The sequence below is a fragment of the Pseudomonas sp. GW704-F2 genome (genome assembly GCF_059423025.1).
Genome location: NZ_JBWKXO010000022.1, coordinates 1 through 101,667 on the forward strand (window position 1 = coordinate 1; position 101,667 = coordinate 101,667).

98 protein-coding genes and 2 pseudogenes are annotated in these 101,667 nt (G+C 60.9%); 42 read left to right on the top strand and 58 right to left on the bottom strand.

Features of this window, described 5'->3' with window-relative positions:
* From AC07W0_RS18755 to urtA, 6 genes are all read right to left on the bottom strand, one after another.
* Positions 1–200, bottom strand: a 200-nt coding sequence (locus tag AC07W0_RS18755) for a hypothetical protein (protein WP_218260402.1), incomplete at its 3' end; no start/stop codon positions are given.
* Between the two features lie 148 nt (positions 201–348).
* A complete protein-coding gene (urtE, locus tag AC07W0_RS18760) occupies positions 349–1,038 on the bottom strand; it encodes an urea ABC transporter ATP-binding subunit UrtE (protein WP_046383753.1) in 690 nt (229 codons plus the stop codon).
* 10 nt (positions 1,039–1,048) lie between these two features.
* Positions 1,049–1,807: an urea ABC transporter ATP-binding protein UrtD gene (urtD, locus tag AC07W0_RS18765; protein WP_102617896.1), complete on the bottom strand. Its 759-nt coding sequence runs from the start codon at positions 1,805–1,807 to the stop codon at positions 1,049–1,051.
* The gene (urtC, locus tag AC07W0_RS18770) at positions 1,804–2,964 is read right to left on the bottom strand and encodes an urea ABC transporter permease subunit UrtC (protein WP_102617897.1); all 1,161 of its coding nucleotides are present in this window, start codon (positions 2,962–2,964) and stop codon (positions 1,804–1,806) included. Before urtC ends, urtD begins: the two co-directional genes overlap by 4 nt.
* Before the next feature lie 10 nt (positions 2,965–2,974).
* Positions 2,975–3,892, bottom strand: a complete 918-nt coding sequence (urtB, locus tag AC07W0_RS18775; RefSeq protein WP_173677818.1) for an urea ABC transporter permease subunit UrtB — start codon at positions 3,890–3,892, stop codon at positions 2,975–2,977.
* A gap of 108 nt (positions 3,893–4,000) precedes the next feature.
* On the bottom strand, positions 4,001–5,209 hold the full coding sequence (urtA, locus tag AC07W0_RS18780; RefSeq protein WP_024074866.1) for an urea ABC transporter substrate-binding protein: 1,209 nt from the start codon (positions 5,207–5,209) through the stop codon (positions 4,001–4,003).
* A gap of 312 nt (positions 5,210–5,521) precedes the next feature.
* Here urtA and AC07W0_RS18785 point away from each other — a divergent pair, with 312 nt between their 5' ends.
* Together AC07W0_RS18785 and AC07W0_RS18790 are read left to right on the top strand one after the other, a co-directional pair.
* The gene (locus tag AC07W0_RS18785) at positions 5,522–8,899 is read left to right on the top strand and encodes an ATP-binding protein (protein ID WP_046488368.1); all 3,378 of its coding nucleotides are present in this window, start codon (positions 5,522–5,524) and stop codon (positions 8,897–8,899) included.
* Complete coding sequence (locus tag AC07W0_RS18790; RefSeq protein ID WP_079443614.1) at positions 8,880–9,578, top strand: response regulator; 699 nt, start codon at positions 8,880–8,882, stop codon at positions 9,576–9,578. The genes AC07W0_RS18785 and AC07W0_RS18790 overlap by 20 nt, the downstream gene beginning before the upstream one ends.
* Here AC07W0_RS18790 and AC07W0_RS18795 read toward each other — a convergent pair.
* Both AC07W0_RS18795 and AC07W0_RS18800 read right to left on the bottom strand, forming a co-directional pair.
* Positions 9,575–10,687, bottom strand: coding sequence for an HD domain-containing phosphohydrolase (locus AC07W0_RS18795; RefSeq protein WP_102617898.1), 1,113 nt, complete (start codon positions 10,685–10,687; stop codon positions 9,575–9,577). The genes AC07W0_RS18790 and AC07W0_RS18795 overlap by 4 nt on opposite strands.
* Positions 10,677–13,538, bottom strand: coding sequence for an ATP-binding protein (locus AC07W0_RS18800; RefSeq protein ID WP_309474173.1), 2,862 nt, complete (start codon positions 13,536–13,538; stop codon positions 10,677–10,679). Before AC07W0_RS18800 ends, AC07W0_RS18795 begins: the two co-directional genes overlap by 11 nt.
* A 396-nt stretch (positions 13,539–13,934) precedes the next feature.
* Between AC07W0_RS18800 and AC07W0_RS18805 the strand changes: the two genes are divergently transcribed.
* Positions 13,935–14,813 (top strand): GGDEF domain-containing protein, encoded by an 879-nt coding sequence (locus AC07W0_RS18805; RefSeq protein ID WP_057004789.1) that lies wholly within the window; start codon positions 13,935–13,937, stop codon positions 14,811–14,813.
* 130 nt (positions 14,814–14,943) lie between these two features.
* Here AC07W0_RS18805 and AC07W0_RS18810 read toward each other — a convergent pair whose 3' ends face one another.
* The gene (locus AC07W0_RS18810) at positions 14,944–15,855 is read right to left on the bottom strand and encodes a DMT family transporter (RefSeq protein WP_102617900.1); all 912 of its coding nucleotides are present in this window, start codon (positions 15,853–15,855) and stop codon (positions 14,944–14,946) included.
* Between the two features lie 260 nt (positions 15,856–16,115).
* Complete coding sequence (locus tag AC07W0_RS18815; protein WP_046383761.1) at positions 16,116–16,946, bottom strand: IclR family transcriptional regulator; 831 nt, start codon at positions 16,944–16,946, stop codon at positions 16,116–16,118.
* Between the two features lie 242 nt (positions 16,947–17,188).
* Between AC07W0_RS18815 and AC07W0_RS18820 the strand changes: the two genes are divergently transcribed.
* The 7 genes from AC07W0_RS18820 to AC07W0_RS18850 are packed head-to-tail and all read left to right on the top strand — an operon-like array spanning position 17,189 to position 23,628.
* On the top strand, positions 17,189–18,217 hold the full coding sequence (locus AC07W0_RS18820) for an ABC transporter ATP-binding protein (RefSeq protein WP_102617901.1): 1,029 nt from the start codon (positions 17,189–17,191) through the stop codon (positions 18,215–18,217).
* Entirely contained in the window at positions 18,214–19,059 is an 846-nt protein-coding gene (locus tag AC07W0_RS18825) for an ABC transporter permease (RefSeq protein ID WP_102617902.1), read from the top strand. Before AC07W0_RS18820 ends, AC07W0_RS18825 begins: the two co-directional genes overlap by 4 nt.
* A 4-nt stretch (positions 19,060–19,063) precedes the next feature.
* The gene (locus AC07W0_RS18830) at positions 19,064–19,858 is read left to right on the top strand and encodes an ABC transporter permease (RefSeq protein ID WP_102617903.1); all 795 of its coding nucleotides are present in this window, start codon (positions 19,064–19,066) and stop codon (positions 19,856–19,858) included.
* The gene (locus tag AC07W0_RS18835) at positions 19,858–20,148 is read left to right on the top strand and encodes a (2Fe-2S)-binding protein (protein WP_046383765.1); all 291 of its coding nucleotides are present in this window, start codon (positions 19,858–19,860) and stop codon (positions 20,146–20,148) included. Before AC07W0_RS18830 ends, AC07W0_RS18835 begins: the two co-directional genes overlap by 1 nt.
* Entirely contained in the window at positions 20,145–21,488 is a 1,344-nt protein-coding gene (locus tag AC07W0_RS18840; protein WP_102617904.1) for an FAD/NAD(P)-dependent oxidoreductase, read from the top strand. Before AC07W0_RS18835 ends, AC07W0_RS18840 begins: the two co-directional genes overlap by 4 nt.
* A complete protein-coding gene (locus AC07W0_RS18845) occupies positions 21,485–22,582 on the top strand; it encodes an NAD(P)/FAD-dependent oxidoreductase (protein ID WP_102617905.1) in 1,098 nt (365 codons plus the stop codon). Before AC07W0_RS18840 ends, AC07W0_RS18845 begins: the two co-directional genes overlap by 4 nt.
* Before the next feature lie 14 nt (positions 22,583–22,596).
* Positions 22,597–23,628, top strand: coding sequence for an ABC transporter substrate-binding protein (locus AC07W0_RS18850; RefSeq protein WP_079443607.1), 1,032 nt, complete (start codon positions 22,597–22,599; stop codon positions 23,626–23,628).
* A 228-nt stretch (positions 23,629–23,856) separates the two neighbouring features.
* Here AC07W0_RS18850 and AC07W0_RS18855 read toward each other — a convergent pair whose 3' ends face one another.
* Positions 23,857–24,120, bottom strand: coding sequence for a hypothetical protein (locus tag AC07W0_RS18855; protein ID WP_256580851.1), 264 nt, complete (start codon positions 24,118–24,120; stop codon positions 23,857–23,859).
* Between the two features lie 551 nt (positions 24,121–24,671).
* Between AC07W0_RS18855 and AC07W0_RS18860 the strand changes: the two genes are divergently transcribed.
* The 3 genes from AC07W0_RS18860 to AC07W0_RS18870 are packed head-to-tail and all read left to right on the top strand — an operon-like array spanning position 24,672 to position 26,992.
* Positions 24,672–25,190: a PAAR domain-containing protein gene (locus AC07W0_RS18860; RefSeq protein WP_102617906.1), complete on the top strand. Its 519-nt coding sequence runs from the start codon at positions 24,672–24,674 to the stop codon at positions 25,188–25,190.
* Complete coding sequence (locus AC07W0_RS18865) at positions 25,187–25,888, top strand: VRR-NUC domain-containing protein (RefSeq protein ID WP_046488390.1); 702 nt, start codon at positions 25,187–25,189, stop codon at positions 25,886–25,888. The genes AC07W0_RS18860 and AC07W0_RS18865 overlap by 4 nt, the downstream gene beginning before the upstream one ends.
* Before the next feature lie 15 nt (positions 25,889–25,903).
* Positions 25,904–26,992 (top strand): DUF3396 domain-containing protein, encoded by a 1,089-nt coding sequence (locus AC07W0_RS18870; RefSeq protein ID WP_102617907.1) that lies wholly within the window; start codon positions 25,904–25,906, stop codon positions 26,990–26,992.
* A 186-nt stretch (positions 26,993–27,178) separates the two neighbouring features.
* Here the strand turns inward: AC07W0_RS18870 and nadE are convergent, their stop codons facing one another.
* The 3 genes from nadE to AC07W0_RS18885 are packed head-to-tail and all read right to left on the bottom strand — an operon-like array spanning position 27,179 to position 29,869.
* Positions 27,179–27,991 carry an NAD(+) synthase gene (gene nadE, locus AC07W0_RS18875; RefSeq protein WP_102617908.1) on the bottom strand — a complete coding sequence of 271 codons (813 nt, stop codon included), beginning with the start codon at positions 27,989–27,991 and terminating at the stop codon, positions 27,179–27,181.
* Between the two features lies 1 nt (position 27,992).
* Positions 27,993–29,210 carry a nicotinate phosphoribosyltransferase gene (gene pncB, locus AC07W0_RS18880; RefSeq protein WP_102617909.1) on the bottom strand — a complete coding sequence of 406 codons (1,218 nt, stop codon included), beginning with the start codon at positions 29,208–29,210 and terminating at the stop codon, positions 27,993–27,995.
* 11 nt (positions 29,211–29,221) lie between these two features.
* Complete coding sequence (locus AC07W0_RS18885) at positions 29,222–29,869, bottom strand: nicotinamidase (protein ID WP_046488398.1); 648 nt, start codon at positions 29,867–29,869, stop codon at positions 29,222–29,224.
* 145 nt (positions 29,870–30,014) lie between these two features.
* Here AC07W0_RS18885 and AC07W0_RS18890 point away from each other — a divergent pair, with 145 nt between their 5' ends.
* Positions 30,015–30,707 carry an NUDIX hydrolase gene (locus AC07W0_RS18890; RefSeq protein WP_046488400.1) on the top strand — a complete coding sequence of 231 codons (693 nt, stop codon included), beginning with the start codon at positions 30,015–30,017 and terminating at the stop codon, positions 30,705–30,707.
* 95 nt (positions 30,708–30,802) lie between these two features.
* Here the strand turns inward: AC07W0_RS18890 and hemN are convergent, their stop codons facing one another.
* From hemN to AC07W0_RS18920, 6 genes are all read right to left on the bottom strand, one after another.
* Positions 30,803–32,188, bottom strand: coding sequence for an oxygen-independent coproporphyrinogen III oxidase (gene hemN / locus AC07W0_RS18895; RefSeq protein WP_102617910.1), 1,386 nt, complete (start codon positions 32,186–32,188; stop codon positions 30,803–30,805).
* Positions 32,185–33,495: an oxygen-independent coproporphyrinogen III oxidase gene (locus AC07W0_RS18900; RefSeq protein ID WP_046488404.1), complete on the bottom strand. Its 1,311-nt coding sequence runs from the start codon at positions 33,493–33,495 to the stop codon at positions 32,185–32,187. Before AC07W0_RS18900 ends, hemN begins: the two co-directional genes overlap by 4 nt.
* A 90-nt stretch (positions 33,496–33,585) precedes the next feature.
* The gene (locus tag AC07W0_RS18905) at positions 33,586–34,029 is read right to left on the bottom strand and encodes a CopD family copper resistance protein (protein ID WP_046383785.1); all 444 of its coding nucleotides are present in this window, start codon (positions 34,027–34,029) and stop codon (positions 33,586–33,588) included.
* A gap of 95 nt (positions 34,030–34,124) precedes the next feature.
* A complete protein-coding gene (locus AC07W0_RS18910; protein ID WP_102617911.1) occupies positions 34,125–35,441 on the bottom strand; it encodes an OprD family outer membrane porin in 1,317 nt (438 codons plus the stop codon).
* Between the two features lie 223 nt (positions 35,442–35,664).
* Entirely contained in the window at positions 35,665–36,210 is a 546-nt protein-coding gene (locus AC07W0_RS18915; RefSeq protein ID WP_102617912.1) for a putative natural product biosynthesis protein, read from the bottom strand.
* Positions 36,211–36,272: 62 nt separating this feature from the next.
* Positions 36,273–36,656, bottom strand: coding sequence for a DUF2946 domain-containing protein (locus AC07W0_RS18920; RefSeq protein ID WP_102617913.1), 384 nt, complete (start codon positions 36,654–36,656; stop codon positions 36,273–36,275).
* 181 nt (positions 36,657–36,837) lie between these two features.
* On the opposite strand from AC07W0_RS18920, the gene AC07W0_RS18925 reads away from it, so the two are divergent.
* Positions 36,838–37,443, top strand: coding sequence for an SCO family protein (locus AC07W0_RS18925; RefSeq protein ID WP_102617914.1), 606 nt, complete (start codon positions 36,838–36,840; stop codon positions 37,441–37,443).
* Positions 37,443–37,910, top strand: coding sequence for a copper chaperone PCu(A)C (locus AC07W0_RS18930; protein WP_046383790.1), 468 nt, complete (start codon positions 37,443–37,445; stop codon positions 37,908–37,910). The genes AC07W0_RS18925 and AC07W0_RS18930 overlap by 1 nt, the downstream gene beginning before the upstream one ends.
* A gap of 15 nt (positions 37,911–37,925) precedes the next feature.
* Here the strand turns inward: AC07W0_RS18930 and AC07W0_RS18935 are convergent, their stop codons facing one another.
* A complete protein-coding gene (locus AC07W0_RS18935; protein ID WP_046383791.1) occupies positions 37,926–38,255 on the bottom strand; it encodes a DHCW motif cupin fold protein in 330 nt (109 codons plus the stop codon).
* 18 nt (positions 38,256–38,273) lie between these two features.
* Positions 38,274–38,513 (bottom strand): annotated as a pseudogene (locus tag AC07W0_RS18940) (GNAT family N-acetyltransferase); the annotation flags it as partial.
* Between the two features lie 88 nt (positions 38,514–38,601).
* Between AC07W0_RS18940 and AC07W0_RS18945 the strand changes: the two are divergent.
* The 5 genes from AC07W0_RS18945 to AC07W0_RS18965 all read left to right on the top strand — a co-directional run bounded on the left by AC07W0_RS18945 (position 38,602) and on the right by AC07W0_RS18965 (position 42,719).
* On the top strand, positions 38,602–39,933 hold the full coding sequence (locus tag AC07W0_RS18945; protein WP_371918428.1) for a flavin-containing monooxygenase: 1,332 nt from the start codon (positions 38,602–38,604) through the stop codon (positions 39,931–39,933).
* A gap of 22 nt (positions 39,934–39,955) precedes the next feature.
* A complete protein-coding gene (locus AC07W0_RS18950) occupies positions 39,956–40,366 on the top strand; it encodes a RidA family protein (RefSeq protein WP_046383793.1) in 411 nt (136 codons plus the stop codon).
* A 10-nt stretch (positions 40,367–40,376) separates the two neighbouring features.
* Positions 40,377–41,054 carry a DUF1028 domain-containing protein gene (locus tag AC07W0_RS18955; protein ID WP_046488416.1) on the top strand — a complete coding sequence of 226 codons (678 nt, stop codon included), beginning with the start codon at positions 40,377–40,379 and terminating at the stop codon, positions 41,052–41,054.
* The gene (gene argE / locus AC07W0_RS18960; RefSeq protein WP_102617915.1) at positions 41,051–42,193 is read left to right on the top strand and encodes an acetylornithine deacetylase; all 1,143 of its coding nucleotides are present in this window, start codon (positions 41,051–41,053) and stop codon (positions 42,191–42,193) included. Before AC07W0_RS18955 ends, argE begins: the two co-directional genes overlap by 4 nt.
* Positions 42,194–42,326: 133 nt before the next feature.
* Positions 42,327–42,719, top strand: a complete 393-nt coding sequence (locus AC07W0_RS18965) for a hypothetical protein (RefSeq protein WP_141123522.1) — start codon at positions 42,327–42,329, stop codon at positions 42,717–42,719.
* A gap of 83 nt (positions 42,720–42,802) precedes the next feature.
* Here AC07W0_RS18965 and AC07W0_RS18970 read toward each other — a convergent pair whose 3' ends face one another.
* Positions 42,803–43,714 (bottom strand): LysR substrate-binding domain-containing protein, encoded by a 912-nt coding sequence (locus AC07W0_RS18970; RefSeq protein WP_046383797.1) that lies wholly within the window; start codon positions 43,712–43,714, stop codon positions 42,803–42,805.
* Between the two features lie 216 nt (positions 43,715–43,930).
* On the opposite strand from AC07W0_RS18970, the gene AC07W0_RS18975 reads away from it, so the two are divergent.
* The 9 genes from AC07W0_RS18975 (at position 43,931) to AC07W0_RS19015 (ending at position 52,723) form a co-directional block, all read left to right on the top strand.
* Entirely contained in the window at positions 43,931–45,346 is a 1,416-nt protein-coding gene (locus AC07W0_RS18975; RefSeq protein WP_046488423.1) for a purine-cytosine permease family protein, read from the top strand.
* A 288-nt stretch (positions 45,347–45,634) separates the two neighbouring features.
* The gene (locus AC07W0_RS18980) at positions 45,635–45,928 is read left to right on the top strand and encodes a hypothetical protein (RefSeq protein ID WP_046383799.1); all 294 of its coding nucleotides are present in this window, start codon (positions 45,635–45,637) and stop codon (positions 45,926–45,928) included.
* A 297-nt stretch (positions 45,929–46,225) separates the two neighbouring features.
* Entirely contained in the window at positions 46,226–46,717 is a 492-nt protein-coding gene (locus tag AC07W0_RS18985; RefSeq protein ID WP_102617916.1) for a GNAT family N-acetyltransferase, read from the top strand.
* A gap of 69 nt (positions 46,718–46,786) precedes the next feature.
* Entirely contained in the window at positions 46,787–47,026 is a 240-nt protein-coding gene (locus tag AC07W0_RS18990) for a hypothetical protein (RefSeq protein WP_046383801.1), read from the top strand.
* A 74-nt stretch (positions 47,027–47,100) separates the two neighbouring features.
* Complete coding sequence (locus tag AC07W0_RS18995) at positions 47,101–47,526, top strand: GNAT family N-acetyltransferase (protein ID WP_046383802.1); 426 nt, start codon at positions 47,101–47,103, stop codon at positions 47,524–47,526.
* Positions 47,527–47,735: 209 nt separating this feature from the next.
* Entirely contained in the window at positions 47,736–48,257 is a 522-nt protein-coding gene (locus AC07W0_RS19000; RefSeq protein WP_046488431.1) for a sigma-70 family RNA polymerase sigma factor, read from the top strand.
* Positions 48,254–49,204, top strand: coding sequence for a FecR domain-containing protein (locus tag AC07W0_RS19005; protein WP_102617917.1), 951 nt, complete (start codon positions 48,254–48,256; stop codon positions 49,202–49,204). The genes AC07W0_RS19000 and AC07W0_RS19005 overlap by 4 nt, the downstream gene beginning before the upstream one ends.
* A gap of 97 nt (positions 49,205–49,301) precedes the next feature.
* Positions 49,302–51,764, top strand: coding sequence for a TonB-dependent siderophore receptor (locus AC07W0_RS19010; protein WP_102617918.1), 2,463 nt, complete (start codon positions 49,302–49,304; stop codon positions 51,762–51,764).
* 65 nt (positions 51,765–51,829) lie between these two features.
* Complete coding sequence (locus AC07W0_RS19015; RefSeq protein WP_102617919.1) at positions 51,830–52,723, top strand: AraC family transcriptional regulator; 894 nt, start codon at positions 51,830–51,832, stop codon at positions 52,721–52,723.
* Here AC07W0_RS19015 and AC07W0_RS19020 read toward each other — a convergent pair.
* Positions 52,665–53,252, bottom strand: a complete 588-nt coding sequence (locus AC07W0_RS19020) for a LysE family translocator (protein ID WP_102617920.1) — start codon at positions 53,250–53,252, stop codon at positions 52,665–52,667. The two genes, AC07W0_RS19015 and AC07W0_RS19020, sit on opposite strands and share 59 nt — an antisense overlap.
* A gap of 78 nt (positions 53,253–53,330) precedes the next feature.
* Complete coding sequence (locus AC07W0_RS19025) at positions 53,331–54,032, bottom strand: FadR/GntR family transcriptional regulator (RefSeq protein WP_102617921.1); 702 nt, start codon at positions 54,030–54,032, stop codon at positions 53,331–53,333.
* A 318-nt stretch (positions 54,033–54,350) separates the two neighbouring features.
* Here AC07W0_RS19025 and AC07W0_RS19030 point away from each other — a divergent pair, with 318 nt between their 5' ends.
* Together AC07W0_RS19030 and gudD are read left to right on the top strand one after the other, a co-directional pair.
* Positions 54,351–55,700 carry an MFS transporter gene (locus AC07W0_RS19030; protein WP_102617922.1) on the top strand — a complete coding sequence of 450 codons (1,350 nt, stop codon included), beginning with the start codon at positions 54,351–54,353 and terminating at the stop codon, positions 55,698–55,700.
* A gap of 12 nt (positions 55,701–55,712) precedes the next feature.
* Complete coding sequence (gene gudD / locus AC07W0_RS19035) at positions 55,713–57,062, top strand: glucarate dehydratase (protein ID WP_102617923.1); 1,350 nt, start codon at positions 55,713–55,715, stop codon at positions 57,060–57,062.
* A 19-nt stretch (positions 57,063–57,081) separates the two neighbouring features.
* Here the strand turns inward: gudD and AC07W0_RS19040 are convergent, their stop codons facing one another.
* Complete coding sequence (locus AC07W0_RS19040; RefSeq protein WP_046488443.1) at positions 57,082–57,966, bottom strand: NAD(P)/FAD-dependent oxidoreductase; 885 nt, start codon at positions 57,964–57,966, stop codon at positions 57,082–57,084.
* A gap of 143 nt (positions 57,967–58,109) precedes the next feature.
* Between AC07W0_RS19040 and AC07W0_RS19045 the strand changes: the two genes are divergently transcribed.
* A complete protein-coding gene (locus AC07W0_RS19045; RefSeq protein ID WP_046383812.1) occupies positions 58,110–58,547 on the top strand; it encodes an Rrf2 family transcriptional regulator in 438 nt (145 codons plus the stop codon).
* Between the two features lie 5 nt (positions 58,548–58,552).
* Here AC07W0_RS19045 and AC07W0_RS19050 read toward each other — a convergent pair whose 3' ends face one another.
* Positions 58,553–59,998, bottom strand: coding sequence for a mechanosensitive ion channel family protein (locus AC07W0_RS19050; protein ID WP_102617925.1), 1,446 nt, complete (start codon positions 59,996–59,998; stop codon positions 58,553–58,555).
* Between the two features lie 224 nt (positions 59,999–60,222).
* Between AC07W0_RS19050 and AC07W0_RS19055 the strand changes: the two genes are divergently transcribed.
* Entirely contained in the window at positions 60,223–61,449 is a 1,227-nt protein-coding gene (locus AC07W0_RS19055; protein ID WP_102617926.1) for an MFS transporter, read from the top strand.
* Between the two features lie 200 nt (positions 61,450–61,649).
* Here AC07W0_RS19055 and AC07W0_RS19060 read toward each other — a convergent pair whose 3' ends face one another.
* The 3 genes from AC07W0_RS19060 to AC07W0_RS19070 form a co-directional block, all read right to left on the bottom strand.
* Positions 61,650–62,516: a pirin family protein gene (locus AC07W0_RS19060; protein WP_102617927.1), complete on the bottom strand. Its 867-nt coding sequence runs from the start codon at positions 62,514–62,516 to the stop codon at positions 61,650–61,652.
* Positions 62,517–62,653: 137 nt separating this feature from the next.
* Positions 62,654–63,712: a diguanylate cyclase gene (locus AC07W0_RS19065; RefSeq protein WP_102617928.1), complete on the bottom strand. Its 1,059-nt coding sequence runs from the start codon at positions 63,710–63,712 to the stop codon at positions 62,654–62,656.
* An 82-nt stretch (positions 63,713–63,794) separates the two neighbouring features.
* Positions 63,795–64,427: a LysE family translocator gene (locus AC07W0_RS19070; protein WP_046488450.1), complete on the bottom strand. Its 633-nt coding sequence runs from the start codon at positions 64,425–64,427 to the stop codon at positions 63,795–63,797.
* 143 nt (positions 64,428–64,570) lie between these two features.
* On the opposite strand from AC07W0_RS19070, the gene AC07W0_RS19075 reads away from it, so the two are divergent.
* Positions 64,571–65,998 (top strand): aminotransferase-like domain-containing protein, encoded by a 1,428-nt coding sequence (locus AC07W0_RS19075; RefSeq protein WP_102617929.1) that lies wholly within the window; start codon positions 64,571–64,573, stop codon positions 65,996–65,998.
* Positions 65,999–66,002: 4 nt separating this feature from the next.
* Here the strand turns inward: AC07W0_RS19075 and AC07W0_RS19080 are convergent, their stop codons facing one another.
* The 4 genes from AC07W0_RS19080 to AC07W0_RS19095 are packed head-to-tail and all read right to left on the bottom strand — an operon-like array spanning position 66,003 to position 69,259.
* Positions 66,003–66,680, bottom strand: a complete 678-nt coding sequence (locus tag AC07W0_RS19080; RefSeq protein ID WP_102617930.1) for a methionine ABC transporter permease — start codon at positions 66,678–66,680, stop codon at positions 66,003–66,005.
* Complete coding sequence (locus AC07W0_RS19085; RefSeq protein WP_102617931.1) at positions 66,677–67,423, bottom strand: methionine ABC transporter ATP-binding protein; 747 nt, start codon at positions 67,421–67,423, stop codon at positions 66,677–66,679. Before AC07W0_RS19085 ends, AC07W0_RS19080 begins: the two co-directional genes overlap by 4 nt.
* A complete protein-coding gene (locus AC07W0_RS19090) occupies positions 67,420–68,214 on the bottom strand; it encodes a MetQ/NlpA family ABC transporter substrate-binding protein (protein WP_057004850.1) in 795 nt (264 codons plus the stop codon). The genes AC07W0_RS19085 and AC07W0_RS19090 overlap by 4 nt, the downstream gene beginning before the upstream one ends.
* A gap of 13 nt (positions 68,215–68,227) precedes the next feature.
* Positions 68,228–69,259, bottom strand: coding sequence for an isopenicillin N synthase family dioxygenase (locus AC07W0_RS19095; RefSeq protein WP_102617932.1), 1,032 nt, complete (start codon positions 69,257–69,259; stop codon positions 68,228–68,230).
* 471 nt (positions 69,260–69,730) lie between these two features.
* On the opposite strand from AC07W0_RS19095, the gene AC07W0_RS19100 reads away from it, so the two are divergent.
* The 4 genes from AC07W0_RS19100 to AC07W0_RS19115 all read left to right on the top strand — a co-directional run bounded on the left by AC07W0_RS19100 (position 69,731) and on the right by AC07W0_RS19115 (position 73,555).
* On the top strand, positions 69,731–70,459 hold the full coding sequence (locus AC07W0_RS19100) for a winged helix-turn-helix domain-containing protein (RefSeq protein ID WP_046488460.1): 729 nt from the start codon (positions 69,731–69,733) through the stop codon (positions 70,457–70,459).
* A complete protein-coding gene (locus AC07W0_RS19105; protein ID WP_102617933.1) occupies positions 70,452–71,207 on the top strand; it encodes a YuxH family protein in 756 nt (251 codons plus the stop codon). Before AC07W0_RS19100 ends, AC07W0_RS19105 begins: the two co-directional genes overlap by 8 nt.
* 30 nt (positions 71,208–71,237) lie before the next feature.
* Positions 71,238–71,909 carry a winged helix-turn-helix domain-containing protein gene (locus tag AC07W0_RS19110; protein WP_102617934.1) on the top strand — a complete coding sequence of 224 codons (672 nt, stop codon included), beginning with the start codon at positions 71,238–71,240 and terminating at the stop codon, positions 71,907–71,909.
* 254 nt (positions 71,910–72,163) lie between these two features.
* Positions 72,164–73,555, top strand: coding sequence for an undecaprenyl-phosphate glucose phosphotransferase (locus AC07W0_RS19115; protein WP_102617935.1), 1,392 nt, complete (start codon positions 72,164–72,166; stop codon positions 73,553–73,555).
* A 38-nt stretch (positions 73,556–73,593) separates the two neighbouring features.
* On the opposite strand, the gene AC07W0_RS19120 is transcribed toward AC07W0_RS19115, so the two are convergent.
* The 20 genes from AC07W0_RS19120 to AC07W0_RS19215 all read right to left on the bottom strand — a co-directional run bounded on the left by AC07W0_RS19120 (position 73,594) and on the right by AC07W0_RS19215 (position 95,516).
* Positions 73,594–75,669 carry a YjbH domain-containing protein gene (locus AC07W0_RS19120; RefSeq protein ID WP_102617936.1) on the bottom strand — a complete coding sequence of 692 codons (2,076 nt, stop codon included), beginning with the start codon at positions 75,667–75,669 and terminating at the stop codon, positions 73,594–73,596.
* Positions 75,666–76,433, bottom strand: coding sequence for a capsule biosynthesis GfcC family protein (locus tag AC07W0_RS19125; RefSeq protein ID WP_046383826.1), 768 nt, complete (start codon positions 76,431–76,433; stop codon positions 75,666–75,668). The genes AC07W0_RS19120 and AC07W0_RS19125 overlap by 4 nt, the downstream gene beginning before the upstream one ends.
* Positions 76,430–77,089 carry a YjbF family lipoprotein gene (locus tag AC07W0_RS19130; RefSeq protein WP_046383827.1) on the bottom strand — a complete coding sequence of 220 codons (660 nt, stop codon included), beginning with the start codon at positions 77,087–77,089 and terminating at the stop codon, positions 76,430–76,432. The genes AC07W0_RS19125 and AC07W0_RS19130 overlap by 4 nt, the downstream gene beginning before the upstream one ends.
* A 13-nt stretch (positions 77,090–77,102) precedes the next feature.
* Positions 77,103–78,215: a polysaccharide biosynthesis/export family protein gene (locus AC07W0_RS19135; RefSeq protein WP_079443579.1), complete on the bottom strand. Its 1,113-nt coding sequence runs from the start codon at positions 78,213–78,215 to the stop codon at positions 77,103–77,105.
* 88 nt (positions 78,216–78,303) lie between these two features.
* Positions 78,304–78,543 carry a hypothetical protein gene (locus AC07W0_RS19140; RefSeq protein ID WP_046383829.1) on the bottom strand — a complete coding sequence of 80 codons (240 nt, stop codon included), beginning with the start codon at positions 78,541–78,543 and terminating at the stop codon, positions 78,304–78,306.
* Between the two features lie 240 nt (positions 78,544–78,783).
* Positions 78,784–80,193 carry a mannose-1-phosphate guanylyltransferase/mannose-6-phosphate isomerase gene (locus tag AC07W0_RS19145; RefSeq protein WP_046383830.1) on the bottom strand — a complete coding sequence of 470 codons (1,410 nt, stop codon included), beginning with the start codon at positions 80,191–80,193 and terminating at the stop codon, positions 78,784–78,786.
* 22 nt (positions 80,194–80,215) lie between these two features.
* Positions 80,216–80,674, bottom strand: coding sequence for a GDP-mannose mannosyl hydrolase (locus AC07W0_RS19150; protein WP_046383831.1), 459 nt, complete (start codon positions 80,672–80,674; stop codon positions 80,216–80,218).
* 5 nt (positions 80,675–80,679) lie between these two features.
* Positions 80,680–81,888, bottom strand: a complete 1,209-nt coding sequence (locus tag AC07W0_RS19155) for a glycosyltransferase WbuB (protein WP_102617937.1) — start codon at positions 81,886–81,888, stop codon at positions 80,680–80,682.
* Entirely contained in the window at positions 81,888–82,865 is a 978-nt protein-coding gene (fcl, locus tag AC07W0_RS19160; protein ID WP_102617938.1) for a GDP-L-fucose synthase, read from the bottom strand. Before fcl ends, AC07W0_RS19155 begins: the two co-directional genes overlap by 1 nt.
* Positions 82,866–82,867: 2 nt before the next feature.
* Positions 82,868–83,989 carry a GDP-mannose 4,6-dehydratase gene (gmd, locus tag AC07W0_RS19165; RefSeq protein ID WP_046383834.1) on the bottom strand — a complete coding sequence of 374 codons (1,122 nt, stop codon included), beginning with the start codon at positions 83,987–83,989 and terminating at the stop codon, positions 82,868–82,870.
* 69 nt (positions 83,990–84,058) lie between these two features.
* Positions 84,059–84,994, bottom strand: a complete 936-nt coding sequence (locus tag AC07W0_RS19170; RefSeq protein ID WP_046488486.1) for a glycosyltransferase family 2 protein — start codon at positions 84,992–84,994, stop codon at positions 84,059–84,061.
* 42 nt (positions 84,995–85,036) lie between these two features.
* Positions 85,037–85,624 (bottom strand): LbetaH domain-containing protein, encoded by a 588-nt coding sequence (locus AC07W0_RS19175; RefSeq protein ID WP_046383836.1) that lies wholly within the window; start codon positions 85,622–85,624, stop codon positions 85,037–85,039.
* Positions 85,621–86,766 (bottom strand): glycosyltransferase, encoded by a 1,146-nt coding sequence (locus AC07W0_RS19180; protein WP_102617947.1) that lies wholly within the window; start codon positions 86,764–86,766, stop codon positions 85,621–85,623. The genes AC07W0_RS19175 and AC07W0_RS19180 overlap by 4 nt, the downstream gene beginning before the upstream one ends.
* A 28-nt stretch (positions 86,767–86,794) precedes the next feature.
* The gene (locus AC07W0_RS19185; RefSeq protein WP_046383837.1) at positions 86,795–88,117 is read right to left on the bottom strand and encodes an O-antigen ligase family protein; all 1,323 of its coding nucleotides are present in this window, start codon (positions 88,115–88,117) and stop codon (positions 86,795–86,797) included.
* Positions 88,095–89,327 (bottom strand): glycosyltransferase family 4 protein, encoded by a 1,233-nt coding sequence (locus tag AC07W0_RS19190; RefSeq protein ID WP_102617939.1) that lies wholly within the window; start codon positions 89,325–89,327, stop codon positions 88,095–88,097. Before AC07W0_RS19190 ends, AC07W0_RS19185 begins: the two co-directional genes overlap by 23 nt.
* Position 89,328: 1 nt before the next feature.
* On the bottom strand, positions 89,329–89,922 hold the full coding sequence (locus tag AC07W0_RS19195; protein ID WP_269432655.1) for an acyltransferase: 594 nt from the start codon (positions 89,920–89,922) through the stop codon (positions 89,329–89,331).
* Positions 89,912–91,213: a lipopolysaccharide biosynthesis protein gene (locus AC07W0_RS19200; protein WP_102617940.1), complete on the bottom strand. Its 1,302-nt coding sequence runs from the start codon at positions 91,211–91,213 to the stop codon at positions 89,912–89,914. The genes AC07W0_RS19195 and AC07W0_RS19200 overlap by 11 nt, the downstream gene beginning before the upstream one ends.
* 8 nt (positions 91,214–91,221) lie before the next feature.
* A complete protein-coding gene (locus AC07W0_RS19205; protein WP_046383840.1) occupies positions 91,222–92,559 on the bottom strand; it encodes a UDP-glucose dehydrogenase family protein in 1,338 nt (445 codons plus the stop codon).
* Between the two features lie 73 nt (positions 92,560–92,632).
* Complete coding sequence (locus tag AC07W0_RS19210) at positions 92,633–94,855, bottom strand: polysaccharide biosynthesis tyrosine autokinase (protein WP_102617941.1); 2,223 nt, start codon at positions 94,853–94,855, stop codon at positions 92,633–92,635.
* A 220-nt stretch (positions 94,856–95,075) separates the two neighbouring features.
* The gene (locus AC07W0_RS19215) at positions 95,076–95,516 is read right to left on the bottom strand and encodes a low molecular weight protein-tyrosine-phosphatase (RefSeq protein WP_173677819.1); all 441 of its coding nucleotides are present in this window, start codon (positions 95,514–95,516) and stop codon (positions 95,076–95,078) included.
* A 243-nt stretch (positions 95,517–95,759) separates the two neighbouring features.
* On the opposite strand from AC07W0_RS19215, the gene AC07W0_RS19220 reads away from it, so the two are divergent.
* On the top strand, positions 95,760–96,113 hold the full coding sequence (locus AC07W0_RS19220) for a phosphomannomutase (RefSeq protein WP_232591609.1): 354 nt from the start codon (positions 95,760–95,762) through the stop codon (positions 96,111–96,113).
* Here the strand turns inward: AC07W0_RS19220 and AC07W0_RS19225 are convergent.
* Positions 96,100–96,720 carry a hypothetical protein gene (locus AC07W0_RS19225; protein ID WP_046383843.1) on the bottom strand — a complete coding sequence of 207 codons (621 nt, stop codon included), beginning with the start codon at positions 96,718–96,720 and terminating at the stop codon, positions 96,100–96,102. The two genes, AC07W0_RS19220 and AC07W0_RS19225, sit on opposite strands and share 14 nt — an antisense overlap.
* A 122-nt stretch (positions 96,721–96,842) precedes the next feature.
* Positions 96,843–97,748: a LysR family transcriptional regulator gene (locus AC07W0_RS19230; protein ID WP_046488498.1), complete on the bottom strand. Its 906-nt coding sequence runs from the start codon at positions 97,746–97,748 to the stop codon at positions 96,843–96,845.
* A 213-nt stretch (positions 97,749–97,961) separates the two neighbouring features.
* Here AC07W0_RS19230 and AC07W0_RS19235 point away from each other — a divergent pair, with 213 nt between their 5' ends.
* Together AC07W0_RS19235 and AC07W0_RS19240 are read left to right on the top strand one after the other, a co-directional pair.
* Positions 97,962–98,573 carry a cysteine dioxygenase family protein gene (locus AC07W0_RS19235; RefSeq protein ID WP_046383845.1) on the top strand — a complete coding sequence of 204 codons (612 nt, stop codon included), beginning with the start codon at positions 97,962–97,964 and terminating at the stop codon, positions 98,571–98,573.
* On the top strand, positions 98,570–100,153 hold the full coding sequence (locus tag AC07W0_RS19240) for a rhodanese homology domain-containing protein (RefSeq protein WP_102617943.1): 1,584 nt from the start codon (positions 98,570–98,572) through the stop codon (positions 100,151–100,153). The genes AC07W0_RS19235 and AC07W0_RS19240 overlap by 4 nt, the downstream gene beginning before the upstream one ends.
* Positions 100,154–100,288: 135 nt before the next feature.
* Here AC07W0_RS19240 and AC07W0_RS19245 read toward each other — a convergent pair whose 3' ends face one another.
* A complete protein-coding gene (locus tag AC07W0_RS19245) occupies positions 100,289–100,714 on the bottom strand; it encodes a DcrB-related protein (RefSeq protein WP_102617944.1) in 426 nt (141 codons plus the stop codon).
* A gap of 839 nt (positions 100,715–101,553) precedes the next feature.
* Positions 101,554–101,667: pseudogene (locus tag AC07W0_RS19250) on the bottom strand (RHS repeat-associated core domain-containing protein); the annotation flags it as partial.

Below are 101,667 nucleotides of genomic sequence, written 5' to 3' on the forward strand. Positions count from 1 at the left end.
GCGTTTCTGTAGGAGCTGGCTTGCCAGCGAAGGTCGTTAACGATGACGCGCGTCGCCAGGATGAACGCGGTGCCTGGACGTTTTTCGCCGGCAGGTTCGCAGGTGTGCTTTTCTGTAGGAGCTGGCTTGCCAGCGAAGGTCGTTAACGATGACGCACGTCGCCAGGATGAACGCGGTGCCTGGGCGTTTTTCGCCGGCAAGCCGGCTCCTACAGGTCGGTTCGCAGCCCTGCGTTTCTGTAGGAGCTGGCTTGCCAGCGAAGGTCGTTAACGATGACGCGCGTCGCCAGGATGAACGCGGTGCCTGGGCGTTTTTCGCCGGCAAGCCGGCTCCTACAATCGGTCGCTGCTAGACGGACAGGTAGCGGCTGATGGTTGCCTCGTCCACCCGGTCCCGGGTTTCTTCGATCACGAAGCGGCCCTTTTCGATCACCAAAAAGCGGTCGGCGATTTCCAGGGTGAACGACAGCACCTGCTCCGAGACCACGATGGTCAGGTCCCTTAAGTTGCGAATCTCCTTCAGCGTGCGTGCGATGTCCTTGATGATCGACGGCTGAATGCCCTCCGTCGGTTCATCCAGCAGCAGCACCTTGGGGTTGGTCGCCAGCGCCCGTGCAATCGCCAACTGTTGCTGTTGCCCGCCGGACAGGTTGCCGCCCTTGCGCGACTGCATGTCGTAGAGCACCGGGAACAGCGCGTACAAGTCCTCCGGCACCTTGCCCCGCGCCGAGGCAGGCAGGCCGGTCTGGATGTTTTCCAGCACCGTCATGCTCGGAAAAATCATGCGGCCCTGGGGGACGTAGGCAATCCCGCGTTCAACCCGTTCATGGGTTTCCAGCGCCGACACATCGTGCCCGTCCACGCTGACCTGGCCTTTCCACTGCGGCAGGATGCCCATCAAGCTCTTGAACAACGTGGTCTTGCCCATGCCGTTACGGCCCATCACCGCGACGATCTCGCGCTTGGCCACGTTCAGGTCCAGGTCGTGGAGGATCTGGCTCTGCCCGTAGCCGCAGGACAACTGGTCGATCTTGAACATGCCGGACTCCTCAGTGGCCCAAATACACTTCGATGACTTTCGGATTACTTTGCACCGACTCCATGCTGCCCTCGGCGAGTATCTTGCCCTGGTGCAGCACCGTGACCTTGTGGGCGATGCTTTTGACAAACTCCATGTCGTGCTCGATCACCAGCACCGAGCGGCCCTGGCTGATGCGCTTGAGCAGCTCGGCGGTTTGCGCGCGTTCGTTGACGCTCATGCCGGCCACCGGTTCGTCGAGCATCAGCAACTCGGGGTCCTGCATCAACAGCATGCCGATCTCCAGCCACTGCTTTTGCCCGTGGGACAGCAAGTCCGCCTGTTGTTGCAGCAAATCGCCAAGGAAGATCTCCCGCGCCACCTCTTCCACCCGTGCGATCACCTGGGCATTGCGCTTGAAAAACAGCGCACCCCAGACCTTGCGCCCGGCCGGGTAAGACATCTCGAGGTTCTCGAACACCGTGAGGTTTTCGTAGATCGACGGGTTCTGGAACTTGCGCCCGACCCCGGCGCGCACGATGTTGTATTCGCGCATCGTGGTCAGTTCCTGCCCGTCGAACTGGATGCTGCCGCTGGTGGCGCGGGTCTTGCCGCAGATCAGGTCGAGCACCGTGGTCTTGCCGGCACCGTTGGGGCCGATGACCACGCGCACTTCATTGCGGTCGATATACAGGTTGAGGTTGTCGACCGCCTTGAAGCCGTCGAATGACACGGTGAGACCTTCGATGGCCAGCACCGGTTTGTTCATTTCAAAGCCGACGGCGGTCATGGCTGGGTCTCCAGGATTTTGCTTTCAGTCTTGGGCTTGACCAGCGGCGCCACGGCTTTCACCGGTGGTTGACGGCGCAGCAGCCGGGCCAATGCCTGCCGACCATGGCTGTCCCACAAGCCGGCCAGGCCATTGGGGAAGTACATGACCACGGCGATGAACAGCCCGCCCATCAGGTACAGCCACAGCTCGGGAAAGGACTCGGAAAAGTAGGTCTTGCCATAGTTCACCAGCAGCGCGCCGTACACCGCGCCGAGCAGCGACATGCGCCCGCCCACGGCGGCAAAGATCACCATCTCGATCGACGGCACGATGCCCACGAACGACGGCGACATAAAGCCCACCTGCAACGCGAACATGGCCCCGCCAATCGCCGAGAACGCCGCGGCCACGCAGAACACAAAGATCTTGAAGCTGGCCACGTCATACCCGGAAAAGCGCACGCGCTCTTCCTTGTCGCGCATCGCCATCAACAACCGGCCAAGCTTGGACGCGAGGATGAAGCGGCCGATGAAGATGCAGCCGAACAGCAACCCGGCGTTGATGAAGTACAGGAGCAGCTTCGCGCTGTCGGTGCGCAGGTCCCAGCCGAGCAGGGTCTTGAGGTCGGTGATGCCATTGACGCCGCCGGTCAGCCCTTGCTGGCCGACGATCAGCACGGTGAGGATCAGCGCAATCGCCTGGGTCACGATGGAGAAATACACATCGCCCACGCGCCGCTTGAACAAGGCCATGCCGATAACGAACGCAAGCAGCACCGGCACCGCAATCACCGCCACCAGGGTAAAGCTGAAACTGTGAAACGGTTGCCACAACCAGGGCAGTTCGGTGATCTGGTTCCAATCCATGAAGTCCGGGATGCCCGGCGTGGACTGGATCTTGGTGCTTTCCGGGTCGGACGCTTCCAGCTTGAGGAACATCGCCATGCAGTAGCCGCCGACGCCGAAGAACACGCCCTGCCCCAGGCTGAGAATGCCGCCATAGCCCCAGCACAGCACCAGCCCCACCGCGACAAACGCGTAGGTCAGGTACTTGCCGACCATGTTCAGGCGAAACGCATCCAGGGTCAGGGGGAACACCACGAGAATCAGCAGCGCCAGCAGCGCGATGCCGATCAGGTTTTGCTGGCCGCCCAGCAGCTTGTCTAAAGCCTTCATCTGCTCGCCTCTACTTGCGCACTTTGATGGAGAACAACCCTTGCGGGCGCAGCATCAGGATCAGAATCACCGAGGACAAGGTCAGCACCTTGGCCATCGAGCCACTGAGGAAAAACTCCGACAGCGATTGCGTCTGGGCGATCACGAACGCCGAGGCAATGGTGCCGAACAGGCTTTGCGCGCCGCCGAACACCACCACCAGAAAGGTGTCGACGATGTACTGCGAACCCGCCGTCGGCCCGGTGGAACCGATGGTGGTGAACGCCGCACCGGCCACCCCGGCCACGCCGCAACCGAGGGCGAAGGTCATGCGGTCGACCTTGCGCGTATTGATCCCGACCGCGCGGCTCATCAGGCGATTCTGCACCGTCGCACGCACCTGCAGGCCCCAACGCGAGCGGTACAGCATCAGGAAGATCGCCGCCGTCAGCAGCACGGTCAGGGCCATCATGAACATGCCGTTACGCGGGATTTCAATCGCGTCGGTGAAGTTCACCGAGCCCATCAGCCAGGCCGGCGGCTCGGCGCTGACCTCCCGGGCGCCGAACACCGAGCGGAAGGTTTGCTGCATCACCAGGGACAGGCCCCAGGTTGCCAGCAAGGTATCCAGCGGCCGCTTGTACAAGCGGCTGATCATCGCCCATTCCACCAACCAGCCCACCGCGCCGGCAACGAGGAACGACAGGGCAATGGCGAAGAAGAAGTAATAGGGTTGAAAACTCGGCGCAAAGTGCGCGGTGAGGCTGGAACACACGTAGGTGGTGTAGGCGCCGATGGTCAGGAATTCTCCGTGGGCCATGTTGATCACGCCCATCTGGCCGAAAATGATCGCCAGCCCCAACGCCATCAGCAACAGCACGCAGAACACGGACAAGCCGTTGAACCCCTGCATCGCCGCGATGGCTCCAAATTCCGATAGCCATTCCATGATGATGGTCTCCTGAGAGCGGGAGGTGATAGTTGGAATGCGATGTGCTTTTGCTCTATGTGGGAGGGGGCAAGCCCCCTCCCACATTTGAATCGGTGTGCTTGAAGGTTATTGGTAACCCTTTGGAAACGGGTTCGGTTCGATCAGATCCGACTCGTAGATCACCTTGAACTGGCCGTTGGGCTGCACTTCACCGATGCGCGACTTGCTCCACAGGTGGTGGTTCTCGTGAATCTTCACGTAGCCTTCGGGCGCGGTTTTCAGTTCGATGCCCGGGGAGGCGGCGACGACTTTATCCACGTCGAAACTGCCGGCCTTCTCCACCGCCGCTTTCCACAGCCATGGGCCGAGGTAAGCCGCCTGGGTCACGTCGCCGATCACCGCATCCTTGCCGTACTTGGCCTTGAAGGCTTCGACGAAGGCTTTGTTGTTCGGGTTGTCCAGGCTCTGGAAGTACTTCATCGAGGCATAGAAGCCGGCCATGTTTTCGCCGCCGATGCCGAGCAGTTCGTCTTCGGTCACCGACAGGGTCAACAGGGTTTGCTTGGACGCATTCACGCCCGCCGCGTTGAGCTGTTTGTAGAACGCCACGTTGGAACCGCCCACCACGGCGGCGAAGACCACATCAGGCTTTTTCAGCTTGACCTTGTTGATCAGCGAACCGAACTGGGTGTTGCCCAGCGGGTAGTAGTCTTCGCCGACCACGGTGCCGTGCAGTACGTTTTCAATGTGCTTGCGCGCGATCTTCATCGACGTGCGCGGCCAGATGTAATCGGAGCCGACCAGGTAGAAGGTCTTGGCACCTTTGGTCTTGGCGATCCAATCCAGGCTGGCGAGGATCTGTTGGGTGGCTTCCTGCCCGGTGTAGATCACGTTTTTCGACTGTTCCAGGCCTTCGTAGAAGGTCGGGTAGTAGAGCAGGCCGTTTTCTTTCTCGAAGATCGGCAGCACGGCTTTACGCGAGGCCGAGGTCCAGCAGCCGAACACGGCGGCGACTTTGTCGTTGACCAACAGCTTCTTGGCCTTTTCGGCGAAGGTCGGCCAGTCGGAGGCGCCGTCCTCCTGGATCACTTTGATCTGGCGTCCCAGAATCCCGCCCGAGGCGTTGATTTGCTCGATGGCCAGGCGTTCGGCCTGGATCGAGCCGGTCTCGGAGATAGCCATGGTGCCGGTGGCCGAGTGCAACTGGCCGACGGTGACTTCGGTCGGCGTCACGGCCAGGCCTTCGTTGTCGGCCAGCACGCCCTGGCTGAACAGCGCGGCCGCCAGCAACGACAGGGCCAACAACGGTTTGGAGCGGATCAATCGTGGTTCCATGGGGCGACTCCTCTGCAATGAGGGCTCCAGCATGGCGGCAGCAGGCCAGCGCGGGTATACGCAGCCTGACGTAACGCAGTACGTCATTTGACGTATGCCGTTGCGCACCAATGCAGGGCAGGATCGCGTCCGCCCAGCCACCGCTGACCCATGTGGGAGGGAGCTTGCTCCCGATGGCGATGGGTCAGTCAACTGATTAGCGACTGACACAGCGTCATCGGGAGCAAGCTCCCTCCCACATTTGGCTCCCAGCGCAGTCGAGGGCATGGAACTTGCTCACTCCCTTCGTCCACTCTGCGGAGCCTCACCATCGTGCAATCCCCTCCCGGCACCCAGCGCATCGTCAAGATCCGCCGCGACTACAACTCTTGGGTCGCCGACGAGACCATGGAAGACTACGCCCTGCGCTACACCCCCAAATCCTTTCGCAAGTGGTCGGAGCTGCGCATCGCCAACACCGCCCTGGGCGCGGTGTCGTTCCTGGCGCTGGAGGCGATCGGCGGCGTCTTGGTGCTGAGTTACGGCTTCACCAACACCTTCTGGGCGATCCTGGCCATCAGCCTGGTGATCTTCCTTACCGGCCTGCCCATCAGCTATTACGCCGCCCGCTATGGCGTGGACATGGACTTGCTGACCCGTGGCGCCGGCTTCGGCTATATCGGTTCAACCATCACCTCGCTGATCTACGCCAGCTTCACCTTCCTGTTCTTCGCCCTGGAAGCGGCGATCATGGCGCTGGCACTGGAGTTGTATTTTCATATCCCGCTGGCCTTCGCCTATGTGATCTGCTCGCTGCTGGTGATTCCGCTGGTGGCCTACGGCGTCACGCTGATCAGTCGCCTGCAACTGTGGACCCAACCGCTGTGGCTGTTTTTGCTGGTGTTGCCCTATGGCTTCGTGTGGTGGAAAAACCCCGACGCGTTCAGCGACTGGACCAGCTTTGTCGGGCGCAGCGGCGACGGCGGCGGTTTCAACCTGCTGGCGTTCTGCGCCGCCTGTACCGTGGCGCTGTCGCTGGTGACGCAGATCGGCGAGCAAGTGGACTACCTGCGCTTTCTCCCGGAAAAGACCGCCGCCAACCGCAAGCGCTGGTGGGCCGCCCTGCTCTGCTCCGGCCCCGGCTGGATTATCCCCGGCGCGTTGAAGATGTTTGGCGGCGCGTTCCTGGCGTTCCTTGCCCTGCAACATGAAATCCCCATGGAACGCGCCGCCGAGCCGACCCAGATGTACCTGGTCGCCTTCCGTTATGTGTTCAGCTCGCCGGAGTGGGCCCTCGGCGCCATGGTGCTGTTCGTGTTCATCTCGCAGATGAAGATCAACCTGACCAACGCCTACGCCGGCTCCCTGGCCTGGTCGAACTTCTTCGCCCGCGTCACCCACAGTCACCCCGGGCGCGTGGTGTGGCTGGTGTTCAACGTGGCCATTGCGTTGATGCTGATGGAGCTGGGCGTGTTCGATGTGATCGATCAGGTGCTGGGGCTGTACGCGAATATTGCGATTGCCTGGATCGGTACATTGGTCGCCGACCTGGTGATCAACAAGCCCCTGGGACTGTCGCCCAAACACATCGAGTTCAAGCGCGCGCACCTCTACGACATCAATCCGGTGGGTGTCGGCTCGATGCTGATTGCCTCGCTGCTGTCGATCCTCGCCCACTTCGGCCTGTTTGGCGCCCTGGCCCAGGCCGCGCCGCCCTTTGTCGCCCTCGGCACGGCGCTGGTGATGGCGCCGCTGTTGGCCTGGATGACCCAGGGCAAGTACTACATCGCGCGCACCAGCGACGCCCAATTGATTCACCCGGTGGCACCCGCCACCCATGCGGTCTGCGGGCTGTGCAGCAACCCGTTCGAGACGGCGGACATGGCGTTCTGCCCGGCCTACAGCACGCCCATCTGTTCGTTGTGTTGCTCATTGGATGCGCGCTGCGGCGACCGTTGCAAACCCCATGCGCGGCTGGTCAGCCAGTTCGAAGGCGTGCTGCGCCGGTTGCTGCCCAACAGCCTGATGCCGCGCCTGCATACGCGGCTGGCCCATTACCTGGGGCTGTTATCGGTGCTGGTGCTGCTGCTCGCCGGCGCCCTGGCCTTGATCTACGTGCAGGCGGCCCAGGGTTTGCCGCATTCCGAGACCTTGTACCAGGCGTTCTTCAAAGCGTTCCTGACCCTGTCGGTGCTGGCCGCCGTACTTGCCTGGTGGGTGGTGCTGACCCGCGAAAGCCGCCGCGTCGCCCAGCAGGAATCCGACCGCCAGACCCTGCTGCTGATGCAGGAAATCGACGCCCACAGCCTCACCGACCAGGCCCTGCAACAGGCCAAGGAAGCCTCGGAAGCCGCCAACGCCGCCAAGAGCCGCTACGTCACCGGGCTGTCCCACGAGCTGCGCACACCGCTGAACAGCATCCTCGGTTTCACCCAGATCCTGCAGCGCGACAGCGCCATGCCCGAGCAACACCAGGACGCGCTGGCGACCATCCTGCGCAGCGGCTCGCACTTGCTGTCATTGATCGACGGCCTGCTCGACGTGGCCAAGATCGAGGCCGGCAAGCTACGCCTGGAACTCACCGAAATCCCCTTCCCCGAACTGATCCACGACCTGGAGCAGATGTTCACCCCCCAAGCTCAGGACAAGGGCCTGCGCTTTCGCCTGGACTGCGTCGGCAAGATCCCCGCCGTGGTGCGCGGTGATGAAAAACGCGTGCGCCAGATCCTGATCAACCTGCTCGGCAATGCGGTGAACTTCACCGACAGCGGCGAAGTGTGCCTGCGGGTCAGCTACATGCGCGAGACCGCCAACTTTGAAATCATCGACACCGGCATCGGCATCGACCCCGGGCAGATCGAGCGGATCTTCCAGCCGTTCGAGCGCGGCGACCTGATGCGCCAGGACAAAGGCGTAGGCCTGGGGCTGACCATCACGCGCATGCTCACCGCGCTGATGGGCGGCGAGCTACGCGTTACCAGCGAGCTGGACAAGGGCACCTGTTTCCAGGTGCGCCTGTTCCTGTCCCAGGTGCGCGCGCCGCAGGCGGTGGTGCATGTGGAACACGACATCATCGGCTACCAGGGCGCACGCCGGCGCATTCTGGTGGTGGACGACCATGTGGACCACCGCAAGGTGCTCAGCGGCATGCTCACACCTCTGGGCTTTGAGGTGATCCAGGCGAGCAACGGCCAGGATGCAATTCGCCAGGTCGCGCTGCTGGCGCCGGACCTGATCCTGATGGACCTGTCGATGCCGACCCTGGACGGCCTGGAAACCAGCCGGCTGATCCGCCGTAATGCGCTGTCCACCGCGCCGATCATCGTGATCTCGGCCAACGCCTTTACCGACGACCGCGAGCGCAGCATCGCCGCCGCCTGCAACGACTACCTGGCCAAGCCGGTGCGTACCCCGGAACTGCTCGGACGCCTGCAACAACACCTCGGCCTGCAATGGCTGCGACGCACCAAAACCTTCGTCGCACCGCCACCACCCAGCGTGCTGCCGAGCGCCGACGACCTCGCCGTGCTCGCCGAACTCAGCGCGATCGGCTACGTGCGGGGGCTGCACGAAAAACTCGACACGATCCTCGAACACCGCCCGGACGCCGCACCGTTCATCAGCAAAGTGCGCGGGTTGCTCAAGGGTTTCCGCCTGGATGAACTCAACCGAACCCTCAAGGAGGCCGAAGATGAATGTACTCACCCGTAGCACTGAACCCGGCGTGGTACTGATCGTCGACGACACCCCGGACAACCTGGCCATGCTCTCCGACGCCCTCGACGACGCCGGCTACATGGTGCTGGTGGCGCTCGACGGGCTCAGCGCGCTGAACCGCGTGCAACGCCGGCGCCCGGACCTGATCCTGCTGGACGCGATGATGCCGGGCCTGGACGGTTTCGAGACCTGCCGCCGGCTCAAGGCGTTACCTGCCAGCGCGGACATCCCGGTGGTGTTCATGACTGGGCTGACCGACAGCAAGCATGTGGTGCAAGGCTTTGAAGTGGGCGGCAGCGACTACGTGACCAAGCCGATCCAGACCGACGAGGTGCTGGCGCGCGTGGCGGCGCATTTACGCACCTCGCGCATCCTGCTGTCGGCGCGGGCGGCGACGCAACCGAGTGTGTTGACCCTGGAGGATGAGCCGGCGCACAAGCTGTTGTCGGCACGCTTTCAACTGACCGAGCGCGAGGTCGAGGTGCTGCGCTGGGTGGCGTGCGGCAAGACCAATCGGGACATCGGCGATATCTTGGGGCTGAGCCCGCGGACGGTGAACAAGCACCTGGAACATGTGTATGTGAAGTTGGGGGTGGAGACGCGCACGGCGGCGACGTCGGTGGCCTTGGCCGCGATGAGCCCGAGCCGGGCGCCCATGTTGGCGACGTTTTAATGTGGGAGCTGGCCAGTGCCCGCATCGGCTTGTCGTTGCTTGTGTACGCCAGCCAGTTCGGCGTCATCCTCGATGAGTTGTTCAACCGGGCCGAAACAGCGGCGCATCACCGTCACCAGCTCCGGATCAAAATGCACGCCCGATTGCTCAAGAATATAGGCCTGCGCCCGTTCAGGGCTCCAGGCCCGCTTATAGGGACGTTCCATACGCAACGCGTCATAGACATCACACAACGCGACAATCCTTGCCGACAGCGGAATGTCCTTTCCGGCAAGCCCTTGCGGATAGCCGCTGCCGTCCCATTTTTCATGGTGACCATAGGCAATGTCCGCGGCCATATCGGTCAGGTCCGTGGCGTGTGCATCTTGCAGGATTGCATGGCCGATGCGCGGATGCTCCATCATCTGCTGGCGTTCCGGCACGGTTAATGGGCCTTCCTTGTGCAAGATCCGATCAGGAATGCCGATTTTCCCCAAGTCATGCATCGGCGCCGCCAATCGAATCAGCTCGCACCACCTCTGCGGCATACCGATTGCTTCGGCCATCAAGGCTGCGGTTTCGCCAATGCGCAATACATGGGCGCCCGTTTCATCATCGCGATAGCAGGCCGCACGACTCAATGCGCGGATCATGGCGCAATAACTTTCCTGCAACTGAGCGGTGCGCTCAAACACCCTTTGCTCCAACTCGCTGTTCAGGTCTTGCAACTGGCGGGTGGCATGGGACAAGCGCAGAGCGTTGCGTATGCGCAATAGCAGCTCAGGCAAATCCAACGGTTTGGTCAGATAATCGTTGGCCCCCAGTTCAAGGCCGAGACGCCGGCTTTGCGGCTCGCTCAATGCCGTCAAGATAATCACGGGAGACCTTGAGCGATTGCGATCGCTGAGTTGGCGCAGAATCTCAAACCCATCGGGCGCGGGCATATCCAGATCCAATAGCAGCAAATCCCACGGTTGCTCTTTGAGCCAAACCAGCCCGCTGGCCGAGTCGGCGAAACTCAAGACGTTGCGCAAACCGAAGGCTTTCAGGCTGGACTCCAGCAAGCGCAGGTTCGCAGCCACATCATCGATAATCACAATTCGGGTATCGGCGGGGATATCACTGAACATTCGGTTTCTCCACTTGCATCATCGCGCGTATGAGTTCGCGTAGCTCATTGGGTTCCAGCGGTTGTTTAAGCACTGCTTGAAACTCACACCCCAACGTCGCGAGCAGGTGTGGTGATGTACACAGCAGAATAAGAAGGATTTGATCGCCACCTGGCAAACGTCGTAACCGCGACAGCGCATCGGTCAAGTCATTTCCCAGTAAGTCACAGTCAATCAGCATGACGTCCGGCGCCGTGTCGCGCCGTACCTGCTCCAGACACTGCGCAAGCGTTCCGTGGCGCAGTTCCACCATGCCCGTCAACGTGTCTTCAAGACAGCGCAGCGTCTCCTCGTCCTGCCCCACGAAACACAGCGAGAGCAAGCGCTTGTGGACCTTGGGTGCCGCGATGCCTTGGGGCAGATCGACCCAAAAGCGACTGCCGACGCCCGTTTCGCTGATGAGCCCCATGCTGCCGTTCATCAACGTGGCGAGTTCTCGGCACAACGCAAGGCCGATACCGGTGCCTTGGATCGCGGTGTTTTCCTGGCCCAAACGCTGGAACGGCTCGAACAGCGCGCCTTGCAGGGCCGCAGAAATACCTGCGCCGCCATCTTCGACAAACACCCGCACGCGCCCCTTGTCATGGAGTTCAGCCCCCATGAACAAGCGACCGTGAGGGCGGTTGTACTTGATGGCGTTGGACAGCAGGTTCAGCAGGATCTGGCGCAGGCGTCTGGCATCGGCCAGCACACTCAGCGCGGGGCTCGTCGACTGCAACTCAAGGTCAAGACCCGCAGCCTTGGCCTGGGAACGGACCATTTCGGCACATTCGCGCATCAGTCCGTCGACCTCCAGGACACGCATCTGCAAGCGCGGCGCCTCCGCCTGCAGGCTCGACCAGTCGAGCAAATCGTCGACCAGGTGAGCCAGATGCTGGCTGGCGCCCAGGATCTCATCAAGGGATTTGGCCTCCTCCTGCCCATCGGCCACTTGCAGGCGCAATAACTGGGCGAATCCATGAATCGAATTCAGCGGTGTGCGTAATTCGTGGCTCATGCTGGAGATAAAACGCGACTTCGCCTTGCTCGCCCCTTGCGCTTCAAGGGTACGGCGACGCAGATCCTCTTCAACCTGTTTAAGCGTGTCGATATCGACAAACGTACCTGCGGATAAACGCATGCGCGCATCGGGAGACTCGATCAGGCGTCCACGGCACAAAAACCAGATTGGCGAGCCATCGGGCCGCAATAAACGTAACTCCAGGTCGATCACCGACGCGGTGCCGGTGCGCAACGCGTTGAGTGCCTGATCAAGCGCCTGCACATCTTCGGGGTCGACGTGATCGTAAAAACAGAAGCGCTCCAGTTGGCACGCCGGCACCCCGAAACGCGTGCAGAACGCTTCGCTCAACGACAGGCGGTCAGTATCCAGGCGGTATTCCCAGAGCCCGGCGGTGATGCTTTCAACGACAAGATTGAGGCGGTTCTGCGCCGCGTTGCGCCGTGCTTCACTGGATGACAGTTGGGCGCCCATTGACAGCACGTTGCCCGCCATTTCATCCAGCTCACGAATGCTCGAACGCGCGCGCTGCGGGAGCCACTGGCCGTGACCAATTTGCTGCAGCATGTCTCTGATATCGCGGATCGGCCGCCGCAGGCTATGGCTCAATTTACGCGCACGAATCCACATGTAACTGAAGAACGCGAGGTAAAACATCACCAGGCCGGCAATCATCAAATAGCCGATGTTGCGGTAATGGAGCGCCAAGCTGTTCGTGGCCGCCATGACGTCTTCTTCATCGGCGACCGCCAGCAATCGCCAGCCCGCCGGCTTCACTTCGGCCCATGCGACCAGATGGGAGCGCCCGTTGAGCACGATTTCGGCGCTGCCACGACTATTGCGCGCGACAGCGGCCGCCAACTCCCGAGGGTCCACCGCATCGATCAGATTTGAACCCGCAAGGTTGACCGCGCCTTCATTCGTGGCCTTTGCCCCCGAACCACTCCAGTTGCCTTTTTCAAAGTCATGTTCGGCTTCGGGCGGTAACACCATGATCTTCATGTCCGCGCCGACGAGCATCAAGTACCCGCCCCACGGCACCTTAAGCGTGGAAATTTCTTTCAGCAGATCGCCCACGGTGATATCCAGCCCGACCACGCCTTCGAGAAAGTTGCGCTCATAAACAGGCGCGATCGCGGACATCATCAAGCCATGACCCGCCGGGTCGAGGTAGACGTCAGTCCAGCGAACCCCTCGCTGCGGGTTATGTTCGGCATCGGCCAGATAATAAAAGTTATAACCGGGTATCTGCATATCATGCGGATATTGTTCATCGGCGCGAATCCACGGATAAATCCGGTTGTAACTGTCCCACGTATTGAAATAGACACTGGCGACCATCGCTTCATGATCTTTGATCGCACGCATCAATGGGTCGAGGCTGGACAACTTCTGCACTTTACCCAGGTTCTGTTGCGCGACAGGTGTGACCGACGAGTAGAACGACGCCGCTCCGCCCAGGTCTTTTCCACTGTAAAGAGCCCCATCGGCAGAAGTGCTTAATGTTTCACTCAAGGGTGTTGAGGCGGCACGCAGTGAGTTGGCCGTCATATCCGCAAATAGCTGAGTGACATCGGCGATGTGGGTTAATTGATCTTGGATGATTCGGGTGTTTTGGTCGGCAGTTGCGCCAAGGCTTTCAATTGCACTGCGTTCCAAATAATCGAGTTGCGATACACGGATCGCCTGATTGGTCAGCAGGTAACAAGCAATCAGAATCGTCTCCACCAGGACCAACGGGATTAATGCACTCTGCATGAACGCCCGCCAGATCCACTGACGCAAGCCTATTTGAGAAGAGCTTTCATTCACTACCAGCACTCCTGCAAATGGCATCAGCCTGTTATTTGTATAGTGGCAATACGATGTCAAAAAAACGATAGCTCATTCGGTGAAACGTTTCCATACTTTTTATGAGGGCAATCATTGAAAATGACTGGAGCGCTGTACTGCGCGCCGCAAGCGAAATGGAAGAATCAAGCGCGGCGGTCAATCGTCTGCTGACTGGGCTTGGCTCGCATCAAGGCGGATAAATCCAGGGCAAACAGCTTCCGCGTTTAGGCAGACACCATCGCACCAAGCAAGAGTGGCATGAGGTCGTATTCGCCTGGCATACGTGCTCCCATACTTGCCGGTAAGATTACTCGCCGCTGGCCTTATCGATCAGGCTATGATCGCGCTCTATGAATCGGATATCCCCCATGACTTATGGCCGTTGACCTACAAGCGCTCTACCCCAAACTGATCCATCTGATGTTGGATACAGTGTTTGTGGTTGATAGAGACGACCACATTGTTTTTGTGAGTGATGCCTGTGAGGCCCTGCTGGGTTACCGTCCTGACGAGCTGAACGGCACCCCTATCACCCGCTATATGCATCCTGAAGACCTGGCTAGCACACGGGACTCGATTGCCCGCGTCATGAATGGTCAATTCCACTTCGATTTCCGCAACCGTTACATCCGCAAGGACGGAGGCGTCGTGTACATCCTGTGGGCGGCATTCTGGTCGGAAGAGGTTGGTGCAAGGATTGGCGTCGCACGCAACGTGACGGCTTTGACTCAGGCCGAGGAGGAGTTACGTTTCCTCGCGCATCATGATCCGCTGACAAAACTAACCAACCGCTCGATTTTCAGTGATCGACTGAAATCTGCCCTGCACGTCGCGCACCGTCACAATAGTCAGTTGGCTTTGCTGTTTCTGGATATCAATGACTTCAAGAGTATCAATGACGTCCATGGCCACGCCGCGGGGGATCGTATTCTTTGCATGATTGCTCGACGTCTAGAAAGCTGCATACGTGAGACGGATACCGTGGCCCGGATGGGCGGCGATGAATTTACGGTGCTGTTGACCGATATCCAGTCGAGAGACGCCATTTCCAAGAAGTTAGAACAGATTCACGACGTCATGGCTGCGCCACTACCGCCTGAATTCGGCGCACTCAAGATGCCGTCGTGCAGTATCGGCGTTGCCTATTATCCCGAGGACGGCAAGGATGCCGACACATTGCTCACCTACTCGGATAATGAAATGTACCGGATGAAAAGGCATCGTTTTTTAGACAATAAAGAGCCCGGTACATAAGTCAAACTCAAGAAGTGCGTCCGCCCGGCCAAGTCATCCAGCGGACGGCGCAAAACCGAGACATGGTATTCACTTACGTAGTCACCCGCCCATCAGATGAGAAATCGTTGAGGGCAGTTGAGTGGTTGGATCAATCCGAGGCAGGTGCGGGTTCTTGCTTCGGTTTGCTCTTGCTGAGAACGAACCACACCGCTAAACAAATAAGCCCGCCGCCGTACAAATGTGCGGCCGAAAGACGTTCACCAAGGAACATCACACCCCACAGTACGCCAAAGGGAGGGATAAGGAAGGTCACGGTCAGCGAACGCACCGGCCCGATATCCGCGATCAGGCGGAAATACAGAATGTACGCACACGCGGTGCAGATGAAACCCAGCGCAACCAGTGCTATCCAAACCTGCGGGTTACCCCAGGTCGTCGGTGGGTTTATCGCGGTTGAGATTCCAAAGAACGGCACGAGAAACAGCGTCGCGCCAATCTGACTGCCAAAAGCTACGAGTTTCGCGTCCAGCCCCCCCTTGTCAGCTACCCATCGTTTAGCCAGAAATCCGGCTGCGCCGTAACAACTGGTGGCGACTAAACACGCCAGCGCGCCCATGACCACGCTCATTGAAAGTGTGACGGGGCCGGTGCTGGTCAGCAACGTAATGCCCATAATCCCGATCAACACGCCGGCAGCTTTTTTCAGTGTCAACGGATCGTTGAAACACATCCAACCGATCAAGACGCCCATCATCGGTGTGGTCGCATTGAAAATGGCTGAATAGCCGGCAGGTAACAGCAGTGCCGCCACGCTATACATCAAAAATGGGATGCCCGAATTGATAACACCCAACACCATGATCTGCCGGAGCTTGCCGTTGAAGTCGACGCTGGTGTTTAAAATGGCAAGAATGACGGCCAAGCCAATGGCCCCCAACAACACGCGGAAAAATGCCGTCGGCAATGCGCCCAGAACAGGAGCCGAGATACGCATGAAGAGAAAACTGGCGCCCCAGATCGCCGCCAGCGCAAGTAGTCGAACATAATCGGATAATTTCATGGGTTGCCTTCGGCGCTGTTCGTTAACTAAAAAGATGACTCGAGAGTTGCATCGCTGATGTCGGGCAATCCAAAAAGTTGTTGGCGTGGTTAAGGGGAAAAGAGCAGCTATACGGAAGCCATGGTGGACGCCTCTAAGTTTGGAGTCTCACCGTAAGGGTGTTCGAAATGTACCCGCACTCCGATTCTTGCTGCCGAAAACGGATGTGCGGCAAGGGGCTTGGACGCTACGCTCTGGAGCTGGCGCGCAATCTGGATGACCTACCCACCAAAGGTCTGTGAGGGCCGGCGCAGCGTCGGATCAAACGGATTGATCCGGGGCCCGATCGCCGCTGCTTCGCGCTTGAGCAACTCCACCACCATCGGCAAGCGACTCGGCCCCAATCGGTCGCTGATGGTCGCCACGCTCAATGCTGCCACCGCGTGGCCGTCCCGGTTCAGGATCGGCACCGCCAATCCCGCCATGCCTTCCAGCACACCGGTATTGCGCGCCGCATAACCCAGATTGCGCACGTTCTCCACTTCCGAACGCAACAGCACCTCGTCATACAGGTGAAAATCCTTGAGCCTTGGCAAGTTGTAGCGGATCACCGTCTCGCGCTCTTCCTCCGGCAAAAAGGCCAGGATCGCCAGGCTGCCCTGCCCCACGCCCAATGCCACGCGCCCGCCGATATCACCCGTGAAAGTACGAATCGGGTACGGGCCTTCGCTGCGGTCCAGGCAGATCGCATCAAAGCCGCTGCGCGCCAGCAAAAACAATGAATCCCCCAGGGACGCACTGAGGCGCAGCATGCTCGGCCTTACCAGGTCGCGCAGGTTGCCGGTCTTGCCCGCGTTCGCCGCCAGAGCGAAGAACTCCAGGCTCAGGCGATAGCGTTTGCTGCGCGCGTCCTGCTCGACCATACCTTCATCCATCAGGCTGCGCAGCAGGCGGTGGGTGGTGGGTTGGGACAGGCCGACCTGTTGTGCGAGCTGGGTCACGCGTTCGCCGCCGTCGGGCACGCCGCCCAAGGTACGCAGCAATGCGAACAAGCGAGACACGCCGCCCGCCCCCACTTCCTTGGTATTTTCATTCCGCTCAGTAGAATTCATAGCGTGTTATCTCATCAATAATTCTTGTCAGTGAATAAAACTGAAAAAAACACTCCATTCAGTGAAATTCTATCTTTCGCCCATCCTAGTCTTCGTCCTAATCTGCGTCCACAGGGGCGAAATGAACAACAACCGGCAGCCGACTCAAGATCGAGCGCCAACGCACCCGCAACACCCTTTTCGCATCTGCCCAAAACAAAAAAGCGCGTTTCGACGCGACTCAAAAAAGGTGGAACGCAGACATGGCATTTCTCCAACTCAACGCCTTGAGCAAACGCTACGGCGCCGTCGACGCGGTGGTCGCCACTGACCTTGCGGTGGAAAAAGGCGAGTTCGTTTCCCTGCTCGGCCCCTCGGGCTGCGGCAAGACCACCACCCTGCAAATGATCGCCGGCTTCGTCGACGTGAGCGCTGGGCAGATCCTGCTCGACGGTCGCGACATCACCTACGCCAAGCCCGCCAGCCGTGGCCTGGGCGTGGTGTTCCAAAGCTATGCGCTGTTCCCGCACATGACCGTGCGCGACAACATCGCCTTCGGCCTGAAGATGCGCAAAGTGCCGGCCGCCGAGATCGCCGCCAAGGTCAAGACCGTGCTGGAGCTGGTGCGCCTGGCCCCCCACGCCGACCGTTACCCCCGTGAATTGTCCGGCGGCCAGCGCCAACGCGTGGCCCTGGCGCGCGCGCTGGTGATCGAGCCGCCGGTGTTGTTGCTGGATGAGCCGCTGTCCAACCTCGACGCGAACCTGCGCGAAGAGATGCAGTTTGAAATCCGCCGCATCCAGCACGCGGTGGGCATCACCACCCTGATGGTCACTCATGACCAGGCCGAGGCGCTGTCCATCAGCGACCGTGTGGTGGTGATGCAGGCCGGGCGCGTGACGCAGATCGACGTGCCCTACAAGCTGTATGAACACCCGCGGACGCGCTTTATCTCGGACTTCGTCGGCAAGGCTAACCTGCTGGCCGGCGATTACGACGCACGCGGCATCCCGCAGGTGCGCCACGCCGCGGGTGACGGCGAACTGGTCTTGAGCCTGCGCCCGGAAAAAATCCAGCTGGTGGGCGCAAGCGAAGGTCGCCTGCAAGGCCAGGTGCTCGACCGCTACTTCTTCGGCAGCCAGTGGCTGTACCGAATCCATACCGCGCTGGGCGAAATCACCGTGGTGCGCAGCAACGACGGCAGCGCGCCGCTGGGTTGCGGCGCGGCAGTCGGCCTGGACTGGCAAGCCGAGTTGCTGCGGGTGCTGACGGCGGATGAGGTACACCCATGAGTCGCGGTTATCTACTCTCGCTGCCGGCGTTGCTGCTGTTCGCCGGGCTGCTGATTCTGCCGCTGGGCCTGACCCTGGTGCTGTCGTTCAACGTGTTCGACTACCAAGTGGGGGTGAAGGCCGACGAGTGGACCTTGGCTCATTACCTGGCGTTGTTCAGCGACGCGTACTTCTACGAAATCTTCTGGCGCACCTTCTGGATCAGCGCGCTAGTGACGCTGCTCTGCGTAGTGATTGGCGTGCCCGAAGCCTACATCCTCAGCCGCATGGGTACGCCGTGGCGCTCGATCTTCCTGATCCTGATCCTCACGCCGTTGTTGATTTCGGTGGTGGTGCGAGCGTTCGGCTGGAGCCTGCTGCTCGGCGCCGACGGGCTGGTCAACCAGGTGATCCAGGCACTGGGCGGGCGCCCGGTGAAGCTGTTGTACACGCCGTTCGCGGTGATCATTGCGCTGGTACACGTGATGCTGCCGTTCATGATCATTCCAGTGTGGACCTCCCTGCAAAAGCTCGACCCCTCGGCCGAACAGGCGGCTTTGTCGCTCGGCGCGAGCCAGGCCACGGTGATGCGCAAGATCGTGTTGCCCCAGGTAATGCCGGGCGTGCTGCCCGGCACCCTGATCGTGTTCGGCCTGGCCGCCAGCTCCTTTGCGATCCCCGGCCTGCTCGGTGGGCGGCGCCTGAAAATGGTCGCCACCGTGGTGTACGACCAGTACCTCTCGGAACTCAACTGGCCCATGGGCGCGACCATCGCGGTGGTCCTGCTGTTGGTCAATCTGCTGATCATGCTGAGCTGGAACCGCATGGTCGAAGGCCGCTACAAAAAGTCCCTGGGGGTTTAAGCGCATGTCCAGAAACGGTCCTTTGGCCCTTGGCTTCCACGGCCTGGTGGTGGTGTTCATGATGGCGCCGCTGGTGGTGGTGTGCCTGGTGGCCTTCACCCCGGAAAATACCTTGAGCCTGCCCACGTCGGGCTTCTCCCTGCGCTGGTTTCGCGCGGTGTTCGAGCGTGCCGACTTTATCCAGGCGTTCTATAACAGCCTGATCCTGGCATTTACCGCTGCAACCCTGGCGACGCTGATTGCAGTACCGGCGGCGCTTGCGATCAGCCGGTATCAGTTCCCGGGACGTAACTTCTTCAGTGCGTTGTTCCTGTCGCCGATCATCATCCCGCACCTGGTGTTGGGGGTGGCGATGCTGCGGTTGTTCGCCTTGATGGGCGTCAACGGCAGCTTCACCTGGCTGATGCTGGCGCACGTGGTGATCATCACGCCCTATGTGCTGCGCCTGGTATTGGCAGCAGCGATCGGGATCGATCGCAGTGCCGAGCAGGCGGCCGAATCGCTCGGTGCCGGACGCTTCACGTTGTTTCGCCTGGTGACGTTGCCGATGATCCTGCCCGGCGTGGCCGGCGGCTGGTTGCTGGCCTTCATCAACAGTTTCGACGAAGTGACCTTATCGATCTTCGTCAGCTCGCCGGCCACGCAAACCTTGCCGGTGCGTATGTACGTGTACGCCACCGAATCCATCGACCCGATGATGGCTGCAGTGTCGGCGCTGGTGATTGCCCTCACGGCGGCGGCCATGATTGTGCTCGACCGGGTCTACGGCCTGGATCGCGTGCTGGTGGGAAAACATTGATGGCCTTGTTCAAACGATTGACCGAAACCGCACGCCCTGCCCTGGCGTTTACCCTCGACGGGCAACCGGCCACAGGCTTGCTCGGCGACACCCTGCTGACGGCGGTACTGACCTGCGCCGAGCACCTGCGCGGCAGCGATTTCAGTGCCGAACGCCGCGCCGGGTTTTGCTTGATGGGCGCCTGCCAGGACTGCTGGGTGCGCCTGGCGGACGGACAACGCGTGCGCGCCTGTTCGACCCTGCTGGAAGAAGGCCAGGCGATCAGCCGCGACCCGGGGCGCCAGCTATGAAGCCGGTGGTGATCGTGGGCGCAGGCCCGGCGGGGATCAGTGCCGCGCGCACCCTGTTCGACCACGGCGTAACGCCTTGCCTGGTGGACGAAAGCCTGCGCGGCGGCGGGCAAATCTATCGCCGCCAACCCCCAGGCTTCCAACGCACCGCCAGGCAAATATACGGATTCGAGGCGGGTAAGGCCGAGGCCGTGCATCGCACCCTGGATGAACTGGCGCCGCTGATCGACTACCGGCCCGAAACCCTGGTGTGGAATGCCGAAGATCGGCGCCTGGACTTGTTGAGCAACGGTCACGCAGCCAGCGTCGAGTATTCACGGATCATCGTCGCCACCGGCGCCACCGACCGTATCCTGCCGGTGCCGGGCTGGACCTTGCCCGGTGTCTACAGCCTGGGTGCGGCGCAAATCGCCTTGAAGTACCAAGGTTGCGCCATCGGCGAACGCGTGGCGTTTTGTGGCAGCGGGCCGTTGCTGTATCTGGTGGCGTATCAATACGCCAAGGCCGGCGCCAATGTGGTCGCCGTGCTCGACAGCGCACCGTTCAGCGCCCAATGCCGCGCCTTGCCGGCGCTGCTCGGACAACCGGCGACCCTGGCCAAGGGCTTGTATTACCGCGCCTGGCTCACGGCCCATGGCGTTCCCGTGCATCAGGGCGTGACGCTGCAGCAGATCGACGGTGAACAACGGGTCAGCGGCATACGTTGGCGCAAGCACACCCTGGCCTGCGACGCCGTGGCCTTCGCCCATGCGCTGCGCAGCGAAACGCAGTTGGCGGATCTGCTCGGTTGTGAATTTGCCTGGAATGCCTTGAACCGTGCGTGGCTGCCGCAACGGGACGGTGCCGGGCGCAGCAGCGTCGACGGTGTGTACCTGGCGGGCGACGGTGCCGGGATCATGGGTGCCGATGCCGCGCAGATGGCCGGTGAGCGGGCGGCGTTGGCGGTGCTGGAAGATGCAGGCGTCGCGATCGATCATCAGCGCCCGGCCCTGCTTGAGCGGCAATTGGCGCGCATCCAGCGCTTTCGCCAGGGCCTGGAGACTGCATTTCCCTTCCCGGCAGACTGGGCCGCGCAGGCGCCGGACGACTTGATGTTGTGTCGCTGTGAAGAAGTCCGGGTTGGCGATATCCGCACCGTGGTGGATGAAGGTCATTGGGAAATCAATCGGGTCAAGGCCCATTGCCGGGTGGGCATGGGCCGCTGCCAGGGGCGCATGTGCGGGCTGGCGGCGGCTGAAGTCGTCGCCGAGCGCAGTGGTCGCGGGATAGAAGACGTCGGGCGTTTGCGCGGCCAGGCCCCGATCAAGCCGCTGCCGTTTGGCGTGGAGGTGCAGCCATGATCGACGTCATCGTCCTCGGCGGCGGGATTGTCGGTGCGTCGGCGGCCTTGATGCTGGCGCACAAAGGTCAGCGTGTGGCGTTGGTGGAACGGGACTTCTGCGGCTCGCACTCCAGTGGCGTGAACTATGGCGGCGTGCGGCGCCAGGGACGGCCGTTGCATCAGTTGCCGTTGTCGCAGCGCGCCCATCAGTTGTGGGCCGACCTGCCCGGCTTGATCGGTATCGACGGCGAATACGTGCGCTCCGGACATTTGAAACTGGCGCGCAGTCATGGGGATTTCGCCGCGTTGCAGGCGTATGCCGAACACACGCGGGGCTTTGGCCTGGGCTTGCAGTTGCTCGATTACGCCGAGCTGCGCGCACGTTTTCCGTGGGTCGGGGATATCGCAGTGGGTGCGTCGTTATGCCCCGAAGATGGCCATGCCAACCCGCGCCTGGTATCCCCCGCCTTCGCCCGTGCCGCGCAGCGCCTTGGCGTGTGTGTCTACGAGCAGGCCGAGGTGATCCGCATCGAACATGACAGCCGCCAGTTCCAGGTGGATTGCGCCAACGGCCTGCACCTGCAGGCGCCATGGCTGCTCAATTGCGCCGGCGCCTGGGCAGGGACCGTCGCCGCGCAATTCGGCGAGCCGGTCCCCATGACATCTGCGCACCCGGCCATGCTGGTCACCGAGCCGCTGCCCGTGGTGATGAACGTCAGCACCGGCGTCGAAGGCGGCGGGATTTATGCGCGCCAGGTGGCCCGGGGCAATTGCATCCTCGGCGGCGGTCGCGGTTTTGCGCTTGGCCCCCGGCAGGCGCGGCCCGGGCAAGCGGCGGTGCTGGAGATTCTGCGCCATGCCGGCGAGCTGTACCCGTTTCTCAAGGGTGCCCAGGCGATTCGCACCTGGAGCGGCACCGAAGGTTACCTACCCGATCATGAACCGGTGATCGGCCCCAGCAGCACCCAGCCTGGCCTGCTCCACGGTTTCGGCTTTGCCGGCGCCGGGTTCCAGCTGGGCCCGGCGGTCGGTGAAGCCCTGGCAGAGATCGTCTGCACAGGGGCCAGCCGGCAACCCATCGAAGCGTTTTCCATCCGTCGTTTCCAAGCCTGAGAGGAAAAACATCCATGAATACTCGTATTGCGCTGTCCTGCTTGTCCCTCGCTCTGCTCGCCTCCACCGCCCATGCAGCCCCGACGCTGTACCTGGGCATGAACGGCGGCACCATGGAACGGGTGTATGCCGACAAGGTGCTGCCCGCGTTCGAAAAGGCCAATAACGTCAAGGTGGTGATCGTGCCCGGCACGTCGTCGGACATCCTCGCCAAGGTCCAGGCCAACAAAGACAACCCGCAGATGCATGTGATGTTCCTCGACGACGGCATCATGTACCGCGCCATCTCCATGGGCCTGTGCGACAAACTGGCGCCGAGCCCGACCCTGGAGCAGATCCCGGCCAAGGCAAAAATCAAGGACCAAGCCGTGGCCGTGACCCTCGGCGTCACCGGCCTGGGCTACAACGCCAGGCTGTTCAAAGAGAAAGGCTGGGCTGCACCGACCTCGTGGATGGACCTGGCCGACCCGCGCTTCAAGGACAAAGTGGTGTTCCAGTCCCTGGCCTCATCGACCTTCGGCCTGCACGGCTTCCTGATGTTCAACCGCCTCCAGGGTGGCTCAGAGACCAACGTGGAACCGGGCTTCAAGGCCTGGCCCAAAACCGTCGGCCCCAACGTGCTGGAGTACATCGCCAGCTCCGCGAAAATCTCCGAGATGGTGCAAACCGACGAAGCGGCGATCTTCCCCCTCACCCCGACCCAGGTCGCCACCCAGAAACTGCTCGGCGTGCCGATGGAATACGCGCAACCCAAGGAAGGCGCCGTGGTGCTGAACGTGGCCGAATGCGTGATCGCACGCAACGACCAACCGGAACTGGCGCAGAAACTCGCGGCCTTCCTGCTGACCGCCGAAGCCCAGGCGCCGGCGCTGGAGGAAGGTGATCAGATCCCGTCAAACCCGACCACGCCCACCAGCGACAAGACCCGCGCCCGAGTGGAGGCGATGCAGGGTTATTTGCAGACGGCGATCTCGATTGATTGGGACCAGGTGAACCAGGCGCGGCCGGAGTGGAATGCGCGGTGGAGTCGGTCGATTGAGCGGTAGCGTTTCATAAGCCTGCTCGGCGCCGAACTCTTTGGCGCTGGGTACGGATTATCCTACTGATGCGCTGGCGTTTTTGGCGCAGTTTTACCCATTCGTTGCGGGCTTCGCGGTGGCGTTTGCTGTTGAGCAGTAATAGAGCCAGCAGCGGGAACAGAATGCCTGATGCATAAAGTACTTTGTGGGGCCCATATTCGATGGTGGGTAAAACGCCCAGCAAGCACAAGAGCATCAAGATGACAGGGATCCATATCCAGCCTGGATAGCCACGGACGACCATGAAGTTGCAGTGAGCAATAGGAACGGCGGAGCCAATAGTAAAAAAAATGTGTATTTGAGATTTACGTTAACGGGCAAAGCGCCGAAGTAACGGTCAAACATCATCGGAATGCCAATTGCCAAAGCAAATAGCTGAGAAAAGCTTGCCGCAGCAAAGACCGGAAAATAACATTTCAGAAGACGCCAAAGCTCCTCCAGGCTCATCAGAAATATCATTCGTCAAACTCCTCGTAGAGCCCCACTGCGGTTGTTCGAAAGTTACCGGTCATGGCGCTGCCTATCGCGACCGGTGAGCCCCACCACATCCTTGTTTTGAACGAGAGTTGCTTGTCGCAGCTCGACTTGGGCGAACCTCTTTGGCAAATCACCCCTGCCCCGGCAATCGCCGGATCGGCATCGATGGAAGCAAACAGCCGACGCAGATTGATATTGCCTTCAATGCACTCACGGGTAGTGAGATGAGTGCAGGGGAAACATCCTTGAATATGCCAACTGCCATTCCTTTACTCCCGAACTCATAAGAGTGCAGAGCGTAAAGACTCAATATCCCGCAACAATGTAGGAAATTTTCCTTTTTCTTGACAGGCACTTCCCGCTCTCGGCTAAGCATCTTGTAGTTAATCGGAGGAATAGGAAAAGTACGCCATTCGTCACTACCGGCGAACGATCAGACAAGGAACGAGTATCGCAATTGATATGTTTTTGAAGCGACTCGTTAACTCAGCACGTTTTCTTGACCTCCAACCACTTTTGCAAGGATAGGCATTATGAGTGGAAAGCCCGCCGCCCGCGTTACTGACCCTACGGCATGTCCAATGCCGGAGCACGGCACCAACCCTATCATCGAAGGTTCTCCTGACGTCTTCTTCGATGGCTTGCCCGCAGCGCGCCAAGGTGATGTATCTGCTTGCGGGAGCCCGATCAGCTCGGCCGTATCATCGACGGTTTTTATCAACGGAAAACCTGCCGCAACGCTCGGCAGTGTCGGTGAACATGGCAACGTGATCATCGGTGGATCGGGAACAGTGATTATCGGCGACATATTCACACCGACCCCATTCACCCCCATCGTGCCATTGAGCCGTTCCACAGCCCCTTACTCCGGACGCTTTCAACTCATAGATCAGGAAACCGGCAAACCCATTGTTGGCCGCAAGGTAAAGGTCTGGTCTAGTGCCGGTTGGAGCACGCTCGACACCACGAATATCGAAGGCATGACATCGTGGGTTAGCCATGCTGCGTCGGAGTCTATCTATATTGACTTGGTGCAGGAAGGCGAAGAATGAATGATCAACCCGGCCTTTCTCAGGGTGGCATGAGCCCCGAAGGAAAAACTAACCCTGTCGGCATCCTGAAGCCGAAGCTCGATCCCCAGGACAAGAACGTACTTTGCTCGGCAATTTGCTATTGCAGCAGCACACCCAACATCAGCCAGGATGGCAAGCATCTCAAACAGGGCTGTGTGGCCCAGCGCCTTGGGGAGCTTGACGAGATTCTCCAGAGGCGCAGTCCGTATAAGCCCGAGGTCAGTTACGACATGACCAAGAATCCACCACAGCCAATCCTCGACAGCCAAACAGGGAACAGCCCTCATGGCTGGATACCGGGTTGGATCAACAAGTATTGGAATGAGGACCCAGAGCATCCACCGTTCAAGCCTGGGAAAGGGATGATTCGGCGGCCTGATGTCGTGATCGTCAAGGCTGCGAGCAAGCCGCCAACTCAGGACAATATCAAACAAGTTGTCGAGATGAAGTTTCCACCTGACCCACCGAAAGTGGAGCAGGCGCAGGATTATGCAAAAATTGCCGGCAACAAAAACAAGGTCGTTGAGATGACATCCACTGAATGCGACTGCGGTCAGGAACATCAGCAATCCAATGTGCCGGTGGAACAGCTCGGGTGGGCCGCAGCCATCGCTGGGAGTGTGATGTTTATCCTGACGCGTGGCCGCTCCCCTCGGCCAATGATCCCCGCTTACTGATTCTAAGGAACACCCATGGAACCGGAATTCAATGTAGCCGAAGAACTTGCCAAGCAACCACACCTGCTGGAAATACCCGGCCACTTGCTAATGAAGGGCGGGAGCCAGAACTATATTGGCGCAGTGCTATGTCTGCGCGGGACGCTTTATTTCAGGGATGCACACACACGCTTGGTACGCGAGTCACTATGCCAGTGCTTCGACGATTTCAAGCGCTTGGCTGAGCCCTACCTCACGTGGCTCTGGCGCGAAGAACCTCCTCAGGGTAAACCGCTGTCAGCTTATGCTGACGCAAAGCCATTGCGCGATATGGTCGAAGCAATGGATGAAGATGATCTTCTCAGCTTCTACTACCTCAGTGGCAAGCAACCAAATGACGCCAGCGCTTGGCTCTTCGATGTTTTTGGTATGCGGGGATGGAAGGCAAAGATGGGAGATGACCTAAGCGCTCTGGAGTTCTCAATACCACTTCTGTACCAAGAGCAGAACCCACTCAGTTTCCTGCGTTTGTTCCTTGACTCAGCACGCCGACTGGCTCCAGAGCAGGGCTACGCCGGACATGCCTTCAACCTTTCCGTCACCAACCGAGATGGCAACGAGCCTACCGAAGCTTTTATGGCGGCGCGCATGCCTGGCTTGGATGTAGGAACAGCAGGTCTGCTGGTCAATATCCCCGAGTTCAAACCTACAAAAATCAAGACGGTCAGTTGGCTGACCTTGCTCGACCAAACGCGCCTGGATATTGTTGGCGGTCTGGAGGAGCTGCGTGCGCAGCTACCCTCAAGCCATTTTGCCTTCTATGACTACGGTAACGGCGTCGTGATTCAGGCCGGTGCATACCCGTACCTTGCCGGTGATGCCGATGATCCGAAGCCCGCTGCCTATGTATTACTGAACCATGTACTCAAGGGCATTCGCTACGAGACGGTGGGTTCATTGCACGGTGGCTCTCATGATGGCGAGTTGCGCCTGGTGGACTGGTCGGCTGACCAGTGGCTCAAGCGCTTGGATGTGAGTGCAGACGACATACCCGGCTGGCGTGCCAAGTTACTTCGCGACGAACCCTGCCTGGATGCTACAAACACTCTGCCAGGGCGTTTGTAGAATAGATGAACTGCGCGGCTGCCGACGTAACAAATAATCTGGCTGCTGTCGCAGCTCCCTCTGGTCGCAGCCACTCTACAATCATCCTCCTCTCCCCCCGTTTGAAGCCCATTTGTAGATAAGTCCAAGCAAACACGCCTCCTCCCAATCCCTAGCGATAGAGGTGTCAAAAATGCATTGCAGAAATCAAGGAGCAATCGGCAGCGCGCGTTTGTGCGCTGTCTTGCTGTACGCCCCTTCGACAATCGTCCTCACCCGCTCACTCACTGGCTCGCCCATCAGGTACGCATCAATCTCTTCGTACGTGCAGCCGTAGGCATGTTCATCCAGTTTGCCCGGTACGAGTTCTTCCAGGTCGGCAGTGGGCTGCTTGTGCACCAGGTTCGTCGGAGCCCCAAGGGCACTGGCCAACAGGCGCACCTGGGTCTTGGTCAGGCCCGACAACGGGGCCAGGTCGCACGCGCCGTCGCCGAACTTGGTGAAAAACCCCATCAATGCTTCGGCGCCGTGGTCGGTGCCGACCACCAGGCCATTGTGCAGGTTGGCCATCGCGTAGTGCGCGATCATGCGGGTGCGGGCCTTGACGTTGCCTTTAATGAAGTCGACCTGTGCGGCGCTGGCTTCGGTGGCGGTGAGGCAGGCCATCAGGCCGTCGACGCTGGCGGCGATGTTGAGGGTGTCGATGTGGTCGGGGGTGATGAAGGCCAGAGAGGCCTGGGCGTCGCTTTCGTCGGCCTGGGTTTTGTAGGGCAAGCGCAGGGCGATAAAGCCTGCGGCGTAGTCTTCGCTGCGCAGTTGCTCTACCGCCAGTTGGCAGAGGCGCCCGGCCGTCAGCGAATCGACGCCGCCGCTGATGCCCAGCACCAGGGCCTTGCAACCGGAATGGCGCAGGGTGGTTTTAATGAAGTCGATACGCCGTTGGATCTCCCGGGGCGCGCCCCCCTTGACCAACGAGCGGTTGATATTCAGTTCCAGGGCAATACGGTCCTGGGTTTGCATGTCACACCTCCACGCTGCCGACGTTGAAGACTTGCGTTGCGTACCGCAAAAACGAGGCGTCTTCGCAGACATTCTTGATCGGGTCATCCGAGAATTTCACCACCGGCTCACCGTGTACCCGCACCAGTTTCATCACGATGCTCAGCGTCTCAACGCCTTCCACATCGCAGGCCAGGCTGGTGCCCATGCCGAAGCCGAACCTGGCCTTGCCGCGCACGTGGCGCAGGATCGGCAGGCATTTCTCGAAGTTCAGGCCGTCGGAGAACATCAGGTCCTTGGTCATCGGGTCGATACCCAGTTGCTTGTAGCGGGCCAGGACTTTATCGGCCCAGACGATAGGGTCGCCGGAGTCCTGGCGCAGGCCGTCGTAGAGCTTGGCGAAGTACAGGTCGAAGTCCTTCAGGAAGAAGTCAGTGCTGATGCAGTCGGTCAGGGCGATACCCAGGCGGCCGCGGTATTCACGTACCCAGTTTTCCAGGGCGGCGTTCTGGCTTTCGCGCAGGCGGCCCAGTTGCTGGTGTACCATCAACCATTGGTGGGCCATGGTGCCGATCAGCGGCAGGTCGAACGCGTAGGCCAGGTGCGCGTTGCTGGTGCCGACGAACTGGCCGGGGAAGTCGCGGCGCATGATGTCCACCACTTCGCGCTGGGCCTTGAACGACAGGCGCCGGCGCGTGGAAAAGTCGGAGACGCGCAGGTCGGCAAGTTCGTCGCGGCTGAGGTTTTTCTCCAGCCAGTCGAATTTCTGGTAGAGCTTGCGGGTGACGTCCTCCAGGCTCACATCGGGGTATTTGTCACGGTTGCGCAGCTCGCTGACCAGCGCCAATACCGGCTGTTCGAACATGATGCAGTGCAACATCGGGCCGACGACGCGGATGTTCAGTTGGCCGTCGACTTCGCTGACGTGGATATAGCGCAGGTTGAAGCGGAACAGGCCGAGGAAGCGCTCATAATCCGGCGTGAGGTATTCGCGAAAGCGTGGGTTGAACAGAAAGCGCAGCTCGCCTTCGCGCATCTGCAGGCCGGCGAGTTTTTCCAGTTCATCGCGCAGTTGCGGGATCAAGTGGCCCAGTTTTTCCTTGGAACGGACGATGAAGTTGTACTCGACGTCGACATTCGGATGCTGGTGCAACACAGCCTGCATCATGGTGAAGGTGTAGTAGTCGGTGTCGAGCAAACCCTGGATCACCGGGGTTTCGTAGTCGTAGGCACTTTCCATGGCGTATCTCCTTAACGCGTGGCCATCGCGGCCAGTTCTTCGCGGGTGCGGCTGATGCCCGCACCGGCCTTGAGCAACTCGTTGACGGCCTGTACGCCGCCCTCCTGCGTAATACCGCGGCACGCCGGCAGGTGCAGCACCACTTCCAGGCCGGCCTTGAGCAGTTGCAACGCGGTGGTCTTGACGCAGTAGTCGAGGGCCAGGCCGCCGACGATCACGCGGCTTACGCCCTGGGCCTTGAGGTACTCGATCACGCCCGTGGACAGCTTGTCGTGCAGGTCGTGGTAGCAGGCGCCGTAAGGGTGCAGGTCGGGTTCGACACCTTTCCAGATGAAGTAATCGTAGTCATACGGGGTGGGCAGTTCGTCGAGCAGGGTGAAGCCCTCGGTGCCCGGCACGCAGTGGCTGACCCAGGTGACATCGGCGTGAGCCAGGCCGGTGGGTTGCAGCATCTCGCTGTGTTGCTTGACCACCCACGGCGCATGCGGAGTGTGGGCGTCCTTGCTGCCGACACGGTAGCCCGCGAGGCTGGCCATGTAGTTGAGTTCGGCACCGATGAGGTCCCCTTCGGCCACTGGCAATTCGTTGGGGCACAGCGGCGTAAAGCTCTTCTGGGCGTCGACGTCGAATGAAGCGATGGCATGTTTCGAGAGGGTCATGGCGGGTCTCCTGTGGCCTGAAAACAAAAGTACACGTCATGTACTTTCATTGCAAGAAAGATTTGTTTATCTAGGCTTTAGTCAGTACATGACATATTTGTTCTATCCGTTAGACTGTGCCCCCCGCTGTTTAGAAGGACTGCACATGCCACTTAGCGCCTACCTCCACACCGTCGACCTGTGCGTGCTGTTCTACTGCCGCGCGGCAGGAGAACTGAAGCTGCTGCTGAACAAGCGCGACGCCGAACCCTTCGCCGGGCATTGGGCTCTGCCGGGTGTGGTGGTGAATGGCGGCGTGCAGGACCTGAGCCTCACGGATGCCGTGGAGCGCCTGCGTGCGAGTGACAAAGTCGGCCTCGACCTGGTGTGGAGCGAGCAAGTAGGTACGGTGGGCGACGCGTTCCGCGACCCGCGTTGCTGGTCGTCGTCCACTTTCTACCTGGCGATCATCGCGGATGAGGTGACGCTGGGCGAGCATCAAGGCTGGTTTTCGCTGGATGCGGTAGCCGACGGCCGCATCAAGTTGCCGTTCGATCACAACACCATCGTGGCCGCCGTGCAGGAGCGGTTACTGTCCAAGTCGCTGTACAGCAGCTTGCCGCTGATGTTCCTGGGCCAGGAATTCAGCGCGCCGGAAGCGACGGCGATCTTCTCACTGGTGCTCGCGCGGCCGGTGTTGAAGACCAGCATTCGCCAGCGTTTGCTGAAGCTGGCTGAGCTGGGGTATTTGCGGGAAACGGGGCGCAAGAAACAAGGCGAAGGCGGCAGGCCCCAGGCGACGATGGAGAACTTGAAGCCTGGGAAGATTTATTTCTTCGATCGCAGTTTTGCCGACTAGCACGGTATTCAAAAACAACCACGATCAAATGTGGGACCGCGCTGCGGGCGGACATGGCGATCAACAGCTCCCACAGCGGATACAGGCCTCTTCGCTTAAACCGTGCGGGAAAACTGGCCTTTGTGCGCGCCGCCCAGGTAGGCGTCAAAGGCCATCGCCACGCTGCGCACCATCAGTTGGCCCTTGGGCAACAGTTGCAGCGCATCGGCCTGGATCAGCAATAACCCGTCCGCCACCTGCTCGTCCAATTGCAGCAGTGCCTCGGCGAAATAGTCGTTGAAGCGCACGCCATGGGTGGCCTCGATCTGTGGGAAGTCGACTCGACCATCACACATCAGGCCATTGATCACCTCGCGGCGCAGTACGTCATCCGGGTTGAGCCGATAGCCGCGCTGCACCGGCAGCATCCCCGCGTCGAGTCGGGCGTAGTACTGGGACAGTTCCTTGACGCTCTGGCTGTAGCTGTCACCGACTTTGCCGATGGCCGACACGCCGAGGCCGATCAGGTCGCAGTCGGCATGGGTCGAATACCCCTGGAAGTTGCGCTGCAAGGTGCCGTTGGCACGGGCCAGCGCCAGCTCGTCGTCGGGCAAGGCGAAGTGGTCCATGCCGATGTAGACGTAACCGGCCTCGGTCAGGCGGCGGATGGTCAGTTCCAGCAGTTCCAGCTTGCGCGCCGGCGGCGGCATGTCTTCGGGACGGATCATGCGCTGGGCACGGATCTGGCTCGGCAGGTGTGCGTAGCTGTAGGCCGCCACCCGATCAGGGCGCAGGGCGATCAGTTTGCTCAAGGTCACGTCGAAGCTGTCCACGGTTTGCAGCGGCAGGCCATAGATCAAGTCGACACTCACCGACTTGAAGCGCGCCTCACGCGCCGCGGCCACCAGTTGCAGGATCTGCGCTTCGCTTTGCACCCGATTGACCGCCGCCTGCACGTCGGGGTCGAAGTCCTGCACGCCGAAGCTCAGGCGATTGAAGCCCAGGCCGCGCAACGTGTTGATCCGCTCAACGCTGATGGTGCGCGGGTCGACCTCGATGGAGAACTCATGGGCGTCGCTGTCATCCAGGGTGAAGTGTTCGGCCAGGCAGGCCATCAGCTCGGCCAATTGCGCGTCGTCCAGATAGGTCGGCGTACCGCCGCCCAGGTGCAACTGGGTCAGGCACCGGGAACGCTCGAACAGCGCCGCCTGCATCTGGATCTCACGCTTGAGATACGCCAGGTACTCCACGGCCCGATGGGTCTTGCGGGTGATGATCTTGTGGCAACCGCAGTAATAGCAAAGGCTCTGGCAAAACGGGATGTGGATGTACACCGACAACGCCTTGGGCACGGCCACCTCATGGCTGGCGCGGACCGCCTGGTGATAGTCATCCAGGGCAAAGGCGCTGTTGAACTGCGGCGCGGTCGGGTACGAGGTATAGCGTGGCCCCGGTCGGTCGTATTTGTGGACCAGGGCACGGTCGAATTCAAAAGCACTCATGTGTCGATCACCTCGTCGTTGGCGCTGACCGGGGTGGCGAGCACGGCACGTTCAAACAATGCGCAAATACCGTCCACCTGCGGCAGGCCGGCGGGCAGCAACCAGATGAACGTCGGGGACAGCTCGATCAGACCGTCGCGGTGCAGCGCTTCCAGCAACGGCCAGAGGTAGGCGAAATAGCGAGCGAACACCAGGCCGTAGCGCCGTTCCACCGCCTGCACATCCAGCTCCAGGTCACAGGCCAGGCGTTCGGCCACGTGCAGGCGCACCGGGTCAGAGGTTTCGCGGAACCAGCCCCGGCATGTGGCGAGCTGACCATTGCCCAGTTGCTCACGGTACTCGCGGGCATCGGCCGTGTTTTGCGCGCACAACGTGTCGATCTGGCTGATGGCGCCCACGCCGAAACCGATGTGGTCGCAGTAACCGTGCAGGGTGAAGCCTTCGCAGTTACGGCTCAGGCGCCCGCGTTCCTGGGCTTGCTTGAGGTCGTCGTCGGCCCGGGCGAACTGCCCCAGGCCGATGTAGTGATAGCCCGCCGCGGCCAGGAGCTGGAAGCAAATACGGCGCATCGCGCTCTTATCCGCCTCGCTGCTGAACGCCTGGGGTTGTTGGGATTGATAGCGCACAGGCGCATGGGCGTAATCGAATACCTGCAAGCGATCCGGCTCCAGGGCGATCAGGCTGGCCAGTTTCAGCTCGATACTGGCCGGGGTCTGCCAGGCATGGCCGTAGCCGAGGTCGATGTTCACCGAGCGAAACCCGAAGGTGCGGGCCGCATCCACCAGCGATTCGATCGGCGCCGGGTCCTGATACCGCGCCTGGCACAGCGGCCCCTCGCGGTTGGCGTCCGGCACGCCGATGCTTGCATGGTTGAAGCCTTGTTCGCGCAGCAGGCCCATGGTGGCCCAGTCCGTGTGCCCGGGGTCGAGGTCGACGCAGTAGTCACCCCGGTCGTGGTCGAGAAAATTGAAGCGCTCGTGCAACTGCGCCATCAACTGCTGCACCTGGGCGAACGCCGGTGTGGTGCCGCGCAGGTGAAAGTGATCGACCGGCTGGCGGCCGCCGAGTTGGCAGCCGATCAGTTGGATTTCCTGGGTGAGGCTGTGCAAATACTCAGCGCCAACGTCGCCCGCCGGCCAGTGCAGGTTCAATGCCAGGGGCCGCTGGCACTGGCGGCTGTTGCGCAAGGCGCGCAACAGGTCAAGGGAGCCGACACCGGCATGGAAGCGACGGGTGTCCGTTTGGCAAGCCAAGTCCAACACGCCTTGATCGTGACGAAAGCGAGCGGGATGAAGAAGGGTACGCATGACGGACTCCGGTTCGGGCGGCGGTGGTGCATTGTCCGGTGCGCTTGGGCCACACGCCTTGATGTGCATCAAGGTCGCAGCCCCGCCCGTCTACCAGTTCAGGTAAAACATGCCCTTGGCCAGCAGCACAATGGCGACCATGTGCGCGAACAGGCTCAGATGCACCCAGCGGACATAGCGCGCACTCACCGAGCCCCAGCGCATGCGCGCCATGGTCAGCAGAAAATGCAGGAGCACGCTGGCCGCCAGGATCAGCTTGAGGGTCAGCAAGGTGCCGAAAGCCGAGGCCGACGGCGCAGCCAGCACCGGCAGGTAACGCAGCCAGACCATGCCCAGGCCCGCGCCGAACAGCACCAGCAACACCCACGGCATCAATACCCGGGCACGTTGGCCGACGCCCTGCTCCACCAACACCATCACCCGCGCCGGCAATTGCCGGTGCAGGTGCCCCAGGATCAGCACCTCGAAAAACACCGTGCCGATGAAGATCAGCGCGGCGAACAGGTGAGCCACTAAAAACACGGGGTAAAGCATGGTGGCCTCTCAAGGGGACCGGCCGTTGGGACTTCAGTGTGCGGCCTGGCGCAACGCGTGGCCTTGATACCGATCAAGCGTTGCGAGAGTGCGGCTTACAGCAGTGGGATGCTGTAGCTGACGATCAGTCGCGTCTCGTCCTTGTCGGCCGAGTCGTTACCGCGCCACACCGCACCGCGCCAGGTCAGGCCCAGGCCCTTGAACGTGCCCGAGGGGATCACGTAATCGACACGCAGGTCGCGCTCCCACTCGCTGTTGTCGCGACCGACCGTCTGGATGTGGCTGCCGCGGATGTAGGTCACGCTCGAGCGCAGGCCCGGAAGGCCAAGGCTGCTGAAGTCGTAGGCGTAGCTGCCTACCGTGGCCTGTTCCCCGGCATTGACGAACTTCAGCGACTGGGAGTTGGTGATCAGGTACAGCGAACGGCCCTGCCCCTGGTTGATATGCGGAAAGTCACTTTCACCGGTGGTCTTCTGATAACCGAGACTCAGCGAATGCCCGTACAGGCCGTAAGTGAACAGCGCACTCCACAGGCGGTTGTCGACCTTGCCGGCGTTGACGCCCGCGCCGTAATACCCCGAGCTGACATAGCCTTCGCCACGCCCGGCGGCGCTGGCGTTCTTGCCGTCGGCGGTGCTGTAGAAATAGCGCAGGTCAGTCTTGAACTGGCCCACCGGCAACTGCCAGTTGTGGATCAGGCCCAAGAAGTGCTGCTGGTAAAAGTTCTCCAGGTTGGCGTAGTAGTACTGCAGTTGCAGTTGCTTGCTGACGGCATAATCCACCCCACCGTAGTAGAACTGGTTGCTGGACTTGCCCTTGACCGGATCATTCGCACCGACAATGGACATGCCCTGGCCGTTACTGGAGTTACGGTCCAGTACCTGCTCGATTTTACCGGCGATCAGGTTGAAGCCCTGCAGGTCCTTGGAGTCCACTTGATAGCCACGGAACGTCTGCGGCAACAGCCGGCCGTCTTCAGTCGTCAGCACGGGCAGCTTGGGCATCAGCGTGCCGGCTTTGAACTGGGTCTGGGAGATACGCATCTTGCCGGTGGCGCCGGTCTTGCTGAAGTCGTTGGCGGCCTTGCCATCGGACAACGGGAAAACACTGCCGGGGGTGTTGTCTTCACCAGCCTTGCCCGCGCGCCCCGAGGCGTCCAGGCGCAGGCCGTACATGGCTTGCAGGTCCAGACCAAAACCGACCAGTCCCTCGGTGAAACCGGACTGGTAGTTGAACATGAACGCCTGGCCCCACTCCTTATCCGTAGGGGCTTTGGCGTTACGGGTGTCTTGGTTGTAGTAGAAATTGCGCAGGTCGAGGGTGGCTTTGCTGTCGTCGATAAAACCCGACGCAGCCACCTGCTGCGCGGCGCCCAGGGAGACGGCGAGCGCCATGCAAGTCTTGTGGTTCATGAAGGCTCCTGAAAGTAATTGAGGCGACCCGTCACAGCCCAACCCTGTTCTTTGTTGGTCGGGTGGTGCTGCATCTAACGGGTGCGCGCACGGTATAGCGTTGGGCAGCCGGGAAATAGTCGCTAAAACCGTTATTCAGTTTTTCACTTTTTGTAACAATCGCCGGAGCCCACCAGCCTCGCCGGGGCGTGCAAGCCTCCACGGGGCGTCGGCGGCGGGCACTTCACGGCACCGGCAACCAAACGCTAAAACCGCCACGCCGGGTCAGCGGGCACCAGGCGAAGTCCCAGGCGGGAGGCGGCAACGGCGGCTGTTTGTCGAGCGCAAACGCGCTGCCCTTCCAATCGAAGACTTCCGAACCCTGCCAGACCAGGACCACACCCTGGGCCTGGCTGTCATCGGTGTCGACCCACCGCGCCGCCGCCGCGGCCATGAACGCGTCGATCGGTTCATCGTCGATCTGCGCGCGGTACGGCGAGCCCAGCAGCCAGCGGCCGATGTTCAGGTGCCAGGTCCAGTCCTGCGCCAGCTGGTTGCGGTAGGCCCAGGTCATGAAGCTGCGAAACAGGTTCAAGCCTTCGGGCGGGTCGAGCTTGAGCAGCGCCGGGCAGATGTCGAACAAGGTGTGCCAATAGGGCAACAGGCGTGCATCCAGATGCACGAAGCTACGCGAATTGCTCGGGTATTCCGGCCGCGCCGGCTCCGTGTGCAGGCGGCGCGACGCCTTGCTGACCAGGCGGCTGGCGCCGGCAGGCAATAGAGGGTTCATAAAACGCACTCACAGTCGTGACGATAAAACGCCTCCTGATCACAGGAAGCCCAAGGCACACGTCAGAATGCGGGGGATGCGCGGGGGTTGGCCGAGGGCCAGGAATAACGCGGCGGCGCCTTGTTGCGCCGTTCATGGGCCGGCCGCGGGGTCTGGCCGAGGCCCAGCAGCCAGGCCAGGCCGATCAGGAACACGATGGCCACGCTCACGGCAGCGCACACCGGGCAGGCAAAGTAATTCGAGATATCGCTGGAAGCCGGGCTACCCAACCCTTTGTCGGAAAGTGGCGCCTGGTTGCTGTCCACCGAACAGAACGCGCCACCGACACCATTGAGCTGCTGGCCGAGCATCTGGCCATGGCCCAAACCGCACACAAACAGGTTCAGCAGGACGCAGAAGTACAGGGTCCAGGCGATCAGCGAACGGTCCGAGCGGCGCAGTTTCATGGCGGCGACTCTACCATCGAAGCCCCGAAGGGATGAAGCGCGGCGCGCCCCTGTGGCAGAACGTCGCAGATTACGCACATCGGCCAGGGTTGGTAGACTTGGCGCCCTCCGCGTTTACTCCTTTTCAACGCCTGGCGTATAGATCCAGAGCAAGGCAGGCGCTTCACAGGATGCACAGTTGATGAGTACGTTATTCACCCGCCGCAAGGTCCTGACCGGCATGGGCCTGTTGGGTCTGGGCCTGCTGGCCGGTTGTGACAACAGCCCCAAGTTGAATTTCAAGTACGGCAAGGACTTGAGCGACAAGATCATGGGCCGCACCTTCAAGCTCAAGAATACCCAGGGTGAAACCGTCACCTTGAGTTCGTACCGTGGCCTGATGCCGGTGGTGTTTTTCGGCTTCACCCAGTGCCCGACCGTGTGCCCGACCACCCTCGCCCGCGCCGCCCAGGCCAAGAAACTGATGGGCCGCGACGGCGAGATCATGCAGGTGATCTTTATCACCCTCGACCCCGAGCGCGACACGCCAGAGATCCTCGACCGCTACGTCAAGGCCTTCGACCCCAGCTTCGAAGCGCTGTACGGCACCCCGGAAGAGATCGCCGTGGCCGCCAAGGAATTCGGGATCTTTTATGAAAAGGTCCCCGCCGGCGACACCTACACCCTGTCCCACACCGCCACCAGTTTCGTGTTCGACACCCGCGGCAACCTGCGCCTGGGCCTGTCGGCATCCCTTAACGCTAAAGAGTGTGCAGAAGACCTGCTCACCGTCATGGAGGTCTGCTAATGACTGCCGTTCAACACCTCAAGCGCACCCTGATCGGCCTGTCCCTGCTGGGCCTCGCCGCGCACGCCAGCGCCCAGGTCCAAGTCAGCGACGCGTGGGTGCGTGCCACGGTGCCGGGCCAGCCATCCAGTGGCGCGTTCATGACCGTGACGGCCGACAGCGACAGCAAACTGCTGCGCGTCGCCTCGCCGGTAGCCAAGGACGTGCAGATCCATGAAATGAGCATGAAGGACGACGTGATGCGAATGGGCCCGGTGGACTCGATCACCCTGCCCGCAGGCACCCCGGTCAAGCTCGACCCGGACGGTTATCATGTGATGCTGATGGGCCTGACCGGGCAGATCAAGGAAGGCGACCAGGTGCCGCTGACCTTGACCGTGGAAAACGCCAAGGGCGAGCGGCAGACCGTCGAGGTCAAGGCCGCTGCCCGCGGGTTGGATGGCATGGCCCCTGGCAAGATGCATTGATGGGCTGGCGCCGGTTCAATCCACGATGAACAGCTTGGCGCCAACCCGCGTCGAGGAGCGATGCCCTTCCATGTTGTTTCCCACCTGATAACTCATCCCGGCCGTCAGCGTGAATTGACGGCCATCTTCCAGTTCCGTGTGCAGCTCGCCTTCGAGGCACAGCAGCACATGCCCACGCCAGCACCAGTGATCGGCCAGGTAGCCGGGGGTGTATTCGACCATGCGTACACGGGTGGTGCCAAAGTGGCCAGTGCGCCACCAGGCACTGCCGGTGATGCCTGGATGAAGCTCGGGTTCGAGGGTGGACCAGTCGGTGATGCCAAACGGGACAGCAGTGAGTTCCATGGTGGGCTCGGTCGTCAGTTAACGTGAACCGACCCTAACCACCTGGAATGCTGCGCGACAGACACAGATCGCCGGCTTTTTTGGGATACACGCCCACTGCAACCCCGACGGCGAGTGGTGAATCGCCTCATCGTGCCCCACCTACCCGCACCGCCGGTAACGGGTGGCCGCATTCAACCTCGCATCCAGCACCAACTCCTCGATCCTGAGCGTCCTCGCCAGCGCTTCGAGGTGATCCAGCATCGCCTTGCCATCGCCTGCCGAGGCCCTTTGCATCCGATATTTATGCTCACTTCCCAGCTTAATAATATTTTATTAAAAACCGCCCGGCCCCTACCTTGAAGTCATGCCCAAGCTGAATCCAACTGCATTACGCAAGGACAGACACATGACGCAAGCAATCACCCAAACAGACACCCTGGTGGTAGGCGCCGGCCAGGCCGGCGTGGCCATGAGCGAGCATTTGAGCAAGCACGGCGTGCCGCACCTGGTGCTGGAACGCAGCCGGATCGCCGAGCGCTGGCGCAGCGGCCGCTGGGATTCGTTGGTGGCCAACGGGCCGGCCTGGCACGACCGCTTTCCCGGCCTCGCCTTCGAAGGGCTCGCCCCGGATGCCTTCGCGCCGAAAGAGCGCGTGGCGGATTACTTCGAAGCCTATGCACGCCAGTTCAATGCGCCGATCCGCACCGGCGTGGAAGTCACCTCGGTGCTGCGCAATGTCGGCCGCCCCGGTTTTACCGTACACACCAGCGACGGCGTGATCGAAGCCAACCGCGTGGTGGCGGCGACCGGGCCGTTCCAGACGCCGGTGATCCCGGCGATCGCGCCGACAGACACGGCACTGCATCAGATCCATTCCGCCGACTATCGCAACCCCGGCCAACTGCCCCAAGGCGCGGTGCTGGTGGTGGGCGCCGGCTCGTCGGGGGTGCAGATCGCCGATGAACTGCAGCGCAGCGGCCGTCAGGTTTACTTGTCGGTCGGCGCCCACGACCGCCCGCCGCGTGCCTATCGCCAGCGTGATTTCTGCTGGTGGCTCGGTGTGCTGGGCGAATGGGACCAGGCCGCGATCAAGCCCGGCCGCGAACACGTGACCATTGCCGTGAGCGGCGCCCACGGCGGCAAGACCATCGACTTCCGTGAGTTGGCCCTGCGCGGCATGACCCTGGTCGGGCCCACCGAGTCTTTCCATGGCGGCGTGGCCACCTTCCAACCCACCCTGCTGGAGAACCTCGCACGCGGCGACGAAAACTACCTGGCCCTGCTGGACGCGGCGGATGCATATATCGAACGCAACGGCCTCGACCTGCCCGTGGAGCCCGAAGCCCGGCGCGTCTTCGCCGATGCCGAGTGCGTGAAACAGCCGATCCTGCAACTGGACCTGGCCCGCGCCGGCATCACCTCGATCATCTGGGCCACCGGCTTTGCCGTGGATTACGGCTGGCTGAAGGTCGATGCGTTCGACGCCGCCGGCAAGCCGCAGCACCAGCGCGGCGTGTCCAGCGAGGCCGGCATCTACTTCCTCGGTTTGCCCTGGCAGTCGCGCCGTGGCTCGTCGTTTATCTGGGGCGTGTGGCACGACGCCAAATACCTCGCCGACCATATCGCCACCCAGCGTCAGTACCTCGAATATCGCGTCGCGGCCCCGCTCGTGCGCCCGTCCCCTGTCAGCGCCTGATCATTTTTCCCGGAGTTTTTTGATGCCTACCCACACGCGCATCCGCATGTTCAACACTAAACAAACCTACCCCAACCAGAGCCTGGACAATGACCTGTGCCAGGCCGTGCGCGCCGGCAACACCGTGTATGTGCGCGGCCAGGTCGGCAGCGATTTCGACGGCAACCTGGTCGGCCTCGGCGACCCGCGTGCCCAGGCCGAGCAGGCCATGCGCAACGTCAAGCAACTGCTGGAAGAAGCCGGCAGCGACCTCAGCCATATCGTCAAGACCACCACCTACCTGATCGACCCGCGCTACCGCGAGCCGGTGTACCAGGAAGTCGGCAAATGGCTCAAGGGCGTGTTCCCGATTTCCACCGGGCTGGTGGTATCGGCCCTGGGCCAGCCGCAGTGGCTGATGGAAATCGATGTGATCGCCGTGATTCCCGAGTAAGGAGCCGTACATGACCTTTTCAATCGTCGGCCGTTGCGCCGACACCGGCCAACTGGGTATCGCCATCAGCTCTTCGAGCATCGCCGTCGGCGCGCGCTGCCCCTGGCTGCGGCCGGGTGTCGGTGCGGTCGCGACCCAGAACATCACGCTGCCGGCCCTCGGCCCGGACGTGCTCGACCTGCTGCAACAAGGCCTGGCCCCCGCCGCCGCAATCGACCAGGCGCTGACCCGCAACGGCTACAGCCAATACCGCCAACTGACCGCGATCGATCACCTGGGCCGCAGCGTGCATTTCAGCGGCAGCCAAACCCTCGGCAAGCACCACGCGGTGTCGGGCGAACAGTGCGTCGCGGCCGGCAATATGCTCGCCGACCGCGCAGTGATCGAGGCGATGGTCCAGGCCTTCGAGCAAGGCGAAGGCCAACTGGCCGAGCGACTCTTGGCCGCGATGCATGCCGCCATCGCCGCCGGTGGCGAAGCCGGCCCGGTGCATTCGGCCGCGTTGCAGGTGGTGGGCGAACTGACCTGGCCGATCATCGACCTGCGGGTGGATTGGGCCGACGCCAACCCGATCGGCCAACTGCACACGCTGTGGGACGCCTATCGCCCACAAGTGCAGGCCTACATCGACCGCGCCCTGGCCCCCGACCACGCGCCCGGCTATGGCGTCGCCGGGGACGAGCGATGAGCCGCAGCCGCGCATTGCTGCAGACGCTGGTGGGGTTCGATACCACCAGCCGCGAGTCCAACCTGCAGTTGATCGCCTTTGTGCGCGATTACCTGGCGAGTCACGGCGTGGCCAGCGAAGTGATCTACAACGAGGCCCGCACCAAGGCCAACCTGTTTGCCAGCATCGGCCCGGTGGAGGTGCCCGGGATTGTGCTGTCCGGGCATACCGATGTCGTGCCGGTGGATGGGCAACCGTGGAGCGTGCCGCCGTTTGAACTGACCGAACGCGACGGCCGGCTGTTCGGCCGGGGCACTGCGGACATGAAGGGCTACATCGCCTGCGTGCTGGCCCTGGTGCCGGCGCTGGTCGCAGCGACGTTGCGCCGGCCGGTGCATATCGCCCTCTCCTACGACGAGGAAGTCGGTTGCCTGGGCGTGCGCTCGTTGCTCAGCGTGCTGGCGCAGCGGCCGGTGAAGCCGATGCTGTGCATCATCGGCGAACCGACCGAACTCAAGCCGGTGCTCGGCCATAAAGGCAAGCTGGCGATGCGCTGCGATGTGCATGGCGCGGCCTGTCATTCGGCGTATGCGCCCCATGGCGTGAATGCGATCGAGCATGCCGCCGAATTGATCGGCGAACTGGGACGCATCGGCCAACGGCTGCGCGATAAGCAGGATGCGCGCTTTGATCCGCCGTTCAGTACGGTGCAAACCGGGGTGATTGGCGGGGGCAAGGCGTTGAACATCGTGCCCGCCGACTGCCGGTTTGATTTTGAGGTCCGCGCGCTGCCGGGCCAGGCCCCGCAAGCGGTGGCGGATGAATTGCGCGCCTACGCCGAGCAGCAGGTATTGCCGCGCATGCAGGCGGTGAGCGCGCAGAGTGCGATTCGCTTTACCGAGCTGTCGGCGTATCCGGGGCTGATGACCGATCAGCATAGCGAGGCGGCCGAGTTGATCGCGGCATTTTGTGGCTCGCGGGCGTTCGGCACGGTAGCGTTCGGCACCGAGGGCGGGTTGTTCGACGCGGTGGGCATTCCCACGGTGGTGTGCGGGCCCGGCAGCATGGACCAGGGGCATAAACCGGACGAGTTTGTGAGTGTGGCGCAGTTGGCACAGTGCGATCAGATGTTGCACAGCATGCTGAACGCGCTGCGTTGACGACCCTCGGCTGTGCCGGCGACATACCCTGCATCAATCGCTACCCGCAGCTGATGGAACCGTACTTGAAGGCGGCCCACATAGGAAAACGGCTAATAGCCGTTTTCACTTCAACAGCCTTTGAGTATTGACCATGATAGGAATTCCACCGCACTCGCCGTTGAACAACCCGCTCAACGCTGCGCCGCCTGAAGAGTTGCGTCAGCGCCCCGAAGCGGGTGTACCTGACAGGGAAAGCATACGCATGGGCGTAAGAGAAGAGGATGCATACCGCACGCTGGATGTCTTTTTTGACGTGGCAGAAGCTAACGGCATCAAGGATCTGAACCCGAGCCACGGCAGGCCCTACCTCGATAACAACTTGAACCCGCCGGGCAACGTGGTGCCGCTGTCCGTCCACTTCCGCCCGGACCGTCCGGATGACACTTACAGCCCGGGGCACTTGAAGGCGGTCAACAACTTCGGCACACAACTCGACGCACGGTTGAAGCAACTGAACATCCGGAATGTCGGGCCCGAGGAGTAATCCCAGCGCCGATCAGAGTTGACGCCTGCGTGACCCAGGACAGCCGGGCCGATGCGTTGTTGGCCCAGGCTTGAGCGCGCCGATCAGGCGAGCAAACGCGCCAGCTCCTCGCGGCAGTAATCGACGAACAACTGCACCGGCTTGGTCAACGGTGCGCGGCGCAACCACACGGCCGACAAGCCCGAGCCGGTGACGGTTTCCGCCAGCGGCAGGCATACGACTTTCTGGCCGTCATAGGTGTACTCGGTAAACGGCCTGGTCACCAGGATCGAAAAGCCAAACCCGCGCCCCACCATGCCCCGCACCATCTCGATCGACGGCGAGCTGAACACGATGTTCGGCGTCAAGCCGCGCTCTTCAAAGATGCTCACGAAGTACGTGCGGCTCGGTAGTACATCCAGCAGGATCATCGGCTCCAGCACCAGGTCCGCGAGCGACACCTTGGCCTGCTGCGCAAAGCGATGATCGGCCGGCAACAGCGCATACGGCTGCTGCGGCGGCATCAACGGCGTGGTCTCGATGGTCGCGCCCAGGTCATGCTCGAACAGCATCGCCACGTCGATACTGCCGGCCGTCAGCGCCTGCACCAACTCCTGCTGCTCGCCATCGCGCATGCGGATTTCCACCCCCGGCCAGCGCGCCTTGAAACCGGCGATCAAACGCGGCAGGTACAGCGGCGCGACGGTTTCGAAGCAGCCGATATCGATCTGCCCCGCCACCACGTCATTGTCGGCCAGGGCATTCTGCTCGAACTCGTGGGCCACCCGCAGCAGCTCCAGCGCCTTGCGATAAAAGCGCGCGCCGCTGGGGGTGAGCGACACGCCCTGGGCGTGATGGCGGATAAACAACTGCACGCCAAAGCTGTCTTCCAGTTGCTTGATCGCGGTGGACACCGACGGTTGCGCGATATACAGCTTGCGCGACGCCTCGGCGACGCTGCCGCACTCGGCCGTGGTGACGAAATATCTGAGCTGGCGCAGGTTATAGGCAGCCATCGGGCCCTCCGCAAATGTGGGACTTCGCCCCAGGACACAAGCGGGCAACATACCGGAGCGCGTGGCCACGCGAGATACTTTTTTTAAGGTCTATAGCAACAAACTTACTAATTTACCTCCCCGCCCCCATTGCAGATGATCGCTCCAACAACAAAGCGCCGCTGAGCGGCGTACAGCGAAGTACGTCAACGTACTCACCTTGCCTTGGAGCTCGTCATGGTTACCACTGCAACATCCAGCGCCCCGCTTATCGAAAAACACACGATTGGATACGTGCCCCCGGAAGATCGCCACGGAAAGGTAAGAGACCTGTTCACCCTGTGGTTCGGCGGCAACATCGCGCCGTTGCCGATCGTCACGGGTGCGCTGGGCGTGCAACTGTTCCACCTCAACCTGATCTGGGGCATTGTCGCCATCCTCGTCGGCCACCTGGTCGGCGGCGTGCTGATGGCATTGCACTCGGCCCAGGGCCCGCAGATGGGCATCCCGCAAATGATCCAGAGCCGCGCACAATTCGGCTCCCTCGGCGCGTTGCTGGTGGTGGTGATCGCCGGGGTGATGTACATCGGCTTCTTCGCCTCCAACATCGTGCTGGCCGGTAAATCCCTGCACGGTGTGGTCGACAGCGTGCCCGTGCCGGTGGGCATCGTGATCGGCGCCATCGGTTCCGGGATCATCGGCATCATCGGCTACCGCTTCATCCACGTACTCAACCGCATCGGCACCTGGGTACTGGGCGCGGGGATCGTGCTGGGTTTCGGCTACATCTTCAGCCATATACAGACCAGCGACTTTCTGACCCGCGGCAGCTTCAACCTCTCCGGCTGGCTGGCCACCGTGTCCCTGGCGGCGCTGTGGCAGATCGCATTCGCGCCCTACGTCTCCGACTATTCGCGCTACCTGCCGGCCGACGTACCCGTCGCGTCGACCTTCTGGACCACCTACCTGGGCTCGGCGCTGGGTTCGAGCCTGTCGTTCATCTTCGGCGCCGTCGCGGTGCTCGCCACCCCGGTGGGCATGGACACCATGGACGCGGTCAAACTCGCCACCGGCGCCATCGGCCCATTGATGCTGGTGCTGTTCTTGCTCAGCGTGATCAGCCACAACGCCCTCAACCTGTACGGTGCGGTGCTGTCGATCATCACCCTGGTGCAGACCTTCGCCTACCGCTGGATCCCCACCGCGAAAAGCCGCGCCGTGATCTCGATCATCGTACTCGCGGCCTGTTCGGTGGCCGCGGTATTCGCCTCGAAAGACTTTATCGGCCACTTCGTCGACATGGTTCTGGTGCTGCTGGTGGTACTGGTGCCGTGGACGGCGATCAACCTGATCGACTTCTACGCGATCCATAAAGGCAAGTACGACATTGCATCGATCTTCCGCGTGGACGGCGGGATCTACGGGCGCTACAACCCCCAGGCGCTGCTGGCCTATGCGGTGGGGATCGCGGTGCAGATTCCGTTCATGAACACACCGCTGTACGTGGGGCCGATTTCGCAGCACATCAACGGCGCGGATTTGTCGTGGGTGGTGGGGTTGGTGGTGACGTCGCCGTTGTATTTCTGGTTGGCGAGTCGGGACAGTGCGTATAAGCGGCGGATGGCGGAGGGGACGCTGGTGGGTGGAGTTTGAAACAGCCTGTCGGTTGCGCCTCGATTAACCGCACCTTATAGTTCGCCCCGTCGCTGGCATTGGTCGGCGACAGGGTTTCGCAGCCCTACACAATAGAATCAACCTGCACAGTCATCAGACCCTCAGGCGAAGTCCGCCTGCGCCTCGTTTATGGCGGCTGTGCGTGGGAGACCTTCGGGTCTGCCGGGGGTGATTCTTCCTGGTCTGCGAACCCGCGCACAGTTGCCACCCAATCTGTTTCGCAGCAGCAAGGTGGTGATTCTTTTTACCCAAATAGAATCGAACCTCATGACCAATCAAAATCCGCCCCGCCGCTTCACCCCCATGTCCCAAACCGCAACCGACTACCCGGTCCTGCTGATCGACAGCGACGCCCCGCTCAGCGAGTTGCACGCCTGCGCCAGCGAACGCCTCAATGCCGCGCTCGCCTACCTGCACCTGATGGCCTGTTCCAAAGTGTCCGACTATGCCGAGCACGACATCAATACCGTCGCCAACACCGCCCGGATCATGGTCCAGGATGTGGCGGATGTGTTTACGGTGATGGAGCGGCGTGGGTTTGATTCGCCTGCGGTGAGTTGATGTAAGTGCTGAGGAAACCCGCTTTGGCGGGTTTTCTGGTTTCTGGCGAACTGGAAGTTGGCGCGTGAAGTGGATTTGATGGCGTTTGTACCGCCGCCATCGCAGCCTCGCTGGGGCTCGACAGCTCCCACAGTTGACCGAGTCCGGCCTCCAGCAGTTGGACGGTCACCAAGCCCCGTCACTTGGCCCCGTTAAACCACGCTGGCCGAACATCCTCGTCGACCCAGAGGCCACAATGGCGGCGCTATTGACACCCCGCTATCATGTGGCCTTTCGCTTACCCCCCGAGGAAACCGCATGCCCGCCCTCTCCTTTCGCAACGCCCTCCCCAGCGACGCCGCCCATTGCTTCGACATTGAAACCACTGCCTACGAAGGCGACGAAGCCGCGACCCTGGAAAAGATCGCCACGCGCATTGCCCAATACCCGCAAGGCTTTTTGATCCTGGAGGCAGATGGCGAGGTGGTGGGCTTCATCAACAGCGGCTGCGCCCACAAGGTGGTGATGTCGGATGAGGCGTTCAAGGAGTTGGTCGGCCATGCGGCCGAGGCGCCGAATGTGGTGATCATGTCGGTGGTGGTCGCCCCGGCGCACCAGGGCAAGGGCTATTCCACCGCGTTGATGCGCGAGTTTGTGCAGCGCATGCGCGCGCTGGGCAAGCAGACGATTCACTTGATGTGCAAGGACCGCCATGTGGCGCTGTACACACGCCTGGGCTACCGCTACGTGCAGCCGTCGGCGTCGGATCATGGCGGGATGGCGTGGCATGAGATGGTGATGGCCTTTTAAAGCCACCCTGGGAACTTATCCTTGTTGCAGCGCCCAACAAGGCACCACGAATTGACTCGGAGTGCTTTGATGTCCAGGGCACGTATCAGCCGCTTGTTGACCTCCTCTTTGATCGCAGCCCCGTTGATGGCCATGGTGCCGGTTGCATTCGGTGCCACTGCGCAGGACATCGAGCACCTCCGAAACTTATCCGTCGACCAGTTCCGCCGGGAGGCCAAGCAACGCGCCGAGGAGCAGGCGCGCCAGGAAGCCAGGGAAAAGCAGTTGCAGGAAGAGGAGGTACGCGCTTTATTGGTCGAAAAACCCTGATCACGCCCACACTCAATCGTATAAAGAACTGTCTAGACGCTTGTCGGACAACGGGCCACAAGGAATCCAGCGCGATGCAGCCTCCTCTCATTGAAATCAGCGACCAGCCCAACCCCGACGCCGAACGCATCCTCGGCAACGGCCTGGCGGCGTTCAACGAACAAGCCACCGGCTACCATGACCGGCGCCCGCTGAGCGTGCTGGTCAAAGACCCGCACACCCAGCAGGTGCTCGGCGGCATCACCGGCCGGAGCGCATTCGGCATGGCCTTCCTCGACCTCTTCCACTTGCCCGAGACCCTGCGCGGTTCCGGTATCGGCAGCCGATTGCTGCGCGCCTTCGAAGACGAAGCCCGACGCCGCGGCTGTCGCAATGCCGTGCTCTACACCATCAGCTTCCAGGCGCCGGGGTTCTATGAGAAGAACGGCTGGGTGCGGTTTGGCGAAATCGCCTGTGAACCCGAGGGCAACAGCCGGGTGTTTCTGTCGAAACAGCTGTGAGATTCAGGCGTTCACTGGTTGGAGATCAACGTGCCGGTACCGACGGGTGAATAGATGATGGCCTGGGTATCCAGGTTCTTGATGCCCGAGCTGATTTCTTCAATCCATCGATACAGCCTCCCAAAAGCAAACCAATATCATTTGCGCACAACCCGACGCTTTGGTTTAATCGCGAGCAATTCTTATTTACACCAAAGCCTTTGCGCTGGATGGATAGTGTGTCGACCTCCTTCACCCACCTCTATGGCACCCACCACAGCTGGCTGCTCGGCCTGCTGCGGCGGCGCCTGAACGACCGCTGGGATGCCGCCGACCTGGCCCACGACACGTTTATCCGCATCCTCGGCCGCCCGTTGGCCGAGACCGATCACGTCGGCCAACGCTCCTACCTGGCCACCATCGCCCGTGGCCTGTGTATCGACCACTGGCGCCGCCGCCAACTGGAACGCGCCTGGCTGCAAACCCTGGCCGAGCGCCCGGAAGCGCGGCAGCCGTCGCCGGAGCAGCGGGCGATCATCGTCGAAACCCTCTACGAAGTGGACACGATGCTCGCGCGCCTGCCGAAGAAGGTCAGCGAGGCCTTTTTACTCGCGCACTTGCACGGCCTGCCCTACAAGCAGATCGCCGTACAGCTTGGCGTGTGCGAGCGCATGGTCAAGAAGTACATGGCCCAGGCCCTGCTGCACTGCGCGATTCTGGAAGCCGAACTCGACGGGATGCTGGTGCAATGAGCCGCCCCGGCCAGCTCAGCCACGCCAGCCTGGAGCAGGCTGCGCACTGGTACGTGCGCCTGCAGGACCCAGGCGGTGCGCTCGAACAGTTGCGCTGGCAAACCTGGGTCGCGCAAAGCCCCGAGCACCTGGCGGCCTGGCAGTACGTGCAGCGCGTCAGCCAGCGTTTTGCGCCGTTGCTGGAGCAACCCCATGGCGCCAGCCGGGCCTTGCGCAGCTCGCGGCGCCAGACGCTCAAGACCCTGCTGGTGCTGGGTGTCGGCTCGACACTGGCCTGGGGCACTTGGCGCCACAGCCCCCTGCCCCGCCTGGCAAGCGGCTGGAGTGCCGACTATGCAACCGCCAACGGCGAGACCCGCGACGCGCTGCTGACCGATGGCAGCCATGTGTGGTTGAACGCACTGAGCGCGCTGGATGTGCGCTTCGATGCCGCGCAACGCTTGCTGCGCCTGCGCTTTGGCGAAGTGTTGATCGACACCGCCAAGGACCCCAACCGTCCGTTCCTGGTGGACACCGAACAAGGCCGGCTGCAGGCGCTGGGCACGCGCTTCAGCGTGGTGCAAGGCGATGAACATACCCAGCTCACGGTGTTCGAGGGCCGGGTGCGGGTGAGTACACTCAACCCGCACCCACGGATTGTCGACACCGGCCAACAGCTGACGTTTACCCGCAACCACTTCAACACCGCCAGCGTCGCCTCCCCGGCCCGTGAAGCCTGGAGCCGTGGCGTGCTGCTGGCGGACAACCTGCCGCTCGGCGAGTTGATCGCCGAACTCAACCGCTATAGCCCCGGCCACCTGGGCTGCGACCCGGCCGTGGCGCAGTTGCCGGTGATGGGTTCGTTCCCGCTCAAGGACAGCGACCAGGCCCTGCACCTGCTGCAAGCCGCGCTGCCGATTCGGGTCGAGCGGCCGATGCCGTGGTGGGTCAGCGTGGGGCCGCAGTAAAAAATTTCACCCGCCAGTTCCCTTTTTCGACACTCGTTCGGTTAACCCTGCAGACGCTTTCAACTCGCCGATCGACTTGATCCAAAGGGACACCTCCATGCCGCAACCTGCTCGCTTCGCGCTGCGCCCACTGGCGCTGGCCACCTCCCTGCTTTGCCTCGGCGCGCCGACGCTGTACGCCGCCGAGCCGACCTCGACCCAGGAAGCCGCGCGCAGTTATCGCATCGCGGGCGGCGCCCTGGTCGCCGTGCTGAACAGCTTCGCCGAACAGTCCGGAATGTTCATCGCCGGCCATAACAGCCTCGCCGCCGGTAAAACCAGCCCCGGCCTGAACGGCAGCTATACCCCGACCAGCGGTTTGCAGCACCTGTTGCAGGGCAGCGGTTTGCAGGCGCTGCCCCAAGGCAACAACGGTTACGTGCTGGAGCTGATCCCCGCCCACAGCGGCGCGCTGGAGCTGGGCGCCACGACGATTTCCGGCCAGGGCCTGGGCGCTATCACCGAAGACACCCATGCCTACACTACCGGTGTCATGGCCTCGGCCACCGGCCTGCCGCTGTCGATGCGCGACACCCCGCAGTCGGTCACGGTGATCACCCGCCAGCAGATGGACGACCAGGGCTCCAACAGCATCGCCGACACCCTGCGCCGCGCCCCCGGCGTGAGCGTGCAGAACTACGACAGCGAACGCTGGGAGTTCTCCAGCCGTGGCCTGCCGATCACCAATTTCCAGTACGACGGCGTCAACGCCACCTATGACGGCGTGTACGACTACGGCACCACCAGCACCGACATGGCAGTGTACGACCACCTGGAAATCATCAAGGGCTCGGCCGGCCTGCTCAGCGGTTCCGGCGACCCGTCGGCCACGGTCAACCTGATCCGCAAAAAGCCCACGCGGGAATTCAAGGCCTCGGTCACCCAGACCTTCGGCTCCTGGGACAACTACCGCACCGAAGGCGATATTTCCGGCCCCTTGACCGAGTCGGGCAATCTGCGCGGACGCTTTGTCGGCGTGTATCAGGACCGCCAGTCGTATCTCGATCACTATCAGCACACCAAGGACATCGGCTACGGCATCCTTGAAGCGGACCTTACGCCCGACACCCTGCTGACCTTCGGTATCGACCAGCAAGACACCCGCTCCCGTGGCGCCAGCTGGACCGGTTTCCCGATGTTCTTCAGCGACGGCTCGCGCACGCACTTCTCGCGCTCGTTCAACCCGGCGGCCGACTGGAGCCGCCGCGACTTCCAGAACCAGACGCTGTTCGCCTCGGTGCAACAGCAGTTGGCGAACGACTGGTCGCTCAAGGTCAGCCTCGACCGCAAGCGCAGTCAGCACGACACCCTGCTCGCCTCCGCCAGCGGCGGCAACCCGGACCCGGTCAGCGGCGACGGCATGTACATGTTCATGGGCAAGTACAAGGGCGACCAGTTACAGAACACCCTGGACGTCAATCTCAGCGGGCCGTTCAACCTGTTTGGCCGCGAGCACGAGCTGATCATGGGCTTTATGGCCACCCGCTCGAAGCAGGACGTGCCGGTCTACGGTTCGATTTACCCCGCCGTGGGCGGCAGCATTTTCGACTGGCACGGCGAGTACGCCAAACCGGATATCCCGCGCAGCGGCCAGAACGATATCGTGCAACGCCAGACCGGCGCCTACCTGGCCACGCGCTTGAAACCCACGGACGATTTGTCAGTGATCCTCGGCACGCGCGTCAGCACGTTCAGCGGCACCGACACCACCGATTTCTATGACCCGACCAAGGCCGACAATCGCACCACCTACCGCCAGAGCGGCGTGGTCACGCCGTATGCCGGGATCGTCTACGACCTCAACGACACCTGGTCGGTGTACACCAGCTACACCCAGATCTACCGCCCGCAAAGCAGCAAGGACGCCGACCGCAAACTGCTCGACCCGATCGAGGGCGCCACCTATGAAGCCGGGCTCAAGGCAGCGTTCTACGACGGCCGCCTGAATGCCAGTTTTGCCGCGTTCCGCATCGAGCAGGACAATGTCGCCGAGTACGTGTCGGGCTTCGAGACCGATTCGGTGTACCGCCCGATTGCCGGCGCCACCACCAAGGGCTTCGAGGCGCAACTGTCGGGTGAAGTGCTGGACGGCTGGAACATCTCGGCCGGCTACACCTACCAGCACACCCGCGATGCCAACAACGATTATGTGTACAGCTCGGTGCTGCAAACCACCACGCCGCAGCAGGTGGTGCGCCTGTTCAGTAGCTATCGCCTGCCCGGCGCGCTGGAGCATGTCACCGTGGGCGGCGGCGTGAATTGGCAGAGCGAGTTTTTCGGCAACGTGTTCCAACCCGACCCGAACGACACGCTCAACTTCGGCCAGAACGCACGCATCACCCAGGACAGTTACTACCTGGTCGACCTGATGGCGCGCTACCGCTTCAACGAGCACCTGAGCACCACGCTGAACGTGAAGAACCTGTTCGATAAAAAGTACTACACGGGCCTGGGCAACTTCGGCACCGGCTTCTACGGCGAACCGCGCAGCCTGCAACTGGCGACTAAATGGGACTTCTAGGCTGACGGCCCCGGCAGTCTGTGCAATGATCCTCCCTCGATCTCCCGAGGGATGGAGCCGCCGCCATGTCGCTGAACACCGCCACTCACCCCGCGCAAGCGCCGCGCTTCTGGCGCGACGAGCGCTTGCCGTTCATCGAAGCGCGAACCATCGCCGATGGGCGCAAGGTCACCTACACCCGCCACGCCCACGAGCATTTCTCCATCGGCGCGATCACCACCGGGCGCAGCTATTACCACTACGGCGCGGACACCTTCCAGATCAGCGCCGGCACGGTGGTGCTGATGAACCCCGGCGATGTGCATGCGTGCAACCCGATCCACGACCAACCCTGGTCGTATCACATGCTCTACCTCGACACGCCCTGGCTGACGGACCTGCAATACCAGTTGGGCTTCAGCACCGACCAGGGTTATCGACCGTTCAATACGCCCTATACCCGCGACCCGGTGCTGTACAACGGCCTGATCGAGCTGTACCGAACGCTGTTGGATGAGCACGCCGAACTCCTGCAAAAACAGAGCATGCTGGTGAGTTATTTCAGCGAGGTGCAGCAGCGCCTGAACCCTTCGAACACGCCGGTGCGGGAGGTCAATCACAAGCTGGAACGCGCCGCCGAGTACATCCGCGAACACTGCACCCAGGCCTTGAAACTCGAAGACATCTGCCTGGCGGCCGAGCTGTCGCCGTCTTATCTGATCCGCGCCTTCAAGCAGTATTACGGCTTGACGCCCCATGCGTTTCTGGTGAACCGGCGCATTCAGTTCGCCCGCACCCAATTGCGCAACGGCGAACTGATCGCCGACGTCGCCCTGGCCGCCGGCTTTGCCGACCAGGCGCACTTCCAGCGCACCTTCAAGCAGCACTTCGCCGCCACGCCGGGGCAGTACCGCGACTTGCTCAAGCCATCAGCAAATAACCCACACTGGCCACCAGCAACGCGGCCATCGAACGGTTGAACACCCGCACGCCCTGCGGGTTGCCGAGGTAACGGCGCAAAAACGTGCCGGCGTACGCCCAGCAGGCTACCGACAGGTAGCAGATCACCAGGTAGAGCGCCGCAAACAGCCACACTTGCCGGGCGTCGCCATCCGCGACAAACAACCCCATGCCCGCCACGCAGGCCAGCCAGGCTTTGGGGTTCAGCCATTGCATGATCGCGCCGTAGAGCATCGACGGCGCCGTTGCGGTGCCTTCGGCGTCCAGCCGGCCATCGTCCACCGCAAGTTTCCAGGCCATGTACAGCAGGAAGGCGACCCCGCCCCACTGGATCAACTGGGTCAGAATGGGCCAGCGCAGCAGCACTTCATGCAGCCCCAGGCCGATCAGCACCAGCAACAGCGTGAAGCCGGTGGCGGCACCGAACACGTGTTTCTGGCTGGCGACAAAACCGAAGCGCGCACCCGAACTGAGGGCGACCACATTCACCGGGCCCGGTGTGATGGAGGTGGCCAACGCGAAGGCGGCCATGGAAAGGATCAAGCTCATTGCGGTTCCCTGTTGTGGTGATGAACAGGGGCCACGGTAAACACCCCGGCGAGCCGGGTATTGAAGAAAATGCCCCTGCTACTCGCCGGTCATGCGTTCCAGGCTGTTGCTCAGGTGCAACAACATCGCGGCGCGGGCGGCGTCGGGGTCCTGGCGGCGGATGGCGTTGAGGATCGCCTCGTGTTCCAGGTTGGCCAACTGGCCCAGCTTCATCAGGTCGGTATTGCCGCGCTCTTCGGCGTTGATGCGCGTGCGCGGGATCACCGAGTTGCCCAGGTGCTGGATCACATCGGTGAAGTAGGTGTTGCCGGTGGCCTGGGCAATCAACTGATGGAAGCGCACGTCGGGTTCGACGCTGCTGTCGTTGTTGGCCAGCGAGGCCTGGTAGTCATCGAGGGCCTCGCGCATATGCTGCAACTGCACCTCGCTGCGGCGCAACGCGGCCAGGGCGGCGGCCTGGGTTTCCAGGCCCAGGCGCAACTCGAGGATGCCGCGCACGCTGACGGCGGTGTCGTGGTTCAGGTGCAGGCCCTGGCGCTGGTCCCGCGCCAGCACAAAGGTGCCTACCCCGTGCCGGGTTTCCACCAGCCCTGCCGCCTGCAACTTCGACAGCGCCTCACGCACCACCGTGCGACTGACACCGTACTCGCCGACGATGGCCGACTCGGAGGGCAGCTTCTCGCCCGGCGCCATTTGGCCGAGGAGAATGCGCTGGGTCAGCGTGGTCACGATGTCATGGGCCAGGCCCTGGGAGCGCTTGCGGGGGGTGTCGTTGTGCATCGGTCATTCCATCGGTTGGACCCGGTCAATACTAACATCCCCCTCCGCCACCAACTTGTATGACAACAAACAAATTCCGCCACAACTGCGCCGTATTTTCATGGAAGCCAGCTTACCTGCGATTGCATCAGCGCGATTGATTTCATGCGCTATTGCGCCTGTAAAACAGGTACGCCAGCCCTGTCGCGTGCTCGTACAGCCAAAATTTACGTTGCGACGCGGAAAAAAGCAGTTGTATGATGTCTATCAAGTTGTCAGGCACCCCCGGCAGCCCTGAACCCATCCCCGCACAACAATAATCCGTGGGAGTTCTACCCCGTGACCGCTTCCAACCCTGCGACAGCTGCGCCTGCCCTCGACCCCGTCCTGGCCCGCGCGATCAAGAAGGTGAAGCAGCATGTGCTGCCACTGTTCGTGATCATGTTCATCGTCAACTACATCGACCGCGTCAACATCGGCTTTGTCCGCCCCCACATGGAACACGACCTGGGCATCGGCGCGGCCGCTTACGGTTTCGGCGCCGGCTTGTTCTTCATCGGCTATGCGTTGTTCGAAGTGCCCTCCAACCTGCTGCTGCAAAAAGTCGGCGCGCGTATCTGGCTGACCCGCATCATGTTCACCTGGGGCATCACCGCGACGCTGATGGCCTTTATCCAGAACGAAACCCACTTCTATATCCTGCGTTTTCTGCTGGGCGTGGCCGAGGCCGGGTTCTTTCCGGGGGTGATCTACTACTTCACCCGCTGGCTGCCCGGGGTGGAGCGCGGCAAGGCGATTGCGATCTTCCTCAGCGGCTCGGCCCTGGCCTCGCTGATCTCCGGCCCGCTGTCCGGCGTGCTGCTGCAAATCAGCGGGCTGGGCCTGCACGGCTGGCAATGGATGTACATCATCGAAGGCATGGCCTCGGTGCTGTTGTGCTTTTTCGTGTGGTTCTGGCTCGACTCCAAACCCCATGACGCCAAGTGGCTCAGCCGCGCCGAACAGGACGCGCTGGTGGGCGAGATCGAGCGCGAACAACGCGAGCGTGACGCCGCCACGACGGTCAAGCCGAGCCTGGGCACGCTGCTCAAGGACCGCCAGATCATGCTGTTCTGCGCCCTGTATTTCTGCATCCAACTGACCATCTACGCCGCCACGTTCTGGCTGCCGAGCATCATCAAGAAGATGGGCGACCTGAGTGACATCCAGGTGGGTTTCTACAATTCCATTCCCTGGCTGATTTCGATCATCGCCATGTATTCGTTCGCGGCCCTGGCCGGCAAGTACAAGCATCAACAGGCGTGGGTGGCCACGGCGCTGTTGATTGCTGCGGCGGGAATGTTTTTCTCCACCACCGGCGGGCCGATCTTTGCCTTTGTCGCCATCTGTTTTGCGGCGATCGGGTTCAAGTCGGCATCGTCGCTGTTCTGGCCGATCCCCCAGGGCTACCTGGATGCGCGCATCGCCGCGGCGGTGATCGCGCTGATCAACTCCATCGGCAACCTCGGCGGGTTTGTCGCGCCCACCACCTTCGGCTTTCTGGAGCAGACCACCGGGTCGATCCAGGGTGGTTTGTATGGGCTGGCCGGCACCTCGATCCTCGCGGCGATCCTGGTGTTCTTCGCCAAGACCCGGCCCGGCGCCCAGAGCCCGAGCGTGCTGCACCCCGCCCCCGTCCTGAGCAAATAAGGAAGCGTTTTGATGAATACAGAACACCAGCACCACGCCAGCCATGCCCCCATCGTCACCCACCTGCAAGTGATCCCGGTGGCCGGCCACGACAGCATGCTGCTCAACCTCAGCGGCGCCCACGGGCCGTTTTTCACGCGCAATATCGTGATTCTCAGGGACAGCGCCGGGCACATCGGCGTGGGCGAAGTACCGGGCGGCGAACGCATCCGCGAAACCCTGGAAGACGCGCGCAGCCTGGTGATCGGCAAGCCGATCGGCGCGTACCAGAGCATTCTCAATGCCATGCGCCGCACCTTTGCCGCCCGCGACAGCGGCGGCCGTGGCCTGCAAACGTTCGACCTGCGCATCACCATCCACGCCGTCACCGCGATGGAAGCGGCGCTGCTCGATCTGCTCGGCCAGTTCCTTGAAGTGCCGGTGGCCGCCCTGCTCGGCGAAGGCCAGCAGCGCGACGCGGTGAAGATGCTCGGCTACCTGTTCTACATCGGCGACCGCCAGCAGACCGACCTGGCCTACCGCAGCGAAGCCGATGGTGACAATTGGTGCCGCCTGCGCCATGAACCGGCCCTGACCCCGGACGCCATCGTGCGCCTGGCCGAAGCCGCCCAGGCCAAGTACGGCTTCAACGACTTCAAGCTCAAGGGCGGCGTGTTGCGCGGCGCCGAAGAAATCGAAGCGGTCACGGCCCTCGCCGAGCGCTTCCCCGACGCACGCATCACCCTGGACCCAAACGGCGCCTGGTCACTCAAGGAAGCCATCGCCCTGTGCCGCGACCAGCATCACGTATTGGCCTACGCCGAAGACCCATGCGGCGCGGAAAACGGCTATTCGGGCCGCGAAGTCATGGCTGAATTCCGCCGCGCCACCGGCCTGCCCACCGCCACCAACATGATCGCCACCGACTGGCGCGAAATGGGCCACGCGATCCAGCTGCAATCGGTGGACATTCCCCTCGCCGACCCGCACTTCTGGACGATGCAAGGCTCGGTGCGCGTGGCGCAGATGTGCCATGAATGGGGCCTGACCTGGGGCTCGCATTCCAACAATCACTTCGATATTTCCCTGGCGATGTTCACCCAGGTGGCCGCCGCCGCACCGGGCGACATCACCGCGATCGACACCCACTGGATCTGGCAGGACGGCCAGCGCCTGACCAAGGCGCCGTTGCAGATTGTCGACGGTCACATCCAGGTGCCGACCAAGCCGGGGCTGGGCGTCGAGATCGACATGGACGCGGTGGCCCAGGCCCACGAACGCTACAAAGACATGGGCCTGGGTGCGCGCAATGACAGCGTGGCCATGCAGTTCCTGATCCCCGGTTGGAGTTTCGATAACAAGCGCCCGTGCCTGGTGCGCTGAGCGCCGATCCCGGCCAGCCTCAACCGTGAATCAACGAAACGTGCGCGCCCACCCCGGCGCGCACGCCCTCGGCCACCGCAAGCGCCACGGAACCGGCGGCAAGGGACGCATCGCCACAGGCAAACACGCCGGCCACGGAGGTCTGGCGGGTTTCGTTGGTGTGCAGGTACGGGCCGGTGGGGCCGTCGGCCAGCACACAGCCCAACTGCTCGGCCAAGGGGCTGAGGCGAGTGCGGGACATCGTGAATACGCCGTCCAGTTGAATCACACGGCCATCAGCCAGTTCCAGAGCCACGCGCTCACCGCTGATCCGTGTCACCGCGGTGCGCTCCACGCGGACCCCGCGCCGATCCAACTGCGCCTGTTGCTCGGCATCCGGGGTGAACACACCATTGGTGAACAAGGTGGTGCTGCCCCAGTCCGGCAACATCAGCGCATGGTGCATCGCCAGCGGCGAGGTGGCCAACACACCGATGCGGCCTTGATCGAGCTCATAGCCGTGGCAGTAAGGGCAATGAAACACGTGCTTGCCCCAGCGTTCCGCCAAGCCTTCGAGGGCGGGCAATTCGTCCACCACCCCGGTGGCGAGGATCAGGCGTCGCCCCTCGAATCCGCCGTTGTATTGCGTGTGTAGCCTGAAACCGCCCGGCGCCGTAGCCGCCTGTAATACGCTGTCCTGCACCCAGGTGACGCTCGGATACTCCATCAGTTGGCTGCGACCTTCGGCGGCAATGACGTCCGGCGCCTGGCCGTCCTGGCCGAGAAAGCCATGGGCGGTGGCGGCAAACCGATTGCGCCGCTGCCCCGCGTCGATCACCAGAACCTTGCGTCGCGCCCGCGCCAATTGCAGGCCGGCGGACAAGCCGGCATAGCTGCCGCCCACGATAATGACGTCATGCATCATGAAAGTGCCCCTTGTCAGGTGCGCGCGGTTATCCGCGCGCTTTCACGACACACCATAAGTTACGTAAAAATAGCACGTCAAGTGTCTCGCAACTTTTTGGGTTACGAAGGATACTTTCGACCGAATCGACTTGAGGTTTTTTGATGAGAAACGACACCCGCCTCTCGCGCATGCTGCACGTGCTGATCCATATGGACCGCCATGAAGCGCGCGCCACCTCGGAGACCATCGCGCAGATGCTCGGCACCAACCCGGTGGTGGTGCGGCGCACACTGGGGCTGCTCAAGGAAAAAGGCTATGTCCGCTCGGAAAAAGGTCATCAGGGCGGCTGGACCCTGGGCAAACCCTTGAGTGAAATCACCTTGCTGGATATCCACAATGCCTTGGGCACGCCGTCGATATTCGCCATCGGCCTGTCCACCGACCACCCACAATGCCTGGTGGAACAGGCAGTGAACGCGGCACTGAGCGACGCGTTCGACCAGGCCCAGGCACTGTTACTGGCGCGGCTGGGGGATGTGACGCTGGCGCAGTTGGCCGAGGATTTCGACGAGCGTTGCCGCCTCGCCCCGGCACCCTGATCGCACTACAGCCGGCGTTTGCGCAACCACTGCAGGAACCCCTTCTTCACCGGCACCACCGGTGCTTCCTGGGCCAGGGTCTGCGCCGCATGTATGCGGAAATCCAGCAGCGCTTTCATCGCTTCGCCGATGTCATGCCGCGCATCCAGGCACGGCTTGAGGTATTCCTTCTCGATGCGATAGAGGGTGCAGAAGGTCTTGGCGCGAAAGTCCGCCAGCGTGGCCTCGTCGGACAAGATCCCAGCCTCGCCGATCACCTCCCCCGGCCCCATGCGCCCGGCTTCGAACATGTGCCCTGCCTTGTCCAGCATCACTGAGACCACGCCGGATTCGACGATAAACAAATGATCGCTGACCTCCCCCGCCGGCAGGATCACCGCGCCGGCACGGTAGCTGTGCAGGGTCATGTTCTGGCTGAAGGTGTCTTTCTCTTCCTGGCGCAGGGTGGAGAAAATCGACGAGCGCTCCAGCAACGCCCGCGCCCCCGACAGCGCCGGCGGCGCGCTGCTTTCGGTGGCAGACAGCAAACCGACGCCCGCCGCCTGCAAGTGCCGGAAAGCCAGGTCGTACAGCTGGTTGCGCACTTCGCGCTTGAGCGGCATCGACGGCACAAAGCCGCTGATTTCATACTCCACGCCGTCGCTGGCCGAGGTTTTGAACGCCACGCTCGGCGCCGGTTTGGCCAGCAGCGGCCGGCACCCTTGCATCGCCCGCTCCAGCGCCTCGATCACCGTCTGCGGGCGGGCGTGGGGGCTGACTTGCAGGCTGACCGACAGGCCGAACATATCCGCCGGGCGCGAAAAGTTGACGATCTTGGCCTTGGCCGCCAACGAATTGGGGATCACCGCCATGCTGCCCTGGGAGGTCTGCAACCGCGTAGCGCGCCAATCGATATCGGTGACGCGCCCCTCGGTGCCGTCGATGGAAATCCAGTCATCGAGCTGGTACGGCTTGGTGGTGTTGAGCACGATCCCGGAAAACACATCGCTGAGGGTGCTTTGCAGCGCCAGGCCGACGATGATCGCCACCGCACCGGAGGTGGCGAGCACGCCCTTGACCGGCAGGTCGAGCACGTAGGCCATGGCGGCGATGATCGCAATCAGGAAAATCACCGCGCCCAGCAGGTCCTGCAACAGCCGACCGGTGTGGCCCACGCGCTGCATCATCACCGCGCCGAGCAACACCGTCAGGGTCCGCGCCGCGAACAACCACCAACCGATCTGCAACGCGGTGGCGGCCAGGTGCAGCGCGGTGTTGTCGGCATACGGCGCGACGAGCATCGGGTTCATGCCGTCGTTGAACAACACGGCGCTGAACACCGCAAAAATCACCAACCGCGCCGCCAGCTTCCAATTGGCCAGCTCAGCGGAAATCAAGCGCCACACACCAATGTCGATAAAGATCAGCGCCAGGGCGCACAACATGGGGTGATCAGCGATAAATGAGGGCATCCAGGCGACTCCAGGGTGAATGCCGAGAAGATCGCATGAAATGGGGATGTGGGGGTATAGCGCGGAGCGAAATGCGGGTGGGAAATTGCACCGTATCTGACCACCTGATTGCATCAGCACTGACCAGGCGTTTGCATCGCGCCGGATTATCTAGACACCTTGTAAACTCATACTGATGTTTCTTCAGACCGCTATGCCACGTCGCTTACACAAAGGAGTTCCCTATGCGTAAGGATTACCTCGCCTTTTTTATCGCGCTCTTTCTATCGAGGCTGGCGGATCAGATCCTGTTGTTTATTGTGCCGCTGGTGGTGTTCCAGACCACCAACAGCGCTTCATGGGCAGGGCTAGCGTTTTTCGTCGAATCGCTGCCGCGATTTCTCGCGTTCCCGCTGTGCGGCGCGCTGTGCGACAAGTACCCGCCTATTAAGATCCTGCATATCAGTCAGGTCTACCGGGCATGGCTCTGTGTGCTGGGGGTGGTGCTCTACGGAATCTTTGGTGGCATCGGTTGGGTAGTGGTGCTGTCGGCACTGTGCGGAGTGCTGACCACGCAAGGCATCATGGCTCGCGAAGTGCTGATGCCGCATATCTTCCAGCACTACAGCTACACCAAGACGTTGTCCTACTCCCAGATCGCCGACCAGGCGGGACTGGTCCTCGGGCCTCTGGTGGCGGCACTGATGCTTGAGGTTTGGGCTTGGCACTGGGTGGTGCTTTGGATCGCCGGATTGTTCCTGCTGGCAGACCTGAGCATGCTGGCGTGGCAACGTCTTGGCCGTATGACGCTAGAGGTGTTCGAGCAGCATCAAGACATCTGGCTGCAGCCCTTGAGGATCGCTTTTGGGCATATCCGTAGCTTCGCAGAATTGAAAAAAATCATCATTCTGGCGGTAGGCGTCAACCTGATCGTTGGTGGCACCTTGGCAACTTCGGCGGCCATGGTGATCGGCCAGTACAGCGCCGGCAAGGATAGCTATGCAGGGCTTCAGGCGGCGGGTGCGGTGACAACAATCGTGATCCTGTTCCTTCTCGCTCGGGTGGTGCTGCCTCTGCGAGTCCTCGGGGGTGTCGGATATTCGATGATCGCAACGGGGGCATTCATCAGCGCCCTGAGTCCGAGTCTGCTCGGCTATGTGCTGGGTTTCCTGTTGATCGCAGGCTTCGACAAAATGTTCAACGTCTACATACGCACTATCCGGCAGCAGGTGATACCGCCTCAGGACTTCGGCAAGACGGTAGGTGTGATCACGCTGCTGAACAACATGTCCCAGCCTCTGGCAGGTTTATTGGTGGCTTTGTTAGCTGCGCCCTTGGGCACCCAGACCGTAATCCTGATTTTGGCCGTGTTAACGACTATTCTTGGGACATTTGCCCTGTGGTGGTTCGCAAAGGCTCGCGGCCCATCCCTGAGCTTGATTCTCGAAGCTGACCAAGAAGCCGGAAAATAGAAAGTTGCGTCGGCAGGCTTGTAAGCATATTCCAAGGAAGCATACGGATCATGTCCGCAAAGAGGAGTCTGCCGGTTCGAACTCATGATCGCCGCCGAACGTTTACAGCATAACGACCACTTTCGGCCTCACTGGTCAAGTCCATGCAATTACGCATGTGGGGGCTTGCCCGCTCCCACATTAGGCTTGGCGTCAACCTTTCAGCGCTGCATCTGCCCGAAATGACCGGAGTTAAAATCAGCAAACGCCTGATGGATCTCCTGCTCGGTATTCATCACGAACGGACCATGGCCGACGATAGGCTCGTCGATCGGTTCGCCACTGAGCAACAGCACCCTGGCGTCGTCGCTGGATTCCAGCGACAGTTGCGTGCCGTCGCGCTCAAACAGTGCCAATTGCCCCTGGCGCGCGATTTCTTCGCCATTGACCAGCACCGTGCCGCGCAGGATCACCAGCGCCGTGTTCCGCCCGGCGTGCAGGTCCAGGGTCAGCGCCTTGCCGGCGTTGAGGCGCAGGTCCCACACGTCGATCGGCGTGAAGGTGCGCGCCGGGCCTTTGGTGCCTGCGAACTCACCGGCAATCAGGCGCAGTTGGCCAGCCTCATTGGCCAGCGGCAGCAGCGGAATATCGCCGTCGACAATCGTCTGGTAACCGGCGTCGGCCATTTTGTCCTTGGCCGGCAGGTTGACCCACAGTTGCACCATCTCCAGCACCCCGCCGCTACGGGCGAAGGCTTCGGAGTGGAACTCTTCGTGGAGGATGCCCTTGGCGGCGGTCATCCATTGCACGTCGCCGGGGCCGATCGTGCCGCCAGCCCCGGTGGAGTCGCGGTGCTCGACTTCGCCGTCGTAGACGATGGTCACGGTTTCAAAGCCGCGATGCGGGTGCTGGCCGACACCGCGACGCTGTGTGGTCGGGGTGAAATCGGCCGGGCCCGCGTGGTCCAACAACAGGAAGGGGCTGATGTGCTTGCCCAGGGTGTCGTAGGAAAACAGCGTGCGTACCGGAAAACCGTCGCCGACCCAGTGGGCGCGGGGGCTGGTGTAGATGCCGATGAGTTTTTTCATGGTGTACCTCCAAAGTGCCTACACCATAAGTCCCACGGGTCTTGGGGACTAGCCGGCAAACGCGGCGTTGTTCGTTCTATGCATAGGACAATCAACACGTCCTCAGTTTGTTTTTGCTGGCTGGGGACGCCGTCCCACTAGACCGACCTCAACCAAGGCCCCTGCACCGCGCTGACCCGATTGCGCCCGCTGCTCTTGGCGTCATATAACGCCTGGTCGGCATCGTTGAGCCAACTGGTCGAATCGCTATGCCCGACCCGATAAGGCGCCAGGCCGATGCTCAAGCTGACACGCAGGGTCGGGTCCTGGGCATAGGCCAGCGCATTGAAGCGATCGCGCAGGGTATCCATCACTTGCGTGGCGCGGTTGAGCGGCACGTCCGGCAGGATCACGCAGAACTCGTCACCGCCGTAGCGTCCGGCCAGGTCGGTGGCGCGCAGGTTCTGGCGCAGCACTTTACTGAGTTGGCGCAGGACGAGATCGCCGGTGACATGGCCGTAGGTGTCGTTGATCACTTTGAAATGATCGATGTCGATCAGGGCAATCACCGCGCCCTGCTGCCCGCCGTGGCAGCGCTGGAACTCGATGTCCAGATGGTCCTTCCACGCGCCATGGTTGAGCAGGCCGGACAAGCTGTCGGTGCGACTCAGGGCCAGCAGCTCACGCTTGTGCCCGGCCAGGGACACGGCCTGGCGATAGCAAATCCAGCCCAGGGCCAGCGGATACAGCACCAGGATCGGTAAACAGGCATACAACTGCGCCTGGCTGGTTATGCCGATGAAGGCCGGGGTGAAGATCAGCAGCGACACGCCGACGCCCAACACCTGCGCCACCCAGCCCGCCAGCATGAAACGGGGACCACCGATGGCCACATTGTTCATGGTCATCATCGACAAGGTGGTGACGCTGGGCAGTGGGTTGAAGTGCATGGCACCGACCCAGAAGCCACCGCAAAACGAATCGAACAGCAGGTTGTGGCGCTCGCAACGCAATGTGTTGGCGGTGCGGCGTGCCCATTGATAAGCCAGGTGCGGCCAGACAAAGCCGTTGATCAGCATCAACACCCACACCCAAAGCGGTGGGTTCAACGCGGACATGCCGAAGGCCACACAGGCAAAGCCAAGTGTCAGCCCCAACGTGCGGGTTTTGTACAAGCGGGTAGCGAGCGGAACTCCATTTCCTCCGGCGGCTGGCATGGTGAGGTGCGATCCTGGGTAGGTGCCTGGAGTCTATCAGGGCAACAGCATATCGCCACTACCCCTTGTAAGCTCAGCGCCGTCAGTGGGAAAAGCCCCGCGCCAGCATCCCGGCGACGCCCAGCAACAACAATGCCGTGATCCGTTGCAACCAGACCCGCCGCCGGGGGTTTTCCAGCACCGGCTTGATGCGCTGGCCAAAATAGCCATACAGGCAGCCGCTGGCGAACTGCAGCAATAGAAAGGTCAGCCCGAGGATAGCGATGTCCGCCATCGAGTTGTGCTCCCCGGCCCCGGCGAATTGTGGGAACACGGCGCTGAACATAATGATCGCCTTGGGGTTGGAAAACCCGGTCAGCAAGCCCTTGCCGAACAGACTGCGTGCGCCTTCCACGGCAACGACCCCGTCGATGGACACGCCGCTGCCGGTCCACTGTTTGTAGGCCAGGTAGATAATGTAGGCGACGCCGACCATCTGGATACCCTGGGTAATGGCGAGGTTGCCTTTGATCAATTCCGAGAAACCCACGGCAAAGATCAGGATAGAGACCAGGTACGACACACTGGCGCCGAGCTGCGCCGGGATCGAGCCGCGCAAGCCGTCCTTCAAGCCCAGGCTCAACAGCAGCAAGGTCATGGGGCCGGGGCTGAACGTCACGGTGGCGCAAAACAGCAGAAAGTAGAGAAACGAAGAGAGCGTCAACGCGCTTGTCATAGCCTTGGACCTTGGGAAGACAGCCGGAAAGTGGCCGGATAGCCGGCAGTCTAGGGCCGCGGCATTGCGCAGGGCAGGTAAAGTAAGGCCTAATCCGGCCCCTACTTCACCGGTAAAATCACCAGCAAAGACAAGGAAGCCGCATGTTTGTATCCGCCATCGCCTTTCGGGCTGGCGCACCCAAGGTGCAACAGATCGTCGAAGCGTTCAGCCAGGCCATCGAGAACGGCGAATGGGCGCCCGGCAGCAAGTTGCCGTCGGTGCGTGAGCTGACCCAGACCCTGGGCGTGAGCAAGTTCACCCTCAACGAAGCGCTGGACCGCCTGCGCGGGCGCAACCTGTTGACCTCGAGCCAGGGCCTTGGCCACTTTGTGACAACAGACATCATCCGCGCCGCCTCGACGAGTTGGGTCGACCTGTTACCCCAGGACTTGCTCAGCGTGTTACGCCGACCGCTGGTCACCGTCAATGGAGATCTGCGCCCCGGTGGCGGGCATTTGCCGGAGGAGTGGCTGAACAGCGAGGCGCTTCGCCAAGCCATGCGTAGCGTGGTGCGCGCGCCGTCGCTGCGCCTTGCCGGGATGGGCACGCCGGCCGGGTTCCTGCCATTGCGCCAGGCATTGCAACACAAACTGCATGCCGAAGGGTTGTCGGTGCCGGTGGAGCAAATCATCACCACGCCCAACACCCTGCAAGGCCTGGACATGCTCATGCGCCTGCTCGCCCGCCCCGGCGACACGGTGCTGCTCGACGCGCCCTGCTACTTCAACTTCCACGCCAACCTGGCCCTGCACGGGGTCAAGGTGATGACGATCGAGCGGCGCCCGGATGGCTTCGATTTCGACGCCCTCGAACAGTTGCTGGCCGAACATCGCCCCAGCCTGTACCTCACCACCAGTGTGTTGCATAACCCCACCGGGCACTCTTTCAGCCCCAGCCAGGCGTTTCGTCTGCTGCAACTGACCCGCCAGTACCACTGCCATATCGTCGAGGATGACCTCTACGGCGACCTGCATCCCAACCCGCCGCCGCGCCTGGCCACCATCGCCGGCCTGGACCAGGTCACCTACCTGTCGGGCTTCTCGAAAATCCTCAGCGCCAACACCCGCGTCAGCTACGTGGTGGCCGCGCCGCAACTGGCGGCCAACCTGACCCATATGAAGTTGATGAGCGGCGGCGTGACCTCGGAGCTGTTCGAGCAGATCGTCTACCGCATGCTCAGCGAAGGCAGTTACGCCCGGCACCGCAAGCGCATGGTGCAGCGCTTGCTGGAAGCCGGTGCGCGTGTCGAACAATGGCTCAAGCGCTGCGGCTGCCAACTGCCGATGGCGTATGAAGGCGGCATGTTCATCTGGGCCCGCCTGCCGCCGGGGGTGAACGGCGAACAGTTGGCCCAGGAGGCGTTGAAGCAGAACATGGTGCTGGCACCGGGGGCATTGTTCGGTTACGACCCGGCGCGGCCTGATTCGATGCGCTTCAATGTGGCCCACAGTGACGGGCCCGGGGTGCAACAAGCCTTCGAAACGCTGTTGCTCAAGGCTGTGCGCGAGCCGCGATCACTATCGACATGAAGGCTCATCGGCGATGCGCCAACGACCTGACGCAGCGATCGCCCAGGCTTTGCACGCCCTGCACGAGCACCACCAACACCACCACCGTCACCACCACCGTCACCACCATGATCTGGTTGTTGAAACGCTGGTAGCCATAGCGAATCGCCAAGTCGCCCAACCCACCGCCGCCGATCACCCCGGCCATGGAAGAAAACCCGATCAGCATCACCAGCGTCAACGTGACCCCGGCCACCAGCGCCGGCAAGGCTTCGGGCAGCAGCACCTTGAAAATCACATGGCGAATATCGCCGCCCATGGCCACGATTGCCTCGATGCGGCCCTTGTCCACGTCATCCAGGGCGGTCTCTACGATGCGTGCGAAAAACGGAAAAGCACCGATGGTGATCGGCACCACCGCCGCCGTGCTGCCCAGGGTGGTGCCGACGATCAGGCGGGTCAGCGGAATCAGCGCGATCAGCATCACCACAAACGGTAGCGAACGCCCCAGATTGATCACCGCACCCAACGCACGGTTGAGCCTTGGCAGCGGGAACTGCCCACCCGCGCGGCTGATAAACAGCAGCACGCCCAATGGCAGGCCGATCAACAAGGTGAACAGCCCCGCCAGCAGCACCATGTACAGGGTTTCGCCGGTGGCGTTGAGCAGCAGTTGGAGAACTTCATTCCAGTCGGTTTTCATCCCGCCCTCACCACCTGCAGGTTGGGCGCCAGCGCGCGGCCCAGGCGCGAGGACGGGTCGGCCTGCAGTTGCAGCAGCGTGCCGCTTTCCACCACGCGCCCCGCCGCCAGGGAAACCGCGCTGTCGCAGATCGCCTTGACCACGTCCAGCTCATGGGTGATCAACACGATGGTCACCCCCAGTTGCCGGTTGATATCGCGCAACAGCGCCAGGATCGAAGCGGTGGTTTCCGGGTCCAGGGCGCTGGTGGCTTCATCCGACAATAAATACGCCGGGCGCGCGGCCAGTGCGCGGGCGATGCCGACACGCTGCTTCTGCCCACCGGAGAGTTGCGACGGAAACGCCGCCGCCTTGTCGCTCAAGCCAACCAACGCCAGCAACTGCGCCACCCGCGCGAGGCGCTCGGCCTTGGGCACCCCGGCAATCTCCAACGGCACCGCGACGTTATCCGCCACGTTGCGCGAGTGCAGCAGGTTGAACCCCTGGAAGATCATGCCGATGCGCTGGCGTTGCTGGCGCAGCGCCTTGCCGGTTAACCGGGTCAGGTCCTGGCCATCCATGAGGATGCGCCCGGACGTCGGCCGCTCCAACAGATTAAGGCAGCGCAGCAACGTGCTTTTACCGGCGCCGCTGCGGCCGACGATGCCGAAGATCGAACCATCGGCGATCTGCAACGACACGTTGTCCAGCGCCGCCGGCTGGCCGTCGGCGTAGGTTTTGCTGACACCCTCGACGACGATCATTCGAGCGCCACCGGGATCACCGAACCGGCATATTTCTCGCTGATGAACTTGGCCACCGCCGGCGAGCGCAGGTCTTTGGCCAGTTGCTGGATGCGCGGGTCCTGCGCCAGTTTGGGCGTGGTCACCAGGATATTTGCGTAAGGGTTGCCCTGAGCCTTCTCCAGCCCCAGCGCATCCTTGGCCGGTTGCAGCCCGGCTTCCAGGGCGAAGTTGCCATTGATCACTGCCAGGTCGACATCCTCCAGCGCCCGGGGGATCTGCGGCGATTCGATTTCCAGGATCTTCAGGTGCTTGGGGTTCTCGGCAATGTCCTTGGGCGTGGCCTGGTCCTTGGACGCATCGTTGAAGCCCGGCTTGAGGGTGATCAGGCCATTGGCTTGCAACAGGTACAGGGCGCGGCTGAGGTTGGTGACGTTATTCGGCACGGCGACGGTGCCTTTGTCCGGCACCTGGTCGAAGCGGGTGTGGCGGTGCGAATAGATCCCCAACGGTTCGATATGCACGGTGGCCGCCACCGCGAACGTCTGGCCGAGCGCCTGTTCCTGGGCCTTGAGGTACGGCAGGTGCTGGAAGTAATTGGCGTCGACATCGCCATGGGCCAGCAACTCATTGGAGTTCACGCCGCTGGGGATCTCGATGATGTTCAGCTTCAGGTCCGGGTCGAGCTTCTGCACGTATTCGAGGATTTGCGCATGGGGAATCGGGTCGGCGGCGACGCGCAAGGCATCGGCGGCCGCCACATTGAAAGCGCTCAGCAAGGCCGCCAGGGTTAGTGTGAATGTCTTCAACAGAGTAATCTCCTGATCAGGCGGACAGTGCATGGGGCAGTGTGGCGTCGGCGTAGAAACGCTGGGCCACATCCGGGTGGGAGCGCAGGCGGCCCTTGAGGTAGTTCCAGCCGACGTCGCGCAGCAACGGGTTGCGCGGGTCGCTGGTGGGGCCGTGGGCATCGCGCAGCAGTTCGGGCGCCAGCGGGTACACCGGCACCACCGCATCCAGCTGCGCGCCGAGGAAAAACGCCAGGGACACGCGCTCGCTGCCCACCGGCGGCGACACCACGCGGTGGACCGTGGCGCGCAGATAGCCGTTACTGGCCAGCTCGAGCAATTCGCCGATATTCACCACCAGCGTGTCGGGCCGCGGCGCGGCGTCGATCCAGCGCCCCTCCTCCACTTCCACCTGCAAACCGGCCTGCTGGTCTTGCAGCAGGAAACTCAGGAAGCCGGAGTCCTTGTGTGCGCCAACGCCCTGGCGACTCTGCCCGGCGTGGCGACCGGGGTAGCGGATCAGCTTGATATGTTCGTTGGGCTTGTCGCCGTACAGCGCGTCGAACGCATTTTCGGGCAGGGACAAGGCCTGGGCGAACGCGCGCAGCAGGCGCAACGACATCCGGGTCATCGCGTGCTGCCAGGCCAACACCCGAGGTTTGAGCTCGGGCAACGCCGCCGGCCATTGATTGGGGCCTTGCAGGCGCGCCCAGGCCGCGGGGTGTTGCTCAACGGCCAAGGGTTCGCGCTCGGCACCGACGTCGAACTGCTCACGCAGGTCCGGCTGGCCCCGGGTGATTTCCGAGGCCGCGCGGTTATAGCCGCGAAAGTGCGGGGAGTTGATCATCCCGACGGCCAGCTTGTCTGCCTCGGGCAAAGCGAAAAAAGCCCGCGCCTGCTGCTGCACCTCGGCCAGCAACGCCGGGGCGATACCGTGACCGGTGAGGTAGAAGAAGCCGACATGCCGCGCGGCAAAACGCAGCTCATCGAGAAACGCGCTGCGCTGCGCCGGGGTGCCATCGAGCAACGACAGGTCCAGCAGCGGCAAGGCGGTGATTGATTGCAGCATCGGCGGCTCACTCCATGAACGTCTTGGGGGAGCGATCAAGCTAAACGATCTTAAAAATCGGCAATAAATACCTTTTTAGAATTAGCTTAAGCCGTCGTCGGATCCGGGAGGACCGCGCAAGTAAAGCGCAGAATCGACAGCACCGGGCAGGCGTCGATGGCAAATTCCTGGCGGTTTAAGGCAATTAGTCGCCCCGTCACCTGGCCTCATTTATAGAAAAAATTAAATCGCCACAGGCCTAAAAACCAATTGACCTAAGATACTTATTGCACACTAACAATCTGCACTAGCATATGTGTACACCCATGCAAACGCCGCACCCGCAACACCTCCCTCTCACCCCGCCGCCGCCTTTAGAATAAAGCTACGAATGTTAAAATTTGTCACGTTTTGGCGGAATCAATTCGATTAGTATCTAACGCTAGCAGCGATTGAACTGTCGGCCTTGCATGCCAGAAAAGGGAGTAGGTGATGCATTTTTCCAACGTCCTCGCTATTGCACGGACTGCGTCTAAAACTGAGGATTTCAGAGCACTTATAGTTCGTACTGTACCGAATGATTTAAAAGTCGATACACGCAGCTACGGTCAACTAGTCGGTCATCATGAAGATCACGTCGACTATCGCGCCATCGTCATAGAAATCGACACACCTTCTGCCAGCAATCAAACCCTGGACATCATAAAAAAAACCAGGCACAAAAACCCGACCTGCCTGATAGTTGTCTTCATCACGTTTGCCTCTACTCAAAGTAAAACCAAATATTATTTGGCCGGCGCGGACTACTGCCTAAAAGCCACCGAAACTTCCCCTGAAGAAAAGTTGAGTTTAGTCGAGGCGTTTCTCAATGAAACGTATCGCTTGGACTGCTGCAAACTTATTCTCGATCAAGACCGGATGTGCATTTACGGCAACGACCAGAAACTTGAAATTTCCTTCATCGAAATGAAAGTTCTCGAGGCGCTGATCTATAACCGACTGCTCAGTCACGATGAAATCGCCAATGTTATGGGGCTCAACACCAAATTCTACGACTCTCGAGCCCTGGAGAAATCCATTAGCCGCCTGCGCAGCAAAATCAAGGCGCGCTATGGCGAAAATATCATTCAGAACATCCGTGGCTACGGTTACAAGTTGAGCCGTGGGATTATTTCCGCCCAGTATTTGCACCCAGCCCAAGAGAGACAGCATCGTGAATAACGAGAAAATATCGCCTGTCGCAATAGCCCAACCCAAGCTCTTCAGGCAAGCGATAGTTGAACGCAGCTGCGCACTTTGGGGCAATGAGATTCGCGTAACCAGCGCACATAATCTGCTCAATCTCCCAGAGCATTCGCAGCCTTTGTATAGCGCTCAACTTAAATGCGCCTACCGTGACGCCCTGTCGCGCATCGACCCACGCATGACTGCTGATTTCAGTCACTTACCACTTGCTTCTGCACAGCCGGCGACTCATAAATTTCTGCGCATCGAGCAATCAGCGCTTATGTCCGAAGACACGCTCAAGGAACTTATCCAGGTCGCGCATGTATTGGAAAGCTATAAGCAGCAACTCGTTATCAGCATAGAAAACCCCTTGGATGCACTTCCCGGCCCCACGGAGCGCCGCGCGATGGTGCGCCAACTGTATAACCTCAAAGACCGCAGCAGTATCAAGCTTGCCTACAATAACTACACACTGGATACAAAGCAGGCCGACCTGTTGATCGAACTGAAACTCTATGACTATATAAAAATGCCATTTCCGGATGCGCCCCTGAGACTGAGTCTGAATATACGCTCGGATTTTTTCGACCGGCTCTACGACCGCATGTTAGAGCTGATAAGCGCCAGCCGAGTCTCATTCATTGCAGACAAAGTTGAATTCTCTGACAGTGCAACACTCGCCAAACGCTTGCCTTTCAATTACTTTCAGGGCGGTTACTACTCGCCGGCCGAAAATTTATAACACTCAACCCACAGGACCATGGTAACCACTATGAGCTCACTCAAAAAACACCTGTCCACCGCTACGCCCATCTTTATTCCGCTGCCCGACTTTGCGTCGAATGTGGAGTTACTCTATGGCGATATCGCTTGCCCGCCGCGAACCAAGACAGCAGAAACCCAGGCAACCAGCACGCCATTGTTTGGCAACCAGTATTTCAATTCGCACTACACCAACAATTCAACTATCGAAAAACCCGACAGCGCCAATAACGCATCAACGCCGGTCATTTACAAAACATTACAGCCCTATAATAAACTGGAACTAAATGTTCAACTCCACAGCACCGACAGGCCTCAAAAAGCACTGGCGACCCACACCGAAAAACCTCCGCTACAAGCACCTGACTACTGGACCTTTACACAACATGATCGAATGCTGGTCAAGGGTGGCCTACGCATTTCCTTGACCACGATCGAGTCAGCACTTATCAAAAAAATGTTACACCATGAAGAACGTGTGGTGAGTAAAGAAGAACTTATTCGCAATATTGGTCGCGAACCCGAGTTGTATCGCGGCCTGGAAATGTGCCTCAGCCGACTTCAGGAAAAATTCAAGCGCGTCAACGATGGCGAGCGTTTGTTCCGTTCGGTGAGAAATCGGGGCTATTGCTTGACCCAGAGGATAAAAAAACCCCTGGAACTCGCCCAGCAGTTTCGCTGAAAAAATATAATAATTCCAGAGTCGTTAATCTTGGCGTTGATCACGCTCCACTATCTGCCTTTTTATAACAATCCGTCTCACCCAGCAGCCACTTAACTATCGCTATGTGCCTGTTATAACTCGTCAGCTACTGCCCCCTGCCGTTGATTAATATCAATCTGTGCGCGCCTACGCGTGCCTGTCTATTTGGCTGTTTCAATGCCACGCCTCGCTTAAGCCTGCCACCATGAGTGGTCACCACTGGGAGCAGTAGTATGCTGAATAACCGGAGAATGCATCGTAACCTAACACCCAAAGGTCTGACCTTTTGGGGACAGTGGACGCTGGCGTCAAGTTTGGTCGTCACACTGTTATTTGCATTGGTTATTTTAAAGACTGGCCAGCTGGAATATCCCTACCGGGTATTGGCTGCCTTTAGCATATTGGCCTCGATCCCGGCCTATATGTTATGTGACGTCTACAGCAAGAAAGATGATTACGCAGTGGGACTGGGCCGACTCTTCATGGGCTGGTTACTTACCCTGCTGATACTGGTTGCGGTGGGTATCGCCTGCAATGCTAACGCGTTGTTCCCCGTCGAAATCCTGCTACTGTGGGCGGCGATTAGTTATGCCGTGCTGGCGCTCTGTTACATCCCTATCCACAGTCTTTCCCGCTATTACCACGGGCAACTTCACGAGCGACATAAATCGCTGATCGTGGGTACCGGTAAACTTGCCGCCGACCTGGCGAAAACACTTTCCCGGCAAAAACGCTCACCGCTGGTCGGCCTCGTCGGCGCCACGGCGACCGCAGCCCCGGGCGTGCAATCGCAGATACTCGGCGAGCTGCCGGACCTCCCGCAGTTGATCCGGCAGCACGGCATCCGCAGGCTGTACATCACCCATTCGCTGCAGGAAGCCACCCATATCGAGGCGCTGTACATCAACCTGCTGGAGATCAGCGTCGATGTCATCTGGGTCCCCGACCTCAACAACATGCTGCTGCTCAATCACTGCGTGGCCGAGGTGGACGGCCTGCCGGCGATTTTCCTCAATGAAAGCCCGCTGACCAGCCGTCCGACCGCCGCACTGAGCAAGTCGCTGCTGGACAAAAGCGTGGCCTTGCTCGCGCTCATCCTGCTGAGCCCGCTGCTGTTGCTGTTCGCCGTGCTGATCAAACTGACCTCCCCCGGTCCGGTGATCTTCAAGCAGGACCGTCACGGCTGGAACGGTCAGGTGATCAAGGTCTGGAAATTCCGCTCGATGCGCGTGCATGACGACCACGAAGTACGCCAGGCCAGCCGCCATGATTCACGCATCACCCCCGTGGGGCGTTTCATGCGCCGCACGTCCATCGATGAACTGCCGCAGTTGTTCAACGTGCTGCAAGGGCACATGGCCCTGGTCGGTCCAAGGCCCCATGCGGTCGCGCACAATGACTACTACTCGGGGAAGATTCACGCGTACATGGCGCGCCACCGTATCAAGCCCGGTATCACGGGGCTGGCACAGATCAATGGGTGCCGGGGCGAGACCGAGACCCTGGAGAAGATGCAAAAGCGCGTCGACATCGACCTGCGCTACATCAACACCTGGTCACTGTGGCTGGACATCAAGATCCTGCTGAAAACGCCGTTCACACTGCTGTCCAAAGACATTTACTGAGGCAAACAAAGGGGGACTTCACGTCCCCCTTTCCTTGTCTATTCAGTGATCTTCTCGAAGTTCCGATAGAACAGGTCACTGTCGCGGCCATCGGTCATCGTATGCAGCGAATACGCGCGATTGAGGCGCGCGCCGCCATCGCGGGTCAGCGGCGCCCACACCAGATTGGCGCGGCGCATCGTCGACAGGCTCATCAGCTCATCAAAGGGAATTGACAGGTAAAGGCCTTTGTCGAAGCTGCCTTCGCCAAAGGCTTCTTTTGACGCGGTGGTGCGGGTGACCCAGGCGCCAATCCGCACGCCATTGTTGAACTCGCGCGACAAGTCCAGGGTGGCGCCCCAGTCCCGGGCCAGGTAGCGACCGACACTCAGCGCACCCTGTGTGTTGAACGGCAAGTCGCTGTAGCCGGTAATATGCCCCGTGACCGTGCGATAGTCGCGCAGGCTGAAGTCCTGTTCGAACCCGCGCTGACGCACGTAGTTCAGGTCGGCGCCCAAGGCCCAGCGCTGGCCCATCGGCCGGTACAGCACCTCACTGCCGACACCGGCGTACATCGATTCCAGCAACCCGCCATAGACCATGCCATACAGGTCCTGATCCAGTCGCACCGCGTGGTTGAGCTGGAACGTCGGCACGGTCACGTCAGAGCTGGTCATGTACTTGCGCAGATCGGTACGCACGCGCGGCAAGCCGCTGGGCGCGTCGTAGGTGAAGCCATCGTAGTTGTTCAGCAGGTTGACGCTGAGCAGGCCGCTCCACCAGGTGTTGCGGGTGAAGCGGTATTCGGCGTCGAGGTCGGCGGAAATCTGATACAGCAGGCCATCCGGCCCGCCGACGTTCTGCTTGTAACCCAGCCCGACGCCGTAGCTCAAGGGCTTGGGCGCTTGGGTGTAAAGCAGCGTTTGCGCCGGGGCGCTGGGCGGGTTGACTTCGGTCTGGCGATGCAGGGTCTGCAGGGGCTCGCGTTGGTTGACCACCTCGCGGAACGTCTCGCGGGGCACGCTGGTTTCTTCGATCGGCATGGCGTACCGCTCGCTCACCAGGGTGAACCAGCTGATCTGGTCATTGACGCTGTCGTCCAGGATACGGCTGGCGCGCCCCACGGCCTTGGCGCTGTAGAAATAGCGCTGCTGCTCGCCATACACCAATAACTCAGGGCCGCGCTGGGCAATCCGCTGCACGTTATAGCCGGCATTGTCCTGCAAACGCTTGGACACCGCTGCCCAATCCACCTGATCCATCGCGACGCTCGGCGCCTGGGCGGGCAGCTTGGGGGCTGGCGGGTCGTAGGTTTTGACCGGCGCCTTGCGGCTGACGAAATTGGTGTGCAGGGTGATACCGAACATCGCCGTGTTGCCGCGCTCCCACGCGGCACTCAGGTCGACGGAGTCGGCCACCTTGTAGACCAGCCCGAGGTTGACCGGCGAGTCCTGGCGCAGATGGTTGTTTCGAGGCTCGTTTTGGTAGTCGTTGCCCTCGTATTCCAGCTTGAGGCTCAACGGCGCCCAGGGTGTCTGGTAGGCGACGCCGCCAAACAGCGCGGGCCGGCCGCGGAAGTAACCGTTGGAGAAATTGCCGGAACCTTCGGCGGTGGGCCGCTCGTTGAAGCGATCACTCAGCGCGCCCAGCGGGTTGCCAAAATCGCCCCGGCTGCCCAGGTAACCCCAGGCGATGCCCGCACTGAAATCGAATTCGCCATAACGCTTGTTGGCCACCAGGTACTCGCTGGAAAACAGCCCGGTGCCGCCCAGGTCGAGCATCCCCAGCGCGACCTGGGGCAACCAGTGGCTTTCCTCGTAGAGACGCACTTTGGCGTCGACGGCCTTGTCCTTGTAGCTCTGGCTGCCACTGAACGATTCGGGGCCATAGGGGCGGTTGGTGATGGCGGTGTAGCGAAAGGTGCCTTCGAGCCAGTCCAGCGGTTGCGCGGAAAAACTGTAGCGACTGTAAGGTTCGGTGCGGTTGGCATTGACGCTGAGTTCGCCGGCCGGGGCCATGCGTGCGGTCGGGGTTTGCAACAGCCCGACCCCGCCAAAATCACTCTGGGTGTAACGCGGATCGCCGTGCGCGACGCCACAGGGCACCAGCAGCACGGCTGCAATACATAATTTCAAGGCGTGACCTCAGCCAGGGGTTGGGTGGCAAGAAACTCGGCCAGTTGTTGGTTCAGCTCAGGAGTGGGCGGTTCCAGGTCGTCGCTGCGCAGCGGCACCAGCAGCGTGCTGCCCGGTGCAGGCGCGGCCGCCGTCTCGCGGTTCCAGGGGGCAATGCCCAGGCGCGTGACCAGGCCGTCGGGCTGGATCAGCCACAGGTAGTCGACGTCGGCCCCCGCCACCGCCGGGCATTCGTCGAGGTAATCGCGTGCCGCCCGCATCGGTTGGAACACCAGGGTGCAAGGCTGCGCGACCGCGCCCAGGACGCGCACACCTGCCGGCCTGGGCGGGTAGATCAGTCGATCGCCGTCGCTGACCCGCAGGTTGGGCGCAAAGCCGACCTCCACCGCCACCGGGTCCAGCATCGCGCGTTGCCGGCCGGTCACCGGCAAGGCCTGCACCTGTCGATAAACGCGCGCGGCCAAGTCGGCCCGGCTGTCGTACCCGGCGGCCAAGGCAGCCTGGCGCAACGTATCCAGGTCAAACAGCACACCGGCTTTGAGCCGGGCCTGGGGCTCGATCAATGGCTGGTGCAGCCAGGCCGCCGCCAGCCAATAGCCCTGGGCATCCGGTTGTGACGCGATGATCGCGTCGAGCAAGCGCGCCTCGGGCGGCAGGGCGATCGGCCCGGGGTGCAGGACTTGGCCGCTCACCGTCAGGGCGGCGTGGCATGCACTGGCACAACTCCACAACAGCGCCAGCGCCCATCGTTTGCGGGCGGTCATCGGGCCTCCTTGCGGGCGGGTTGCAGTTGGGTGATTTTCAACGTAAGGCGCGGGCTGAGGTGCTGTTCGCTTTGCACAATGAAGCCGTCAGTGGGGTCGACCCAATAACGGTTGCGCGCACGAAACCCCAGGGCCTCGGCTTCGATGTCCTCATCGACGCGCAACAAGGTGTAAGGCTTGTCGAGGATCTCGAGCGTCTCCATGCCCTCGCGGGTCAGGCGGCTGGTGACGGTGATGCCGACGCGATAACCATCCACCAGGTCGATCTGCCGGCTGCTGCGGTAGCCGTCCGGCACGCGGTGCAGCCCCTGCTGGAACGGCGACTGCCCTTGCCAGCGCGTGCCATCCAGATCAGTGCCGAGGCCAACGGTACGCACCACCAGGCCATCGCGCATCAATAGCACCTGTTTGCCGGAGGCGACCCAGAACTGCAGGTCGTCGCGCTGACGAATCAACGCCATCACGCCTTCGCTGGACACCGTGGTCACTTTGATCTGGGGAAACGGCACGGCGTCCACCTGGGCCTGGCTCAGCACCAATGGCGCAGGCCCGACGACGGCCGCCTTGAAGGTATCGAGCGAGGCCTGCATCAGTGGATTGCAGCCGCACAACAGCCACGCAAGGCACACGTAAATACCGGTTTTCACACTGTTCACGCAGGTTCCACCCTTATCGGCTGTTGGCTTCGCTCAGGTTGTTTTGGGTGGAAGCACCGGTACCGATGATCGAGGCGGAAGGTATCAACTGACTGATGACCCGGTTCCAGCGGGTGATATTGGCGGGGCCGACGAACACCACGTCCTGGGGCTGCACATCGAAGCGCGTGGCCAGGGCCATGGCTGCCGGGGAGCCGGCTTGCAGATGGAAGACCTTGGCCGGTTGCGTGTCCAGATTCTGTGCGCCGCGGATCACGTAGATCGCATCGGCGTTCGAGGTGTTCTGGTTGATGCCACCCACCGAGCCCAACACATCCGTGAGGTTCATGCTGCGTGTCTTGAAACTCAATGCGCGGGGCTGCATGACCTCGCCCATCACATAGATGCGCTTGCGGTCGTTGTAGGGCAGGTACAACTGGTCACCGTCCTTGAGGTAGATATCGTTCAAGCGCGACGGGTTGAGATTGAACGTGTCCAGGTCGAGTGTGTAGCGCTTGCCGCCGCGGGTCAGCGTGAGGTTCGAGAGGTCGGCATTGATCGGATCGACGCCGGAAGCACCGATGGCCTCCATGACGCTCATCGGGGTGGTGGTGATCGGTACAGGCCCAGCCTTGAGCACTGCCCCGGTGATCACCACTCGCTGGCTGGCAAAACGCAGCACACTGATATCCACCTGGGGGCTGTCGATGTACTGACGGAGCTTATCGGTGATTTCACTGCGCAGCGCCGCGAGGGTGCGGCCCTTGGCAACCACTTCGCCCACGTAGGGGTAGAACAGGTTGCCGTCGGGGTTGACCAGGCGCCCGTTGGCATCGATTTGCTGCTGCGGACCGGAAGGCGCAGTCAATTCCGGATGGTCCCAGACCGTGATGTACAACGCATCATTTGGGCCGATCAAATAGGGCCCGGGTTTATAATCGAGCAGTTCTTTGGGAAGCGCATAAGACACTTGAGTCGCCGCGTCCATGGCCAGCAACTTTGGAGTAATCGGGATCAACTCCACGCGACTGCTTTCAGCACCGCCCTCCTTGGTCATTGCCTCGGTGTCCATATATTGACCGGGCGCAAACATGCAGCCTTGTAACAATGCGGAGGCCACGACCGCCACAGAAAAAATACGCATCATAGTGCTAAGACACTCGCGATAAACGACAAGAAAAAAAGACTACTTGGGAGGGGTTTCCAAGCAGTCTTATAAAGCGGAAGGCGTTCTGTTAGTTGCCGGTACCGGTGGTACCCGTGGTGCCAGTGGTGCCTGTGGTGGTGCCTCCATTGGCGCTGCCACCGCTGCTGGACGCGGCGGCGACGCCCGCGACCAGGGCCGCGCCGACCAGCAGGGTTTCCCCCACCGTCACAGAGCCGACCACCGCGGTACTCAGGCCAAGCGGCAACTCGGCAGCCATGGCAGAAGTACTCAAGAGACTGAGCACAATAATAGCCAGTTGTTTTCTCATATCAGACTCCTTATCGATAGTGAGCATTTAGCAAACGAGCGGGTGCCGCTGAAATACACCTTGATAGTGCCACTCAAGTAAACAACGCACCAGCCCGGACATTACCCGGAAAGTTGAACGTATTCGTTCGAAAATAACATTTCTCGAAGCCAGCCCCCGTGTATCAACACGTTGAGGCCGCGAAACTAACAAGGCTGGCGGTTTAACATCGGAGCAAATGTTATTAATTGTCGGAAAACCTCAGGCCCGGCCGTACTTGTCTTCGAAACGCACAATATCGTCCTCGCCCAGATAAGAACCCGACTGCACTTCGATCAATTCCAGCGCAATCACGCCAGGGTTCTCCAAGGCATGCACCTGGCCAATGGGGATGTAGGTCGATTGGTTCTCCGAGACCAGGTACGTCTGTTCGCCATTGGTGACCTTGGCCGTACCGCTGACCACGATCCAGTGCTCCGCACGGTGATGATGCATCTGCACCGACAGCTTGGCGCCGGGCTTCACGGTGATGCGTTTGACCTGGTAGCGGTGGCCGCTGTCGATGGCGTCATACATGCCCCAGGGCCGGTAGACCTCACGATGGTTGAGGTGCTCATGACGCCCGTCGCGCTTGAGTTGGTCGACAATGCCCTTGACCTGCTGCACCTGGTCCTTGTGCGCCACCAGCACCGCGTCCTTGGTTTCGACGATGATCAGGTCCTGCACGCCCACCGTGGCGACCAGGCGGCTGTCGGCGTTCACGTAGGTATCGCGGGTATCCAGTTGCAGCACATCGCCCTGCAGCACGTTGCCGCCGTCGGTTTTCTCGCTGGCTTCCCATAACGCCGACCAGGAACCGATATCACTCCAACCGGCCTGCAACGGCACCATGATCGCGTCGCTGGTTTTTTCCATCACCGCATAATCGATGGAGTCGTCCGGGCAGGCGGCGAATAGCGCCTCATCGACCCGGGTGAACAACTGATCCTGGCTACCCGCGGCCAACGCCGCGCGGCAGGCCGTGAGAATCGCCGGCTGCAAGCGTGCCAAGGCGTCCAGGTAACGGCTGGCACGGAACATGAACATGCCGCTGTTCCAGTAATGATCGCCCCGCGCCACGTAGTCGGCAGCGGTGGCGGCATCCGGCTTCTCGACGAAACGCTTCACCGCATACCCGCCCTCGCCCACCGCCTCGCCCTGCTCGATATAGCCGTACCCGGTGTGCGCGCTGGTCGGCGTGATGCCGAACGTCACCAGCTTGCCGGCCTCGGCCAGCGGCAGCGCCACCGCGAGGCTGGCATGAAACGCGGGAACATCTTCAATCAGATGATCCGCCGCCAGCACCAGCAGAATCGGGTCGCGGGACTCGTCGAGCGCCTTGCAGGCCGCCAGCGCAATCGCCGGCGCGGTATTGCGCCCCATGGGTTCGAGCAGGATGCTCGCCTGCTCCATGCCCAATTGACGCAATTGTTCGGCCACCAGAAAACGGTGCTGCTCATTGCAGATCACTTGCGGCAAGGCGACATCCGCGCCCTCCAGCCGGCCGATGGTCTGCTGCAACATCGACAGGCTTTTATGGGTCAGGCGCAAGAACTGTTTGGGGTTCAGTTGCCGCGAGAGCGGCCACAGGCGCGAACCCGAACCGCCCGCCAAGATCACCGGTAATAACATGAACGCGTCCTTCGATAGAGGGTCAGAAATAGGCACGGGTGTTCTCGTGTACACGTGGGCTGTAGCGCAGCTCATCCAGCGGCCACCAGCGGTAGTGCCGATGCTGCTCGGTGGGCGGTTCCAGGACCTGATTCTCGGCAAGGGTCAGGCAATAACCCAGCACCACGTAGTGGGTGTCCGGGCCGTTCCCGGCGTTGGCGAAGACGCTGTCGTCGTAGAAGTGCTCGAACACACCCAGCAACTGCGCATCGGCGCGTTCGAAGGTGTGGCCGAGTTCTTCGTGGGTCAGGCGGCGGAAGGCGTCGTCCAGGGTTTCGTTTTTCTGGATGCGCCCGCCGGGGACGAACCAGAAGCCATAGGCCGGCCGGTTGATCCGCAAGCCCAGCAACGTATCGCCGTTGGGTTTCCTCACGATCAAGTCGATGGCCACCAACGGCGTCGACGTCACGACCGTATTGAAGGTCGGTAAATCAAGCCACATAAGCGTCAGACCTGTGCCATAAAGCGTTGGAGGACACGCTCTTTATCAAGAAAATCCGCGGCGTAGTTCAACGCCACCACGTTGCGCACAGGCAATGCCAGCACCCGCTCGATCCCTGCATTCAGGGCGCTGACCGATTCGGGTTCGACCCGCACGGCAATGCCCGGATGCTCGTCGCACAGCCGGCCAAGGGTGGTGTCGGGGTCAGCGGTGATGATTGCATTGCCGCCGACGGCCAGAATGTTGGTCAACTTGGAGGGCAATACCGAATCCGCCGCGCCGCGTTTCTGGATCACCAGGTGGACGTCCGCCGAGGCCAGCAGCGCAGGCAAGTCTTCATACGCCTGCAACGGGGCGAAGACCACGTTGTGCAGGCCCTCGCTGTGTGCGCGCTGCAGCAGGCGGGCCTGGCCGGCGCCCTGGCCGACGATCAGAAACACCAGCTCCGGGCGATGGACGTGAGCCTGGGCGGCATCGAGGATCAGTTCGAGCCCCTGCTTCTCGCCGATGTTGCCCGAGTACAACAGCACCCGCTTTCCCGCCGGCACGCCGAGCCGTTCCAGCAGCCCGCTGTTGCGCGGCACATCGAGGAAACGCTCGGTCTCCGACCAGTTGGGAAAGAACAGCAGGCGCTGCGCCTCGACGCCTTTGCCGGCCGCCTTCTCCAGCATGCCGCTGGATATCGTCGAGACCCGGTCAAAGCGCCGCAGCAAGCCGCGCTCCACGCCCCACGCGAGTCGCCGCAGTAACGGGCTGCCGCCCAGGCCCAGGCCGAACATCGCATCGACTTCATAATCCTGGATATGCAGCACGGACTTGGCGCCACACAGCCTGGCCAACAACAAGGCCTGGGGCGCGCAGAACAAGGTCGGCACCACCAGGATGACCAGGTCCGGCTTCCAGCGCAGTTGCGCCAATACCGCCAGGCACGAACTGGCGGAAAAGCTGATCAGGTGCAGCAAGCGCTTCAGCGCCGTGGGCTTGCGCGGCACGTACAACGGGCAGCGCACCACCGTCACGCCGTCGACCTGTTCGGTGCGAAAACGCCACGCCGAGTAGCCCTCGCCGACCTGCCATTGCGGGTAATACGGCGGCGCCGTGACTACCCGCACCGCGTGGCCCTTGCTGGCGAGCCAGCGCGCCTGTTCACCGCTGTACTTGCCGATACCGGTCAGCTCGGGGCTGTAGTTGATGCCATACAAAAGGATCTTCATTAATGGCCCCGAGGCTGTTCGAGGGCCGCGAGATACGCGTTGTAGGCATCGCGCAGCCCCTCCTCCAACGGCACGTAGGCTTCCCAGCCGAGGGCGTTGATACGGCTGACATCGAGCAACTTGCGCGGCGCACCGTCGGGTTTGCTGGTATCGAACCGCAAACGGCCCTTGAAGCCCGTGACCCGGGCCAGCGCCTCGGCCAGTTCGCGGATGGTGCAATCCACGCCGGTGCCGACGTTGACGTGGGAACGCATGGGCTCGGTGTGTTCGCCATAGCCCTCCTGGCTGAGTTCCATCACATGCACGCTGGCGGCCGCCATGTCATCCACATGCAGGAACTCGCGCCGTGGCGCGCCGCTGCCCCAAATCAGCACTTCTTCGTCACCGCGCTGTACCGCCTCATGAAAACGGCGCAGTAAGCCGGCGATCACATGGCTGTTGTCCGGGTGGTAGTTGTCGCCCGGGCCGTACAGGTTGGTCGGCATCACACTGCGGTAATCGCGCCCGTGCTGGCGGTTGTAGCTTTCGCACAACTTGATGCCGGCGATCTTGGCCACGGCGTAGGGTTCGTTGGTCGGTTCCAGCGAGCCGGCAAGCAGCGCCTGCTCGGTCATCGGCTGGGCGGCGAGCACCGGGTAGATGCACGACGATCCGAGGAACAACAACTTGAACACCCCATGAGTGTGGGCGGCGTGGATCACATTGGCCTGGATCATCAGGTTCTGGTAGATGAAATCGGCGGGGTACGTGGCGTTGGCGTGAATCCCACCGACCCTGGCCGCCGCCAGGTACACCTGGTCGATCCGTTGTTCGGCGAAATACGCGTGCACGGCCGCGGGGTCCAACAGGTCCAGTCGATCGCGGCCGGCGGTGAGGATCTGGGTATAGCCCAAGGCCCAGAGGCGGCGCACGATGGCCGAGCCGACCATACCGCGATGGCCGGCGACAAAGATCCGTGCGTTCAGATCACGTGCCATGCTCAGTTCTCCACGGCAATCGGCGCATCGTGGCCGTGCAGGCGCAGCAACGCATGGCGCCGCGCGATTTGCAGGTCTTCGCGGACCATCTCCGCACACATCTGCTGGGCGCTGATTTCCGGCACCCAGCCCAGTTTCTGCTTGGCCTTGGACGGGTCGCCCAGCAGCGTCTCGACTTCCGCCGGGCGGAAGTAGCGCGGGTCCACCCGCACAATCACGTCACCCACCAGCATGCCGGGCGCCAGGTCACCGTCGATGTGCTCGACCACCCCGACTTCCTCCACGCCCTCGCCGACAAAGCGCAAGCGCAGCCCCAGTTCCGCCGCCGACCAGCGAATGAAATCGCGCACCGAATACTGCACCCCGGTGGCAATCACGAAGTCTTCGGGGCTGTCCTGCTGCAGCATCATCCACTGCATGCGAACGTAGTCCTTGGCATGGCCCCAGTCGCGCAAGGCGTCCATATTGCCCATGTACAGGCATTGCTCCAGGCCCAGGGCGATGTTGGTCAAGGCGCGGGTGATCTTGCGGGTGACGAAGGTTTCGCCACGACGGGGCGACTCGTGGTTGAACAGGATGCCGTTGCAGGCATACAGCCCGTAGGCTTCGCGGAAATTCACGGTGATCCAGTAGGCATACAGCTTGGCCACGGCATAGGGCGAGCGCGGATAGAACGGCGTGGTTTCCTTTTGCGGGGTTTCCTGCACCAGCCCGTACAACTCGGACGTGGAGGCCTGGTAGAAGCGGGTCTTCTTTTCCAGGCCGAGCAGACGGATGGCCTCGAGGATGCGCAAGGTGCCGAGGGCGTCTACGTCGGCGGTGTATTCCGGCGAATCGAAGCTGACGGCCACATGGGATTGGGCGCCGAGGTTATAGATCTCGTCCGGCTGGATCTGCTGGATGATGCGCGTCAGGTTGGACGAGTCCGCCAGGTCGCCATAGTGCAGGATCAGGTTTTTATGCAGGGCTTGGGGGTCTTGGTAAATGTGATCGATGCGCTGGGTATTGAACGACGAAGAGCGGCGTTTCAAGCCATGCACGACGTAGCCTTTTTCCAGCAACAGTTCCGCCAGGTAAGAACCATCCTGCCCGGTAATCCCGGTAATAAGCGCGACTTTTTTCATGTCTATCTCCCAAATAATAGGCGAGCGAAGGCCGACACCCGAACTTGGGTGTTTGTTAAAAACGGTCAGTTATTTCGGTATGGGCAGCGTCAAGTTATGTCCGGTCAACTTTGAAAGTTCGCGGACGATTGAGTCCTTATCGTCTAAGTGAGCGATCGCGGTTTCCAGTTCAAGCACCTTGGCGCCCACCAGAAAGCGGTACCAGTAACCTTGCAGCAAGTGATAAACCAGGCCGCTGCGGCCATCGAGAAAACCCAGTTGAACGATGTAGCGCCAGAGGAAGTACGCCGTCGAACTCAAGGTAAACGGCACGCGGTTATACACCCGGTTTTTAACCAGGCGCTTGAGCTTGGCCTGGAACGAACTGTGGCCCTCATTCAATTCATGGCGCACCGCAAACAACCCCAGGCGTGAGTTGATGATCTCAATCGCTTCACGGGTCGCGTACTGGTTGTGCTTGTGGGTGAAGAACGTCAAGTCGTGCAGGTTGTGATCGGCAAACCCGCCCTCCAGGGTGATGGTGCGACCCTCGGCCACCGAGATGTGCTCGTCCATCCAGCGATCTTCGATGCGCCCCTGCCCCGTGCGCCACAGCCGCAGCATCTTCAACGGGTAGCGGCCGCCATGGCGTACCCAGCGGCCCATGAAAATATGCTTGCGCTTGAAGTTGATGCCGGTGATGCCCTGGTCCAGCGTCGGCAGCCGCGTGTTGATCTGCGCCGCCAAATCGGCCTCGATGATTTCATCGGCATCCAGGCGCATCGTCCAGTTACCGGTGATCGGCAAATTATCCAGCGCCCACTGGAACTGCTTGGCCTGGTTGACGAACGCGTGCTGCACCACCAGGGCGCCGTGGCGCCGGGCGATCTCGCAAGTGTCGTCGCTGGAGAACGAGTCGACCACCAGCACTTCGTCGCTGAAGGCGCGCACCGACTCGATCGCGCGGGCGATATGCAGGCTTTCGTTGTAGGTGAGGATGATCACACTGACGGTTTCGCGTTTCATGTCAGCCACCGTGCAGGTGAGGCAGGTTATGCGGTGCGGTCATCAGGCTTGACTCCCTTGTCGTGGTGCAGGCTCTTGCAGATGCTGGGTACGCTGGCCGATAAGCCGGGTCGGATGCCCGGCATGCACGGTCCACGCTTGCGCGATGTTTTTGATGACGAGCGCGCGGGCGCCCACTACGACGCCATCGGCAATACACACGCCCAGCGTGATAAAGGCATCGGCACACACCCATACGTGCTCTCCGAGCACGATCGGTTTGGCGTAGAGTTGAAAGTTGCGACTGTTGTAGTCATGCGACCCGCCGCACAAATGCGCGCCCTGGGAAATCACGCTGTAACGCCCGATAGAAATCAGCGCCATGTTGTAAATATTGGTGTCATCGGCAATACCGACATGGTCACCCAGCTCGAGATTCCACGGCGCCCACACTTTGGCCCGCGGATAAACATGCACACCCTTGCCCAGGCGCGCGCCGAACAGCCTCAACAGAAACGCCCTCCACCCATGAAAGGGACGCGGGCTGGTACGGAATAGCAGCACATAGACCGTGTTCCACAGCTGCCGCCGCAACCGATGGGACAATGAAAATGAAGCGGCGCGATACGGATCATTGCCTTGGAGAATCATGCAAGGCACTCCCGCACGATCTCCAGCAAACGCTGCGCGCCGCGTTGGATATGAAAGCGCTCGGTAAAACAGCGGCGGGCGCGCCCGGACATGTCCGCATACTGCTGCGGGTCGAGCCGCAACCAACGACGCAGGTTATGCACGGCGCCCAGCACCGTGTCGTCGCTCACAAAGCCAACCGCGTCGGCTTCGATTTCGCGCCAGATGTTGACCTTGTTGCTGATCAGCACCGGTTTGCCGCAGGCCAGCGCCTCCGCCACGACCACGCCGAAATTCTCCTGATGGGACGGCAGGCAAAACACCTCCGCGGCGTAAAAGGCGCCCCATTTCGCGGCGCCCTGCAACATGCCCGGCCACGTCACGCGGTCGGCGATCCCCAGTTCCACGGCCTGCGCCTGCAGCGCCTGCACCCAGCCGCCTTGATCGGGCCCGGCCATGACCAGGTGCAAGCGTTCGTCTTCGCCAGCCACTTGGGCAAAGGCTTGCAGCAGGTGGTCGCAGCCCTTTTTTTCGTGGATGCGACTCAGGAACAACAGCACCCGTTTGCCCTTCAACACCGGATGCTCATCAACAAAGCGCTGCGCCAGCGCTGCACCGCCCGCAGGTGGGCTGGCGGTGCCGTAGGCGGTGACCGTCTCTTTGGCGCGGTACAGCCAAAATGACTCGCGCGCACGGATTTTCTCTTCTTCACTGGTAAACACCACGCGCTGGGCATCCCTCAATACGCGGTATTCACCCCATGGCCAGTACAGCCATTTCTTCAAATGCTTGAGCGGATATGCGTGCTTGAACCAGGGGTCGAGCATGCCATGGGTATAAACGATGTAAGGCCGCCCCAACTTGTGCAGGACCTGGCGCGCAATAAACCCGTGGTACTGCCACAAACCGTTGACGATAAAAAAATCGTAGTCACTGGCGTGTTGTTCCAGCCATTGGCGGATCCTGGCGTTTACGCCATACCCAAACAGGCTCGGCCCCATGAAGTGAACGGTTCCTGGGTAGTCGACGGCGAAGTCCGCATCCAGCGTCAAGACATCCACGAGATGCCCGTTCTGCTGGAGAATCTTGTCGATTTCGCGGGCAGCGTTGATGGGGCCGCCCTTTTCCGGTTTAACCGAAGAGATGATTCTTAATAACTTCAAGTGCTGTCCGCTCATCCGTTGAATTGATTCAAGTCTTCTTGCAAGCGGCAAGAATCAGGCAGGCGTAGAACACGCCAAAGGCCAGGAACGTGCCCTGCATGGTCATGACCCCATTGAATAAAATCGGCGCCAGGAAACCGCACAGCAGCAATGGAACGCCGGTGCCCTGCCTGATCAGCGCTTTATAGGCTTTGAGCAGTAACCAGATCAGCAAGAAGATCCTGAACAGGATAAAGAGCGCCCCGATGGGAAGGCCCAGTTCCAGGATGATCCGCGACCATTCATCTTCGGCCAGCAAAAACCCCGCGCCTTGCTCGCGCCCTGCGCGCAATATCGCTGAGGCGGCATTCGTACCCGAGCCGATGCCGTGTCCCCACAGCGGTGCATCGTCGATCACGCGAGTGAACGCATACAGACTGGAGAACGCCCGGGTCACCGGCGAACCTTCACTGGCGACGGCACTCCGGTTGCGCTCGACGAGAATCTGGTAACTGTCGGACGACATGAAAATCAGCAGGCTGACAAACAGTGCCGCCACCAGGAAAAACAGCGACAACAGGTTTCTTTGCGATTTCTTGATCAAGGCGACCATCAAGGCCGCCAACAGCACGATGGCGGCATACGCATAGATGGCCCGCGATCCGGTCAAGAAACACATCACCGCCACCGAGATGGCCGACACCGGGAACAACAGGTATCGCCCGGCAAACACTGCGCGGAACAAGGCTCGGTCGAAAATCGCCGCCACCAGGAAAGCAAAGCAGGCGGACACGTAAACAACGTGCCCGGCGGTGAACGTGAACGTCCCATACGGCCGGACAACCCCGTCGGCGATCATGAAAATGAAGTCATCGTCCCCAATGCCTTTATTGACGAAGGCTTGCGGCCCGGACGAATACTGCATGACCACCAGCACGCTGATGGGAATCGCCGCAAACAGCGTGATCCGGGCGAAACGGTAGACATCGGCCAACTGCAGGGTTTTTCCGGCAACGAATATCAGGGGGAAATACAGCAAGTAGTTCCTGACGCCATAGCCGTAGATGACCAGCCCTTCAGGGCTGCTCAACAAAAATGCGGAGACCAGAACAAAGAACACCACCAACAACATGACGAAGTACGCCGACAGCAGGTTCTTGGAAAAAAAGCCGAACCTGAACGCGTACCAATAGATGTAGAGAACAATCGGATCCTTGATGAAATAGATGGCCGAGCTCAGGCCCGGCAGCAGCCACTTGCGCAAAACCCCTTCAAACAAAATGAACAGATAGATCAGGACAAACGCACTGACCACGCGCTTTCTGTAGCGCTCCTTCAGGCTGGACAGCTCAGGGTTGGCCAAGGATTGCATCCAGCACCTCCGTGGCGTAGGTGTCCCAGGTCGTCCTACCTGCCGAGAACACCGCGTTGTGCTTCAGCGCACTGAGTTTTTCACTGTCATCGGCCAGCTCGACCAGACGGGCAGCAATGGCCTCGGCGGAACGGATCGGCACCACATACCCGTTGAAACCGTCGATGATCAAATCCGCCGCGCCACAATTCTGCGAAACGATGACCGCCGTCCCCGTGGACAGTGCCTCGCCCACCACCAGGCCGAACGCTTCGGCGAGTGAAGGCAAGACCAGCACGTCGGCCGCCAGCAATTGGCGGATGACCTGATCGTGGGGCGCCGAGCTGAGCCAGCGATACTTCTTCAGCTCGCTATTGAGCGCCTGGTTACGCCCATTGGCATAGTCGGCACCGATGACGGTGACATCCAGGGCAACGCTGCCCGACGCGATCTTCAGCGCCTCGAAAAAATACGAGATGCCCTTCTGCTGGGTCAGCGCACCGACAAAAATCACTTTGAGCGGCCCCCCGGCCCGGACATTCACCTCTTTGTGGACCATCGGTGCGGGTGCGCCATAGGGGGTCACCGCAACTTTTTGGTGGGCGATGCCGGATTCACCCAGGGTGCGTTTGGCAAACGTGCTGGCCACGATGATCCGATCCGCCAACGCCAGTTCGGCGGTCTGCTTGCGGATGGTGGTTTCGCTGAGGTTGGGAATGCTCGCCCGCCACGCGGGGTTCGCTTCACGCTCATGGTCCAGCATCCCGCACGCGTAGGAAATGGAGCCGAAGGCCGCCTCATAATTGAGCGTGATCCCGCCAACCGCCTTGGCGGCGGTGAACAGGGCCTTGCACTTGCCGTCATAACCGTACACCTGGCTGGGTTTACGCGCGGTGTTGTACAAGAACTGCGCGCTGGCCCGATCAATGTGTTCGTACACATTTTCCGGGCAGAACATCCCGATGTTGCGCTGCGTAAGGCTGTACCACTTCAACTTGTCACAGAGCACGCGAGGCACATCGTAGCGCGGGTAGCTGTGCAGCAACGCGCCGTCGACCATGTCGAACGTGCGCCGCAGGCACTCTTTGCCAACGACCGGAAGACGGCAAAGCCAAGAGTCTTTATGCAACGCCAGCGAGCTATGGAACGAATGCAGCAAGCGCCGTTGATTCAACGCACCCAATAGTGCGCGAACGTTTTGATTACCCACCGGATGAGCGACCAGGATCATCTTATTTACCCATCCAGGCTTCAACCACGGCACTCGACCTGACCGGGCTGTAGGTGAACGCGCACTCGGCGCGACGTTTGATCGCGACCGCCGGGTTACCCGCGACGATCGTGAAAGGCGCTACATCGCGGGCAACGACACTGCCCGCACCGACCACGGCGCCTTCACCGATGGTCACCCCTGGCAAGATGATCGCGCCCGTGGCAATCCACGCGTAATCGCCAATCACCACCGGCGCGACCTTCAACCGCCAAGCGGGATCGTCCACGCCGTGCGTGCCCGTCAGGATTCGCACACCGTCATTGATCGCAACATGCCCGCCAACCTTCACGGGGGCGTGCAATTGGATAAACGTGCGCTTGCCGATAAAACTGCCCGCGCCGATGCTGAAACGGCCAACGGCGCCTTCAAACTCCGCATCGTTGATCATCACCAGCGCACCGATAGTCGCGCCCTGTCGGCGCAGCCGGCACTGGCGGTGGTTGGCCTGGAGCAATCGGCTGAGCAGCAGCGCGCGCTTGGCCAGGTATTTCAACCCGACGAGCTTGAACGGGCTCACCTTCAGCCGGTGCTGGAACAGGTAATTAATTAACACGGGCCATCCTCTGTTCAAGACGATAAAACCCGCGTTTGGCAAAGCAGAACAACACCCCTTCCGTGGCCACCAGCACATAACAGACACCCAGCAGTCCGAAGTCTTGAGCCAGGCAAAAAACCGCGAGCACACTGACCATCGACACCAACATGAACACCACGGCAAACGCCGAGTAGGAAGCGGTTGCCATCATGGCCACCCAGTACACCTGCCACGCCACATGCGTCAGTGCGCCGACAATCAGTACCAGCATGACGGTTGCCGAGTAATCCGCCTTTCTGCCCGACCAGACATCGAATATCGACCCGCCGAATACCACGATCAGCGCGCCCATCCCACAGGCAATGGGCAGTGAAAACCTCAGCGCATAACGAATCATTTTCCTGACCAACTGGTTGTCACCGACGGAGAATGCATAAGAGATTTCCGGCCAGATCGACTGATTCACCACCGTGGAAAACTGCACCAACACCCTTGAGATCGTTCGGTAAAGACCGAATATCGCGGCATGGGCCGGTGACAGCAGTATCGACAACAAAATCGTCAGCCCTTGAACATTCAGCGCCAGCCCGATCGGAAAGGCCAAAGACGCCAGCGAGGGTCTGATCAAGGTGATGAACGCCCGCTTCCCGACCACCGAAGGATCGAAGCGCAAGCTGATGCCCAGCCGATCGGCCAGCAGATTCTTGACCACAATTCCGCTCGAACGGACGATCAACAGCGCCAGGCTGGTGGCAACCAGGCTATGGGTGAGATACGCGCACAGTAAGGCGGTCGACCATTCCAGCATCCTGATCACGTTCATGATGAAGGACGACAAAGGCAGCGCCTTGGATGCGCGGTAACGTATCGAAACCATGTTGGTCAGCAGGCACAGCAACGAATACCCAGTCAACGCCGAGAGGATCAACACCCCATCGCCGCTCCGGATGGACTTGAGATTGAGCAGGCTGAACAGGTCGAAAAACGCCAGAGAGCCAACAGCCAGCAATAACACGCTAACCCCCACCAACAGTAAAAACGCAAAGCTGGTGCTGTAGACCGCACTGGCAACCTTCAACCGGCCTCGCTCATGCCATATCACCACCTTGCTCGAGGCGGCGGTGGTTACCCCCAGGTCGGATAACGCCAGGTAGGTGGGGATCGCGGACAACACGACCCATTCGCTGTAGGCGCCAAACCCCCAACTGGCGATAAGGACCGGGACACTCACCAGTTGGATCAGCAGATTGACCACCTGACCAAACGAGTTGGCGCCAATGCCGTTGACGACTCTTTTAAGCACACTCATGGGAGGACCTATACCGTATTGAGAGGTCGCCCAATGGAAATGTACTCAATACCTTTCTTCAGCACGCTGCCGGGGTCGAACAGGTTGCGTCCGTCAAAAATCAACGGCTGTTTGAGTTGCCGTTTGATCACGTTGAAATCCGGCGCCTTGAATGCCTGCCACTCGGTGACGATCATCAATGCATCCGCACCTTTGAGGGCTGCCTCCTGGGTGCCGCACAAGCGCAAGTCGTCGCGGTCGCCATAAATGCGCTGGGTTTCTTCCATGGCTTCCGGGTCATAGGCCTGCACCTTGGCGCCCGCGCGCCACAAGGCCTCCATCAGCACCCGGCTGGGTGCTTCGCGCATGTCATCGGTGTTGGGTTTGAAACTCAGCCCCCAGAGCGCAAAGGTCTTACCCGCCAGCTCGCCGTTGAAGCGACTGGAAAGCTTGTTGAACAGCGTCTGTTTCTGTTCGGCATTACGCCGTTCCACGGCCTTGAGCAGCGTGGCATCGAAGTCGATGCCGTCGGCGGTCTGGATCAACGCCTGGACATCTTTGGGGAAGCACGAGCCGCCGTAACCGACGCCCGCGTAAAGAAACTGATAGCCGATGCGCGGGTCGGAGCCGATCCCCTGGCGAACCATCTCGATATCGGCGCCCAAGCGCTCGGCCAGGTTGGCCATCTCGTTCATGAAACTGATCTTGGTGGCGAGCAGGCAATTGGCTGCGTACTTCGTCAGCTCGGCGCTGCGTACATCCATCACGATGATTCGGTCGTGATTGCGATTGAACGGCGCATACAGCTCGCGCATGACCGCTTCGGCCTGTGGACTGGCCGTGCCGATGACAATGCGGTCTGGCCGTGTGCAATCGGCAACCGCACAGCCTTCCTTGAGAAACTCCGGGTTGGACACCACCTCGAAGCTCAAATCGCTGCGGTCGCGCTGAGCCAGCATGGCCGCGATACGCGCGCTGACCTTATCGGCCGTGCCCACCGGGACGGTGGATTTGTCGATGATCGTCAGCGCCGCGTCCATATGCAGACCGATGGTTTCAGCCACCGCCAGCACGTACTTGAGGTCCGCGGAACCGTCTTCGTCGGGAGGCGTACCCACGGCGATAAACTGCACTTCGCCATGCTTGACCGCGGCCACGCCATCGGCGGTGAAGTTCAGGCGACCAGCAGCACGGTTATCCCTGACCAGGGCCTCCAGGCCAGGTTCATAGATCGGAATATGCCCCTGATTGAGACGTTCGACCTTCGAAACGTCGATGTCGATGCAAAGCACGTCGTGACCGACGTCAGCAAGTACCGCGGCCTGGACCAGGCCGACATAACCGATGCCAAAAACTGTAACTTTCATAGCGTTTCTCTTTGAACCTGCGGCCAGTGGTAAAAAGGCTGCTCGTTGGACGTCGATTGCCGGTAGCGCAAGATCAAACGCTGTCTGACTTGTAGTCGTAGTTGTAATAGCTGTAGGCGCCATAGCCGTATTTGGCGGATGAGCGTTTTTCGATGCCATTGAAAATCGCGCCTTTGAGCTCGATGCCACTTTGCTGATAGCGACGCATCGTCAACTCCACTTCACGCACGGAGTTCACTTCGAAGCGAGCCACGATCAGGTTGGTGCCCGACTGACGCCCCACGATGGTTGCGTCCGTCACCGCGAGAAACGGCGGGGTATCCAGAATCACCAGGTCATACAGCGCGCTGACCTGTTCGAGGAACGCGCTGAAATTGGCGTGCATCAATAGTTCAGAGGGGTTCGGCGGTACTTGCCCGCGCCCGAGGAAGTGGAGGTTGTCCACGGCCGTGTGGTGGATGGCTGCGGTGAGTTCGCAGTTTTTGGCCAGCACGTCAGACAAGCCGTTTTCAACCGATACGCCGAAGACCTTGTGCAAATAGCCTTTGCGCATGTCCACGTCGACCAACAACACCCGCTGCCCTGAATGGGCAACCACCGCCGCCAGGTTCGCCGACACAAATGTCTTGCCGACCTGCGGGCTCGGCCCGGAGATCATCAGGCGATTGTTAGCGGCTTCCAGCATGGCGAAATGCAAGCTGGTACGCAGGCTGCGCAAGCCTTCGATCGCTGGGTCCGAGGGGTGAGTCATGGCCAACAGTCGTGCGCCACCGAGCTGGTCTTTACGAAAGGTTTTTTGATCCAGCTCTTTTTGTATCGTGCTGAACGGGATCGCGGCATAGACCGGCAAGCCGAGCTTTTCCAGGTCATTCGGGTTGGTAACACCGCGGTTGAGCGCTTTGCGGAACATCACCAATGCGATCGCGATAAAGGCACCGAGCAGTGTGGCAATCACGATGATCAGCGCTTTCTGCGGCCTGACCGGGCTTCGCAAATCAACATCGGCGGTATCGATGAGCCGCACATTGCCCACGGTGCCGGCGCGCATCACGTCCAACTCTTGATACTTGTTCAGCAGCAGCGTGTAGATCTCGGTGCTGACCTTCAAATCGCGGGTCAGGCTCAGCAGCTCCTGCTGGGTGGTGGGCAGGCTCTCGACCTTCTTGGCCAACTCATTCTGGCGCTCGGTCAGCTCTGCCAATTGAGTCAGTAACGCCCGGTACACGGGATGCTGAGGGGTGAACTTGCGCTCTATTTCCGCCTGCTGCATCTTGAGTTCGGAGATGCTGGCATCCAACGCGACGATCTGATCCAGGATGGCTTTCGCTTCCAGGCTGATATCGATGGTCTTGTTGCGGATCTGAAATTGATTCAACGCCGCTTCCGCCTGCTCGACATCCTTGCGCACTTGCGGCAACTGGCCCTTGAGAAACGCCAGGCTTTGCGCGGCTTCTGCCGAGGTACGGTCAATGTTTTGCCGCACATAGATGCGTGCGACCTCATTGAGCACTTGAATCGCGTCGGCAGGTCGCGGGCTTTCCAGGGCCAGCCCGATAATCCCCGATTCCTTGCCGCGTTCAGCCACATCCAGCAATTTCTGATAACGCAAAATGGTGCTCAGGCGCGGTGAACGGACCACGCTGAAAGTGGTACCGGGGTTGGCCCGAAGCTGTTCGACACGCAGCTTGATGCCACTGCTGTCATAGGCGCGCCCCACTTGGCCCTCAAGCAAAACAGCCTCGTCCTGGTCCGACAGCGTGAAGCTGCCGCCATTGCCGGCGGTCAACGTCAGCTCCTGGCCCAGCAGTTTGGTGGGAAGGCGCAGCTCGGAAAACTTCAGCTCCTCACCACCCCAGGCGAAGTTGCTCAACCCCAACCACGGTGCAGCCACTGCCTCCTGTTCGGTGGGTTTGAAACGACGGGCAACAAAGCCCCCCAGCAATGGGAAACGCTTGGGTTTGACGTCAAGGTCCAGGTTCAGGTTATCGACGGCGGTCCCGATGGTGATCCGCGAGCGGATGAGTTCGATTTCGGTCACCGTCGGCGATTCTTTACCGAGCAGGCTGCCGACATCCGAGAAGCCCAGCATGTCGCCCTTCTTCGGTTCGACCTGAACTAACGCGGTCGCTTGATAGATCGGCGGCGTCAATACCGAATAGGCCGCGCCAAGGGCCATAAAGGCAATACTGATTCCACCGATCAGCCATTTATGATCCAGTAGAGTACCCACCAGCGCCATAAAGTCTAAATCAGTGTCATCCGAATGGTGTGAAGTTACCGCAGTTGCTGATTGCATAAGTCAGTTCTTTTTCTTACAGATAGTCTAGGAATGGCACAGGGTGCAAGACGCCCGGCTCCATGCACGTACAACGGCTATACTCGACACACAAACGCTCACTAGAGCCTGACAACACAATCTTCTCAACACTTGACGCTCAATTCACAAGTCACTTTCCCAATATTCCAGTAGAGGGTTCAAGCGATCATGTCCGACCTTAAATAACATTCAAACAACCTCAACCCGCCAACAACTGCGCCCACGCACCCGTCGCTTCTTCAATCAAGCCATACGCTTGTAGAAATGCCGGTTTGCCTTGGCGGTAAGGGTCTTTGATTTCTCTATTGCACTGCCACTTGCCCAGCAGGAATACTTTGCCCCGAGCCACCGGCGCGAGTTTGAGCACCTCCTCGATCTGCCACTGTTCCATCACAAGAATCAGGTCCGCTTCACTCACCGCCCCGCTCGTCAATTGCCGTGCCTGGTGGGGCTGAAAAGCATGCCCGTGTTCTTCCAGTACCCGCGAAGCCGTGGCTTCCAGCGGGTGTTGATGCAGCGCCGCCAACCCCGCCGAACTCACCTGTATATCGCTGGAAGCAAGTGCGGCACGCAGTAGATTTTCCGCCATGGGGCTGCGACAAATATTGCCGACACACACAATCAAAATCTTATTAAACACCGCCATCTCCCACGCGCCGCAAAGTACTCATGAGCCAAAGCAAAGAATAAATAACATCAACGCCAGCCAATAGCACCCTGAAACAAGCCAGGCAATTATGTTCACAGGCAATAAGTTTCGACCATCTCTTCAGCCGGACAATAAATAACATAATTGCCTATTGACCGACTAAAAATAACATTCCCTTACTTTTGCGCCTCTTCATAATAAAGTGCCCACCGAGCACAGCAACGAGGCACGGCCATGAAAAGTTCAAAGTTACTGGTAGAGCGTATTGGCCTGTTCCCGTCTTCGGGAAACATTCATGTCAATGTCGACAACTCGACAACGGTGGTTGAGCGAATGCACATGTTATATGCCAGCAACTCTTTAGACTTCGACGAATCCGGTTCCGGGCTGTCCATGGTCTTCGCCGACTGGCGCTTCAAGTTGCAAGTCAGTAATGCCCTGTCCGTCTGCCTGTGCGTAGAGAGCCGTGGCGACCGCCATTTCATGCAAACCAAGACCGACGAGCTACTGGCGAACATCTTCAGCACCGAGGGACGCCCATCAACCGGTATGCCCGTTCAAGACACGCCGCCACTCATTGCGCCTTGATCGGCCCGGAGCCGACGCGCCACGCGGGCTCCTGATGGGCGCGTGACGCCCCGGAGACGCTGACGGCGACATGGTTAAGCAGGTTCTCGGCGTTGTACTTGGGCACCAGCGCACTCAATAACACGACCACTGCCCCAGCGCCGATCAGCGATGGCGACACATTGACCTGCGCGACATCTATTCGCCACAAGAACGTCAGCGCGGCCACCGCGCCCAATAACCCGCCCGCCAGCGCCTCGTTCAGAGGGTGGATGTACGGCGCGACACAATAAGCACTGAACCAACCGGTGGCGATCAATCCGGCGAGCGCCGCGGGCCAGCGCAAGGCCGGGTTGAACTGGCGCGCCACCAAACTCATTGCCACGGTGACCACCAGGCATGTGTTCATGGCGTGGCCACTGAGCACGGCAATATCAAGGTGTTGAAACGAAACGCCCCAGCCCTTGAACAGCAACTTGCTGAACGCCACGATTGAATAAGTGCAAGCGACGGTGATGAGCCATCCCTTGAGCGCCCGCGGCGACGAATAGCGCAGCCACACAGCGATGACCAGCGCGGCCGGAATCATGACGGTAATACCGCCATAGTGTGCGAGTTCTTCGCGCATGAGTGACCCACCTGACCCAGCAATTTTCCGCGCCCATCAGACCTCAGGCCCAGGGAAAACACAACGTTATCTACGGTCAGGTTAAAGCCCTTGCCGCCCGCGCCCCTACACGCCCACAGGGGTCAAGCGGCGTTGCGGATCTTGTGCAAGGCGTCCGCCACCCACTTGCCGAACGCATCCACCGGCCCTTGCAGGTTACCGAGGAAGTGCGGGTAGATCAGCCACAGGTTCATCACCGGCTTGAAGTCCTTGAGCGGCATCACTGCCAGTTGCTCACGGTGGGCGCTACGCTCCAGCAACGGGCGCGGCACCAGGCCCAGGCCCAGGCCGTCCGCCACCAGGCCCAGTTGCAGCTCGGTGCCGAAGGTTTCCAGGTTCACCCGCAACGCCAGGCCCTGATCGGACAAGGTGCGTTGCAAGCCGGCACGGAAGCCGCAGCCGTCCGGGTTGAGGATCCAGCCGTTCTGGTACACATCGGCCAGCTTGCACGGTTTCTTCGGCAACTGTGCCTTGGCGCAGACCACCACCAACTCCATCTTGCCGATGGATTCCCCCACCACGTTGTCCGGGAAAATCTTGCCCGCCGGGAACAACGCCGCCGCCGCATCCAGCTCGCCGCGTTCGATCTTGCCGATCAATTGGCTGCCCCAGCCGGTGGCGACCTGGGCGCGCAGGTCAGGGTATTCGGTGCGCAAGTGCTTGAGCGCATCGAGCAGCACCACGTCGCCGATGGTTTGCGGCACACCGAGGCGCAACAGTCCGGTGGGCGGCGCATCGGTGGCCACCAGTTCGCGCAGGGCATCCATCTCACGCAGGATCAGTCGGCACTGCTCATAGACGCGCGTGCCGATCAGCGTAGGCTTGAGGGGCTTGGTGTTGCGGTCGAACAGCTCCACGCCCAACGCCTGCTCGAAGTTCTGCACACGGCGGGTGATGGCCGGCTGGGTCAGTTGCAACGACTCGGCGGCATGGCTGATGGACTGGCACCGAATCACTTCGACAAAAGCATCGATATCGTCAATTTTCATTTGGGCCGCACATAGAAAACAGTCATTAAGATGTGTGCGAAGCATAGTTGCAGGCACGTTTTCTGGATAGCCCGGGCTGCGTTCGATAACGCCTAACACGATGCAGAGCAGTTCTAAATCACCTTCGGCTATAAGCTAATCATTAAAAAATAGCATATTAACTACAAACATTATGCTTAGATAAACCGATCAACAGTAGCCGATGGAAGTGTCATGACCCAGGCCAAGCACCCCGAAAGACTCAGGGCCTTCATAGGCGCCCTGGCGGAATTGATTGACGCTAATCCACGCGAAGGCGACCTGTTGCACCGTGGCGGCAAGCTGCTCGCGCAACTGGTCAGCCATGACGACTGGCTCCCCGACGAATACGCCCAACCCGACCCCGAGCGCTACCAGCAATTTTTGCTGCATGCCGATTCGCGCCAGCGCTTCAGCATCGTCAGTTTTGTATGGGGGCCGGGGCAAAGCACGCCGATTCATGACCATCGGGTCTGGGGCCTGATCGGCATGCTGCGCGGTTCGGAATTCTCCCAAGGCTTCGCGCGCGCCACCGACGGGCGCCTGGTCGCCGCGGGCCAGCCGATCCAACTGGTGCCGGGCCAGGTCGAGGCCGTGTCGCCCAAGGTCGGCGATATCCATCAGGTCAGCAATGCTCACCCCGATCAGGTGTCGATCAGCATTCATGTGTACGGCGCCAATATCGGTGCCGTGCGCCGCGCGGTGTACCAGCCTGACGGCAGCGAGAAGCTGTTTATCTCCGGTTATTCCAACGCCTTTCTCCCGAACATCTGGGACTTGTCCAAAGAAAAGAGCCCTGCCCTATGAGCACCGTATCGCACCGCAGCTTTGCCCAGATTCGCCAGGCTCTGTTGGACCGCGAAGAAGTCGCCCTGGTGGACGTGCGCGAAGAAGCGCCGTTTGCCGAATCCCACCCGCTGTTCGCCGCGAACATCCCGCTGTCCAAGCTGGAACTGGAGGTGTACTCGCGCATCCCGCGGCGCAATACCCAGGTGACGGTCTACGACAACGGCGAAGGGCTCGCCAGCCGCGCCGCCGAACGCCTGGTTGCGCTGGGCTACACCGCAGTCAGCCTGTTGGAGGGCGGCCTGGACGGTTGGCGCAACGCCGGTGGCGAGCTGTTTATCGACGTCAACGTGCAGAGCAAGGCCTTCGGCGAGCTGGTGGAGAGTGAGCGCCACACGCCGTCCCTGGCTGCCGAAGAGGTGCAGGCCCTGCTCGACAGCCAGGCCGATGTGGTGGTGCTCGACGCCCGCCGCTTCGACGAATACCAGACCATGAGCATCCCCACCGGCATCAGCGTGCCCGGCGCCGAGCTGTTGTTGCGCGCCCGTGAGCTGGCGCCCGACCCGGCCACCCGCATCATCGTCAACTGCGCCGGACGCACCCGCAGCATTATCGGCACCCAGTCGCTGATCAATGCCGGCGTAGCCAACCCCGTGTCGGCCCTGCGCAATGGCACCATCGGCTGGACCCTGGCCGGGCAGACACTCGCCCACGGCCAGTCGCGCCGCTTTGCGCCGACCGGCGAAGCCCACCGCCAACTCGCCGCCCAGGATGCACGCCGAGTGGCCGACCGCGCCCGCGTCGGCCGCGCAAGCCTGGCCGACCTGCAACGCTGGCAACAGGACACGACGCGCACCACCTACCTGTTCGATGTACGCACCCCGGAAGAATTCGACACCGGCCACCTGCTCGGCGCCCGTTCCACCCCGGGCGGCCAACTGGTCCAGGAAACCGACCATGTCGCCAGCGTGCGCGGTGCGCGATTGGTGCTGGCCGATGACGACGGCGTGCGGGCGAATATGTCTGCATCCTGGCTGGCCCAACTGGGCTGGGAAGTGCATGTGCTGGATGACCTGCAACCGGCACACTTCAGTGAAACCGGCGCCTGGGTCGCCCCGGTGCCCGCCGCGCCCCAGGCCGAACTGATCAGCCCGCAAACCCTGGCCGAGTGGCAGGCCCATGGCGACACCGTGGTGCTGGACTTCACCGCCAGCGCCAACTACGTCAAGCGCCACATCCCCGGCGCCTGGTGGACCCTGCGCGCGCAACTGCCGCAAGCCCTGGCCAAAGTGCCGAACGCCGAGCGCTACGTCCTGACCTGCGGCAGCAGCCAACTGGCGCGCCTGGCCGTGGCCGAAGTCGAAGCCCTCACCGGCAAACACGTGTTCCTGCTGCAAGACGGCACCGCCGGCTGGATCGCCGCCCAACTGCCGCTGGAAGCAGGTGAAACCCGCCTGGCCTCGCCGCGCATCGACCGCTACCGCCGGCCGTATGAAGGCACCGACAATCCCAAGGAAGCCATGCAGGCCTATCTGGATTGGGAGTTCGGGCTGGTGGAGCAATTGGCTCGGGATGGGACACATGGGTTTTATGTGATCTGAGTCTGCCATCAGCGCGGGCTGCGTGTGCATAGGCAGACGCGGCCGCATTCGAAATCGCTGATGACGCGCCGTCGAAGTTGATGCCCAGGCGCGCCGCCAAATGTGCGTCGACATGGAAGAACGGCTTGTAGGTTGTTAGTTAAGCACCAGTGTGTTTTTCAGGCCCGTCCACTGCGCGTTTTCGAGATCGCCCATGGGCTGGGCCTTGATGTAACTCAGGGCAAGCAGTTGGCGAGTGCCAGGTACGATCAGCCCTAACTGATACTGATAAATGCACTCGCCACCTCTGCCGAACTGGTTGTGGACCTCGAGGGCGTCAACATCTTGCCTGGCACCGACGCGAACATTTTGCAGTGGTTGGTAGCGTAGTTCCTGAACCTGCTGCTCAAGCTTTTTCAGTTGCTCTGTAAAGTTACTGCGCAGGGTTTCTCCATCAGCGAGCACGGCACGGGTGATGATCAATGAAGTGCTCAGGTCGGCGAATTTCAGAATGTTGATGGATGAGTCTTGGACATCATCAGTGGGCAGCGTGAATTGCAGTTCGTTGAGTCGATAGGTCATGGTGGGTTGCTCTGCCTGTCAGTAGTAGATTGGCTTGGGCGATATCGAGTTGGCAGTAATATCAATTCGGATTTTTATGATGCACGTCAAAGCCATCAGGGACTTGGCCTTTTGTCATTCTATCTACCCCTGCCCGGCCATGTCTTTTAAGCAATTTTGGATCTTTTGCCACTTTCTTCAGATACTTTTCCTTAGCTCCGCCTTTTTTCCAAGGTTGGCACGCATCTTCTTGATTTCACTTTTCGTTCTCTTCTGATAGCAGGTTTCAAGACCCCAGGGGTCAATCCACATGAATGGATTAGGTGTGTACTGATGGATATTGAGTCTAAAAATCATACACCTGATACGCAGCAACAAACCCGTTGTCGATGGTGAACGAATTGGGGCTGTTATGGGTTTTGTACTTATCTGACAGACGTGCTTGTACTTGTGCAATGCTTTCTCCAATGGTTATTCCACCGTTCGAAACTTTTGATACTATTGCGTTAGTCAAATTCATAACCACCTCTATTTCGGAGCGCTCACTAATGCCCTGCCTAAAAAAACTGGGCTATCGACAATTTTTTCGTATTTTACAAAATCTGTTGGGGCTACGCGTCCTTGGACTTCCCCATTTCGGTACACCTTACAATACCCGGATGGTAGTCCGGGACATCTTTGTTTCCGGATTTTGTGATCCTAGTAAACTGCGTCTGCTGAGTCTTGTTGGTGTTAAAATTTGTGATGCTTTTGGTATAGCCTTTTTTCAATAACGACATTTCAACTTGCTGAGGCGTTTTGCCGAAAAGCTTGCTCTCCCACTTTTTAGAAATGTTTTTCCCTCCATTAAGGGCTTTAATGCAAGTTAACCCGAGAGGGTCTACCCATTCAATCGGGTTAGGCGCGAATTGGTATAGATTTAGCCCCCCCCGCCAAGCCAATCGGATCCGGCGTCGTAAACCGCCCCCTAGAAG

Excerpts from the sequence above, each read along its gene's own strand:
- AC07W0_RS19045 (WP_046383812.1), top strand. The coding sequence starts at position 58,110 with ATGAGAAACGACACCCGCCTCTCGCGCATGCTGCACGTGCTGATCCAT.
- urtB (WP_173677818.1), bottom strand. The coding sequence starts at position 3,892 with ATGGAATGGCTATCGGAATTTGGAGCCATCGCGGCGATGCAGGGGTTC.
- AC07W0_RS18925 (WP_102617914.1), top strand. The coding sequence starts at position 36,838 with ATGAGTACGTTATTCACCCGCCGCAAGGTCCTGACCGGCATGGGCCTG.
- AC07W0_RS19240 (WP_102617943.1), top strand. The coding sequence starts at position 98,570 with ATGAGCACCGTATCGCACCGCAGCTTTGCCCAGATTCGCCAGGCTCTG.
- AC07W0_RS19025 (WP_102617921.1), bottom strand. The coding sequence starts at position 54,032 with ATGCACAACGACACCCCCCGCAAGCGCTCCCAGGGCCTGGCCCATGAC.
- AC07W0_RS19235 (WP_046383845.1), top strand. The coding sequence starts at position 97,962 with ATGACCCAGGCCAAGCACCCCGAAAGACTCAGGGCCTTCATAGGCGCC.
- AC07W0_RS18995 (WP_046383802.1), top strand. The coding sequence starts at position 47,101 with ATGCAGCCTCCTCTCATTGAAATCAGCGACCAGCCCAACCCCGACGCC.
- AC07W0_RS18820 (WP_102617901.1), top strand. The coding sequence starts at position 17,189 with ATGGCATTTCTCCAACTCAACGCCTTGAGCAAACGCTACGGCGCCGTC.
- AC07W0_RS19150 (WP_046383831.1), bottom strand. The coding sequence starts at position 80,674 with ATGTGGCTTGATTTACCGACCTTCAATACGGTCGTGACGTCGACGCCG.
- AC07W0_RS18945 (WP_371918428.1), top strand. The coding sequence starts at position 38,602 with ATGCCCAAGCTGAATCCAACTGCATTACGCAAGGACAGACACATGACG.
- AC07W0_RS18900 (WP_046488404.1), bottom strand. The coding sequence starts at position 33,495 with ATGCGTACCCTTCTTCATCCCGCTCGCTTTCGTCACGATCAAGGCGTG.
- AC07W0_RS18810 (WP_102617900.1), bottom strand. The coding sequence starts at position 15,855 with ATGAAATTATCCGATTATGTTCGACTACTTGCGCTGGCGGCGATCTGG.
- AC07W0_RS19190 (WP_102617939.1), bottom strand. The coding sequence starts at position 89,327 with ATGATCCTGGTCGCTCATCCGGTGGGTAATCAAAACGTTCGCGCACTA.
- AC07W0_RS19220 (WP_232591609.1), top strand. The coding sequence starts at position 95,760 with ATGAAAAGTTCAAAGTTACTGGTAGAGCGTATTGGCCTGTTCCCGTCT.
- AC07W0_RS18950 (WP_046383793.1), top strand. The coding sequence starts at position 39,956 with ATGCCTACCCACACGCGCATCCGCATGTTCAACACTAAACAAACCTAC.
- AC07W0_RS18815 (WP_046383761.1), bottom strand. The coding sequence starts at position 16,946 with ATGAATTCTACTGAGCGGAATGAAAATACCAAGGAAGTGGGGGCGGGC.
- AC07W0_RS18825 (WP_102617902.1), top strand. The coding sequence starts at position 18,214 with ATGAGTCGCGGTTATCTACTCTCGCTGCCGGCGTTGCTGCTGTTCGCC.
- AC07W0_RS19050 (WP_102617925.1), bottom strand. The coding sequence starts at position 59,998 with ATGCCCTCATTTATCGCTGATCACCCCATGTTGTGCGCCCTGGCGCTG.
- AC07W0_RS18930 (WP_046383790.1), top strand. The coding sequence starts at position 37,443 with ATGACTGCCGTTCAACACCTCAAGCGCACCCTGATCGGCCTGTCCCTG.
- AC07W0_RS18955 (WP_046488416.1), top strand. The coding sequence starts at position 40,377 with ATGACCTTTTCAATCGTCGGCCGTTGCGCCGACACCGGCCAACTGGGT.
- AC07W0_RS19110 (WP_102617934.1), top strand. The coding sequence starts at position 71,238 with ATGAGCTCACTCAAAAAACACCTGTCCACCGCTACGCCCATCTTTATT.
- AC07W0_RS18915 (WP_102617912.1), bottom strand. The coding sequence starts at position 36,210 with ATGAACCCTCTATTGCCTGCCGGCGCCAGCCGCCTGGTCAGCAAGGCG.
- AC07W0_RS19155 (WP_102617937.1), bottom strand. The coding sequence starts at position 81,888 with ATGAAGATCCTTTTGTATGGCATCAACTACAGCCCCGAGCTGACCGGT.
- AC07W0_RS19210 (WP_102617941.1), bottom strand. The coding sequence starts at position 94,855 with ATGCAATCAGCAACTGCGGTAACTTCACACCATTCGGATGACACTGAT.
- fcl (WP_102617938.1), bottom strand. The coding sequence starts at position 82,865 with ATGGCACGTGATCTGAACGCACGGATCTTTGTCGCCGGCCATCGCGGT.
- AC07W0_RS18855 (WP_256580851.1), bottom strand. The coding sequence starts at position 24,120 with ATGATATTTCTGATGAGCCTGGAGGAGCTTTGGCGTCTTCTGAAATGT.
- AC07W0_RS19005 (WP_102617917.1), top strand. The coding sequence starts at position 48,254 with ATGAGCCGCCCCGGCCAGCTCAGCCACGCCAGCCTGGAGCAGGCTGCG.
- AC07W0_RS19040 (WP_046488443.1), bottom strand. The coding sequence starts at position 57,966 with ATGATGCATGACGTCATTATCGTGGGCGGCAGCTATGCCGGCTTGTCC.
- urtD (WP_102617896.1), bottom strand. The coding sequence starts at position 1,807 with ATGACCGCCGTCGGCTTTGAAATGAACAAACCGGTGCTGGCCATCGAA.
- AC07W0_RS18970 (WP_046383797.1), bottom strand. The coding sequence starts at position 43,714 with ATGGCTGCCTATAACCTGCGCCAGCTCAGATATTTCGTCACCACGGCC.
- AC07W0_RS19200 (WP_102617940.1), bottom strand. The coding sequence starts at position 91,213 with ATGAGTGTGCTTAAAAGAGTCGTCAACGGCATTGGCGCCAACTCGTTT.
- AC07W0_RS18850 (WP_079443607.1), top strand. The coding sequence starts at position 22,597 with ATGAATACTCGTATTGCGCTGTCCTGCTTGTCCCTCGCTCTGCTCGCC.
- AC07W0_RS18845 (WP_102617905.1), top strand. The coding sequence starts at position 21,485 with ATGATCGACGTCATCGTCCTCGGCGGCGGGATTGTCGGTGCGTCGGCG.
- AC07W0_RS18920 (WP_102617913.1), bottom strand. The coding sequence starts at position 36,656 with ATGAAACTGCGCCGCTCGGACCGTTCGCTGATCGCCTGGACCCTGTAC.
- hemN (WP_102617910.1), bottom strand. The coding sequence starts at position 32,188 with ATGAGTGCTTTTGAATTCGACCGTGCCCTGGTCCACAAATACGACCGA.
- AC07W0_RS19230 (WP_046488498.1), bottom strand. The coding sequence starts at position 97,748 with ATGAAAATTGACGATATCGATGCTTTTGTCGAAGTGATTCGGTGCCAG.
- AC07W0_RS19175 (WP_046383836.1), bottom strand. The coding sequence starts at position 85,624 with ATGATTCTCCAAGGCAATGATCCGTATCGCGCCGCTTCATTTTCATTG.
- AC07W0_RS18805 (WP_057004789.1), top strand. The coding sequence starts at position 13,935 with ATGGCCGTTGACCTACAAGCGCTCTACCCCAAACTGATCCATCTGATG.
- AC07W0_RS19070 (WP_046488450.1), bottom strand. The coding sequence starts at position 64,427 with ATGACAAGCGCGTTGACGCTCTCTTCGTTTCTCTACTTTCTGCTGTTT.
- gmd (WP_046383834.1), bottom strand. The coding sequence starts at position 83,989 with ATGAAAAAAGTCGCGCTTATTACCGGGATTACCGGGCAGGATGGTTCT.
- AC07W0_RS19095 (WP_102617932.1), bottom strand. The coding sequence starts at position 69,259 with ATGCTGCAATCAATCACCGCCTTGCCGCTGCTGGACCTGTCGTTGCTC.
- AC07W0_RS18860 (WP_102617906.1), top strand. The coding sequence starts at position 24,672 with ATGAGTGGAAAGCCCGCCGCCCGCGTTACTGACCCTACGGCATGTCCA.
- AC07W0_RS18870 (WP_102617907.1), top strand. The coding sequence starts at position 25,904 with ATGGAACCGGAATTCAATGTAGCCGAAGAACTTGCCAAGCAACCACAC.
- AC07W0_RS19135 (WP_079443579.1), bottom strand. The coding sequence starts at position 78,215 with ATGATGCGTATTTTTTCTGTGGCGGTCGTGGCCTCCGCATTGTTACAA.
- AC07W0_RS19080 (WP_102617930.1), bottom strand. The coding sequence starts at position 66,680 with ATGAAAACCGACTGGAATGAAGTTCTCCAACTGCTGCTCAACGCCACC.
- urtE (WP_046383753.1), bottom strand. The coding sequence starts at position 1,038 with ATGTTCAAGATCGACCAGTTGTCCTGCGGCTACGGGCAGAGCCAGATC.
- nadE (WP_102617908.1), bottom strand. The coding sequence starts at position 27,991 with ATGCAAACCCAGGACCGTATTGCCCTGGAACTGAATATCAACCGCTCG.
- AC07W0_RS19125 (WP_046383826.1), bottom strand. The coding sequence starts at position 76,433 with ATGACCGCCCGCAAACGATGGGCGCTGGCGCTGTTGTGGAGTTGTGCC.
- AC07W0_RS19115 (WP_102617935.1), top strand. The coding sequence starts at position 72,164 with ATGCTGAATAACCGGAGAATGCATCGTAACCTAACACCCAAAGGTCTG.
- AC07W0_RS19245 (WP_102617944.1), bottom strand. The coding sequence starts at position 100,714 with ATGACCTATCGACTCAACGAACTGCAATTCACGCTGCCCACTGATGAT.
- AC07W0_RS18830 (WP_102617903.1), top strand. The coding sequence starts at position 19,064 with ATGTCCAGAAACGGTCCTTTGGCCCTTGGCTTCCACGGCCTGGTGGTG.
- AC07W0_RS19020 (WP_102617920.1), bottom strand. The coding sequence starts at position 53,252 with ATGAGCTTGATCCTTTCCATGGCCGCCTTCGCGTTGGCCACCTCCATC.
- AC07W0_RS19060 (WP_102617927.1), bottom strand. The coding sequence starts at position 62,516 with ATGAAAAAACTCATCGGCATCTACACCAGCCCCCGCGCCCACTGGGTC.
- urtA (WP_024074866.1), bottom strand. The coding sequence starts at position 5,209 with ATGGAACCACGATTGATCCGCTCCAAACCGTTGTTGGCCCTGTCGTTG.
- AC07W0_RS19170 (WP_046488486.1), bottom strand. The coding sequence starts at position 84,994 with ATGAAACGCGAAACCGTCAGTGTGATCATCCTCACCTACAACGAAAGC.
- AC07W0_RS18965 (WP_141123522.1), top strand. The coding sequence starts at position 42,327 with ATGATAGGAATTCCACCGCACTCGCCGTTGAACAACCCGCTCAACGCT.
- AC07W0_RS19145 (WP_046383830.1), bottom strand. The coding sequence starts at position 80,193 with ATGTTATTACCGGTGATCTTGGCGGGCGGTTCGGGTTCGCGCCTGTGG.
- AC07W0_RS18990 (WP_046383801.1), top strand. The coding sequence starts at position 46,787 with ATGTCCAGGGCACGTATCAGCCGCTTGTTGACCTCCTCTTTGATCGCA.
- argE (WP_102617915.1), top strand. The coding sequence starts at position 41,051 with ATGAGCCGCAGCCGCGCATTGCTGCAGACGCTGGTGGGGTTCGATACC.
- AC07W0_RS18795 (WP_102617898.1), bottom strand. The coding sequence starts at position 10,687 with ATGTTCAGTGATATCCCCGCCGATACCCGAATTGTGATTATCGATGAT.
- AC07W0_RS18865 (WP_046488390.1), top strand. The coding sequence starts at position 25,187 with ATGAATGATCAACCCGGCCTTTCTCAGGGTGGCATGAGCCCCGAAGGA.
- AC07W0_RS19010 (WP_102617918.1), top strand. The coding sequence starts at position 49,302 with ATGCCGCAACCTGCTCGCTTCGCGCTGCGCCCACTGGCGCTGGCCACC.
- AC07W0_RS19100 (WP_046488460.1), top strand. The coding sequence starts at position 69,731 with ATGCATTTTTCCAACGTCCTCGCTATTGCACGGACTGCGTCTAAAACT.
- AC07W0_RS18840 (WP_102617904.1), top strand. The coding sequence starts at position 20,145 with ATGAAGCCGGTGGTGATCGTGGGCGCAGGCCCGGCGGGGATCAGTGCC.
- AC07W0_RS19000 (WP_046488431.1), top strand. The coding sequence starts at position 47,736 with ATGGATAGTGTGTCGACCTCCTTCACCCACCTCTATGGCACCCACCAC.
- AC07W0_RS18890 (WP_046488400.1), top strand. The coding sequence starts at position 30,015 with ATGCCACTTAGCGCCTACCTCCACACCGTCGACCTGTGCGTGCTGTTC.
- AC07W0_RS19075 (WP_102617929.1), top strand. The coding sequence starts at position 64,571 with ATGTTTGTATCCGCCATCGCCTTTCGGGCTGGCGCACCCAAGGTGCAA.
- AC07W0_RS19205 (WP_046383840.1), bottom strand. The coding sequence starts at position 92,559 with ATGAAAGTTACAGTTTTTGGCATCGGTTATGTCGGCCTGGTCCAGGCC.
- AC07W0_RS18790 (WP_079443614.1), top strand. The coding sequence starts at position 8,880 with ATGAATGTACTCACCCGTAGCACTGAACCCGGCGTGGTACTGATCGTC.
- AC07W0_RS18885 (WP_046488398.1), bottom strand. The coding sequence starts at position 29,869 with ATGACCCTCTCGAAACATGCCATCGCTTCATTCGACGTCGACGCCCAG.
- AC07W0_RS19055 (WP_102617926.1), top strand. The coding sequence starts at position 60,223 with ATGCGTAAGGATTACCTCGCCTTTTTTATCGCGCTCTTTCTATCGAGG.
- AC07W0_RS18975 (WP_046488423.1), top strand. The coding sequence starts at position 43,931 with ATGGTTACCACTGCAACATCCAGCGCCCCGCTTATCGAAAAACACACG.
- AC07W0_RS18935 (WP_046383791.1), bottom strand. The coding sequence starts at position 38,255 with ATGGAACTCACTGCTGTCCCGTTTGGCATCACCGACTGGTCCACCCTC.
- AC07W0_RS18905 (WP_046383785.1), bottom strand. The coding sequence starts at position 34,029 with ATGCTTTACCCCGTGTTTTTAGTGGCTCACCTGTTCGCCGCGCTGATC.
- AC07W0_RS19015 (WP_102617919.1), top strand. The coding sequence starts at position 51,830 with ATGTCGCTGAACACCGCCACTCACCCCGCGCAAGCGCCGCGCTTCTGG.
- pncB (WP_102617909.1), bottom strand. The coding sequence starts at position 29,210 with ATGGAAAGTGCCTACGACTACGAAACCCCGGTGATCCAGGGTTTGCTC.
- AC07W0_RS19065 (WP_102617928.1), bottom strand. The coding sequence starts at position 63,712 with ATGCCAGCCGCCGGAGGAAATGGAGTTCCGCTCGCTACCCGCTTGTAC.
- AC07W0_RS19185 (WP_046383837.1), bottom strand. The coding sequence starts at position 88,117 with ATGCAATCCTTGGCCAACCCTGAGCTGTCCAGCCTGAAGGAGCGCTAC.
- AC07W0_RS18985 (WP_102617916.1), top strand. The coding sequence starts at position 46,226 with ATGCCCGCCCTCTCCTTTCGCAACGCCCTCCCCAGCGACGCCGCCCAT.
- AC07W0_RS18910 (WP_102617911.1), bottom strand. The coding sequence starts at position 35,441 with ATGAACCACAAGACTTGCATGGCGCTCGCCGTCTCCCTGGGCGCCGCG.
- AC07W0_RS18980 (WP_046383799.1), top strand. The coding sequence starts at position 45,635 with ATGACCAATCAAAATCCGCCCCGCCGCTTCACCCCCATGTCCCAAACC.
- gudD (WP_102617923.1), top strand. The coding sequence starts at position 55,713 with ATGAATACAGAACACCAGCACCACGCCAGCCATGCCCCCATCGTCACC.
- urtC (WP_102617897.1), bottom strand. The coding sequence starts at position 2,964 with ATGAAGGCTTTAGACAAGCTGCTGGGCGGCCAGCAAAACCTGATCGGC.
- AC07W0_RS19085 (WP_102617931.1), bottom strand. The coding sequence starts at position 67,423 with ATGATCGTCGTCGAGGGTGTCAGCAAAACCTACGCCGACGGCCAGCCG.
- AC07W0_RS19225 (WP_046383843.1), bottom strand. The coding sequence starts at position 96,720 with ATGCGCGAAGAACTCGCACACTATGGCGGTATTACCGTCATGATTCCG.
- AC07W0_RS18835 (WP_046383765.1), top strand. The coding sequence starts at position 19,858 with ATGGCCTTGTTCAAACGATTGACCGAAACCGCACGCCCTGCCCTGGCG.
- AC07W0_RS19140 (WP_046383829.1), bottom strand. The coding sequence starts at position 78,543 with ATGAGAAAACAACTGGCTATTATTGTGCTCAGTCTCTTGAGTACTTCT.